At 34.7% G+C, this 115,343-nt stretch carries 110 protein-coding genes, 2 pseudogenes, 2 riboswitches and 3 other annotated features (2 of these 117 only partly in view); of the genes and pseudogenes, 35 read left to right on the top strand and 77 right to left on the bottom strand.

The features are described from left to right. The 3 genes from nheB to AC0OM3_RS15545 all read right to left on the bottom strand — a co-directional run. On the bottom strand, positions 1-546 hold the start of the coding sequence (gene nheB / locus AC0OM3_RS15535; RefSeq protein ID WP_474212318.1) for a non-hemolytic enterotoxin NHE subunit B. It extends 663 nt beyond the left edge of the window; the window shows 546 of its 1,209 coding nt (coding positions 1-546); its start codon is at positions 544-546; the stop codon falls past the left edge of the window. Between the two features lie 37 nt (positions 547-583). After that, positions 584-1,744, bottom strand: coding sequence for a non-hemolytic enterotoxin NHE subunit A (nheA, locus tag AC0OM3_RS15540; RefSeq protein WP_061884005.1), 1,161 nt, complete (start codon positions 1,742-1,744; stop codon positions 584-586). A gap of 598 nt (positions 1,745-2,342) precedes the next feature. Then, positions 2,343-4,169, bottom strand: coding sequence for an APC family permease (locus AC0OM3_RS15545; protein WP_000254884.1), 1,827 nt, complete (start codon positions 4,167-4,169; stop codon positions 2,343-2,345). A 144-nt stretch (positions 4,170-4,313) separates the two neighbouring features. Further along, positions 4,314-4,460, bottom strand: a riboswitch (cyclic di-AMP (ydaO/yuaA leader). Between the two features lie 140 nt (positions 4,461-4,600). On the opposite strand from AC0OM3_RS15545, the gene AC0OM3_RS15550 reads away from it, so the two are divergent. Next, positions 4,601-4,729, top strand: coding sequence for a hypothetical protein (locus tag AC0OM3_RS15550; protein WP_000031874.1), 129 nt, complete (start codon positions 4,601-4,603; stop codon positions 4,727-4,729). Positions 4,730-4,792: 63 nt separating this feature from the next. Here AC0OM3_RS15550 and panE read toward each other — a convergent pair whose 3' ends face one another. Further along, positions 4,793-5,737 carry a 2-dehydropantoate 2-reductase gene (gene panE / locus AC0OM3_RS15555; RefSeq protein WP_061884003.1) on the bottom strand — a complete coding sequence of 315 codons (945 nt, stop codon included), beginning with the start codon at positions 5,735-5,737 and terminating at the stop codon, positions 4,793-4,795. Between the two features lie 175 nt (positions 5,738-5,912). Between panE and AC0OM3_RS15560 the strand changes: the two are divergent. Next, positions 5,913-7,388, top strand: a pseudogene (locus AC0OM3_RS15560) (hypothetical protein). A gap of 230 nt (positions 7,389-7,618) precedes the next feature. Here the strand turns inward: AC0OM3_RS15560 and trhO are convergent. Next, positions 7,619-8,578, bottom strand: a complete 960-nt coding sequence (gene trhO, locus AC0OM3_RS15565) for an oxygen-dependent tRNA uridine(34) hydroxylase TrhO (RefSeq protein WP_000246214.1) — start codon at positions 8,576-8,578, stop codon at positions 7,619-7,621. A gap of 478 nt (positions 8,579-9,056) precedes the next feature. Here trhO and AC0OM3_RS15570 point away from each other — a divergent pair, with 478 nt between their 5' ends. Both AC0OM3_RS15570 and AC0OM3_RS15575 read left to right on the top strand, forming a co-directional pair. Continuing rightward, positions 9,057-10,352, top strand: a complete 1,296-nt coding sequence (locus AC0OM3_RS15570; protein ID WP_474212322.1) for an Nramp family divalent metal transporter — start codon at positions 9,057-9,059, stop codon at positions 10,350-10,352. Positions 10,353-10,548: 196 nt separating this feature from the next. Further along, on the top strand, positions 10,549-11,079 hold the full coding sequence (locus AC0OM3_RS15575) for a GNAT family N-acetyltransferase (RefSeq protein ID WP_053514141.1): 531 nt from the start codon (positions 10,549-10,551) through the stop codon (positions 11,077-11,079). A gap of 51 nt (positions 11,080-11,130) precedes the next feature. On the opposite strand, the gene AC0OM3_RS15580 is transcribed toward AC0OM3_RS15575, so the two are convergent. The 7 genes from AC0OM3_RS15580 to AC0OM3_RS15610 all read right to left on the bottom strand — a co-directional run bounded on the left by AC0OM3_RS15580 (position 11,131) and on the right by AC0OM3_RS15610 (position 18,836). Then, entirely contained in the window at positions 11,131-12,759 is a 1,629-nt protein-coding gene (locus AC0OM3_RS15580) for a peptide ABC transporter substrate-binding protein (RefSeq protein ID WP_000823521.1), read from the bottom strand. 153 nt (positions 12,760-12,912) lie between these two features. Beyond that, on the bottom strand, positions 12,913-14,238 hold the full coding sequence (locus AC0OM3_RS15585; protein WP_474212324.1) for a bifunctional S-methyl-5'-thioadenosine deaminase/S-adenosylhomocysteine deaminase: 1,326 nt from the start codon (positions 14,236-14,238) through the stop codon (positions 12,913-12,915). 53 nt (positions 14,239-14,291) lie between these two features. After that, positions 14,292-14,651 (bottom strand): YunG family protein, encoded by a 360-nt coding sequence (locus AC0OM3_RS15590; RefSeq protein ID WP_000350133.1) that lies wholly within the window; start codon positions 14,649-14,651, stop codon positions 14,292-14,294. A 27-nt stretch (positions 14,652-14,678) separates the two neighbouring features. After that, positions 14,679-15,122: a GNAT family N-acetyltransferase gene (locus AC0OM3_RS15595; protein WP_000702232.1), complete on the bottom strand. Its 444-nt coding sequence runs from the start codon at positions 15,120-15,122 to the stop codon at positions 14,679-14,681. 210 nt (positions 15,123-15,332) lie between these two features. After that, the gene (locus tag AC0OM3_RS15600; RefSeq protein ID WP_474212326.1) at positions 15,333-16,847 is read right to left on the bottom strand and encodes an acetyl-CoA hydrolase/transferase family protein; all 1,515 of its coding nucleotides are present in this window, start codon (positions 16,845-16,847) and stop codon (positions 15,333-15,335) included. A 127-nt stretch (positions 16,848-16,974) separates the two neighbouring features. Beyond that, positions 16,975-17,619, bottom strand: coding sequence for a LytTR family DNA-binding domain-containing protein (locus tag AC0OM3_RS15605; protein WP_000390213.1), 645 nt, complete (start codon positions 17,617-17,619; stop codon positions 16,975-16,977). A gap of 293 nt (positions 17,620-17,912) precedes the next feature. Next, positions 17,913-18,836: an alpha/beta hydrolase gene (locus AC0OM3_RS15610; RefSeq protein ID WP_474212328.1), complete on the bottom strand. Its 924-nt coding sequence runs from the start codon at positions 18,834-18,836 to the stop codon at positions 17,913-17,915. Positions 18,837-19,040: 204 nt separating this feature from the next. Between AC0OM3_RS15610 and AC0OM3_RS15615 the strand changes: the two genes are divergently transcribed. Next, positions 19,041-19,802, top strand: coding sequence for a DODA-type extradiol aromatic ring-opening family dioxygenase (locus AC0OM3_RS15615; protein ID WP_000982905.1), 762 nt, complete (start codon positions 19,041-19,043; stop codon positions 19,800-19,802). Positions 19,803-19,850: 48 nt separating this feature from the next. Here AC0OM3_RS15615 and AC0OM3_RS15620 read toward each other — a convergent pair whose 3' ends face one another. The 3 genes from AC0OM3_RS15620 to AC0OM3_RS15630 form a co-directional block, all read right to left on the bottom strand. Next, complete coding sequence (locus AC0OM3_RS15620) at positions 19,851-21,065, bottom strand: multidrug efflux MFS transporter (RefSeq protein WP_000179321.1); 1,215 nt, start codon at positions 21,063-21,065, stop codon at positions 19,851-19,853. Positions 21,066-21,232: 167 nt separating this feature from the next. Continuing rightward, positions 21,233-22,093: a GNAT family N-acetyltransferase gene (locus AC0OM3_RS15625; protein ID WP_000390848.1), complete on the bottom strand. Its 861-nt coding sequence runs from the start codon at positions 22,091-22,093 to the stop codon at positions 21,233-21,235. 18 nt (positions 22,094-22,111) lie between these two features. Continuing rightward, complete coding sequence (locus tag AC0OM3_RS15630) at positions 22,112-22,828, bottom strand: DUF554 domain-containing protein (protein WP_000236038.1); 717 nt, start codon at positions 22,826-22,828, stop codon at positions 22,112-22,114. Positions 22,829-23,034: 206 nt separating this feature from the next. Here AC0OM3_RS15630 and AC0OM3_RS15635 point away from each other — a divergent pair, with 206 nt between their 5' ends. Both AC0OM3_RS15635 and AC0OM3_RS15640 read left to right on the top strand, forming a co-directional pair. Next, a complete protein-coding gene (locus tag AC0OM3_RS15635) occupies positions 23,035-24,138 on the top strand; it encodes a CapA family protein (protein WP_074594772.1) in 1,104 nt (367 codons plus the stop codon). Between the two features lie 52 nt (positions 24,139-24,190). Then, a complete protein-coding gene (locus tag AC0OM3_RS15640) occupies positions 24,191-24,409 on the top strand; it encodes a hypothetical protein (protein WP_000916801.1) in 219 nt (72 codons plus the stop codon). Between the two features lie 89 nt (positions 24,410-24,498). Here the strand turns inward: AC0OM3_RS15640 and ilvA are convergent, their stop codons facing one another. From ilvA to ilvE, 6 genes are read right to left on the bottom strand one after another with little or no spacing between them, the layout of a single operon-like run. Continuing rightward, complete coding sequence (gene ilvA / locus AC0OM3_RS15645; protein WP_000250358.1) at positions 24,499-25,761, bottom strand: threonine ammonia-lyase IlvA; 1,263 nt, start codon at positions 25,759-25,761, stop codon at positions 24,499-24,501. A 31-nt stretch (positions 25,762-25,792) separates the two neighbouring features. Continuing rightward, entirely contained in the window at positions 25,793-27,466 is a 1,674-nt protein-coding gene (gene ilvD / locus AC0OM3_RS15650) for a dihydroxy-acid dehydratase (RefSeq protein WP_001255812.1), read from the bottom strand. Positions 27,467-27,512: 46 nt separating this feature from the next. Further along, positions 27,513-28,520 (bottom strand): ketol-acid reductoisomerase, encoded by a 1,008-nt coding sequence (gene ilvC / locus AC0OM3_RS15655; RefSeq protein ID WP_000861145.1) that lies wholly within the window; start codon positions 28,518-28,520, stop codon positions 27,513-27,515. Between the two features lie 14 nt (positions 28,521-28,534). Then, positions 28,535-28,765, bottom strand: coding sequence for an ACT domain-containing protein (locus AC0OM3_RS15660; RefSeq protein ID WP_002163928.1), 231 nt, complete (start codon positions 28,763-28,765; stop codon positions 28,535-28,537). Further along, a complete protein-coding gene (gene ilvB / locus AC0OM3_RS15665; protein ID WP_000813476.1) occupies positions 28,762-30,477 on the bottom strand; it encodes an acetolactate synthase large subunit in 1,716 nt (571 codons plus the stop codon). Before ilvB ends, AC0OM3_RS15660 begins: the two co-directional genes overlap by 4 nt. A 22-nt stretch (positions 30,478-30,499) precedes the next feature. Continuing rightward, entirely contained in the window at positions 30,500-31,399 is a 900-nt protein-coding gene (ilvE, locus tag AC0OM3_RS15670; protein ID WP_046945413.1) for a branched-chain-amino-acid transaminase, read from the bottom strand. 150 nt (positions 31,400-31,549) lie between these two features. After that, positions 31,550-31,789 (bottom strand) — a binding site (T-box leader). Between the two features lie 545 nt (positions 31,790-32,334). Here ilvE and AC0OM3_RS15675 point away from each other — a divergent pair. Both AC0OM3_RS15675 and msrA read left to right on the top strand, forming a co-directional pair. Next, positions 32,335-33,093 carry an SDR family oxidoreductase gene (locus tag AC0OM3_RS15675; RefSeq protein ID WP_000911806.1) on the top strand — a complete coding sequence of 253 codons (759 nt, stop codon included), beginning with the start codon at positions 32,335-32,337 and terminating at the stop codon, positions 33,091-33,093. A 90-nt stretch (positions 33,094-33,183) separates the two neighbouring features. Beyond that, positions 33,184-33,720, top strand: a complete 537-nt coding sequence (gene msrA / locus AC0OM3_RS15680) for a peptide-methionine (S)-S-oxide reductase MsrA (protein WP_001291891.1) — start codon at positions 33,184-33,186, stop codon at positions 33,718-33,720. 163 nt (positions 33,721-33,883) lie between these two features. On the opposite strand, the gene AC0OM3_RS15685 is transcribed toward msrA, so the two are convergent. Both AC0OM3_RS15685 and AC0OM3_RS15690 read right to left on the bottom strand, forming a co-directional pair. After that, entirely contained in the window at positions 33,884-34,084 is a 201-nt protein-coding gene (locus AC0OM3_RS15685; protein ID WP_033672568.1) for a hypothetical protein, read from the bottom strand. A gap of 195 nt (positions 34,085-34,279) precedes the next feature. Continuing rightward, positions 34,280-34,570, bottom strand: a pseudogene (locus tag AC0OM3_RS15690) (chromosome condensation regulator); the annotation flags it as partial. A 475-nt stretch (positions 34,571-35,045) separates the two neighbouring features. Between AC0OM3_RS15690 and AC0OM3_RS15695 the strand changes: the two are divergent. Continuing rightward, the gene (locus AC0OM3_RS15695) at positions 35,046-35,930 is read left to right on the top strand and encodes an NAD(P)-dependent oxidoreductase (protein ID WP_050552471.1); all 885 of its coding nucleotides are present in this window, start codon (positions 35,046-35,048) and stop codon (positions 35,928-35,930) included. Positions 35,931-36,001: 71 nt separating this feature from the next. On the opposite strand, the gene AC0OM3_RS15700 is transcribed toward AC0OM3_RS15695, so the two are convergent. The 4 genes from AC0OM3_RS15700 to AC0OM3_RS15715 all read right to left on the bottom strand — a co-directional run bounded on the left by AC0OM3_RS15700 (position 36,002) and on the right by AC0OM3_RS15715 (position 38,558). Next, positions 36,002-36,385, bottom strand: coding sequence for a MerR family transcriptional regulator (locus AC0OM3_RS15700; protein ID WP_268502759.1), 384 nt, complete (start codon positions 36,383-36,385; stop codon positions 36,002-36,004). 292 nt (positions 36,386-36,677) lie between these two features. After that, complete coding sequence (locus AC0OM3_RS15705; RefSeq protein WP_000387065.1) at positions 36,678-37,319, bottom strand: FusB/FusC family EF-G-binding protein; 642 nt, start codon at positions 37,317-37,319, stop codon at positions 36,678-36,680. A gap of 110 nt (positions 37,320-37,429) precedes the next feature. Continuing rightward, entirely contained in the window at positions 37,430-38,116 is a 687-nt protein-coding gene (locus AC0OM3_RS15710; RefSeq protein ID WP_001015963.1) for a DUF421 domain-containing protein, read from the bottom strand. A gap of 178 nt (positions 38,117-38,294) precedes the next feature. Then, on the bottom strand, positions 38,295-38,558 hold the full coding sequence (locus AC0OM3_RS15715) for a CD3324 family protein (RefSeq protein WP_000878308.1): 264 nt from the start codon (positions 38,556-38,558) through the stop codon (positions 38,295-38,297). Positions 38,559-38,884: 326 nt separating this feature from the next. Here AC0OM3_RS15715 and AC0OM3_RS15720 point away from each other — a divergent pair, with 326 nt between their 5' ends. Next, the gene (locus AC0OM3_RS15720; RefSeq protein WP_001227583.1) at positions 38,885-39,589 is read left to right on the top strand and encodes a polysaccharide deacetylase family protein; all 705 of its coding nucleotides are present in this window, start codon (positions 38,885-38,887) and stop codon (positions 39,587-39,589) included. Between the two features lie 39 nt (positions 39,590-39,628). Here AC0OM3_RS15720 and AC0OM3_RS15725 read toward each other — a convergent pair whose 3' ends face one another. From AC0OM3_RS15725 to hflX, 7 genes are all read right to left on the bottom strand, one after another. Next, complete coding sequence (locus AC0OM3_RS15725; protein WP_474212336.1) at positions 39,629-40,966, bottom strand: sodium-dependent transporter; 1,338 nt, start codon at positions 40,964-40,966, stop codon at positions 39,629-39,631. A 299-nt stretch (positions 40,967-41,265) separates the two neighbouring features. Beyond that, positions 41,266-41,488: a binding site (T-box leader), on the bottom strand. 244 nt (positions 41,489-41,732) lie between these two features. After that, entirely contained in the window at positions 41,733-42,308 is a 576-nt protein-coding gene (locus AC0OM3_RS15730; RefSeq protein ID WP_000505540.1) for a hypothetical protein, read from the bottom strand. A 23-nt stretch (positions 42,309-42,331) separates the two neighbouring features. Then, a complete protein-coding gene (locus AC0OM3_RS15735) occupies positions 42,332-43,159 on the bottom strand; it encodes a DUF4037 domain-containing protein (protein WP_046945416.1) in 828 nt (275 codons plus the stop codon). Positions 43,160-43,251: 92 nt separating this feature from the next. Continuing rightward, positions 43,252-43,764 carry a GNAT family N-acetyltransferase gene (locus AC0OM3_RS15740; RefSeq protein ID WP_000771275.1) on the bottom strand — a complete coding sequence of 171 codons (513 nt, stop codon included), beginning with the start codon at positions 43,762-43,764 and terminating at the stop codon, positions 43,252-43,254. A gap of 79 nt (positions 43,765-43,843) precedes the next feature. After that, positions 43,844-44,761 (bottom strand): cysteine synthase A, encoded by a 918-nt coding sequence (cysK, locus tag AC0OM3_RS15745; RefSeq protein ID WP_474212338.1) that lies wholly within the window; start codon positions 44,759-44,761, stop codon positions 43,844-43,846. 10 nt (positions 44,762-44,771) lie between these two features. Continuing rightward, complete coding sequence (locus tag AC0OM3_RS15750) at positions 44,772-45,983, bottom strand: MFS transporter (protein WP_001149411.1); 1,212 nt, start codon at positions 45,981-45,983, stop codon at positions 44,772-44,774. A gap of 211 nt (positions 45,984-46,194) precedes the next feature. Further along, positions 46,195-47,454 (bottom strand): GTPase HflX, encoded by a 1,260-nt coding sequence (gene hflX / locus AC0OM3_RS15755; RefSeq protein ID WP_474212341.1) that lies wholly within the window; start codon positions 47,452-47,454, stop codon positions 46,195-46,197. Between the two features lie 691 nt (positions 47,455-48,145). Here hflX and AC0OM3_RS15760 point away from each other — a divergent pair. Continuing rightward, positions 48,146-49,129 (top strand): ketoacyl-ACP synthase III, encoded by a 984-nt coding sequence (locus AC0OM3_RS15760; RefSeq protein WP_151522475.1) that lies wholly within the window; start codon positions 48,146-48,148, stop codon positions 49,127-49,129. 46 nt (positions 49,130-49,175) lie between these two features. Here the strand turns inward: AC0OM3_RS15760 and AC0OM3_RS15765 are convergent, their stop codons facing one another. The 4 genes from AC0OM3_RS15765 to AC0OM3_RS15780 all read right to left on the bottom strand — a co-directional run bounded on the left by AC0OM3_RS15765 (position 49,176) and on the right by AC0OM3_RS15780 (position 53,938). Beyond that, complete coding sequence (locus AC0OM3_RS15765) at positions 49,176-50,450, bottom strand: MFS transporter (RefSeq protein ID WP_000884519.1); 1,275 nt, start codon at positions 50,448-50,450, stop codon at positions 49,176-49,178. 207 nt (positions 50,451-50,657) lie between these two features. After that, positions 50,658-52,406 carry an MFS transporter gene (locus tag AC0OM3_RS15770; RefSeq protein ID WP_131249753.1) on the bottom strand — a complete coding sequence of 583 codons (1,749 nt, stop codon included), beginning with the start codon at positions 52,404-52,406 and terminating at the stop codon, positions 50,658-50,660. 36 nt (positions 52,407-52,442) lie between these two features. Beyond that, the gene (locus AC0OM3_RS15775) at positions 52,443-52,982 is read right to left on the bottom strand and encodes a PadR family transcriptional regulator (protein WP_000678333.1); all 540 of its coding nucleotides are present in this window, start codon (positions 52,980-52,982) and stop codon (positions 52,443-52,445) included. 152 nt (positions 52,983-53,134) lie between these two features. Then, the gene (locus AC0OM3_RS15780; protein ID WP_000427325.1) at positions 53,135-53,938 is read right to left on the bottom strand and encodes a polyphosphate kinase 2 family protein; all 804 of its coding nucleotides are present in this window, start codon (positions 53,936-53,938) and stop codon (positions 53,135-53,137) included. Positions 53,939-54,338: 400 nt separating this feature from the next. Between AC0OM3_RS15780 and AC0OM3_RS15785 the strand changes: the two genes are divergently transcribed. After that, positions 54,339-54,803, top strand: coding sequence for a hypothetical protein (locus AC0OM3_RS15785; protein WP_000823344.1), 465 nt, complete (start codon positions 54,339-54,341; stop codon positions 54,801-54,803). Positions 54,804-54,822: 19 nt separating this feature from the next. On the opposite strand, the gene AC0OM3_RS15790 is transcribed toward AC0OM3_RS15785, so the two are convergent. Together AC0OM3_RS15790 and AC0OM3_RS15795 are read right to left on the bottom strand one after the other, a co-directional pair. Continuing rightward, positions 54,823-55,101, bottom strand: a complete 279-nt coding sequence (locus AC0OM3_RS15790; protein WP_000151372.1) for a hypothetical protein — start codon at positions 55,099-55,101, stop codon at positions 54,823-54,825. 26 nt (positions 55,102-55,127) lie between these two features. Next, on the bottom strand, positions 55,128-56,390 hold the full coding sequence (locus AC0OM3_RS15795; protein WP_474212345.1) for an MFS transporter: 1,263 nt from the start codon (positions 56,388-56,390) through the stop codon (positions 55,128-55,130). A gap of 135 nt (positions 56,391-56,525) precedes the next feature. Here AC0OM3_RS15795 and AC0OM3_RS15800 point away from each other — a divergent pair, with 135 nt between their 5' ends. Further along, positions 56,526-57,011 (top strand): 8-oxo-dGTP diphosphatase, encoded by a 486-nt coding sequence (locus AC0OM3_RS15800; protein ID WP_001139828.1) that lies wholly within the window; start codon positions 56,526-56,528, stop codon positions 57,009-57,011. Positions 57,012-57,039: 28 nt separating this feature from the next. Here AC0OM3_RS15800 and AC0OM3_RS15805 read toward each other — a convergent pair whose 3' ends face one another. From AC0OM3_RS15805 to AC0OM3_RS15815, 3 genes are read right to left on the bottom strand one after another with little or no spacing between them, the layout of a single operon-like run. After that, positions 57,040-58,665 carry a YndJ family protein gene (locus tag AC0OM3_RS15805; RefSeq protein WP_474212347.1) on the bottom strand — a complete coding sequence of 542 codons (1,626 nt, stop codon included), beginning with the start codon at positions 58,663-58,665 and terminating at the stop codon, positions 57,040-57,042. Positions 58,666-58,670: 5 nt separating this feature from the next. Further along, positions 58,671-59,282: a DUF4166 domain-containing protein gene (locus AC0OM3_RS15810; RefSeq protein WP_000002648.1), complete on the bottom strand. Its 612-nt coding sequence runs from the start codon at positions 59,280-59,282 to the stop codon at positions 58,671-58,673. Positions 59,283-59,286: 4 nt separating this feature from the next. Next, entirely contained in the window at positions 59,287-60,195 is a 909-nt protein-coding gene (locus AC0OM3_RS15815) for a DoxX-like family protein (protein ID WP_000823952.1), read from the bottom strand. 191 nt (positions 60,196-60,386) lie between these two features. After that, positions 60,387-60,573: riboswitch (Lysine riboswitch) on the top strand. A 202-nt stretch (positions 60,574-60,775) separates the two neighbouring features. On the opposite strand from AC0OM3_RS15815, the gene AC0OM3_RS15820 reads away from it, so the two are divergent. Together AC0OM3_RS15820 and AC0OM3_RS15825 are read left to right on the top strand one after the other, a co-directional pair. Beyond that, positions 60,776-62,005 carry an aspartate kinase gene (locus tag AC0OM3_RS15820; RefSeq protein ID WP_474212350.1) on the top strand — a complete coding sequence of 410 codons (1,230 nt, stop codon included), beginning with the start codon at positions 60,776-60,778 and terminating at the stop codon, positions 62,003-62,005. A 229-nt stretch (positions 62,006-62,234) separates the two neighbouring features. Further along, complete coding sequence (locus AC0OM3_RS15825; protein WP_001107266.1) at positions 62,235-62,687, top strand: VOC family protein; 453 nt, start codon at positions 62,235-62,237, stop codon at positions 62,685-62,687. Positions 62,688-62,749: 62 nt separating this feature from the next. Here AC0OM3_RS15825 and asnA read toward each other — a convergent pair whose 3' ends face one another. Then, on the bottom strand, positions 62,750-63,733 hold the full coding sequence (gene asnA, locus AC0OM3_RS15830) for an aspartate--ammonia ligase (RefSeq protein WP_000284914.1): 984 nt from the start codon (positions 63,731-63,733) through the stop codon (positions 62,750-62,752). 70 nt (positions 63,734-63,803) lie between these two features. Continuing rightward, positions 63,804-64,062, bottom strand: a binding site (T-box leader). Between the two features lie 406 nt (positions 64,063-64,468). Between asnA and AC0OM3_RS15835 the strand changes: the two genes are divergently transcribed. Next, a complete protein-coding gene (locus AC0OM3_RS15835; protein WP_000047588.1) occupies positions 64,469-64,603 on the top strand; it encodes a DUF3934 domain-containing protein in 135 nt (44 codons plus the stop codon). A 101-nt stretch (positions 64,604-64,704) separates the two neighbouring features. Here AC0OM3_RS15835 and AC0OM3_RS15840 read toward each other — a convergent pair whose 3' ends face one another. The 6 genes from AC0OM3_RS15840 to AC0OM3_RS15865 form a co-directional block, all read right to left on the bottom strand. Then, positions 64,705-67,899 carry an SNF2 helicase associated domain-containing protein gene (locus AC0OM3_RS15840; RefSeq protein WP_474212351.1) on the bottom strand — a complete coding sequence of 1,065 codons (3,195 nt, stop codon included), beginning with the start codon at positions 67,897-67,899 and terminating at the stop codon, positions 64,705-64,707. 117 nt (positions 67,900-68,016) lie between these two features. Then, positions 68,017-68,949, bottom strand: coding sequence for a response regulator (locus AC0OM3_RS15845; RefSeq protein ID WP_000500301.1), 933 nt, complete (start codon positions 68,947-68,949; stop codon positions 68,017-68,019). Positions 68,950-68,951: 2 nt separating this feature from the next. Next, positions 68,952-70,250: a sensor histidine kinase gene (locus AC0OM3_RS15850; protein WP_080345681.1), complete on the bottom strand. Its 1,299-nt coding sequence runs from the start codon at positions 70,248-70,250 to the stop codon at positions 68,952-68,954. A 64-nt stretch (positions 70,251-70,314) separates the two neighbouring features. After that, positions 70,315-72,027 carry an oxaloacetate-decarboxylating malate dehydrogenase gene (gene malS / locus AC0OM3_RS15855; RefSeq protein WP_474212354.1) on the bottom strand — a complete coding sequence of 571 codons (1,713 nt, stop codon included), beginning with the start codon at positions 72,025-72,027 and terminating at the stop codon, positions 70,315-70,317. Between the two features lie 74 nt (positions 72,028-72,101). Continuing rightward, the gene (aspA, locus tag AC0OM3_RS15860) at positions 72,102-73,541 is read right to left on the bottom strand and encodes an aspartate ammonia-lyase (RefSeq protein WP_000224200.1); all 1,440 of its coding nucleotides are present in this window, start codon (positions 73,539-73,541) and stop codon (positions 72,102-72,104) included. A gap of 24 nt (positions 73,542-73,565) precedes the next feature. Then, entirely contained in the window at positions 73,566-74,837 is a 1,272-nt protein-coding gene (locus tag AC0OM3_RS15865; RefSeq protein WP_474212357.1) for a cation:dicarboxylate symporter family transporter, read from the bottom strand. Between the two features lie 376 nt (positions 74,838-75,213). On the opposite strand from AC0OM3_RS15865, the gene pyrH reads away from it, so the two are divergent. Continuing rightward, positions 75,214-75,957, top strand: coding sequence for a UMP kinase (gene pyrH, locus AC0OM3_RS15870; protein WP_001258266.1), 744 nt, complete (start codon positions 75,214-75,216; stop codon positions 75,955-75,957). Positions 75,958-76,009: 52 nt separating this feature from the next. On the opposite strand, the gene AC0OM3_RS15875 is transcribed toward pyrH, so the two are convergent. From AC0OM3_RS15875 to AC0OM3_RS15900, 6 genes are all read right to left on the bottom strand, one after another. Then, the gene (locus AC0OM3_RS15875; RefSeq protein WP_000591910.1) at positions 76,010-77,221 is read right to left on the bottom strand and encodes a phospholipase D-like domain-containing protein; all 1,212 of its coding nucleotides are present in this window, start codon (positions 77,219-77,221) and stop codon (positions 76,010-76,012) included. Positions 77,222-77,332: 111 nt separating this feature from the next. Beyond that, complete coding sequence (locus tag AC0OM3_RS15880; protein ID WP_046945425.1) at positions 77,333-78,478, bottom strand: ABC transporter permease; 1,146 nt, start codon at positions 78,476-78,478, stop codon at positions 77,333-77,335. A 1-nt stretch (position 78,479) separates the two neighbouring features. Then, complete coding sequence (locus tag AC0OM3_RS15885) at positions 78,480-79,589, bottom strand: ABC transporter permease (RefSeq protein ID WP_001020158.1); 1,110 nt, start codon at positions 79,587-79,589, stop codon at positions 78,480-78,482. A gap of 37 nt (positions 79,590-79,626) precedes the next feature. After that, positions 79,627-80,565: an ABC transporter ATP-binding protein gene (locus AC0OM3_RS15890; protein WP_001093823.1), complete on the bottom strand. Its 939-nt coding sequence runs from the start codon at positions 80,563-80,565 to the stop codon at positions 79,627-79,629. A gap of 136 nt (positions 80,566-80,701) precedes the next feature. Then, a complete protein-coding gene (locus AC0OM3_RS15895) occupies positions 80,702-81,802 on the bottom strand; it encodes a sensor histidine kinase (protein ID WP_474212362.1) in 1,101 nt (366 codons plus the stop codon). 4 nt (positions 81,803-81,806) lie between these two features. After that, entirely contained in the window at positions 81,807-82,445 is a 639-nt protein-coding gene (locus AC0OM3_RS15900; RefSeq protein WP_000694093.1) for a response regulator transcription factor, read from the bottom strand. A gap of 277 nt (positions 82,446-82,722) precedes the next feature. Here AC0OM3_RS15900 and AC0OM3_RS15905 point away from each other — a divergent pair, with 277 nt between their 5' ends. From AC0OM3_RS15905 to exsE, 4 genes are read left to right on the top strand one after another with little or no spacing between them, the layout of a single operon-like run. After that, on the top strand, positions 82,723-83,211 hold the full coding sequence (locus AC0OM3_RS15905) for an RNA polymerase sigma factor (protein ID WP_474212595.1): 489 nt from the start codon (positions 82,723-82,725) through the stop codon (positions 83,209-83,211). Further along, the gene (locus AC0OM3_RS15910; RefSeq protein ID WP_000972351.1) at positions 83,208-83,651 is read left to right on the top strand and encodes a hypothetical protein; all 444 of its coding nucleotides are present in this window, start codon (positions 83,208-83,210) and stop codon (positions 83,649-83,651) included. The genes AC0OM3_RS15905 and AC0OM3_RS15910 overlap by 4 nt, the downstream gene beginning before the upstream one ends. Next, on the top strand, positions 83,644-84,714 hold the full coding sequence (locus AC0OM3_RS15915) for a hypothetical protein (protein WP_001039097.1): 1,071 nt from the start codon (positions 83,644-83,646) through the stop codon (positions 84,712-84,714). Before AC0OM3_RS15910 ends, AC0OM3_RS15915 begins: the two co-directional genes overlap by 8 nt. Continuing rightward, entirely contained in the window at positions 84,711-85,667 is a 957-nt protein-coding gene (exsE, locus tag AC0OM3_RS15920; RefSeq protein WP_001261421.1) for an exosporium protein ExsE, read from the top strand. The genes AC0OM3_RS15915 and exsE overlap by 4 nt, the downstream gene beginning before the upstream one ends. A 30-nt stretch (positions 85,668-85,697) precedes the next feature. Here exsE and AC0OM3_RS15925 read toward each other — a convergent pair whose 3' ends face one another. Together AC0OM3_RS15925 and AC0OM3_RS15930 are read right to left on the bottom strand one after the other, a co-directional pair. Then, positions 85,698-86,945: a DUF445 domain-containing protein gene (locus AC0OM3_RS15925; protein ID WP_000058310.1), complete on the bottom strand. Its 1,248-nt coding sequence runs from the start codon at positions 86,943-86,945 to the stop codon at positions 85,698-85,700. 154 nt (positions 86,946-87,099) lie between these two features. After that, positions 87,100-88,431, bottom strand: coding sequence for a D-serine ammonia-lyase (locus AC0OM3_RS15930; protein WP_000658341.1), 1,332 nt, complete (start codon positions 88,429-88,431; stop codon positions 87,100-87,102). Between the two features lie 150 nt (positions 88,432-88,581). Here AC0OM3_RS15930 and AC0OM3_RS15935 point away from each other — a divergent pair, with 150 nt between their 5' ends. Then, positions 88,582-89,127 (top strand): helix-turn-helix domain-containing protein, encoded by a 546-nt coding sequence (locus AC0OM3_RS15935; RefSeq protein ID WP_061883987.1) that lies wholly within the window; start codon positions 88,582-88,584, stop codon positions 89,125-89,127. A 39-nt stretch (positions 89,128-89,166) separates the two neighbouring features. Here AC0OM3_RS15935 and AC0OM3_RS15940 read toward each other — a convergent pair whose 3' ends face one another. Then, positions 89,167-89,343, bottom strand: coding sequence for a hypothetical protein (locus AC0OM3_RS15940; RefSeq protein ID WP_003300760.1), 177 nt, complete (start codon positions 89,341-89,343; stop codon positions 89,167-89,169). Between the two features lie 143 nt (positions 89,344-89,486). Between AC0OM3_RS15940 and AC0OM3_RS15945 the strand changes: the two genes are divergently transcribed. The 3 genes from AC0OM3_RS15945 (at position 89,487) to AC0OM3_RS15955 (ending at position 90,212) form a co-directional block, all read left to right on the top strand. Next, positions 89,487-89,630, top strand: a complete 144-nt coding sequence (locus tag AC0OM3_RS15945) for a response regulator aspartate phosphatase (protein ID WP_000114843.1) — start codon at positions 89,487-89,489, stop codon at positions 89,628-89,630. Between the two features lie 157 nt (positions 89,631-89,787). Further along, a complete protein-coding gene (locus AC0OM3_RS15950) occupies positions 89,788-90,075 on the top strand; it encodes a hypothetical protein (RefSeq protein WP_178379672.1) in 288 nt (95 codons plus the stop codon). Continuing rightward, on the top strand, positions 90,075-90,212 hold the full coding sequence (locus tag AC0OM3_RS15955) for a hypothetical protein (RefSeq protein ID WP_000724010.1): 138 nt from the start codon (positions 90,075-90,077) through the stop codon (positions 90,210-90,212). Before AC0OM3_RS15950 ends, AC0OM3_RS15955 begins: the two co-directional genes overlap by 1 nt. 123 nt (positions 90,213-90,335) lie before the next feature. Here the strand turns inward: AC0OM3_RS15955 and AC0OM3_RS15960 are convergent, their stop codons facing one another. From AC0OM3_RS15960 to AC0OM3_RS15985, 6 genes are all read right to left on the bottom strand, one after another. Next, on the bottom strand, positions 90,336-91,016 hold the full coding sequence (locus tag AC0OM3_RS15960; RefSeq protein WP_474212597.1) for a prolipoprotein diacylglyceryl transferase family protein: 681 nt from the start codon (positions 91,014-91,016) through the stop codon (positions 90,336-90,338). A gap of 17 nt (positions 91,017-91,033) precedes the next feature. Beyond that, positions 91,034-91,588, bottom strand: a complete 555-nt coding sequence (locus AC0OM3_RS15965) for a TlpA family protein disulfide reductase (protein ID WP_000733174.1) — start codon at positions 91,586-91,588, stop codon at positions 91,034-91,036. A gap of 18 nt (positions 91,589-91,606) precedes the next feature. Further along, positions 91,607-91,750: a hypothetical protein gene (locus tag AC0OM3_RS15970; protein WP_165375028.1), complete on the bottom strand. Its 144-nt coding sequence runs from the start codon at positions 91,748-91,750 to the stop codon at positions 91,607-91,609. 48 nt (positions 91,751-91,798) lie between these two features. Continuing rightward, complete coding sequence (locus AC0OM3_RS15975; protein ID WP_000871933.1) at positions 91,799-92,611, bottom strand: M56 family metallopeptidase; 813 nt, start codon at positions 92,609-92,611, stop codon at positions 91,799-91,801. A 1-nt stretch (position 92,612) separates the two neighbouring features. Further along, on the bottom strand, positions 92,613-93,029 hold the full coding sequence (locus tag AC0OM3_RS15980) for a BlaI/MecI/CopY family transcriptional regulator (protein ID WP_000495078.1): 417 nt from the start codon (positions 93,027-93,029) through the stop codon (positions 92,613-92,615). Positions 93,030-93,139: 110 nt separating this feature from the next. Beyond that, positions 93,140-93,535, bottom strand: coding sequence for a DUF3942 family protein (locus tag AC0OM3_RS15985; RefSeq protein WP_000347526.1), 396 nt, complete (start codon positions 93,533-93,535; stop codon positions 93,140-93,142). 392 nt (positions 93,536-93,927) lie between these two features. Between AC0OM3_RS15985 and AC0OM3_RS15990 the strand changes: the two genes are divergently transcribed. After that, positions 93,928-94,626 carry a peptidase E gene (locus AC0OM3_RS15990; RefSeq protein WP_000762113.1) on the top strand — a complete coding sequence of 233 codons (699 nt, stop codon included), beginning with the start codon at positions 93,928-93,930 and terminating at the stop codon, positions 94,624-94,626. A gap of 56 nt (positions 94,627-94,682) precedes the next feature. Here AC0OM3_RS15990 and AC0OM3_RS15995 read toward each other — a convergent pair whose 3' ends face one another. Both AC0OM3_RS15995 and AC0OM3_RS16000 read right to left on the bottom strand, forming a co-directional pair. Then, positions 94,683-96,092, bottom strand: coding sequence for an MATE family efflux transporter (locus AC0OM3_RS15995; RefSeq protein ID WP_000804132.1), 1,410 nt, complete (start codon positions 96,090-96,092; stop codon positions 94,683-94,685). Between the two features lie 97 nt (positions 96,093-96,189). After that, positions 96,190-96,954: a DUF2087 domain-containing protein gene (locus tag AC0OM3_RS16000; RefSeq protein ID WP_474212369.1), complete on the bottom strand. Its 765-nt coding sequence runs from the start codon at positions 96,952-96,954 to the stop codon at positions 96,190-96,192. 691 nt (positions 96,955-97,645) lie between these two features. On the opposite strand from AC0OM3_RS16000, the gene AC0OM3_RS16005 reads away from it, so the two are divergent. Then, positions 97,646-98,068, top strand: coding sequence for a PH domain-containing protein (locus AC0OM3_RS16005; RefSeq protein WP_000669074.1), 423 nt, complete (start codon positions 97,646-97,648; stop codon positions 98,066-98,068). Between the two features lie 96 nt (positions 98,069-98,164). On the opposite strand, the gene fumC is transcribed toward AC0OM3_RS16005, so the two are convergent. Further along, complete coding sequence (gene fumC, locus AC0OM3_RS16010; RefSeq protein WP_000456625.1) at positions 98,165-99,553, bottom strand: class II fumarate hydratase; 1,389 nt, start codon at positions 99,551-99,553, stop codon at positions 98,165-98,167. 191 nt (positions 99,554-99,744) lie between these two features. Here fumC and AC0OM3_RS16015 point away from each other — a divergent pair, with 191 nt between their 5' ends. Both AC0OM3_RS16015 and AC0OM3_RS16020 read left to right on the top strand, forming a co-directional pair. Continuing rightward, positions 99,745-100,455, top strand: coding sequence for an SDR family NAD(P)-dependent oxidoreductase (locus tag AC0OM3_RS16015; protein ID WP_474212371.1), 711 nt, complete (start codon positions 99,745-99,747; stop codon positions 100,453-100,455). Between the two features lie 16 nt (positions 100,456-100,471). Further along, entirely contained in the window at positions 100,472-100,852 is a 381-nt protein-coding gene (locus AC0OM3_RS16020; protein WP_000291860.1) for a MerR family transcriptional regulator, read from the top strand. Positions 100,853-100,892: 40 nt separating this feature from the next. On the opposite strand, the gene nhaC is transcribed toward AC0OM3_RS16020, so the two are convergent. From nhaC to AC0OM3_RS16040, 4 genes are all read right to left on the bottom strand, one after another. After that, positions 100,893-102,296: a Na+/H+ antiporter NhaC gene (gene nhaC, locus AC0OM3_RS16025; protein ID WP_000843987.1), complete on the bottom strand. Its 1,404-nt coding sequence runs from the start codon at positions 102,294-102,296 to the stop codon at positions 100,893-100,895. Between the two features lie 462 nt (positions 102,297-102,758). Then, positions 102,759-103,418 carry a class I SAM-dependent methyltransferase gene (locus AC0OM3_RS16030; RefSeq protein ID WP_001104670.1) on the bottom strand — a complete coding sequence of 220 codons (660 nt, stop codon included), beginning with the start codon at positions 103,416-103,418 and terminating at the stop codon, positions 102,759-102,761. A gap of 112 nt (positions 103,419-103,530) precedes the next feature. After that, positions 103,531-104,406 carry a TIGR03943 family putative permease subunit gene (locus AC0OM3_RS16035; RefSeq protein ID WP_474212373.1) on the bottom strand — a complete coding sequence of 292 codons (876 nt, stop codon included), beginning with the start codon at positions 104,404-104,406 and terminating at the stop codon, positions 103,531-103,533. A 13-nt stretch (positions 104,407-104,419) separates the two neighbouring features. Continuing rightward, a complete protein-coding gene (locus AC0OM3_RS16040) occupies positions 104,420-105,412 on the bottom strand; it encodes a permease (RefSeq protein ID WP_474212374.1) in 993 nt (330 codons plus the stop codon). Positions 105,413-105,580: 168 nt separating this feature from the next. Here AC0OM3_RS16040 and AC0OM3_RS16045 point away from each other — a divergent pair, with 168 nt between their 5' ends. From AC0OM3_RS16045 to AC0OM3_RS16055, 3 genes are all read left to right on the top strand, one after another. After that, entirely contained in the window at positions 105,581-106,768 is a 1,188-nt protein-coding gene (locus tag AC0OM3_RS16045; RefSeq protein ID WP_474212376.1) for a GTP-binding protein, read from the top strand. Between the two features lie 185 nt (positions 106,769-106,953). Beyond that, entirely contained in the window at positions 106,954-107,919 is a 966-nt protein-coding gene (locus tag AC0OM3_RS16050; protein ID WP_074594585.1) for a DMT family transporter, read from the top strand. A gap of 16 nt (positions 107,920-107,935) precedes the next feature. Beyond that, entirely contained in the window at positions 107,936-108,607 is a 672-nt protein-coding gene (locus AC0OM3_RS16055) for a GntR family transcriptional regulator (RefSeq protein ID WP_001145065.1), read from the top strand. A gap of 56 nt (positions 108,608-108,663) precedes the next feature. Here AC0OM3_RS16055 and fbpA read toward each other — a convergent pair whose 3' ends face one another. Further along, on the bottom strand, positions 108,664-108,834 hold the full coding sequence (gene fbpA, locus AC0OM3_RS16060) for a Fur-regulated basic protein FbpA (protein WP_000098302.1): 171 nt from the start codon (positions 108,832-108,834) through the stop codon (positions 108,664-108,666). A gap of 193 nt (positions 108,835-109,027) precedes the next feature. Further along, positions 109,028-109,927, bottom strand: coding sequence for a cation diffusion facilitator family transporter (locus AC0OM3_RS16065; protein WP_474212379.1), 900 nt, complete (start codon positions 109,925-109,927; stop codon positions 109,028-109,030). Positions 109,928-110,138: 211 nt separating this feature from the next. Here AC0OM3_RS16065 and AC0OM3_RS16070 point away from each other — a divergent pair, with 211 nt between their 5' ends. Then, on the top strand, positions 110,139-111,212 hold the full coding sequence (locus tag AC0OM3_RS16070; protein ID WP_474212380.1) for a WD40/YVTN/BNR-like repeat-containing protein: 1,074 nt from the start codon (positions 110,139-110,141) through the stop codon (positions 111,210-111,212). Positions 111,213-111,252: 40 nt separating this feature from the next. On the opposite strand, the gene AC0OM3_RS16075 is transcribed toward AC0OM3_RS16070, so the two are convergent. Both AC0OM3_RS16075 and AC0OM3_RS16080 read right to left on the bottom strand, forming a co-directional pair. Continuing rightward, positions 111,253-112,398 carry a DUF4179 domain-containing protein gene (locus tag AC0OM3_RS16075; protein WP_474212382.1) on the bottom strand — a complete coding sequence of 382 codons (1,146 nt, stop codon included), beginning with the start codon at positions 112,396-112,398 and terminating at the stop codon, positions 111,253-111,255. Next, positions 112,395-112,961, bottom strand: coding sequence for a sigma-70 family RNA polymerase sigma factor (locus AC0OM3_RS16080; RefSeq protein WP_061883981.1), 567 nt, complete (start codon positions 112,959-112,961; stop codon positions 112,395-112,397). The genes AC0OM3_RS16075 and AC0OM3_RS16080 overlap by 4 nt, the downstream gene beginning before the upstream one ends. Before the next feature lie 262 nt (positions 112,962-113,223). Here AC0OM3_RS16080 and asnB point away from each other — a divergent pair, with 262 nt between their 5' ends. Continuing rightward, positions 113,224-115,047, top strand: coding sequence for an asparagine synthase (glutamine-hydrolyzing) (gene asnB, locus AC0OM3_RS16085; RefSeq protein WP_000333946.1), 1,824 nt, complete (start codon positions 113,224-113,226; stop codon positions 115,045-115,047). A gap of 42 nt (positions 115,048-115,089) precedes the next feature. Here the strand turns inward: asnB and AC0OM3_RS16090 are convergent, their stop codons facing one another. After that, positions 115,090-115,343 carry the 3' portion of a PP2C family serine/threonine-protein phosphatase gene (locus AC0OM3_RS16090; RefSeq protein WP_074594594.1) on the bottom strand. Its footprint extends 574 nt past the window's final position, so only the last 254 of its 828 coding nucleotides appear in the window; its start codon lies beyond the right edge, outside the window; it ends in the stop codon at positions 115,090-115,092.

Below are 115,343 nucleotides of genomic sequence, written 5' to 3' on the forward strand. Positions count from 1 at the left end.
GTCTTCTACTAACTGATCCACTTGCGCTTTATTTTCATTAATACTACTTGATAATCTAGTTAGGCCTTTCGTAAGAGTCGTTTTATCTTTTGCATCTACCGCAGCAACTAAAGTATCATAATAGTTTTGGAATTTCGTATTGTAGTTAATGATGTTTTGATTCGTTGAAATAAGCTGTGGCTTTAATACATCTAACCATTGCTTCGCATTTCCTCTAGCTGTATCTTGGTGCTGAATCACTTTTCCTTTTAAAGCTGCATCAACAGTCGATACATTTCCAAAGTTAACATTACCTTGTTTAATAATTGTTAAAGCATACAGATCCATTACTAAAGCATTTGAACCTGTTCTTTCCATTGCATCTTTCAAGCCTTCTGGTCCTAATGAATATTCTTCATAGTCATTATAAGCTTTTGCTACCGCATGAACTGGAGCTTGTTTCACTGTACTTTCAGCTGCATACGTATGAGCCGGCATAATATTTCCTGCTGCAAATACTGCCATAAGTGCTGATAGAGCCATTACTTTATATGGTTTTTTTGTCATTTTTCTTCTCTCCCTATATCGCTAATTATTTTTCTATTTAATGTACTTCAACGTTTGTAACGTAATCTTCAAATTGATTTGTTTGCTTATTCATTTCATCACTTACTTTTTTAATTTGATTAAAATGTTTTTGAAGTAAACTACTGTCTGTATACGTGCCTTCTTCAACATTTGTTTGAATTTGAATCATATTATTATTTAAAACTTTCCAATCGGTTAATAACGTTTCTAAAGTTGTAATTTGACGATCAATTAATTCTGTAAAGCTATTTACTTGATCTTCAACGAATGTAATTTGAGTCGCCTCTGCTTCAGTTTGTGATAACTTTTGAATAAGTGGCAATAACTCTTTTTGCTTTTGTTGAATGCGAAGAGCTGCTTCCCTCGTTTGACTATCTGCAGCATTTACAATTTCATTACTTAAAGTACCAATAGAAACAAAATCGATTGTTTTCGTTTGTGCAGTTTGATTTGTGATTGTAAATACTTGTTTACCGATATTAATAGAACCTTTAATGATTTCTTGAGGTCTATTCAAAATAGTAGTTAGTTCAGCTTGAATTTCCCCTTGAATTCTTTTAATATCTTCTCTTAATTTCACAATATCTCCACTTGATCCTTGCAGTGTTTTTATTGCTTCATCGGCTTTAATTGATAAGTTGTTACTATCTTTGTCTAATACTGTTTTAAATCGATTTAACTCTAATAAATCTTGCTCCATACTCTCTTGGATGCTCTGTACTTGCAATTGTAATTTTCCATATGCACTCATAAAATCTACTTTTGCTTGCTGATCTTCATTTACGTTTCCTGCTAGTTCATAGAGCTTACTATAATAGCTATTGAATCTAGTGCTGTATCTCATCATCTCTTGATTTAAGTCAATTAGCTTCGGATTATATTCATCAATCCACTCTCGTACATTCGCCTTTGCAAACTTTTGATGATTCGTTAAGCTACTCATCGCATTTACCTTAATGTCTGGCTGTTGCAAAATAATTAATCCGTATGCTTGAATAAGCGGTGATTGTGATCCTAACATTCTAATTGAATTGGATAATGTATTTGGAGCAATTACATTTTGCGCATATACTGTTTTCACTTCCGTTTGCCCCTCCTTAGCGTAAGCGCTTACAGGAATGAAGCAACTCGTAGATACTGCTGTAACCAATAACCCTGTAATTAAAGTCTTTTTCACTTTAACTCCTCCTATGTATTAGCAACTATTACTATCGCATTTTATTATTCTATTTTCTTGCCCATAATTTGAGATGGTTAAAATAGAGAACGTTCTCAACGTGATCTATGTATGAACCACCTCTCTCGTATTGCTACAGTACTTACTTATCGTCACAAAACATTTTATTATTTTTCATATGTGTTTAGTATGAATAATATTGTATAAATTTTCTATTTCATCGAAATTCCCACATTCACACAGTGAATATATTACATAAAAATATTATTCATTTTAAACTAAACAACATACGTAAATATGAAATTTTATTTTGTTTTCATATAAGTTTTGTACTGTAAGGTCATTTAAACACAGCTGTTTATATATCGTAAAGAAGTATTTTCATTCCCTTTATTTTCAAGCTTTCATGTCCTTATTTCAAAATATAATCCGATTCACTTTATCGATTGAAATATCTATATATCACAACAGAAAACACTACTTTCAAATAACCAATGAAGTTATATTAGTATAATTTTTAACCCCATATGCAATTATGCATAGCATATACACAAAAAGGATAGCTTCATTTTCGCGAAGCTATCCTTAAAAAATTTTCTTATTTTTTCAAATGATATGGAACTGTCGTAATAACAACATTTCTTTTATAAAGTAAATACGCACGTATAAGTAAACTGGATTGATTATGAAGAATGTTATGCCAACCTTTTTTCGGAATGAACTGTGGTATAACGACCGTAACACGGTAATTCGATTCACTTGCCTTATATTGCACTGTATCGATAAACTTCGTTAGCGGCTGAATAATACTTCTATAATGAGAATGTAATGTAACAAGCCTTACTTCAGGTTGCCACTTCTTCCATTTCTCCTCAAATTTCTTTTCCTCTTCTCTGTCAAAAGCAACATATACTGCGATAACTTGATCTGCCGAAAGAGATTTTGCATAGTTCAATGAATTTTCTACTACATGCGTCATACCTGCTACAGGAACGACAATTACATTCCCCTCAATTGGAATAAGAGGTTCGCAAGTTTTTAAACTTAATTGATCACCCACTGCATCATAATGCTTCTTAATTCGATGGAATAAGAAGATAATAACTGGTAAGAAAATAAGAATCGACCAAACTTGTGCAAATTTAGTTAAGAAGAACATGCTCATTACGATAAAACTAATAACTGCACCAATTAAATTAATCGTTAATCTTAAAGCCCATCCTTCAGGCTTTTCGCGAAGCCATTTTAATACCATCCCTGTTTGAGAAAGTGTAAATGGAATAAATACACCTACTGCATATAACGGAATTAAATGTTCTGTTTGTCCTTGGAAAGCTACAATTAAAATAATCGAAGCAACTCCAAGTATAATAATACCGTTTGAGTAACCTAGACGGTCTCCTCTAATCGTAAACATTCTCGGTATGAATTTATCTTTTGCAAGGTTAACCGCTAATAAAGGAAATGCAGAATAACCTGTATTAGCAGCGAGAATTAATATTAAAGCTGTTGTACCTTGTATGAAATAGTACATGAAATTACGTCCAAATGTTTGTTCAGCAATTTGAGAAACAACTGTTACTTCTTTACTCGGAGTCACTCCGTAATAATAAGCTAAAAATACAATTCCTGAAAATAACACAGCAAGTAATGCACCCATTGCAAGCAATGTTTTTGCAGCATTGTTTGGCGCAGGATCTTTAAAGTTCGGAATTGCATTTGAAATTGCTTCAACACCTGTTAAAGCCGAACTACCTGATGCAAATGCTCTTAGTAATAAAAACAAACTAATTCCTGCAACTGGTGTACCAATCGGCGCATGTAAAGTGGGTGAAACATGACCAGTTAAAATATTATATATGCCTACACCAATTAATATAAATAGTGCTAAAACGAATAAATAAACAGGATATGCTAAAACGGAAGCTGATTCCGTTACTCCTCTTAAGTTTAATATTGTAATTAATATAACAAATATAACCGCAATAATGACATTGTGTGCATGTAAGCTAGGAAACGCAGACGTAATTGCATCTGTACCAGCGGACACACTTACCGCAACAGTTAAAATATAGTCAACTAATAAAGATCCTCCAGCAATTAAGCCTGGATTCATTCCTAAATTTTCTTTTGATACAACATACGCTCCCCCGCCATGCGGATAAGCAAAAATAATTTGACGATATGATAAAATAAGGGCTGTCAATAGTACTAATACCCCAACAGCGATCGGAATGGAATACCAATAAGCGATCGCTCCAACACCTGCTAAAGCAATTAAAATTTGCTCTGGACCGTAAGCAACTGATGACAATGCGTCAGAAGATAAAATAGCTAAAGCTTTCGTTTTATTAAGCTTTTGTTCTCCAAGCTCTGTTGATTTTAACGGTCTTCCAATTAAAAATCTTTTAATAGATGAAACCAATGCTGTCCACTCTCCAATAATTTTGTACGAACTTTTCTGCTTGTTACAGCCAGTAAACTATTTCTTCAGAAAACAAAAAATGTCTACAAGCCATAGCGAAATAGACTTGTAGACATTATTTTTTTTGTCGCACAAGCTCCACCTTCCTTCTCAATATAACGCTTACGAGGTTAGCTGTCGGATTCGGGCCTATGAGTAGCCCTACCTTTTTCAAGGATTCACCCCATCGGATTATGTACTAATCCGTAAAAACGGGTCCCCCGTACCATGCGGTTTCAGCGATTTAGAAAATTGAAACTGTGGATTATAATACTCCTTTATTTTCAAAAAGTAAACAAAAATTTTTAATAAGAAAAAAATTAAAATGATTGTGCATAATCCACTGAGAAATATACATAATGAATACTAAAAAATTCGCAAAGGAGACCCATATGTCTAAAGAAAAGAAGCCTATTTTTTCCGATTCATATTTAGATGCAGTAGTAAGTGAAATTAATCAGTTATATGGTAAACGTGAACAGGAAATAAATTTGACAGATAGAACGAAAAGAAATAAATAATTTGTCATAAAAAAAATAAAAAAGATAGCAATACACTTATATATTGCTATCTTTTTTATTTTTTCATACATCTAATTCTATTACAGATCTGTTAAAGGTCATCTCTTCATACACCTTTAAATTTTGATATATAGTGCTTAATAATGGTGCCGTTATAGAAAATTGCTCTGCTACATCCAGTAAATATCCTTGCAAGTGCTTCCCTTCAATAAACGAACCCTTCTCCATATCACGTTGCATCGATGACTTCATATCATACGAAATTTTATCAATCGTTTTCATATGTTCCTGGGCAATATTAACCTTTATTGGAGCTCCTAATACTCTCATGATTTGTACAGATTCCTCAAACACATTACGGATAAAATCACGGCCGCCTTCACTTTCACGAATTGGTCCAATTGGTGCACGCATTAACGTTGTCACACCGGACATTACAGTAATAAATAAATATTTATGCCACATATCTTGCGTAATATTTTCACTTAAAACAAAACTAGATTTCGTACCTGCAAATGCTTTAGAAATATGCTTTACTCTCTCTGAATTTTGAGACTTAATTTCTCCAAACACAAGTCTGTTGGCAGCGCTAGTTTGTACAATTTCTCCTTGATCGTTTAACGTCGTCTCGATAAAGCATAAACCGCCAATTACTTTTTCTTCGCCGAATTCTTTTTGTAATAGTGATAAATGAGCGATACCATTTAACAATGGAATGATTACAGTACCTTCGCCAACAAACGGCTTCAAATCTTGAATTGCCTCGTTTAAGTGATACGCTTTTGTTGAAAATAAAATGACATCAAATGGAGAAGTTCTCTCTTCCTTCGTTATTAATTTCGGTTGAAAGGAAAAATCCCCGTTAACACTTCGGATTACAAGTCCTCTTTCCTCTAATTGTTTTTTTCGTTTATTACGAACAAGAAATGTAACATCTTCTCCCTTTTCGACTAATCTGCCACCAAAAAATCCTCCGACTCCACCAGCGCCTAATACTAAAATCCGCATACAGCATCCCCCTCTTCAAAATACAATTTTATAACTTTTAGTATACATAACATTATACATGTCCTCTGCTAAATAAGCTGAATTTCCACTCTCAATTGAGTATAAAACAGTGGTTATTTTCAAATAAATTTGGGCATGTTGTTTCTATAGCATATATGGAAAGGAAACAATGTAGATGGAGGCAATACAAGTAATTGAGGAAAAAGATGTAGCAACAGCTATATTTCAATTTATATTCCCGTTTTCGTTTAAAGCTGGATATGAACAAGAGATGTTCCCTTTCTTACAAAAAAACGATTTTCGTCCTTTTCGGCTCGATCATCTCGATGATGAAAATACATATTATGGGGAGTTTAAAGTTTCACATCAAAATATGGAAGCATACTATCTTTCATTTACCAATAAAATTCTCTTTCCTCACTCAGAGCATCAAAAGGGCTTGCAACGTTATTCAAAGGACCTTAACTTAACTGGACATTTAACAACAAACCTTACTTCAATCCAATTTAATATACACTCTATTGATGTAACACTTTGTCCTTATGAACTTGGCTTCTTAACAATTCGAACAGAAGTAAACACTGCTCCAAACATGACTTTATCTGAAGCAATCGAATTCGCTGCCCGCTTCCGTGTACTTGAAACTAAAAATGATACAAATGAGACTATTTGTATTGAATGTAACGGAAAAAAGTATTCCCAAGTTGAAAAATTCATTTTTGGTTATTTATTTCATGGCGTAACTGATTTCTTTGAAAAGAAGAGATTAAGAAGTTCATACTTTCAAACCTTCCCTTTCTTTGAAGACCAAAGAATGTACGTTTAAACTTTATTGTCACTAAAAGAAGGTATGGAACTTAATGAAGTGGATGTTTATCGTACTTCTAGTCTTTCCGGATTAACAAGTGATGGTAAGCCATATGTGAGTGCAAATAACCTTCCTTACATTCATGACTATTTAAAAAAACACGCTTACCAGAGGTGGGCTCCAAATCGTTATTTCATAATGGAAGAACACATTTTTACATGTGTAACAAATGAAGGAGAACGCGAAATTGCTAAACTTGCTAGTCAAATGTATGGGGAATTTTATTACGCTTTATTATTAAACCTATTCCATAAAATTGTTTTATTAAAAATGGCAAACGCCTATGCTGAGCTAAACATTGAACAAGATACTAATAAAATCGAGAAATTAATTTATTCAATCAATTCGTTCACTGCTAATTATTTTTCTTTAGAATTAGTATCCCAATCACAAAGTGAAGATATTTTCTTCCGCTTAAGAATACTTTTTAATATTGAGGTTCTATACTTGAACGCGAAACAAAATCTTGATAGTTTGTTTAAATATCAAGAAAATGTCGCTTCTAAAAAAGATAGCCTTTTATTATTAATTTTAACGCTCTACTCTGTAGTGGGCCAAATGTTAGGGTTTACTATGATTGACCTTTTAAGAAACACCGATTCAAACAAAATATCGTCACCTCTTGAATTTTTCGCTCTATTAATTGCGATTAGCGGTATTGTCATTTCACTTATTTTAGGAGCCCAAAGTTTATACCAATGGGGTCTACAACATAAACGAAGAAAAGCTTGGGTAAAACAAACTGTACTTTCTGCCGTTAAAGAGAAAGAAGATAAAAATTAAAGAAGGGTATTTTCAAATTCTTGGCGCGCTGCAGTAAGTGAAATCTTTATCAGCGATTTTCCGATTATATCGGCGCAACTCGAAATATATCAGCGCAACTCAAAATATATCAGCGATTTTTTTAATATATCGACTTACCGACAAAAACCGACAAATAACAGGGCCGGATAATAAAAAAAGGGTGCTCCAAAATTAAACTTGGAGTACCCCTTTTATTATACGAATTCAGTTTACTTCCCTGCTTCGATTTGCTCTAATGCAGCAGCTACTTGCTCTTCCGTTAATTCATGTTGTATTACGTAGCGGTTACGTGGACTTACACGACATTCATGAGAACATGCACGTAAATATTTCGCTTCGTTTTCTTCAGAACATAAAATTTTCTTATTACATTCTGGATTTGAACAGTTTACATAGCGCTCACAAGGTTCACCTGTAAAGTGGTCTTTACCAACGATAACATGTTCTTTTTGGTTTACTGGTACAGCGATACGCTCATCGAACACGTAACATTGTCCATCCCAAAGCTCACCTTGTACCTCTGGATCTTTTCCGTACGTTACAATTCCGCCGTGAAGCTGACTTACATCTTCATAGCCTTCACGAACTAACCAACCAGAAAACTTCTCACAACGAATTCCGCCTGTACAATAAGTTAAAATCTTTTTACCTTCAAGTACTTCTTTATTTTCACGAATCCAATCTGGTAATTCACGGAATGATTCGATATCAGGTTTAATCGCACCTTTGAAGTGGCCTAAATCAAACTCATAATCATTTCGTGCATCAATGATAACTGTATCTTCTTGTTTCATTGCTTCATAAAAATCTTTTGGCTCTAAATACTTCCCAGTTATTTCGTGTGGGTTAATGTCATCTTCTAGACGAAGTGTAACTAACTCTGGACGAGGACGCACGTGCATTTTCTTGAATGCATGACCATCAGCTTCATCTATTTTAAATACGATACCGTCAAAACGTGGATCATTGTTCATTGCTTCCATGTATTTCTCTGTTTGTTCTACAGTTCCAGAACAAGTTCCGTTAATACCTTCTTTTGCTACAAGAATTCTTCCTTTTAATTCAAGTGAATTACAAAATGCTAAATGCTCTGCCGCGAATTCTTCTGGGTTTTCAATTGTTGTGTACATGTAATATAGTAATACTCTGTATGGTTTTGTAGTTGCCAATGTATTTCTACCACCTATCTAATTTTTAAAATCATGTATAAGTTAACGTTCATATCAAAACATATATAATAAGAAAATGAATCCCATTTTCTTTTCTTTATACTATTTTCTATCAGTTAACAAAAATAAAAAACAAGATTACACATCAAAACACTATGGTTATGTTGTAATCCCAATATATTATATATCATACAAATGCAATTCCATCAATTAATATGCTGGATTATCGGCTTTATGTTCACATAAATTTCAAAATTGACCCTTTAATTTATTATGTTTCCCTACGTCATCACACCATAAACTCCCAATTTATTTTACATTATCACACCATTCATTGCATAAAGGCATATAATTTGCATTAAGGAAACTTTCGTGTTCAAATGAAATTATCACATAACATATTTAAATGTATTGAAATAATGAGTAAGAATACATACAATAATTTCATCAAGTTAACATTTTAAAGGGGAAAACTACTATGAATAAAGATATAACAAAAGATGAACATCTCCCTTCTGAAAGTACAACTGTACAATCAGCTCACTTAGCTTTAAGTGGAGAAACAAAAGGCTGGAAAAGGCTGTTACCATTTTTAGGACCCGCTTTTATCGCATCCGTTGCTTATATTGACCCTGGCAACTTTGCTACAAATATCGCAGCTGGTTCACAATATGGATATTTACTATTATGGGTTATACTCGCTTCTAACTTAATGGCTGTATTAATCCAAACTTTATCAGCTAAATTAGGAATTGCTACAGGAAACAATTTACCCGAAATAGCTCGTGAAAACTTTCCAAAGCCTGTGTCTATCGGTTTATGGATACAAGGTGAACTAGTTATTATGGCTACAGATTTAGCGGAATTTATTGGAGCTGCTTTGGGGCTTTACTTACTATTTGGAATCCCGATGCTACCTGCCGCTTTAATTACTGCAGCCGGATCATTTATTATTCTTGAGTTTCAACGTAGAGGATTTCGTCCACTAGAAGCTATTATTACAGGAATGATTTTCATTGTAGTAATAGCTTTTGGAATTCAAGTTTTTTATGCAAAACCAGAATTAAGTCCCCTTCTTTCAGGACTATTTATTCCAAGATTCCAAGGTGTAGATAGTATATTACTTGCAGCAGGGATTTTAGGTGCGACAGTTATGCCGCATGCAATCTATTTACATTCCGCCTTAACGCAGCGGCGCGTAGTCGGAACAAATGATGAACAAAAGAAAAAGATTTTCCGCTTCGAGTTTATCGATATTATTATTGCAATGGTTATTGCTGGAGCAATTAATGCAAGTATGTTAATTGTAGCAGCTGCTCTATTCTTTAAAAACGGCTTGCACGTTGAAGATTTAGATGTTGCTTACACTCAATTTACCAATTTAGTAGGTCCTGTATCGGCTGCATTATTTGGGATTGGACTTTTATCAGCAGGACTATCTAGCTCTTCTGTCGGTACAATGTCGGGTGATATTATTATGCAAGGTTTCATTCGAATGCATATTCCGTTATACTTACGCCGATTTATTACAATGATTCCACCATTAGTTATTATCGCTTTAGGTGTAAATCCAACTTACGCTCTAGTCATGAGCCAAGTCGTCTTATCATTCGGTATTGCATTTGCGCTAGTACCACTTATTATGTTTACAAGTAACAAAAAGATTATGGGTGCACTCGTTAACCACCGTATAACAACATTTATCGCTTGGATAATTGCAGCACTCGTTATCATTTTAAATATCTTCTTACTGTATCAAACATTTGTAGGGTAATGAAAAAGGGTATTCCAATTTTAATTTGGAATACTCTTTTTTCATTATTTGTATTAATCCTATAAAGTCTTTTTAAAATAAATTATATACTCTATTTCCAGCCAATAACTTCCTTACACCTTGAATAATCTTTATTTTCAGATTAAATTATATAATAACAAATACATTCTATTTTCATGTGAAAAGGAGCGAAAATATGTTTCCTTTATTAAAAACTGAAAGACTCATTTTAAGAGAACTTACCGAAGAAGATGCACCGCGTATACTACAATGCTTTTCTAATACTAATGTACTGCGCTATTATGGCCAAAAACCGTTACAAGATGTTGATCAAGTGAAACAAATCATTCATAACTTTAAGTTGAGTTACAATGCAAGAAGCGGTATAAAATGGGGAATCGAATTAAAAGACACGAAAGAACTCATCGGTACCATTGGTTTTCATGATTGGTCTTCTGAGCATAAACGAGCCAATATAAGTTATGCCTTTTTGCCTGAACACTGGGGAAAAGGATATGCGACTGAAGCTGTTTCTGAGGTTATATCATACGGTTTCCATACGATTCATTTAAAGCGGATTGGAGCAATTGTATTTCTTGAAAATGAAGCTTCCAATAAAGTACTATTAAAATTAGGCTTTGAAAAAGAAGGCGTTCTAAAAAATTATATGTATCAAGATGATGTCCCATATGATACGAATTTTTACGCTTTATTAAAATCGGTTTAATAGAATTCATGTGTAAAAAACCTTACTTTTAAAAAGTAAGGTTTTTTATATTTATTCATTAGCAATATAAGCATTCTTATAAGTATAAATACCACCAAATTGATGCTTTTCAATTCCTTTTACATAATCCTTTTGTACATATGCTGAGCCAATATGATAAAGCGGCGCTACCGCAGCATCTTCTAATAATACCTGCTCGGCTTCTCGCAACGCTTCCCATCGGTTTTCCGTATCTAGTACAAAATCCGTTTTCGCTTTCTTTATTAATTCATCGTAATGAACATTAGAATAATTCATTTTATTATTCGGATTCCCTGTCGTAAATAACTCTAAATAACTAATTGGGTCTTTATAGTCAGGTCCCCAGTTTGCCATAGTTATATCGTAATCACCTGCTTGTTCTAACTGTAATTTTTGCTTAAATGGCTGTTGTTTAATTTGTATCGCGATTCCTTGCAAATTCTTTTCTAAATCACCTTTTATATATTCTGCCATCCGTTTTGCATTATCTTGTTCAAACGTTAAAAACTCGAGGTTTACTTGCTCTACTTCAAGCTCTTTTTTCGCTTCTTTCCAAATCTTTTGCGCATTTTGCAAATCATATGAAGAAAGATCTCCGTTTTCTTTTCTAAAATCTTTACCGGTCACTTCATTTACATGACCAACTGGTACAAGCCCGCTTGCAGGTTTTGCTCCGTTATTAATAAAGTGAGCAACGAAATCATCCTTATTTAACGCTAATGAAATAGATTGACGCACCTTTTTATTTGCTAACGCGGTATTTTTTTCATTAAAACGAAGCATAGCAATTCCAGGATCACTCGACATATGTAATTCCTTATTCCCTTTATACTTGTCTACAACTTGCGAATTAATAGGTACTCGATCCAAATCTCCGGCTTCATATAAATTTACAGCTGTCATTGTATCCTTTACGATATGAAAGTTTATTTCGTCTAATTTCACTTTCTTTCGATCCCAATATGCAGCATTCTTCTTTAATTGAAACTCTTGTTCATGCTTCCATTTTTCTAATACAAATGGCCCGTTATATATGAGATTACTAGGTTCCAATGCATAATTGTTTCCTTGTTCTTTCAAAAATGATTCATGCTGTGGTAAGTATATAGGTAGTGCTAACAACTGTAAAAAATACGGAACCGGCTGTTCGAGTTCAACTTCTAACGTATAATTATTTATTGCTTTAACCCCAAGTGCATCAAGAGGCATTGTTCCCTTATTAATCTCTTTCGCATTTTTCACATAAAAGAGCATGTATGCATATTGAGATGCCGTTTCAGGGTTAATTGCACGTTTCCACGCAAATATAAAATCATTTGCTGTTACATTATCTCCATTTGACCATTTTGCATCTTTACGCAAGTTAAATGTATATTTCTTACCATCTTCACTTCTTTTAAACGATTTTGCTACTGCTGGAGTAGGCTGATCTTGATCATTTAATACATATAACCCTTCAAATATGTTTTGCATAACGTGTGCTGATGTACCATCCATCGTTTTCGCAGTGTCCAGAGAAGGAATTTCTTCTGATACTGTTACATTTAACACTTGTTTTTTAACCTCTGTATCACTTTTATTCGCTTTATTATTACAAGCTGTTAATAATAAAGATGTAACAAGTGCCATTACCATTAAATGGCTCTTTTTTCGCTTCATGAGTTGTTCTCCTTAAGTATAAAATATTATAAAGCGTTATATATTATAGCAGAAATAATAACAGAAAGATGCGACATTCTTTTGAATATTTATTCGTTCAAGAAAAAAGCTATCCTTTTAAAGGATAGCTTTTTTCAACTGCCACATAATTATCTATCTTTGCAAACCTCGTTTATAACGACTTGCTTCAAATATAATACGCTCTTCATCTAACGTTTTACATTCGCCATTCCAAACGACACGGTTTCCATTAATAATGACATCGCTAATATCTTTTCCACTGGCAGCATATACAAGATGCGATAACACTTCATCTGCTGGTTGTAAATGCGGCTTATTAGATGGGTCAATCGTAATAAAATCGGCACACTTTCCAACCTCAAGTGATCCTGTTTGTTTCATGCCGATTACTTCAGCAGCTCCTTTAGTCGCAAGTGTAAGAGCTGTTTCAACTGGTAACGCTGTTGCATCTTGGTGAATACCTTTTTGTAGTAAAGTCGCTATGCGCATTTCTTCAAACATGTCTAAATTATTGTTAGATGCAACACTATCTGTTGCAATTCCTACTTTTATTCCTGCTTCTAGCATCGCTTTTACATTCGCTATACCAGAACCTAGTTTTAAATTACTATTCGGATTATGAGCTACTCGAACGTCATGTTCTGCTAAAAATGCACGCTCATCATCATTTAATACTACACCGTGTGCAATAACTGTTGGGCGTTTAAACAATCCGCAGCTCGCTGCATATTCTACTGGACGTTTTCCATATTGTGCTTCAATATCACGTACTTCACGGTCTGTTTCAGAAAGGTGGATATGAACCATCGTTTGATTCTCTACTGCAATCCGTGCGCACTCTTCTAACAATTCTGTACTACATGTATATGGACTATGTGGTGCAACCATCGTAGTTAACATGCCACTTTCGTTATAGTAACGCTTCACATATTTCTCAGCTTCTTCAATCGCTTTCTTTTCATCGTCTTTCGTTCCGAAGCTAAATAAAGTCCTTGAAACAGCAGCTCGCATCCCGCTCCTTGATACCGTTTCCATAATTGCATCTTGATCTACTCCAATTGGATTAAACATGTCAGAGAATGATGTTGTACCACTTTTCACCATTTCAAGTAATCCTAGTTCCGTACTAGCGACCGCAAGCTCTGGAGTAAATTGACTTTCCAGTGGCCAAATTCTCGTCTCAAGCCATGGTTGTAATAGCATATCATCTCCAATACCTCTTAGGAGACTCATTACAACGTGTGTATGTGTATTTACAAGCCCTGGTAAAACCCATTTTCCTTTCATGTCAATTACTTCATCTACTTCAAAATCATTAGCGAATTCTCCGCTCTTTACATCTATAATTTGATCATTTTCTACAATGATATATCCATTTTCTATCACTTCGTTTTGTTCATTCATCGTTACAATTGTAGCGTTTACATAAGTTGTTTTCAAAAGTATTTCCCCTTTCAACTCTATGAAGTTCCCTTTAATAAGTTACCACCATTATAGTAACTTATTAAAGATTAAGAGTCAAAAGATAATTTTAATTCTTTTGTTATTTTTCCCTTCAAAATGCTATATTGCTTTTCATTTGTATCTGCAAATGCTTCTTCCCGATTTGATTCCACATCCAAATAATTCAGGTTTTCATTGAATTGAACCTCTGTAAAATCAAACCTCTGCCCATCTATAAAGTTATAAAAATGCCACACGCTCCCTATTTTTGTCTTTTTAATTTTCCCTCCGTATATGTCTTGAACGACTAGAGCTGTAACACCACATTGTCCCTTTGCTGGATTTTCAATTGTCCACTTTGAGCTTGTTTCAATCGACCACGATCTTATTAGTGCTTCATATATTTGCTTTCTCTTTACATGATCCATTCTCAGCTTCTCCTACTATTAATTGTTTTACACATCATATTTCAAAAGGGGCAGTAAACGATCCTTAAAAACAGTTGATGGTGTTTCTCCGATTAACTGTGCTCCCATTTTCAGGTAATATCCTTTTGCATTCGGATCACTATCAATCGTAAAACTTTTTAAACCTAGTTCATTTGCTTTTTCTATTACATACTCCCAAAGTATTTTCCCGTAGCCTTTCCCTTTGTATCGGGGATGAATGTACAGGAAATCGAGAGCTTTATCATTACGTAAAAATGAGAAAAAACCAATCTTCGTATTATCGTTTTCTAAAACATATACAAAGTTATTTTTTATGTACTCTTCTGTAATTGTTAAATCTTCCTTACAAGCAAGTATGAATTCTTCACTATAATTCCACGTTGCTTTTGAGTGTAGTGCGAGTTCACTCAATTCATTTGCTTCACTTAATAACGCTTTTCTTATCTTCATGATTCTTTCTCCTCACCTTCGATATATACACTATAAAATGATTCGAAAATTAATTTAAAAAACCTCTTATTTCCGTAAATAAGAGATTACTTTTATAATTCTTCATACTAGATAATAATTTTTTAAAAGAAAAAAACGCCATTCCTGAAAATTGGCGTTCTTTTCTTTCAATCTTTATAGCATATTATTCTAAGAATCATTCTTATATTTCTATACAGTTTCTACTACCGCTTCAAGCATTGTTCCATTTTTAGCATAATTCGTATGCCAAGAAAAAGCTTTTTCTAAAATATGAGGAGTTTGTCCACCTCTTGTTTTTGCTTCTTCGTAATAAGCACGTAGTTGATCACGATACATTGGATGTGCGCAATTCTCAATAATAAGTTCCACTCTTTCTCTTGGCGCAAGTCCCCTTAAGTCGGCATACCCCTGTTCAGTGACAATAACATCTACATCATGTTCAGTATGGTCTACATGCGAAACGAAAGGAACGATACTTGAAATGTTACCACCTTTTGCAATCGATTTCGTAACAAAGATAGCTAGGCGTGCATTTCTCGCAAAATCACCAGAACCACCAATACCATTCATCATTTTTGTACCTAAAACGTGAGTAGAGTTAACATTTCCGTATATATCTAATTCTAAAGCCGTATTAATTGAGATTAATCCAAGGCGACGAATGATTTCAGGATGATTGGAAATCTCTTGTGGACGCATCATTAATTTGTCACGATATTTTTCAAAGTTAGAAAATACTTGTTGCATTTTCTCTTCAGAAAGCGTGATAGAACAACAAGAAGCAAAATTGACTTTTCCAGCATCCATAAGATCAAAAACTGCATCTTGTAAAACCTCGGAATATACTTCTAAATCTTCAAATTCTGAATCTAACACTCCGTGCAATACGGCGTTAGCCACTGAACCAATTCCTGATTGTAACGGCGCTAAACGATTTGTTAATCGGCCTACTTTGACTTCTTCTCGAAGGAATTCTATTAAATGCTGTGCCATAATAACAGTTTCTTCATCCGGAGGAACAATTGTCGATGGCGAATCCAATTGATTCGTAAACACAATTCCCTTCACTTTTTCAGGATCAATTGGAATACCGATTGTTCCAATTCGGTCATCTGTTTTCACAAGCGGAATTGGAAGTCTCTCCCCTTGTTTACCTGGTTCATATAGATCGTGTAGCCCCTCTAATTGCGCGGATTGAGCCATATTCATTTCAATAATAATAGACTTAGCATTTAAGGAAAACGCTAAGGAATTTCCAATTGAAGTGCTTGGAATAATCATTCCGTCCTCTGTAATCGCAACCGCTTCCAAAATAGCGAAATCTATATCCAGAACGTCTGCGCGGAGTAACTCTGCTGTATGAGACAAGTGTTGATCCACAAATAAAAAGTCTCCGTTATTAATTCCTTTTCGCATAGTCGCGTCAGCTTGGAAAGGTAATCTTTTCCCTAAAATTCCTGCCTCAGCAAATAATTTGTCTACATCCGAGCCTAAAGAAGCCCCAGTATAAACATTTACTTTAAAAGATTCATCATTCTTAACTCGGTTTACAAGCGCAAATGGGACTGCTTTTACATCACCTGCACGTGTAAACCCACTTAAGCCTAAAGTCATTCCACTTTGAATCCAAGAAGCTGCTTCTTCAGGTGTAACTACCCGATCTTTTAGACGTTGATCTCTGATTCTATCTAAATTATTCTCCATATGTAATCCCTCTCTCATTGAATATTCATAATTATTTTACACATTAACACTATCAAAATAGGGATTTTAGTATACAATGCCGAAAATTCAGACAGAACAGCAAATCTAGGTTCTAAAGCAGAAAAATTTAGAATCCTAGAAGCTTACGGAAATAACTAGCGTATGATTGACTAACTGGTACTCTCTCACCATTATCCATCGAAAGTACAAAAGTAGAATGGGTATCAGGATAAATCGCTTTAATATGATTAACATTTACAATAAATGAGCGGTGACATCTAATAAATGAATCTTTAGGAAGCAAGTATTCGAATTCTTGCAGAGAGTATTTATGTGTTCCTGATAACTCTTCTGAATTCACATACGTCTTTTTATCTTTAGCCTCTAAATACATAACCTTTGAAAAAGGAACCGGAATCCAGCCGTCTGTTGTTTTTAAAGTAACGACTGACTTTCCATCCGTTAAAGCTGGATAAATTGCCGTTACGCACCCTTCAAGCTTTCCATTGTTGGAAAATGGTACAGCCATTCCATGATAAGGAATACCAAAAACATCCCGATTCATAAACTCAGAGGTTTTTTGATTCATCACCATCGCTTTATAAGCAATCGTTCCTTCCTTTATGGGATCCCCGACACTAATCTTTAAATCAATTCGTTTACTTGGCCGATAGTAAATATATTCTTTCGTATTCGAAACAGCAATTGAAATTTCATCTGAAAATAATTCCCCAACAACATCTAGTAATAAACCTAATGTTCTATCTTCCATTCTATTAACACCTCATTCACTATTATACTACTATTATGAACAGGCATCTGTTTCTTTATAAATAGTTTGATTTTAAGTTATTTTTAAAATTAGTTTTATTCACTATTACTTCGTTACTACAAAAAACCTCACTTCAGAAAATTGAGGTTTCCTCTCATACAATATTTCTTTATTTTTTAACGACTATAGAATAAGATTTATTTTTTATTAAGTAAAGTGAATTTAAGAATTTATTGCCCGTATTTCTGTAAAATAGATAAGCCCAAGCTGTAAACAGTTTGGGCTTATCTTTCTCATTTATTATGCGCATTTAACCACGAAATTAAATCTTTAAATACTTCATCCTTATTTACTTCATGAAACATTTCATGTCTACCATTTTCATATAAACGTAGTGTCACGTCTTTCACACCACATTTTTTATAGTTTTCATATACTTCTTTTACACCTTTCCCCATATCGCCAACAGGATCACGATCACCAGAGAATATATGTATTGGAAGATTCTTTGGCGTCTTCTTGTATTCTTCTAGTTTATTTACTTCTAATACACCAGAAAATAATTCTCGGTAAAAACTCGTCGTACAAATGAAACCACATAACGGATCCGCAATATATTTATCAACTTGATTATTATCTGAAGATAACCAATCGAATTTTGTACGATTTGGCTTAAAGTTCGAATTGAAGTTTCCGAAAGATAAAAAGTTTAACATTGGACTTTTCGTTTTTGCCCCACGCAATTTCATTTCGATTGTTGCTACTTTATGACCAATAACTCCTAAAAGCCCTGGATTTCCACCTGTTCCTGAAATCAAAAATCCATCGTATAGTTCACCCCTAAGTTGTACAGCACGTCTTGATAAAAAAGAACCCATACTATGTCCTAGTAAAAACAAAGGACTTGACTGCTCTTCTTTTATCCTTTCTGAAACAAAGATAACATCCGATACAACTTGATTCCACCCTATATTTGGTTCAAAATGACCATAATCTTCTTCTCTCTTCACCGTTTTCCCATGACCTTTATGATCATGTGCATAAACACCATAGCCTGCTTCTAATAAAGCATCAATAAAGTCTGTATAAACACCTGCATGTTCTGTCATACCATGTGCAATTTGAATAATCCCTTTCGGTTCATCTTCTGGTAACCACTTACGCAAATAAATTTCCGATCCATCCAATGCCGTAACGAAACTTTCCTGTACGTTCATTTCGTCAGCTCCCAACTCTATTATGTATCTTTAAAAATGAATATCCATTCATTATTCTTACTATGTATTATATGCAATTGCCTTCATTATGACAAATGACTCACTTTTCTAATTAGCTCTTAAATTAATATGTTGACGAACCATCCGTAAAATTATATAGTTACTTATATAAAGTAATTGTTATATTTTTGGGAGGTTTCTATTATGATGCCATCACTATTTTTAGCACATGGTTCGCCTATGCTCGCTATTCAAGATACAGACTATACACGATTTTTAAAAACACTTGGAGAAACATATAAACCGAAAGCAATTGTTATTTTCACTGCTCACTGGGAAAGTGAAGTATTAACGATTTCCTCATCAGATAACGAGTATGAAACAATTTATGATTTTGGAGGTTTTCCCCCTGAGTTATACGAAATCAAATATCGTGCGAAAGGCTCTTCTAGCATTGCATCTATGTTAGAAACAAAATTTAAGAACAAAGGTATTCCAGTCCATCATAATATGACGAGAGGTTTAGATCATGGTTCATGGACACTTCTGCACCGCATGTATCCAGAAGCAAATATTCCTGTCGTGCAAATATCAGTAAATCCATTCCTTTCTGCAAAAGAACAATTTGAAATTGGAGAAGCATTTAAAGGACTTGGACAAGAAGATATTTTAGTAATCGGTAGTGGCGTTACCGTTCATAATTTACGAGCACTGAAATGGAATCAAACTACACCTGAAAAATGGGCAATTGAATTTGATGATTGGATTATTAAACATATGCAGAATAACGATAAAGATGCATTGTTTAATTGGGAGAAAAATGCTCCTCATGCACAATTAGCAGTACCAAGAGCAGAGCATTTTGTTCCTTTGTTTATTGCAATGGGAAGTGGCGAGAACAGCGGTGAAGTCATTCACCGTAGTTATGAGCTTGGTACATTAAGCTATCTATGTCTTAAATTTTAAAGAAAAGGATGAAGCAATCATTGCTTCATCCTTTTTTCATTCACTTAGTTAACTAACTTCCAAATGTCGTTTCTCTGATACCTCTTCGTTCTTATTATGAAAATAAACCCAGATACATGCAATAAATAATAGTGATGATGTAGAGAGGAAAACATATTGGAAACCTGCATGCGCTGCAATTTGTCCCCCGAGCACTGGACCAATCATATTTCCTAAAAACTGAAATGATTGATTATATCCAAATATTCGTCCCGTAACATGGGTTGGTGTATGTTGTTTTAGTAGAGTTTGTACGGAAGGTAATAATCCTGCTTGTGCGATACCTAATAAAAATCGAAGAATTAATAGTTGCCAAGCTGAGGTTACAAATGCTTGCGGGATAAAAATAATTCCTGCAGCAAACAACGCTACAACTAACGTTTTTTGAGGACCGATATGATCTGATAATCTTCCTAGTCTTGGTGCTGCTAAAATAACTGCTAATCCTGTTGCTGACATAACTGCTCCCGCAATTGTCTCAATATGTGCAGTATGAGGACCTACTAAATTTTTCACGTACAATGTAACAATTGGTTGAACTGACATATTAGCAAGTTGAATAATAAATGTTGTAACAAACAAACTAATAATTAAATGCTTCGCTGGGACCATCGTCCATACTTTTTTCGGCTGTGTTTTTTTTGCTTGAGCAGAGTGATTTTCTTCATGCAGGAAGAAAAAAACGATGAGAAAGGAAAGGAATAAAAAAGCTCCTGTAACAAGAAAGACATGACGCATTCCAATTAATTCAGACAAATAACCTCCAAGTAACGGGCCAAGTAACGAACCGCTCACACCACCAGTTGAAATTGTGGAAATCGCCCAACCTGAATGTTCTTTCGGAGTTTCTGCTGCAATAAATGTCATCGCTGTTGAAAGGAAACCAGATACTGCTCCCATTAAAAATCGTAGTGCGACTAGTTGATACACATCCGTTACAAACCCCATAAGCGTCATAATAACCGCCATACCGAGGCTAGCACGAATAAGCATCAATTTCCGTCCATGTATATCACCAAGCTTTCCCCATATTGGCGATACGATCGCACCCATTAAAAATGTTACACCAAATGCAAGTCCCGACCACTGTGCAATACTTGAAGTGCCAGTTACTCCTAATTCCTCAATATAAAAAGATAAGAAAGGAATTACTAAACTCATACCGGCTGCAGTGGTAAAACAACCTAGCCAACAAATCATTAAATTTCGTTTCCAGCTGGCCATTTTCACACCTTCTTTCTTTAGATACCCATTCTACACCCTTTCTTGTAAAAAGTTTAGTAATCTGCTTTACTCGTAAGATTTACTACAAAACCCGCTATTTTCTAGTAAAAATCACTACATCTCTACATCATTTTCATAATAAAACCAACTTCCCTAGATGAAGTTGGTTACTTATTATCTATCGGTATTAAACGAGCATTACAATTTCTCTCGTAAAACTCAATGGGACCCGCTTGTCCAATAATCGCATATTCATATCCATTTTGTTTCATATTATATAAACAATGATGCAATAATTCTTTTCCTACACCTGTCACACGATTTTGTTTCGCTACGCCCATTGGACCAAATAATCCTTTCTTTCCTCTCACTACATCGTAACAGGCGAAACCAATTATCACTTCCCCCTGCTGTGCAATATAGATAGGTAACTTTTCATTATATGTCCGAAATCCGTAATCAACCGACTGTAACCACCGTTCACCAAATTCATCCGCCACAAATCGTGATAACTTATCAAAATCAGAAGGTCTAGCTCTTCTTACATGACAAAATAATGTGTTATAAGTAGGTTTAAAACTATTTAAATCAACCGCTAAGTCTCTTGGTGCAGCTGTAATACGTAATATATCTTCTTGCATTTGTGTATGTATAAATTCGCCAATATCTGTATCTACACGAAATAATGCATACATAATATGTCCTTCATTGATTACTACTTGCTGAAAGCGTTCCATACGTTTCTTCGCTATTTGTAAAATTTCTATCGCCTTATAAGATAGCTTATATTGCCCTATTTTTTTATACTCTTGATTATGTAAATCGAATCGTTTTCGTAACGAAAGTTTTTCTGAAAAATCTCGACCGACTTTATGAAACAAATACATATATAACTCAGCACAAACTCCTGTACCTTCTTTACACATACCTATAAACAGGTGGACCGGGTGAATTATGTTATACTCACTCTCTTCTGCTGCAATCTCCAATATTTTATGCACACGTTTTGTAAATTGAAATTCCTCCATATGTATTTCCATCCCCTACTACTTTACTATTAAACTGTAACCATAAATAATTGAAACAATTACACCCACTACCAATATACCTGGAAGTAAATTTGCCACTTTAATTTTAATAAATCCGAGTAAGTTTAATCCGATAGCAGATATCATAATGCCGCCCGCAGCCGTCATCTCCACTATAAATTGGTTCATTAATTCTTCCGGGACAAAACTATTAATTTGTGTTGCAAAAACTGCAATACCACCTTCATATAAAACAACTGGAATCGCCGAAAATACTACGCCAATGCCTAGAGTTGTCGTTAATATAATAGAAATAAATCCATCGATAATCGCCTTTGTAAATAAAATATCATGATTTCCGCGAATCCCACTGTCAAGTGCACCAAGTATCCCCATCGCACCAATTGCAAAAATTAAAGTAGCTGTTACAAAACCTTCTGATATGCTGCCTTTTCCCTTCAATCCAACTTTATTTTCTAGCCAATACCCTAAATGTTTTAACTTTTCTTCTAATTGTAACCATTCTCCAATTACCGTACCAATCACTAAACTCAGTATGACAACAAGAAAGTTTTCACTTTTTAATGCCATTTGAAGCCCAAGCACAGTAACCGCTAAACCAATTGCGTGCATTATCGTCCCTTTCATACTTTCTGGGATCCTACTAAATAATTTACCAAGTAAAGTACCAAATATAATACAAATTCCATTTACAACTGCTCCTAATATAACCATTTCTCATTCTTCACCCTTCGAATTCTTTATTTCTATATTTTGGTTTATACATTGATTTACAGGTTACCTATATGTTAACTTAATATTGAGAATATTAACAAATGTTTTCCACTACATAACCCGCTATTTTTTTTGTAACTTTAATTACCTTTATATAGATTCAGTTTTAATTTAATTGCGGGATAATATTAAAAGGGAAGGGATATATGAAAACTTTACTAAAACGATTTTTGTTAATAGCCTTTTTCATTACACCGATTGTTTTATTAATCAATTACTCTTTTATTTCAAAAGCAAAAGACAAACCCGATTTACAAAACAAATCTAGTAAAACCGCTTCAAAAAGCGAAAAGAAAATAGAAGACCAAGAAATCACACTCACCTTCTCTGGTGATACAATGTTTGATTGGCAATTACGTCCTATAATCGAAAAGAATGGGGCTGATTACCCATTCCAACATGTAAAAGAAGAAATAAAAAAAGCTGATATTTCTTTTGTGAATTTAGAGTCGGCATTTACAGCGAAAGAAAAGAAAGCACCTGGGCAACTGTTTTGGATTAAAAGTGATCCATCTACACTACAAGCCATTAAAAACACTGGATATGACATCGTAAATATTGGGAATAACCACACACTTGATTATGGGCAAGATGGATTATTAGATACGATTTCTCACGTAGAAAAATTAAAGCTCCCTTACATTGGAGCCGGAAAAAATGCGAAAGATGCATATACAGCACGAGAAATGACCGTAAAAGGGAAAAAGTTTAAATTTCTTTCCTTCGTTCGATTTATGCCTGATTCTAATTGGGTAGCTGGTGAGAATAAACCTGGCGTTGCGAATGGCTATGATTTAAATCTTGTAACAAAAACAATTAAAGAACAAAAACAAGATGCAGACTATTTAATCGTCTATATGCATTGGGGCGTTGAAAAATCAAACCGTCCGGTAGAATACCAAAAACAATATGTACCTAAAATGGTTGACGCAGGAGCCGACGCGATTGTCGGGAGTCACCCACATTGGTTACAAGGGTTTGAGTATTATAACAAAGTTCCTATCGCTTACTCATTAGGTAACTTTTTATTCCCAAGTTACGTGAGCGGGAAAAGCGCCGAAACTGGCGTATTAACTTTAACTTTTAAAGGAAAGGATGTTCAAATGTCATTCAATCCTTACATCATTCGCAACAACCAAATCTCCCCTGTAAATAAGGAAGAAAAGAAAAAAGCTCTACAATATTTACAAACGATTTCAACTGATGTAGAAATTGATGATACAGGGAACATAAAAAACAAACGAAACTAGACAACGCAAGATCTATTTTTCTGTAACATACTTTACAGAATAGGTGATGAACATGCTGAAAAACTTATTAGAAAATGTAAGTTTGTTAGAAAACATTTATAAAATATCTATAGCCGTTCTACTTTTATGTTCATTTTTCTCTGTTAGACTTCTAAAAAAAATAAAACGCGAGCGAAAACTTACTACCTTTGAATTTACTATGTATGTAATCATTCGTATTGCGATACTCTTTTGGTTAACTAGCTTTATCCTTCTTGAATATGGAAAATAATTAGTTTAACTATAAAAAAGATAGAACAAGCAGCATTTCCCTTGCTTGTATCTATCTTTTTTTATTTGGATGCTAACTCTTTCCTTCTATTAAATAAGTAAATCAAACAAAACAGGGTTTTTATTAAGCTCCATAAATTGAATGTTATTTTCTTTAAAACGAGTAATTAATTGCTCATAATCCTCTTTATGTTTCAACTCTACGCCGACTAACGCTGGACCATTTTCTTTATTATGTTTCTTAATGTATTCAAAGCGCGTAATATCATCTTCTGGTCCTAATCCTTTATCAAGAAATTCTCTTAGCGCACCTGAACGCTGCGGGAATTCAATGATGAAGTAATGTTTTAATCCTTCGTAAATGAGCGAACGTTCTTTTATTTCTTGCATTCTATCAATATCGTTATTTCCACCACTTAGCGTACATACAACTGTTTTACCTTTTATTTCATCTCTATATAAATCAAGCGCTGCAATAGATAGGGCACCAGCCGGTTCAGCTACAATTGCATTTTTCTTATACAGTTCTAAAATCGTCGTACAAACTTTTCCCTCTGGTACTAAAACAATGTCATCAATTACATCTTTACAAGTTTCAAATGTTAACTTTCCGACCTTTTTAACAGCTGCCCCATCAACAAAACTATCTATTTTCTCTAATGCGACATTTTCATTTTGAAGAAAGGCCTCTTTCATAGAGGCAGCTCCCATCGGCTCTACACCAATGACTTTTGTAGCAGGACTAACACCTTTTACATATGTACCAACACCTGATGCTAATCCACCACCACCAATTGCTGTAAAGATATAATCCACTGGTTTCTCCATATCATGCATAATTTCAACTGCCACTGTTCCTTGACCAGCAACTACATACGGATCATCAAATGGATGAACGAACGTCATCCTATTTTCTTCACAATAGCGCTGTGCTTCTTGGAACGAACTATCAAATGTATCACCAACTAATACAATTTCCGCAAAATCGCCACCAAAAAACTGTACTTGCGATACTTTTTGTTTAGGTGTCGTTGTCGGCATAAATATCTTTGACGGAATCTTCAATAAATTGCACGTATAAGCAACTCCTTGTGCATGATTACCAGCACTTGCACAAACAACGCCGTTTTGTAATTGTTCTTCCGATAAACTTTGAATTAAATTGTACGCACCACGAATTTTGAAAGAGCGAATCAATTGTAAGTCTTCTCGTTTTACATAAACGTCACAATCATATTTCTCAGATAAAACTGTATCACGTTGTAACGGTGTTTTAATAATGATATCTTTCATGCAATTATGTGCCATTAAGATCTCTTCAATTTTCACTCTCTCCTTTACCTTCTGCACCATTATATATCATCCTTATCTTTTTTAAATTGGCTCAATCAAAATCCGGGATTTTTAGAACTGCACCTGTATTCGCCGATGTTACCATTTGTGCATAACGTCCAAGCCAGCCAGTTTTCACTTTCGGTTCTGGTCTTTTCCACTCTTTTTTACGCTTATTTAATTCTTCATCACTCACTCTTACTTCTAACAATCTTTCCTCAACATCGATACAAACGATATCCCCTTGTTCAAGAAGCGCAATCGTTCCGCCCGCAGCTGCTTCTGGTGAAATATGCCCTACTGAAATACCACGTGAAGCACCCGAGAAACGACCATCCGTTAATAGCGCAACATCTGCACCTAATCCCATACCAGCAATCGCTGACGTTGGTGCTAACATTTCTGGCATACCAGGGCCACCTCTTGGTCCTTCATAACGAATGACAACTACATCTCCTTTTTTCACTTTCCCAAGCATAATGCCAGCAAGTGCCTCATCTTGTGAATTAAAAATAACGCAAGGTCCTTCAAAACGCTTTACCTCTGTTGCACCGCTTTTAATAACAGCTCCATCTTTCGCAAGGTTTCCTTTTAATATACGCAATCCTCCTTCCTCACTATGAGGGTTTTCAAGAGAGTGAATAACTTCCTTATCTTTAATCTCTGCCTCAGCAATATTTTCTCTTAATGTTTGCCCAGTAGCAGTAATACGATCTAAATGAAGTACTCCCTCTTTTCGGCTCATCTCTTTCAAAATTGCACTAATCCCGCCCGCACGATCAATATCTTCCATATGCCAATTTGAGGCTGGACTTACTTTACATAAATGAGGTACACGTCTTGAAACTGCATCAATACGATTCATATCATAATCTAGTCCTGCCTCTTGTGCGAGTGCTAGCGTATGTAATACTGTATTCGTTGATCCACCCATCGCCATATCAAGTGCAAAAGCATCGTCAATCGCTTCTTCTGTTACAATATCACGCGGCTTAATATCTCTTTCAATTAAAATTTTCAATTTCTCTGCTGCTTGTTTAATTAACTCTTCACGTCTTGGATCAATTGCTAAAATACTCCCGTTACCAGGAAGAGCTAAACCTAACACTTCACATAAACAATTCATAGAGTTCGCGGTAAACATACCCGAACAAGAGCCACAAGATGGACAGCCATGATCTTCAATATCTTTTAATTCTTCTTCTGAAATTTTCCCAGATTGATAAGCTCCTACTCCTTCAAAAACGGAACTTAAATCAACAACTTCTCCTTTAGATGTTTTTCCTGCTGCCATCGGGCCGCCTGAAACAAACACAGTCGGAATGTTAATACGTAGTGCAGCCATCATCATACCAGGTGTAATTTTGTCACAGTTTGGGATACAAATCATGCCGTCAAACCAGTGTGCATTTACAACCGTTTCTACTGAATCTGCAATAATTTCACGACTCGGAAGAGAATAACGCATACCGATATGTCCCATCGCAATACCATCGTCAACTCCAATTGTATTGAATTCGAATGGTACCATACCTGCCGCGCGAACTGCCTCTTTTACAAGTTTCCCAAACTCGTTCAAGTGCTTATGCCCTGGAATAATTTCAATAAAAGAATTACAAATCGCTATGAAAGGTTTATCAAAATCTTCATCTTTCAAACCAGTTGCTTTTAATAAACTACGGTGCGGCGCTTTATCAAAACCTTTTTTAATCATGTCACTTCTCATCTTGTCAAATCCCCTCTTACATATTTTTCATTTATACTCTCTTACTCTATTTCCTTACTAATTCTTTCGGTGCATGAATCCAGCTCATCATTTCACGAAGCTCTACTCCCACTTTTTCTAATTGATGATTTTGTTCTGCTTTTTTCATTGCGTTATACGTCGGACGCCCTGCTTGATTTTCTAAAATCCATTTCTTCGCAAATTCACCTTGCTGAATTTCTGTCAAAACACGCTTCATTTCTTTCTTCGTTTCATCTGTAACAATTCTCGATCCTGTTACATAATCTCCAAACTCTGCCGTATCTGAAATAGAATGGCGCATAGTCGTTAATCCACCTTCGTACATTAAGTCAACAATTAGCTTTAATTCATGCAAACATTCAAAGTATGCAATTTCAGGACGATATCCACCTTCCGTTAACGTTTCGAACCCGGCCTTCACAAGTGCAGTTACCCCGCCGCAAAGTACAGCTTGCTCACCGAATAAATCCGTTTCAGTTTCTTCTTGGAATGTCGTTTCAATTACACCCGCACGTGTACACCCTACACCTTTTGCATACGCAAGTGCTACATGTAATGCTGTTCCCGTTGCATCCTGATGTACTGCGACTAATGCCGGAACACCATTTCCTTCTTGAAATACACGGCGAACGAGATGACCTGGACTTTTTGGCGCAACCATCGCTACATCTACATAACTTGGCGGATTAATTTGTCCGAAGTGAATGTTAAATCCATGTGAGAAAAGTAACATTTGTCCTTCACGAAGATTCTCTTCTACCTCTGCTTTATACACATGAGCTTGCTGTTCATCTGGCAATAACATTTGTACAACTTGTGCGGTTCGAACCGCTTCTGAAACAGACATTACTTCAAACCCATCCGCTTTCGCTACTTCATACGACTTACCAGGACGAACACCAACTACAACTTCTACACCAGAATCACGTAAATTTTGTGCTTGCGCATGACCTTGTGATCCATAGCCAACTACTGCAACAGTTTTCCCTTGTAATAACTCTACATTTGCATCTTTCTCATAATACGTTTTCATATTCCATACACTCCTTATAATTTATTTACTTGCAGAACATCAATTAATTTTTTCAACTGACTAACAAGTAATGTCGCTTCATTTTCAGTACAAACTGCTGTGAGTTTCATTTCAGAAACACCACTAGTATCTCTTTCATTTAAGTGTAAAGAAGAAATATAATAACCACGCCGAGCAAAAACCCCACTTATACGTAATAAGACACTTGGCTCGTTATGAATAACGAGTGAAAAAGTATGACTCATTCTTCCCACCTCTTCATAATCATTTCGTTATTCCCTTTGTTTGGCGGAACCATCGGAAATACGTTTTCACCTTCTTCTACACAAAAATCAACTACGACAGGACCTTCATAAGCAAAAGCTTCTAACATCACTTGTTTCGCCTCGGTTGAATTTGTTGCTCTTAATCCCTTCACTCCATAAGCTTCTGCTACTTTCACAAAATCTGGCGATCCAATTTTTGATTCTGATAAACGATTTTCATAAAACATTTCTTGCCATTGCCTTACCATCCCTAAAAATTTGTTATTTATAATAAATACTTTTACAGGGATGTTATTTTCAGCAATTGTTTGTAGTTCTTGAATGTTCATTTGAAAAGAAGCGTCACCTGCAATACAAATGACAAGTTCTTCTTTTTTAGCTAACTGAGCACCAATTGCTGCTGGAAACCCAAACCCCATCGTACCTAATCCTCCAGAAGTAAGGAACGTCCGAGGTTTTCTTGCTTTATAGAAGTGAGCAGCCCACATTTGATGCTGTCCTACTTCTGTTGTGACAATCGCTTCACCATTCGTTAATTCACTTACTAAGTTGATCACATGCTGTGGTTTTAACTCAGATTCTTTTTGCTTATAAGAAAGTGGATATTCTTCTTTCCATGTCTTTACTTTCTGAAGCCATTCGTCTGTTTGTGTATAAATAGACATATGTAACAACATGTGTAACGCTTTTTTCACATCACCAACAATCGGATGCTCTACAGTTACATTTTTATGAAACTCAGAAGGATCAATATCAATATGTACTTTTTTCGAGTGTGGAGAAAAAAGTTCTAATTTTCCTGTTACACGATCATCGAAGCGAACACCTAATGCAAGTAGTAAATCACATTCTGTTACCGCCATATTAGCAGCGTATGTCCCATGCATACCAAGCATCCCTAGAAACAATGGATCCCCCGGTGGATATGCACCAAGTCCCATTAAAGTTGAAACGACTGGAATACGGTTCTCCCTTGCGAATCCGAAGAGTTCATCGGATCCACCTGAATGAATGACACCTCCTCCAATATAAAGAAGTGGACGCTTTGATTTTGAAATTGCTTTAGCTACCTCTCTAAGTTTCATGCTGTCTGGTACAAGTTCTGGTTTGTACCCCGGAATATCAACTTCTTCATTAAAGAAACTGGTGACTTTTGCATTTTGAACATCTTTTGGAATATCGATTAATACTGGTCCCGGTCGTCCGCTTTTGGCGATGTAAAAAGCTTCTTGCATAACTTGTGATACATGATTTACATCACGAACTTGGTAATTATGCTTCGTAACAGGTACTGTAATTCCGACAACATCCGCTTCTTGAAATCCATCTTTACCAATTAAAGGCGTTGCAACTTGGCCGGTAATGACAACTAAAGGAATCGAATCCATATAAGCGTCTGCTAAGCCCGTAACTAAATTTGTCGCCCCTGGACCAGAGGTAGCAAAGACTACCCCGACTTTTCCAGAAGCTCTCGCATATCCTTCAGCCGCATGAATGGCAGCTTGTTCATGACGAGTTAAAACATGTTTCAAACCACTTTCGTATAACGCATCGTATACTGGTAAAATCGCTCCGCCTGGATAGCCGAAAATGGTCGTTACACCTAATTTCTTTAAACATTGAATCACGTGCCCAGCGCCTGTCATTTCTTCATACTGTAACTTCTCATACGCTGTATACTGCTGCTTCATTTCAATTAACTCCTCTCCTTATTTATGCTAAGCTTTCCGTCAGCCCGGGAACACGTACTCCTCTTTCTCTCGTTAATTTTTTAAATTCTTCAGTCAATTGTTTCGTTACATTTCCTGGTTTCCCATCTCCAATTTCTCTCGAATCAACTTTTACAACTGGAATTAACTCCGCTGCTGTTCCTGTTAAAAATACTTCATCCGCTACATATACATCATGGCGAGTGAATGGTCTTTCCTCACACGGAATACTCAGTCGTTCACATAGCTCGATAACACTATTTCTCGTAATACCTTCTAATGCTCCTAAATAGGATGGCGGGGTTAATACTTTTCCATCTTTCACAACGAAAACATTATCGCCAGAACCTTCACAAACATATCCTTGTTGATTTAACATAAGAGCCTCTAACACTCCTGCTTGTGCCGCTTCAATTTTTACAAGTACGTTATTTAAATAATTCATTGACTTAATACGTGGATCTAACGCGTCTGGCGTATTACGTCTTGATGCAACAGATACAACACTTAACCCATTATCATAAAATTCTTGTGGGAATAAATTTAATTGTTCTGCAATAATAATTACGCTCGGCTTCACACAACTTCTCGGATCGAGCCCTAAGTCACCTTTTCCTCTTGAGACAATTAAGCGAATGTAAGCATCAGCATATTCATTTTTTTGGAGTGTATGTAAAACCGCTTCTTCCATTTCTTCTACCGTCATTGGAATTGTTAGTAAAATAGATTTCGCTGATTCATATAATCGTTTCACATGTTCTTTTAAACAAAATACATTTCCTCCGTAACTACGAATCCCTTCAAATACACCGTCTCCGTATAAAAAACCGTGATCATAAACTGAAACAACTGCCTTTTCTTTTTCTACAAATTCCCCATTCATGTAAATGTACTGGTTTCCCATCTCACATCGCTCCTCTTTTTTTCTCTATTTTTGCAACCTATTTCTACATCGATTGCTGAGATGAGTATTTTTAACAGAATATTCAGTATATAAATCTTAAAAATATACTCGTCTCAACAATCGATTACATACATACTTGTAGCGATCCATTGCTGAGACGAGGGAATCGTGGTACCACTCAGCTTCCTTATACTTCTCACGAAATATAAGCTCTGCAAGTCCAATTAGACTTTTGTTTTTCTATCGGGAACAACCCCGCTACTTTTTACTAGTTTTCAAAAGTAGTGCTCCAAGGTGATTTTCAATGAGTGAATCGTTACCACCCTCACAGCCTCGGGGCAGCTCTCTGAAACAATCTTTATCATTTACTCTCCTCTTCTACGCATTCTCTTCTTCTATTTTAAAAAATAAAAACTCTCGCCTCAGCAATCAACTACTACAATTTAGTAGCTTTGATTGCTGAGGCGAGAGTTTCGCGTTACCACTCAGCTTCCTTATACTTCTCACGAAATATAAGCTTTGTAGGTCCAATCAGACCTCCGTCCTTTTACCGGAGACGATGCCGCCGCCCTCTACTCAGTTTCCCTTTCGCAAGCGATGCTCCGAGGTGATCTTCAATGATTCGATTGTTACTACCCTCACAGCCTTGGAGTAGCTCTCTGAAACGATCATAATCATCTACTTTCCTCTTCTTTGCATATACAACATATAAAGTTAGAAAATTCTTAATTAACTTTTATTTGTTACACGTATTATAGGACGTTGTTCTTTTCGTTGTCAACATGTTTTTTCGAAAAAATCAAAATTCATTCTATTTATTTTTTCTCAAATCAAAATTGGAATGCATTACTTACATACACTCATATATTACTTAAGTATGTTTGCATTACTACATAAAGAAAAACTTATAAAGTTTATGAGGAGATGAGGAAACTATGTTAAAAGGGAAAGTAGCGTTAGTTACAGGAGCAAGCCGAGGAATTGGACGAGCGATCGCTAAACGTTTAGCAAATGACGGTGCATTGGTTGCTGTTCATTACGGTAATCGAAAAGATGACGCTGAAGAAACTGTTCATGAAATTCGATCAGATGGTGGCCAAGCTTTTTCTATCGGCGCAAATCTAGAATCCTTACACGGTGTAGAAAACCTTTATAACGCTTTAGATACTGAATTACAAAAGTGCACTGGTGAAACACAATTTGATATTTTAATAAACAATGCTGGCATTGGTCCTGGTGCTTTTATTGAAGAAACGACTGAACAATTTTTTGATAGAATGGTTTCAGTAAATGCAAAAGCTCCATTCTTTATCATTCAACTAGCACTACCACGTTTACGTGACAATAGCCGAATTATTAATATTTCATCCGCTGCCACCCGCATTTCTTTACCTGATTTTGTTGCATATAGTATGACGAAAGGCGCTATTAATACACTGACTTTTACACTAGCAAAACAGCTTGGAGCACGAGGAATAACGGTGAATGCAATACTTCCAGGATTTATTAAAACAGATATGAATGCAGAACTCTTGAGCGACCCAATGATGAAGCAGTACGCTACTACTATTTCCGCTTTCAATCGCTTAGGTGAAGTAGAAGACATTGCCGATACTGCTGCATTTCTTGCTTCTCCAGACAGCCGCTGGGTTACTGGACAATTAATTGATGTGAGCGGAGGATCTTGTTTATAAAAAACATATATTTTCAAATCTTTTTTATTGCGCAATAAAACAATTTATATAATACTATATAAAACATATACATTTAGGAGGATTACAGCAATGTCCGAAAAAACATACGAACTCGCAACCTTCGCAGGCGGTTGCTTTTGGTGCATGGTAAAACCATTTGATGAACTTCCTGGTATTCATAAAGTACTTTCTGGCTATGCAGGAGGTCATGTAGAAAATCCAACATATGAACAAGTAAAAGCTGGAACATCTGGACATTTAGAAGTTGTTCAAATTACATTCGATCCTTCTATTTTTCCTTATCAGAAATTACTAGACTTATATTGGCCACAAATCGATCCAACTGATGATGGCGGACAATTCTTTGACCGTGGTCCATCTTATCGCACTGCTATTTTTTATCATACTGAAACACAAAAAGAGCTTGCTGAAAAATCAAAACAATCTCTTGCAGAAAGCGGTATGTTTAAAGATCCAATCGTAACTGCAATTCGCCCGTCTGCACCTTTTTATGAGGCTGAAGAATACCATCAACATTTCTATAAAAAGAACCCAGAGAAATATGCTACTGAGCAAAAAGAATCTGGCCGTGAAGACTTTATAAAAGAAAATTGGCAAAAAAAATAATAAAAACGCATCGTGCTTTTTTAGTACGATGCGTTTTTATTTTTGATAAAAGTACCATACAATGATGAGAACAACCGCTGTTAATGCCCAAAGCGCTACTTCATTTTTCACTCTACTCTTTTTCTTAGTCATTTCATCTCCTCCTAATAGCAATACAACGTATTCAAGATTTCCTCTGTTTCATTGTCCACCTTATATACATAAATACATCCTTACCAATCCTTATAACAAGACCACAAATGATTCCGATTGCAATTGAAATTATTAACATCTGTACAAAACTAAGAGTAGTTGTGTATGTTATGTAGATAACAATGCATACAAGTAAAACATCCGGTAAAGAAAGCAAAAACTTTTTAAGTATTTCTTCAGCTCTCCTATGTCTTATTTATCTCTTTTGCTGTAGCTTTGAAATAAAATTTATTTGAAAATCCCATTTAGACCTTCATTTTACAGAAAAGAATACCCCCCCTTTTGAAAAGGGATTCTTATGTACATGTTCTATTCCATAATTACTCCTAAAATAGAATAATATTACTAATGATTTGTTGTACATTAACTATTTGCCAGGCAATCGGATGTTGCGCCAACTACCTACATCGCATTGACCGTATGTATTATCACCTACTGCTACCACGGTGCCATCTAATTTTAGACCGACCGTATGCGCACAACCAGCCGCTATCGCTACAATATTACGCCAATCGCTTACATTACATTGACCATACTCATTCCACCCGACTGCCACCACGGTACCGTCTGATTTAAGTCCGATTGTATGATTCGTACCAGCTGCTATTGCCATAATATCTTTCCAGCTGCTTACATCACATTGACCAAGTTTATTATTTACCCACTACCAATCTAATTTAAGAGCAACGGTATGACCACAACCCGCTGCTATCGTATCTTTAGACCACCGTTTCGCTTTTAACATTTCTTCTTCCGGTGAAATGTAATTCATATTTACCTCCTTCAAAATAAGCAACTATTTCAAAGTATATCTTTTATCAAACTTTATTTCATTATCAAGACCTAAATCGTAAAAAGTCATAAATAATAAAGAGTGATACATATTAGTCATCGATAATATGTATCACTTTTCACTACTTTTTCCGCAATCTCGCCCTTTAATGGAATAATAGATTACTTATAACTGGTTTGTTGAAATATTATAACCAAAATATTTTTGTTGACTGTGACACTGGTGTCATACTTTAGAATTAAGTTTGAACATCTGAAAGGAGGCATTTTCATTGAAGAAAAATGACCAAAGTGAGAAAGAACAAAATATCAGTCAAGTATCAAATACAGATGTATCTATGATGGAGAACCCGAACCGTTCACCTGTTACAGTTATTGGCTTGGGTCCGATGGGCCAGGCGCTGGCTGGTACATTCCTGATGAACGGCCATCCTACGACATTATGGAACCGAACTGCCGAAAAAGCCGATTATCTTGTTTCTCAGGGGGCGATTCTTTCGAATTCAGTTATCGCCGCGGTCTCTGCAAGTCCCCTGGTGATCATTTGTGTTCTGGACTACAATATCGTCCGTGAAGTCCTTGCCCCTGCGGGAGATGCCCTGAAGGGACGGACACTGGTGAACCTCACTGCCGACTCGCCCAAACGTGCCCGTGAAATGGCCACATGGGCTGCCCAACACGGAGTCGATTACCTCGATGGGGCGATTATGACCCCTACTCCAACCATCGGGACGCCTGCGGCTTCCGTCCTGTATAGTGGACCAGAATCCATCTTTAAGGCCCACCAACCGACCTTGGCAAGCTTGGGTGGCACTACTTCTTATCTTGGGGCGGACCCTGGCCGGGCAGCGGCATATGATGTGGCCCTGCTCGATCTCTTTTGGACATCCATGAGCGGTTACGCTCACGCTCTCGCCCTTGCCACTGCCGAGAATATTCCGGCAAAGGAGTTCGCTGTTTATGCCCAGGGTATCATAGGCATCTTGCCCGACATCATGGCTTATTTAGCAAATGAAGTAGACTCGGGTCACTACCCTGGTGACAAGTCCAATATCATCTCGGCCTCGGCAGGAATGGAGCACATCATCCATGCTGCTCAGCACCACGGCCTCGACGTCAGCGTTCTGAGTGCTGCAATGGCCGTAACCCAGCAGGCCATCAACGAGGGCTACGGAACCGACGGATTCTCTCGCTTGACCGAACTGCTAAAGAAACCGTCTGCATAACATCATAGTCTTCTGTAAAGATCCCGGATTCCGCCATAATCGCGGACGGGATCTTCAATTATTTCGTTGTTTCAACTAAGAGAATTTCCATTTCTCATTCTTCTTTTATCCGTCATTTGCATGATTTGTTTTTCCAACCGATGCTTTACACCGTCCAATACACTGATTTGTCTGTTAATTTGATCCAGCTTCACTTGATAAGTTTCCAGCATTTCTTCACAAAATTCATAGTCTTCCGGACCATTATCCTCGCATTTCAATATTTCCTCAATTTGTCCCGTTGTCAGCCCCAAACCTAAATAAAGTTGAATAATTCGAATACGTTTGATGGCGGATTCATCGAACTCGCGATAACCATTTTCAAGGCGTACAGCGGTAATTAGATTTTTTTTCTCATAATGCCTTATGGATCGGATACTTGCACCTGTCTTTTTAGACAGCTCACTGATTTTCAATAGAAACGCCTCCCTATTAAATGTTCGAAAATCTTATCTTATAATATGACATTAGTGTTACGGAAAATAATAACATATAGGTTTTTGTTTCATTGAAGTTGTGACGTAAGTGATTCAGTTTTTCAAATAATCGTTCTAAAACTGATTGGGAGATACGGTTATAAGGTTTCGTTTTTGATTTCCGTTTATCTATTGAACTAATTATCCTCTAATAATCATAGTACAGTTAAATTTTTAATCTACTTCTTCAAAAAATAAAAACCTCCAGTTTAAGTACTAGAGGTCTTCCATTTTATTTCTTTAATCGCTCAATAAAATCCTGTAATTTATCAAGTGATTTCATGTTCTGATTACAAGCTACACCATCTTTGCAAATATAGTTTCCTTTTTTTACGAAAGTTCCTGGTACATCGCCTTTAATTTCAACTAAAAACATCCCAACTTCTTCATGTCCATGACATAACGAACAAATGCTTTTTTTATTTAAACTTTGGAACGTTCCTTGCAGACCAACAAATTTATTTTTATCATTTTTCGCTATAATAAATTTCCTGCTTGATCCCTTATCAATCCAGCTTAAATAAGATATTTCTTTCATATCTATTTCTTCCATATCAGGAAGTTTTAACTTTTTCGCTTTAGGAAACAATTTTTTTAATGTTTGTGCTGTAACTTCTTGAAACGGAATTACATACGGATTTATTTTCATTAAAAATGATTCTGCATCTTCTCTATTTTGAACTGTTAATACCGTATCAATTAACTCTTTCTGTTCATCCGTTAAATTCTCAAATACATGTATTATCTTTTCAATCGCAAGCGATTTTAACGCTTGAATTACACCTCTATCATTTGCGGTTGCATGCCCGTTTGCTAAAATATAAGCTTGTGATTTTATAAAATTATATTGATCACTTCTAATAAACGCTTCCATCTTTATCACTCCATACAAATTGTTGATCTAGTTTTATTGTATACAATGATTACGTTTTTTGATATGTAAAAGATAACTTAGAAACAAACATTACATATATCACTTATTCTCTACCGCTGCATTTCCTGACAAAAGAAGCCATCATCTGCTTTCCATTCCGCATATAATACGTCTTCAAATTTAGTAATTCCTTTTTGCTTTATTTGTTTATAAAGCCACCCTTCATCAAATCCTGCTTCCCTCAAATTATCCTTAACTACTTTCCCATCACTAATTAATGAAATTGGTAAGTATACAGGCTTATGTTTTAAACTTAAATCATTTATAGTAGGAGATTCGTATTTACTTTTTTTCAGAACGCTTATGTTTCCATTAGGTTCCAATATCATATATTCAACTTCTCGGATTGAAAATATATCTTTTTGTTGTCTTAACATTTGTTGTAATTGGTTAATATCCAAATGATTTGATTTTAATTGTTCTCTATCAATATGCCCATTACGAATGATAATAGAAGGGTATCCTTCAAAGAACTTTCTTGTCCTTCTAAATTTTTGTGTTATTGCTTCTATTGCGTAAATTAATATTACCCATACAAAAACAGCGTATAAAATAGACCATACTCTCACCTCAGGATCATATACAGTGTTTCCAACTAGTTCTCCGATTACAATCGCAGAAATAAAATCAAAAGGGGTTAGCTGTGATATTTGTGTTTTCCCTAATATTTTAGTAGCAATTAATAAAACAAAAAAACCAACAAAAAGTTCTATCGTTATTTGTCCAAGATGATTCATATATGTTCACCTTTCTGTAATATGAAATATAAAGTTTTTATTCCTATTCACATTTCTATACAATACTATTGCGATTCATTTTTTCTATTATCATGCCCATTCACACCCTATATATCCAATACATACAAAGCAAAAAGAGTCTAGTTCAAAATAATATTTGAACTAGACTCTTTTATGCTCATTTAGAATATACAATCTTTTTAATCGTTTCCCCAGAAAGAAAATATTCTTCTGCAAGTTGATGAATAGCAATCCCACTTTTAAACGCTTCTTTAATCGCTTTATTTCTTTCATCTAGTTGTTTTCTTCCGCCAGATCGTGTACCCCATTTATAATGTTTCGTTTCTTGTTTCGGAATATAAATTGTTTCACCTTGTATATACTTTTGAATTTCAGTAATTAAACTTTCTGGTAAAACCGTCGCGGCTTTAACGTATTTCATTTCTGCTCGCCCCTTATTTTTTATGGTTCATTTCAATAAGGTGCAAAGCCAAATATAAAAAATGATACGAGCTCATTTAGGCGATTGTATATTACTTGTCTACCTCACGCAAAGTATCGCCATTTCCATACTTGGCTTTGCATGAGACGTTGCAGTGTCTGGCAATTGAATTGTAATCGCCATTTAAACACCTCCTAATATACCTTTTGCATTTTATTATATGATAAATCCCTTCCCCTTGCATCCACATCCTTTTTAAAGCGTGAAATTACTTAATTTGATATAATACTTTTTAATTGAATCAAAAATCATTGTGAGGTTACATTATGAGGAAAAAAATTATCATTACAACCGTTACACTATTCTTTATTATCACGGCATTATTTGGAACATACAAATTGATGAACGCAAGAAGCTTTCAATTATTTGGAGATTTAACACAACGCGTAGAAACAAATGAAAAAGTGATTGCTTTAACTTTTGATGATGGCCCTACTAACAATGTAAAACAAATATTACCGCTACTAGATAAATACAACGCTAAAGCTACTTTCTTTTTAATTGGAAATGAATTAGAGAAAAATTTATCGTTAGGAGAAGCTATCGCGCAATCTGGGCACCAACTTGGAAACCATACATATTCTCATAATAGAATGGTTTTCAAAACACCTTCTTTCATTAAAGGTGAAATAGAAAAAACGAATTCATTAATCCGCCAAACAGGATTTACAGACGAAATTGATTTTAGGCCTCCTAACGGGAAAAAATTAATTGGACTACCCTATTATTTAAATAAAAATAATATCGAAACGATTATATGGGATCTTGAGCCCGATACTTTTTATAAATCTACGGCTGATAAAATTGAATATGTTAATAAAAATGTAAAACCAGGTTCTATCATTTTATTGCATTCTATGTATGATGAGTCTAATGAAAATTTACAAACGATTGAAGGTATTTTAGATTCTTTATCTAAGAAGGGCTATCAGTTCGTAACAGTAAATGAATTGCAAAAAAGAGCAAAATAAAAAGGTAGCGTATCTTTGTATGATACGCTACCTTTCTTTTTATATAATGCCAAGTACATTTAAGAATACGATAATAATCGCAATTGGTGCGATATACCGAAGTAAGAATAACCATAATACGAATAGTTTATAACCTTTATTTTTACTTACACCTAGCTCTTTCATTAATACATCTTTCTTCATTTTCAAAGGAACAAAGATAGAAACTAATAATACACCAAGTGGCATTAATACGTTACTTACTGCATAGTCCGCTAAATCAAAGACTGTCTTTCCGAAAATCTTCAGATCACTTAATATACCGAATGATAATGCTGATGGTACCCCAACAACGAAGATTAATAACCCTACGATTAAGGCCATTTTTTCACGTTTCCCTTTACCTTTTGATGTTAACGACGCAACACTAATTTCTAACATCGAAATTGCTGATGTAATCGTAGCGAAGAAGAATAGTAATAAGAAAACGATGAAGAATAATTTTCCAAATGCCATTTTACTGAAAATAGCTGGCAATACGATAAATAATAGTCCCGGTCCTTGAGATGGTTCCATTCCGAATGCGAACACAACTGGGAAAATTGCAAGTCCTGCAAGTAATGTAATAACAAGAGTTAATGCTACGATAGAAAATGCTGAACGTGGTAAGCTTTCTTCTTTCGGTAAATACGAGCTATACGTTACCATAACGGCTACCCCGACAGATAACGAGAAGAACGATTGCCCCATTGCGTATAAAATAACTTCTGATGTTACATGTGAGAAATCAGGTTGTAAGAAGAAACGAACGCCTTCTCCGGCACCATCTAACGTAAGTGCACGAACTATTAATACAAAGAATAAAGCAAATAGTGCTGGCATGAAATATTTATTTACTTTTTCAACACCATTTTGTACACCTTTACTTACGATAAAAATAGTAATAAGGATGAATAATAGCTGTGATCCAACTGCTAAATATGGATTGGAAATGATTTCACCAAACGTAGCTTCGTATGCTCCATTTCCTTCCCATAGTCTACCTGTAATTGCATTCCATAAATATAATAAAATCCAGCCTCCTACAACACTGTAGAAAGAAAGTAATATGAAACATGTTACAATTCCTAATTTACCTAACCAAGGCCATAACGTTTTAGGAGCAATCTCTCTATATGCATCAACAGCCTCTTTTTGTGTACTTCTTCCAATAACAAATTCAGCTAATAATAGCGGTAAACCAATTAATAATGTGAAACCGATGAAAATTAGGAAGAATGCTCCGCCTCCTCCAATGCCGGCCATATATGGGAATTTCCAAATCGCCCCAAGACCAATTGCCGAACCTGCTGCAGCTAATACGAAACCTAATTTCGATGTCCATTGCTGTGAATTCATTTATTAATCTCCTCTCTATCTCTTCTTTTTTGTTACAATTCGGTATTTATATTGTTCTATCAATACTCTTTTCTAATACGTTCACTTCCTCCCTAATAATAAAAAAACGCCCCTACGTAAATACGTAGGGACGACAAAAATATCGCGGTACCACCCTAGTTGTGAAGAACACTAAGAAACCACCTAAATAAAAACACCCCTACGCAAAAACGTAGGGACGATAAAATATCGCGGTACCACCCTAGTTATGAAGCCACACCAAAGTTAGGACCTAAATAAAAAACGTCCCTACGTAAATACGTAGGGACGATAAATATCGCGGTACCACCCTAGTTGTGAAAAAATCTTCACCACTTTATTTGATAACGGTATAAACTACCGTCTTTCATTTCCTCATAATGCGAGATTTATGAAAGATGCTCCAGGACGAACTTCATGAATAATCTATATACTGATTCACACCAACCATCAGCTCTCTGAAATAGGGAGATATTCACTACTATACCCTTTCGTTGCCCAAATATTATTTTCCGAATTGATTACTATCATTTTTATCACACATTAAAAATAGTGTCAACTTATATTTTGAATTTTTATGTATTACAATCTATTTAAAAATTCGAAATATAAGTTTTAGTTTAGAAAACAAGTAGATTAGTACATAACGAATTCTAACAGGCAATAGAAAAAGAATTACGTATTATTGATACTTATTCCAGAAGAAAAATCATCTAGAAACATAACCTATCTCTATCTGTATTAGTTTTTAAGAGTTTGATGGATACCAAGAAAATTCCGCATCACTATCCAGTGGTCTATTTTTCGTTTCTTCTTTAATTACACGAAACCATTCATTTAAAATTTGAGTTTTTGGCAATTGAGCAGCAAGGTTATCTTCCCAAATTATATGTGAGAACCAGGCTTTCGTTTCCCATTCAAACTGCAATTGTGCGAACGAAATTATAGGGTGATCAGCTTCACGAAATTGCTCATTTACTGCATTTGAAACTTCTGGAGCTTGCGGTAACAACTCGTTCTGAATTCTATTTTTTATCGTCCCATTTTCTAGCTGATCCCAGAAATACAATTGTCCGTTTATTTGATAAAAAATATCAAATGAAGCCTCACCTTTCTTCAAATTCAATAATACGAAGGCACGTTCCACATCATTGTCAGCTGCTTTTACAGCATTAATAATTATATTTTGTGCCATTGATACCCAGTAACTAGTCGCTTCCTCTACCGGTGATTCAACATACAATTCTTCACTTAATTCATGAAGAGTGGCCTCTTGCTCATTCACTTTTTCAACTTTTTTAAAAAACCTATTAAAAAACCCCATAACTTCCCCCTTATTACTATTTTCTATTTCACAAAATAAAAAATAGATTTTTCTTGCTCATCCACATTTACTCCTAGCGCGTATGTATGAACTTGTTGCAATACTTCTTCTATTAGCAACTCTAACTCCTGCACACTATTTTCTGGACTCCCTATTAATATATCTGCCATACGTTTATATAATTTTTCAGGTTTAATAGTCATTCGTTCCACATTATTAGGCATCCATTTAAACGCTGGATGATGCACGTACATTTTATTCAAACCAAATAAAACACCAAATACATTCCTTTGTACTTCACAAATAACGTCATAAAGCATAAGCCAATCTTTCCGTTTTAAAAGCGCCTTTCGATTGTGCCAACGATTACTTAACCATAGATTTTCTGAAATCATCCGTTTTGCTAGTTCATCTGGATATGCCGCTACTCTATCTTTTAATTCATTCACTTTCCCTTCTCCATACAAACTAACACCATCATGAACAGATGATACAATACATTGTTTTTCATAACTTATATCATATTGATCCACCACATCCGAAATCACTTTCTCTACTGTCTCTGTTAAAAAGTTACTAATCTCTAATTTAATTCCCTCTTTCGTTAAATACGTTTCCGACCATTCTTCTTCCTCATACGGATGATACGATAATATTTTCCCATCAATATGATAAATAGGGGCCCTACGATCCTCATCTTCCGGCGGTGTTGACCATAAAATATGTAATTCTATATCTGAATGTTCATCTTCAAGTTTTCTAGCTACTGAACCCGCTAAAATAATAGCTTCCACTTTCGGATTTTTCCTATAAATCTCTGACATCTCTATCGCTTTCTCTTTTAATCCCATTTCATTTCCCCCTAAAATTGCAGTAATCCCTTATATTTCATTTATCTATTTCGATTTTACAGCTTGCATTACCTTTTCAAATTCCTACTACATCATATTTCTATCCAATAGCGCTGAATAACTTCACCAGTACGAGAAGAAACTACTTCATTTTCTAACACACCGCCAACCTTTTGAATCGTTTTAGCAGAACCGATATTGGATTTATCGCAAGTTATTAACACTTTCTGTAATCCTAATTTTTGTGCTTCAGCTAATGCAAGCTTTAGTTGTTTCGTAGCGTAACCGTGGCGACGTTTATTTGGATGGACACTATATCCAATATGACCGCTTTCCCGTAATAATTCTGGATTTAATCTATGTCTAATATTCACAAAACCTATAAGTTCCCTTTTTTCAAAACTTAAAAACTGGCTAGATGGCACTCGATTAGCTAGTATATTTTCTCCTAGTTCTTGTTTACTCACTTTTTCAAACCATTCATCAAGAGAATCAAAGTTTTGTAAAGAACTACTTCCATGTGGTTGTTCCCCTGATTGTAAAAATGCCTGTCTATACGCCGTAATATGCTCACTATATTCATGGATTGGTTTTAATAGTTTCATTGTTCTTCTCCCCCTCTTCATTCCATAAACCAAACACCTTAATAGCAGCTATTCACTATTAAGGTGTTTCTATCCTTTTTTATTCAAATAACCTCATGCTCAAATAACGTTCACCTGTATCAGGCGCAATACATAAAACTTTTTTACCAACGCCTAGACGTTTCGCTATCATAATCGCAGCGTAAACAGATGCTCCAGAAGATGGCCCAACTAATAATCCTTCTTGTCTAGCTAAATTTCTCATTGTCGTTAAAGCCTCTTCGTCTGCAATTTGAATAATTTCGTTATACACTTCTGTATTTAAGTTTTTCGGAATAAATCCTGGGCTTGTTCCTACTAGTTTATGAGGACCTGGTACACCACCTGATAAAACGGGAGATCCTTTCGGTTCCACTACTGCAATATATAAGTTTGGTAATTTCTCTTTTAACGTTTCACCAGTCCCTGTAATCGTTCCACCTGTTCCTGCCGTTGCAACAAAAGCATCAAGCTCTCCATCCATTTGTTCGTAAATTTCAAGTGCAGTCGTATAACGGTGAATATTCGGATTAGCTGGATTTTCAAATTGTTGCGGGATAAAACTATTCGGTATTTGTTTTTGCAGTTCTAACGCCTTCGCAATTGCTCCTGGCATTCTTTGTTCTGCTGGTGTTAAAACTACTTCTGCCCCGTATGCTTTCAATAAATTAATACGCTCTTTTGACATATTGTCTGGCATAATTAAAATCGCTTTATACCCTTTAGCTGCTGCGTTCATCGCTAAACCAATTCCTGTATTCCCACTTGTCGGTTCAATAATTGTATCCCCTGGTTTAATGAGACCATTTTCTTCTGCAACGTGAAGTAAATTATAAGCAGCACGGTCTTTCACACTACGTGATGGATTAAACATTTCTAGTTTCACATACACGTCCGCTGCGTCTTCCGGAATAAATTTAGATAATCGGACGACAGGTGTATCTCCTATTAATTCTGTTACGTTTTCACATAATTTCATAGTGCATCCCCTATTCTATCGTTTTCTTATCACTTGGTAATAACCATGAAGTAAGTCCAATTAACGGTAAACAACTACATAATATCATAATGAACTGAAGGCTATATATATCAGCTAACTTTCCTAGTACTACAGCACCTAGAGCACCAAGGCCGAACGCAAGACCTACAATTAGACCTGATACCATCCCTACTTTTCCCGGAACAAGCTCTTGCGCGTATACAACAATTACACTAAAACTACTTGAACTAATAAAACCGATACATAAAAATAAAGGTACGACCCACACAAGTGAGACATGTGGTAATAACAGTGCAAGTGGCGCTGAACCTAACATTGAAAATACGATGATGTTTTTCTTACCAAATCGATCTGCTAACGGTCCTCCGAAGAAAGTGCCTAACACACCAGCAATCATAAATGCGAATACGAAATACTGGGCATTTTTTATAGATAAACCATAATGCTCAATTAAGTAAAATTGATAGAAATTCCCGATACCTGCACCGTACCAAGAACGCACAAAAGTAAGAAAAACAAGAAGTATAATTACGAATTTAATATGTGTACTTACAATTGCATTTTCCGCCTCAAGCGCAGCTCTCTTCTTCCTTCTTACAGCGCCGGTTGCTAATTCATTTTTGTACCAATTCGATACGAAAATTAATAATGCAATTCCTACTGCTGCAAATGCTGTAAAACCTAATGAACCAATTTGACCGAGTGGAACGAAAATTAGCGCTGTAAAGATAGGAGCTAAAGAATTCCCCGTGTTTCCCCCAACTTGATAAATCGCTTGCGCTAACCCTCGTTTTGCACCTGCCGCCATATACGCAACACGAGCGCCTTCTGGATGAAAGACTGCGGAACCTAAACCAATAAATAAAACAGAAATAATAACAATAATAAAGTTTGGTGCAAACGCGAGTCCAATCATTCCAAGCATACTTGAAAACATGCCGAGTGGTAATAAAAATGGTGACGGCTTCTTATCTGAATACATACCAAACACCGGTTGCATAATCGATGACGTCATATTTAACGCAAACGCAATCCACCCTACTTGCATATAGGATAAATTCATCGTTTTTTCCAAAATAGGAAACAACGCCGGTACAACTGCTTGCATCGAATCATTTAAAAAATGTCCAAAGCTAATCGCAAATAATATTCGATATATTGTCGGTGTTTCTACTGTGTTTTTTTGCGAAACTGCCTGCATATGTGAATCGCTCCTTTCTGTACAAAAAATATATTTATTACAGTAGGTGTAATAAATTCTGACTTTTGAAACATTTCTATTCTATACTGCTTTCATTTCTTTTTCCAGAAATATAACTTAACTCCCATCATTGACTTGCATCCTTGTAACTTTCAGCCGTAAAACATTATAGAAAAAGGCAACCCAATCACAAACTGGGTTGCCTCTTACATTAAATTGCAAAACGCTTATACTTCTCGTAATCGCTCGTCTTACATTCCACTTCTAGTTTCGTACCTTCATTTTCATAACTCGTTGATAAAACGTGCGCATGATTATTGAAATACGAAACTACCTGTCCTTGATCATATGGAATTAACATTTCACACTTCGTATATTCTTTATAGATGTGTGAGCGAATCATTTCTACAAGTTCTTCAATTCCAACTTGTTTCTTCGCTGATAAATAAACACGATCTTCTTGCACTTTCGGAATTTCAACATCTACCATATCTGATTTATTATAAGCATAGATCGTTGGAATATTTTCTACTCCAATTTTCTTTAACGTTTCATTTGTAATATCAATTAATTGTTCATAATTTGGATTTGCGTAATCTACGACGTGAATAAGTAAATCTGCTTCCGCTACTTCTTCTAACGTTGAACGGAACGCTTTCACAAGATGATGTGGTAATTTACTTACAAATCCAACTGTATCTGTTAATAAGAATGATTTATTATCTGGTAAATCAATATTTCGTACAGATGTTTCTAACGTCGCGAATAACATATCTTTTTCAAATACTTGCTTTTCTTCTGTACCATTATAAATTTCAAGCATTGCATTCATCGTCGTTGACTTTCCTGCATTCGTATAACCTACTAATGCTACAACAGGTATTTCATTTTTCTTACGTTGCTTTCGCTGTGTTTGACGCTGGGCAACGAGCGCTTCTAAATCTTTATTTAAAACTGAAATTTGTTCTTCAATTTTACGACGATCTAACTCTAACTTTTTCTCACCGACACCTTTATTTTTCGTACCAACGCCGCCGCTCTGTCTTCCTAACGATTCACGAAGACCGATTAAACGAGGCATCATGTACTGAAGATGTGCTACTTCTACTTGTAGCTGTGCTTCTTTCGTTTTCGCACGTTGCGCAAAAATATCTAAAATTAAAATGGTACGATCAATTACCTTACAATCTAAATCCTCTTCTAAATTTCGAATTTGTGAAGGAGATAATTCATCATTAAAGATGACCATATTCGCATCTATTTCGCATATATACGCTGCTACTTCTTCAATCTTTCCTTTTCCGATATAATGCGACGGATTTACTCGTTGTAAATTTTGCGTTACTTGCCCAATTACCTCTACATCACAAGCTTCCGCAAGATTTGTTAACTCTTCCATCGAATACGCAAAATCATCTTCATTACCTACATTTACTCCAACTAAAACTGCTCTTTGTAATACTTCTTCCATATATTTATTCCTCCATTTCGATTACGTAAAATAAAAAACACAGGTCGCTGCCTGTGTTTTCGTAAACGGATAAGGGTTCACCAAAGAAATAGAAGAAAGCTATGCTTTCATCCTATTTTATAGTCAAAAAGTCCCAAGATCGTATACGTATCCACAATAAGCGTTCACCTATACAATCCCATTCTATTTATAAAGGCAAAACAAAAAGAGGGCGTATTCGTCCCTCCCTCTTTTTCACATATAAGTTTAATAAAGGGTTCCTTTAAAATAGGCAGACCAATCCCGTTCACTCTGTACACAGACAGAGCCTTTGAGCGCTATTCAATTATTGGCACAAAGTATTGAGACGTAATCTGATTAAGATCAAAGGAAGCCCCTCCGTTCATTTTAAGTTACATAAAGTGTAGCATAAGTAATTCGCTTTCACAAGGTTTAACAACCTATATCACACTAAAGAAAATCGTTATGTTTTTACTTTAATCGTCATTTTTTGCGAGTTTTTCTCACAACAAAAATAACAAAAGCAATTATCAATTTTAGAAACTTCTCGTATATTATTTTTACAACACTCGCCAAATTCCTTCATAGTAAGTTAAGTATTATCGTTTTAATACAACAAAAATCTTTATTGACATTTTTATAACCTGATATTAGTATCAGGTTATAAAAATAAAAGTTAGGAGATGTTTCTATGCATTCTAAATCTCGTATTACTGCAATTGGTACTTATGTTCCAGATCAAATATTGTCTAATAACGATTTAGAAAAGATGGTCCATACGAATGATGAATGGATTGTACAAAGAACAGGAATGAGGGAAAGAAGAATCGCTAGCGAAGAAGAATACTCCTCAAACTTAGCCATTAAAGCAATTAAAAATTTATGTACAACATATAAGAAAAACTTAGAAGATGTCGACTGTATCATTGTCGCTACTACTACTGCTGATTACGTTTTCCCTAGTGTTGCTTGCCAAATACAACAATACTTCAACATACCTCATACACTAGCTTTTGATTTAAATGCAACTTGTGCTGGTTTTACATATGGACTACACGTCGGTAATAGCTTAATCACTTCTGGATCACATGAAAAAGTACTTGTCGTAGCGACAGAAACATTATCTAAAGTTACTGATTATAGCGATAGAACGACCTGTATTTTATTCGGTGATGGTGCTGGAGCTATTTTATTAGAAAGAGATGAAGACACCCCAAGCTTTATCGCTGCTCACATGGGAACAAACGGTGATGGCGGCATTCATCTATATAGAACAAACTTATCTACTACTATGAATGGTACACCACTGCAAACAAATGAAAAAATCGTTCAAAATGGAAGAGAAGTATATAAATGGGCAACACGTACAGTGCCAAAAGGCATAAAAGATTTAATACATACCGCAAATATGCAAGTAGATGATATAGACTGGTTCATACCCCACAGCGCTAACTTACGAATGATCGAATCTATTTGCGAAAAATCTCAAATTCCAATACAAAAAACATTAACGAGCGTGGAATATATGGGGAATACCTCTTCAGTCACCATTCCACTCGCTCTAGATTTAGCTATAAAAGAAGGAAAGTTAAATAATGGAGACACACTTTTACTATACGGATTCGGTGGCGGACTTACGCATTTAGGACTTATTGTAGAATGGAATTTAATTTAAGTGTATAAAAAGAGGCTCTAGTCAGTAACTAGAACCTCTTCTTCATTTAATTTCTTACCCCTTTTCGAGACCATATCACAACAGGAATAAGTAACAACGCTAACACGCCTCCAGCCAATGACAATGCCGCATAACTTGAATTCGCTACTACCATACCTGACATCGCTCCACCAGAAGCTCCAGCTAGCGCAATAAAAACATCTATTTTCCCTTGTGTTTTAGCACGTGTAGACGGTGTTGTGGAATCAACGATTTGTGCTGTACCACTAATCAATCCGAGGTTCCATCCTAGCCCAAGTAAAGAAAGAGCAACGATTAATAATAATAAAGAATCACTTGGCGCTATCGCAGCTATGACACCCGCTGCAAGTAAAATCACTCCACCAGCTATGCTCATTGTAGTTCGGCCAATTTTATCAATTAACATTCCTGTAACGAGAGATGGAAGATACATTGCACCTACATGAAAACCTATCACAAGTCCTACTGCACTTAAACCGTGACCGTGGTGTCCCATATGAACTGGCGTCATCGTCATAATCGCAACCATCACGATTTGCGTAAGTATCATTACGATTGCTCCAACTGTAATACCTCGTTTATTTTCTTTCGCTTCTTCTGTTATTGGTTGCCCTTTATATGTATGTTCCTGTTTATATCTTTCTATTATGTTAGCAATAATTAACGGATCTGGACGAAGCATAACAAAAAGAACTAGCCCCGCCAGCATAAATGCTGCTGCCGATAGTATGAACGGACCTGCAAGTTTAGGAACTCCAATTGAATGAGCAAAACTACCCATTACTCCTACTAAATTTGGTCCTGCAACTGCACCGAAAGTCGTCATTACCATCGTAATACTAACAGCCGTTGCTCTCTGCTTCTTATCTGCTAAATCTGTACCTGCATAACGAGCTTGTAGATTCGTGGCTGTACCGGCACCATATATGAGTAAAGAAATAAGTAAAAGAATAATGCTATTCGTTAAAGCTGCCATTACAACACCAATTGCTCCAAATCCGCCTACTATAAACCCTGTTGCAAGACCTATCCGGCGTCCATATCGTTGCGAAAGCTTCCCTACTATGAAAGCTGCTAACGCTGATCCCAATGTAAACATAGCAGTCGGTAATCCTGCAAATGCATCTGTTCCAAGCATTTGCTGCGCAAGAAGTGCTCCCACTGTAATACCAGCAGCTAGTCCTGCACCGCCAAACATTTGTGAAATGCTGACGATTATTAACGTTCGTTTGTATAGTTTTTGTTGCTCCTCTTCTGTGTACACATGATTATCTATTAAAGCCCCTGCCTTATCTAGCAATTCCCCATCCTCCTTTTAAAATTAATCCCTCTTGTTAATGTACTATGTATAATGTTACATATTCAATGGCATTTTCCATTCATACCTTTCATTCAAAAAACTTTCTAATCATACTCGACTTATCCCATGCTATATTAAAAATACTACTATTCACAATACGCAAGGAGAAAACAATGAAAAAACAGGCTAATAGCAGCCTGTTTCCCTTTACACTTCTTCTACTATCCTTCCCCTTCTCTTTTTACTCAAAGCTCTTCCTTCCCAAAACAACAAACTTACGAAAGCACAAATTAATATAATTGGCACACTTGCTTTATATAAATCTGTAAAACTCATAGCCATCTGATTCTTGGCATAATGATTCACATCATTCGAGAATGTGAGTACCTCTTTCTTTATACTTTCCTCTTGTTTTTCAACTTCTTTTGTCACTTGCCTCATAACTTCTTCTCTTTTTACATCCCTATATTCTACTGGAACTTTTCTTAATATTTCATCCGTCTTGTCGCGAATCAATTCTTCCTTCTTCTCTTTACTTAATCCCATTGTCATTGCATTTTGTTTCTTATTTATATTCGATTCTAAACTTTGATTCTCTATTTTTTCTTTAGTTATTTGTAAAATTTCAGTTTGCTCAGTACTATTCACATGAATATTCCGCACCTTTTCTTCTGCATAACGATATACTTTTTCTTTATTTACAGTTAAATTATGAGTTAAGTTAGAGACAAATATTGCAACCGCCAATACAATTCCAACTTGTCGTAACATTGATACAACACTTTGAGAAGCAGTTAACAGTTCTCCTTCAAATGAAGAAGCACTTAAAACTGTAATTGGCCCCACTACTAAACCATATCCAACACCTAATATCATACACGGAATAATAATTTCTATATTTGTTGAATGAACATCAATCATTTGCAACCAATAGTAGGAAAGCCCCATAACAAGAAATCCTGACAAAATAATAGTTACTTTTCCGAGTTTTTTAATTAAAGTTGCTGCAACTGGTGAGATTAAAAATATCATTGCTGAAATAGGTGTCACTAAAAAAGCCGCTTCAATTTCCGTCCGACCTTGTAGTTTCGTCAAGAACGTTGGAAGCAATACAGTAACTCCAATTAAAAATAAATTACTTAATATAACAACGATAGACGCTCCGACAAACATTCGATCTTGAAATAACTTTAAATTCACCATTGGGTTATGAATCTTTCGTTCTACTAAAACAAATAGAATAAGAGAAATAGTGCTAATTGCATAACAAGACAAAGCAATATTACTTTGCCATCCCCATGTATTACCTTTTACTAATATGAGAGTAAATGAAAAAATTGCTGTGCTACTTAATAGTAGTCCTATCCAATCTATTTTTGAGATAATACGTTCTTCATTTTTTATTTGTAGCATGATGCAACATAACACGATTCCTATTATACAAACCGGAACATTAACGAAGAACACCCATCTCCATCCTAAATTTTGCGTAATAATTCCACCTATCACTGGTCCCATAGCAGCTGACAATCCTTGTGTTACTCCTAAAATCGCAAGCGCAACATGCCTCTTAGCTAATGGCATAGCTGATACACCAATTACCATACTTGTTGGAAATAAAATCGCTGCCCCAATACTTTGTATAAAACGAGAAAAAATAAGAAAATCACCTGTATTAGCAAAAGCGCAAAGTACCGATCCACCACCAAAAATCACCAAACCAAGAATATACATCTTTGCTTTTCCAAAGATATCAGCTATCCGCCCTAACGGAATGGCGAGTACTGCAATCGTCATTGTATAAACATTTAATACCCAAGACATCTTTTCTAATGAAGTATTTACACTCGATTGTATTGCCGGTAAAGCTATATTCATAATTGTCGTATCAATCATACAAAGAAAGATACCTAGACACATTAAAAAGACAATCTTAATACCCTTTGTTTGCTCCATCTTTATATACCCCTTTATTTATTGTGAACGCGTTTTTCATTCTTCTGTTTTATTGTTTTCTTTCGCCTCTAACTCTTCTAATTTTTTCTTCAAAGTCTCCACTTGTGCACTATACGATGCAATACCTACATCTAGTGAAATTTCTTCGACGAAAGTAATACCTACTCTCCACTTTTCATATTTCAATCGAAGATCTGCAATGTACGCTTCTTTTCTTTCAATTTCATCTTTAATCCATTTTTTTATTGTTACATCATCACTATAGTTACCAAAATACATTCTCATTAAAAAATCCGAACGTAAAACATCCTTCTCTACAGGCGTCTGCATGTATTGATAAAATTCTTCACGCCCCTCATCTGTAATAAAGTACATTTTCTTATTCGGTTTTCCCTCTTGCATGACAACTTCTTTTTTTATTTTCCCCTCATTCTCCAATTGTCGTAACGTTGGATAAATCATTCCAAAACTTCCATCAAAAAAATGAGTAAATACGTCTTCAAACACAATTTTAATATCGTAACCAGACAATTCCTTTTCCATTAATAAACCTAAAACAACATCTCTTCCCTTCAAAGTAAAACCCCCACATAGTATATAATCGATAATCATATTAACAATATTAATATGATTATCGATTATATACCTTATTTTGTTATTTGTAAAATGTTTCTAAATAAAAAAGCCCCATAATTTGGTTTTACCAATTCACAGGGCCATTTTCTTATTTACTCTTTCACACCTACATCTTGCAAAACTTCAATATCCTCTTTCATTTCATAATAATAAGAAGGCAATTCTATACCATGTTCTAAGAAATAATCCTCTATGAATGAAATAATGATTTTTAACGTTTTCACACGGGCATACAATTTATCGTTACTTTCAATAATATGCCACTTCGCATTTTGCTTACTTGTTTTTTCAAACATGTCTTCCATCGCTTCAACATACTCATCCCATTTTTCACGATTACGCCAATCTTCGTCTGTAATTTTCCATCTTTTCAAAGGATTTTTCTCTCTATCTTTAAATCTCTTTAACTGTTCCTCTTTACTTATATGGTAGAAGAACTTCCCTATTATGTAATGGTCATCTGTTAGTAGTTTTTCAAAACCATTAATCTCATCGTATGCTCTCATCCACTCTTCCTTTGTAGCAAAACCTTCAACACGCTCAACTAACACTCGACCGTACCATGAGCGATCAAAAATGGTAATTTGCCCGTACTGTGGAATTTTGCGCCAGAAACGTTGCAAATAATGGTAACGTTTTTCATGAGGTGCAGGCGCTCCAATTGGATTTACTTGGAACCCACGCGGGTCAAGATGTTCCGTCACCCGCTTAATTACCCCACCTTTACCAGCCGCATCCCATCCTTCCATAACAAGCATAACCGCGATTTTTTCTTCTTTCAAAATTTGCTGTAATGCTAATAAGCGCCTTTGATATTTTTCGAGTTTCTTGTTGTACTTAGATTTTGATTCAATTTTTTTCGTTAAATCTACTTTAGCAAGATGTCCATTTTCCATAAAACGAATCCCCCTTGTTGTATGATAATGTTATTTTAACATATTTTTGGTAATTTTTTCATATCCTAAAAAGCTGTGTAGAAACATCTCTACACAGCTTCCTTCTCTAATTTCACATCTACAAGCACATTTAACTACATTAAAATAAATAATTTATACGGAACTCTTAGTATATTTTTTTTAAAACGTAAAAATAGCTCTTTTAAAAAGGGCAGCAATCTAAATATAAAAAAACAAATTTATTCTTTCTTACTACATACGTAATTATGCCAGCTATAAGAGTAGTGAATAAAATATTGATTCACTACTCACAATAGCCACCTTACATTATATGGTATATTTACTCGTAAAGAGAAGATAATAACAAGTAAATCTATTAAAGAATGGGAGCTCTAAAAAAATGAAACGAAAAATATTAACTCTCTTTACACTTTTATGCTTAGCACTACCAATACAAGCCAGTGCTTACACATTTCAGTCACTACCGATTGCGTCAAAGTCTAAACAATGGTATGTCGAAATTGATAAATCTCATAACTCAAACAAGCAAGCAATCCAGCCAAAACAAGGTGTATTTGATACGTATAGTTTACTCGTAAAAAACATCGGTCATGATGTATCAAACGTATCTGTGGAAATACTTGATAACAATCCTACCTCTAAAGCTACCTTTAAACCTACTACACCTAATGAAAATATTTCTAAAAGTCATACAAGCTTTGACTACATGGTATTCCCATTAGACTTTAATAGTCATAATTTTAAAGTTGTGATTACTTGGGAAGAAAAGAATTTCTCTTATAACGGCCATCCGGTAAATGAAGGTAAAAAAATGAAACAAACATTTGTATTTAATGAAGAATAAGTCCTAATTTCTTTAGGGCTTATTCTTCTCTTTTGAAACCCTCTTGTATCGCTTCCGTCACTTCTTTTGTAATTTCCAATTCTGTTGCTTCCATACTAATTTTCTTGTGCCAAATATGTACGGACGGTTTTTCATTACAAAGATGTTTTATTAATACTAATTGATTATATGCTAGATTATTTTCTATATGGGTAGCGATATAGACTGTAAAATTGTTCGCTTCAAAGACCTTTTCTTCCAAAATGTATTTACTCTCTAATTGCCTCGTTACTATATCTTTCAAGTTTTCTATAGTCATGCATATCACCCCCTTTTCCCATATAATCAATTAAATCGACGAATACTCGGTACAGACAATGCGATTCCAATTGTTAAAATTACTAAACTAGCTAGTGTTATAATAGTTATCTCGCCACCTATGACAGTAGCTAACCAGCCTACAACTACATACCCTAATGGCAATAAAGCAAAAGAACCCAACATATCAAGGCTTGCCACTCTTCCGAATGCTTCTTCTGGTACAAGTTCCTGTAAACTAGTTTCCCAAATGAGTCCAAATATCATCATGCCAAATCCTTCAATTACCATTAAGAATATTAAGGCGGGTGCCCAAGAAATGAATGGCATAATTAATAAAGCAATGCCACTAATTAAAACACCTCCATAAGCCAGTAATCCTCTCTTATGCCACCGCTCTTTCCCACCAAATATTAATGCGGCAATTACAGCTCCACCACCAGAAAAGGCCATGCCAAGTCCATACACGTAAGCTTCAAAATGATGATGAACATTAAATAACCACGGAATTAATACGACGATAATGCCGGCATAACAAATATTTATAAAAGAAAAAACTAAAATTGTAATCCACAGCCACGGATGACTTTTTAAAACTAAAACACCTTCCATAAACTCTTGTTTGTAATTAAGCTTACTCTTTTCAATGGGTTTTACTTTTTTAAACTTAATTTCTTTTAAAAATAATAAACATAAAAATGATAATAAGTACGTTACTGCATCTAGGCCGAAACCTATCCCTGCAGACGCAACCGATACGATTAACCCACCAAGTGCTGGCCCAATTAATCGTATACCTTGATTACTCATTTGAGTGAGTGCGTTAGCTGCATTACGAATTTCAGGAACGAATACTTTCGCCCTTACAGCAGAATATGCTGGTTGGAATATCCCTTCCATAAGTCCGTATAAGGCAACGAAAATATATAAAACTGTAATTGTTAATAAATCCATAAATATAAGCGATGCAAGTAATAGCATTAATATACAGCGGAGTATATCCGTAAATAACATTAATTTAACCCGATCAATTCGGTCTACAATTAAACCTGCAAACGGTAAAGCGAGAATATTAGGTAGCATGTACATTGCCATTGTCATCCCCATCACAACTGTTGAGCCAGTTAATGAATACACAACAACTGGAAGTATGACCATAGTTATCGAACTACCTAAGGCCGAGAGTAATTGTCCAATCAATAAAAATTTAAAATGTGGTGACTCTTTAACTGGCGATAATAATTTACCAACATACCCTAAATCTTTTTCTCTTTGTAATTCCCCTTGCATCTTTCTCTCCTCTTTTCAAATGATTATAGACTTCATAATAAAATGCCGAAAATTAACAATATTCTATTTTAATTATATAAGAAACTATTATGTTATGGTAAAATTATCAAGAAAAATAAAGGAGAATACATTACAATGCCTTCAAATTCACATAACATCGAGCACCGCATCTATACAATGTGTATGATCCAGCGCAACAATGAAGTTTTACTCATAAAACGCCCCAGCCATCGAGGTTTCCCTGGCTACATCGCTCCTGGCGGCAAAGTAGATTTCCCCGAAAGTATCGTTCAAGCCGCTATAAGAGAAGTAAAAGAGGAAACTGGATTACTTGTTTCGAATTTAACTTTTAAAGGATTAGATGAATATGTAAATCCGAAAGGTAATGTTCGGTACATGGTATTTAACTACTGGACAGACTCATTTGAAGGTGAACTTCTTTTAAACCCTCCTGAGGGCGAATTATTATGGATACCAATCGATACAGCACTACATCTTCCTATGCAAGATTGGTTTAAAGAGAGATTCCCATTATTTTTTGAAACAGGCACTTTTGAAATTCAACGTGTTTGGGATAATGAGCTAGATAAACAAATTGCTATAACAATTACACATACGTAAAAAAGCTTGAAATCTCTCCAAGCTTTTCTTACTTCTCCTCTACTTTCTTAATCTTATAATCAATTTCTAAAAACTTAACTCCAAATATCCACATTCTATGATTAGCTTCTAGTATGTGATCCGTGCGCTCTTTTATAATAAAAGTCTCTGCTAATGGTAAACGTATTGTTAAGAACCGAGTATGTAAATAAATCCCCTCATCTCCCTGACCATTTTCTCTTAACTTACTAGTAATGATTAAATCATGACTATCATTATATAGTTTCAAAATACCAGTCATATTCGAATATGGTAAAGGTAATGCAATATTCATGTATGTCTCGTTCTTATATGTATGCTTTGAATAAAGAGCTACAAAAATAGATTCACCTGCTTCATTTTTCCTTAGCCAAGCCCTTACATTCTCCCTTCCATCTTTCTCATCCATTACACTAATGATAGAGCCATACATCGTTTCCCAATTGCCGCCCATTCCTAAATGTATTTGTTCTACACGCTTACTCATTTTCTCATAACAAAGTGCAAACGGACGGAACGAACGAGCCCATTTAATATTCGATTGTAACTCATACTCTGCTGTATTTTCATAAAAACGAATAATACTTAAAGGAACCTTTGTCACATCAAATGCCTCACTATGAAAGTCATTTACTTTATCAACTAAACCGTTGTATTCCTTACTGTCTACTAAATTGCTGCTATATAAATAAGCCTCACCAATTGCCACATTTCCTCTTAACTTACTCATTGGTTTCCCATAGTATTTATAATTTGGAACACTCTTTTCGATCACCCAGCCGACAAATGCCGGTAAAGCTACTCCAATTCCATTGACAACACCGTGAATCCAAACCATTTGAGCAATTGTAATCGTCATTACATGCTTCAAATTTCCGTATGAATATATAAGTGAGAACATAATTGTAACCATGAGTGTACTAGACGAAACGATTAGAAAAATCTTTGCACTGATAGCATTAAATTTTGCTCTCCAAACGTAAAATCCATACCCATAAATCGCACATAAATATAGGAACACTGCCAAAAATTCAAATATTCTTGAGTATGTAATTCCTATTGCAACTGTCATAGGTGAAATCATGATGATAAACATAATAACATCATACACTTTACTTCTCTTTTCTCTTTTTCTCCCTATTAAACCAGCTGATAATGGCAATAGAAACGCCGAATAATGAAAATGTGCAGCTGTGAGTAAAACAATGTCAGAGCTAAACTGCATAATTGAAAGTTTTGCTACTGAAGCAAAAAACCAAAAACCACCTAAAAACAAATAAATAAACGCACTATCTATGGCGGTCTCTTCTAACGGCTTCCATCCTCTTTCTAGCAATCTACTTACACCAAATAACGCAACAATTCCTGTATATACAAACCAAACTAGCGCAAATACATAGTGATTTGTGACGAAAGCTAGCATTGCACAAATTGCTGCAATTGGATATAAAAACGATACGAATTTATAAAATAATAAATACGATCCATCTCTTTTTCTTTTATCAATAATACAAAGTGACATTGGTATAAATAATAAAACAGATAATAATATAATTGCTTCAACAGGATTTATATTCGACCGCTCACATAATAGAAAAACAACATAACAAGCAAGCCCAAATATTATATTTTTCATATCGTTTATTTCCTTTCCACAAATGTTCCCTTATATGAAAAAAGCGAGCCAATTAACGGGTTTCGTACTTGTACATGAATTCGAAAACACTGTAGTGTTGCATCATAACTTTCAACAATTTTTGCTTCACCATACAAGAATTTTGGCAACGGAATTTTTCTTCCAAACATATAAAACCATTGTTTCTTTGAAGCAATATGCATTGCCCCTAACTCATCGATATGAAAATGTAGTGTAGAAACGAGTAAATGTGGTTCGCCAAAATAATCTACAATTTCATTTTCGTTTTCATCCAATTGCATAACTGCGTTAAAATATCTTTTCTTATTATGAAAATAAAAAGTACGGTTCCACCTTACTAATTCTTGTCCATATTCATCTCGCTCAGCTATGTTTTGTATCGTAAATGGAATTTCCTCTCCTCGTTCCGAGAAAAACATTCGAAACTTCGATGCAATTTTCAATATAAATTTCACGAAAAAAGAGCCACCGTAAATTTCATCCATCTTTCCTTCCCCTGTAAAACTATTCTCTTCTGTAATGGCATAACGCTTCTGCAATTCAGGATGAAGATTTTTATAGGTATCCCCTAATAATCGTTCATACATATTAGCCATACACTTATCCCTTTCTCGCCCTCTTGCAATTTTTCGCGCTTGGTAAATCGAAACTATTTATATAACCGACAATTGATAACCCCATTAGAAGAACATTTAATGTAATCGGATTAAACGGCCCTGTAAAGCTTGCGATATTCGTAAATCCTGCCGCTAACGTTAAAACTAGTAATACAATAATATGCAGTATAAATAATTTTCGTTTTGTTAGTGGCAACAGCCATACGACACCGAAAATTATTTCTAACACCCCAATTATTTTAAGTATATATACACTACTTTCATTTGAACCAATTAATACAGAAAGCATCTTTACTTCTTCTGAATGAGTAAACAGTAGTTTCGGCACTATCCCTTGATATATCCATACAAAAGCAAATAAAAAGCATACGAGCCAATACGTCATTGTTCTTCTAATTAGTAACCTAGGATGAAGCCCCTTTTCTAACCATAATTTTAAGGCATCAAAACTCCAAGCGGTCGCCCAACCTAATAACGGACGAAAAATATAGGAATCTATTACATTTCCTATACGACCAAATCTTGTATCATAATCATATTGTGTCTCAAAATGGATGTATTCTTTATTCGGCGTATACTTCCAATAACCACGTCCTATTTGAATAAGAGATAATGTATTATCCGTCCAAAATTTTAAAGAGGAAATTCTTTCACCAGTTTCTTTTCTTATTTCACCTATTGATTCCCCTTCTCCAGCTATTTCAAGCCCAAATCCAATCTTTGTTTTATACAAAAACTTCTGTGGTTCTCCTTCTTTTTTCTCTAAATACGAAATTTCAGTAAAGCGAGCATCCCACTCTGTATGTATATCTGGTTCTTGCGTATATCTCCATAATTTTTCCATCGTCGTGTTCATTTTTGTCGCAACATAAATAGGCTGTTTCCTTTTCATTCTCCCACCTCCTATGCACTATAAGTTTAATGTACATGCAATGAATTTATTTTGCTACATTTTTCACAAACTTTTCTGTAAAAAGAAAGAATTTTTAAAATATATGTAAAACACTTGATTCCCCGAAAAATTTAAATTATTATAAAACAAATGTTACCAATAACTTCATAAATCAAACACTCTCGCCTAAAACGTGAGATAGAGGTTGCGATACTTATGAGTATTCTAATGGAGACACAGAGATGTCTATGAACTTAGATGAAAGGAAGTATTGCCGAAATTGATAAATTTCTCTGCATTTATCAATTGGGGCTGTTTTCGAATAGAAACAGAACTGTCATATGTACAGACGTGTACGTATGAAGAGCTATCTACAAAAAAGAGATATCATTTTTTATGATATTCCTTTTTTGGCGGTTTTTTTATTAGCTCCGTTTTCTGTTTCCCTTTTCCTGTAACAGCACCATCCTCACTTATTTGAGATGGTGTTTTTTGTTTGTCTTTCTGGTAACTACAGGAGTATTGGGATTTATATATTTCCTAATCTATTCTTAAAAATAGACGAAAGAAGGAATTTGTAATGGAAACAATTGTTCAAAAATTTGGTGGCACTTCTGTCGGAAGCGTCGAACGCATTCAACATGTAGCAAATTTAATTATTGAAGAATATGAACGAGGTCATAGCGTTGTCTCTGTCGTTTCAGCAATGGGAAAAAGTACGGATCAACTTGTCGCACTCGCTAACGCTATTACAGAAAATCCAAGTAAACGTGAAATGGATATGCTTCTATCTACAGGAGAACAAGTAACTATTTCATTATTAACAATGGCACTGCAAGCAAAAGGCTATCATGCAATTTCATTAACAGGATGGCAAGCTGGTATTACGACAGAATCTGTACATAGTAGTGCACGGATTACTGACATTCATACAGATCGTATTCAATCTTATCTTGCTGAAGGCACGATTGTTATCGTAGCTGGTTTCCAAGGTATAAGTGTAGCAAATGAAATTACAACGCTTGGCCGTGGTGGTTCTGATACGACTGCTGTCGCACTAGCCGCTGCACTTAAAGCAAAAAAATGTGATATTTATACGGATGTGACAGGCGTATATACGACGGACCCACGAGTTGTAAAAGATGCTTACAAATTAGATGAAATTTCTTATGACGAAATGTTAGAGCTTGCTAATCTCGGTGCTGGCGTATTACACCCGCGCGCTGTTGAGTTTGCTAAAAATCATAACGTAGTTTTAGAAGTTCGCTCAAGTATGGAACAAGAAAACGGAACAATTGTAAAAGGAGAATGTAACATGGAACAACAATCAATCGTTAAAGGTATTGCATTTGAGGATAACATTACACGTGTCACAATTAAAGGACTAGAACAAGGCTCGCTTTCAACAGTTTTCTCTACATTAGCAGCAGCACACATTAATGTAGATATCATCATTCAAAGTATTACAAATGAAGGAACTGTACATCTCTCCTTCTCCATTCACTCGAATGATTTAAGAGAAACTTTAAAAGTTTTGGAACAAAATCAAGAAACTCTTCACTACGAATTTGTAGAACATGAAAATCACTTAGCAAAAGTATCAATCGTAGGATCTGGCATGGTATCTAACCCTGGTGTCGCTGCAAATATGTTCACTACTTTAAAAGAAGAAAATATTCATATTAAAATGGTAAGTACATCAGAAATTAAAGTGTCTGTCGTTATTGACCGCCTTCATTTAGTAACAGGTGTTGAGGCGTTGCATCAATCATTTATGGCGAAAATTGAGCCTTTAGTGCAAATGAGCTAATTTGATATTTTCAGTAACGCTTATAAAAAAATCATATTAATCTACTTCCTTCCTATTAAATAAAATGCTGTTCGTTAACAAGATGCTATATGACATATAAAAAAACACCTTGTCACCTTTTCATATACTATGACAAGGTGTTTTTGACTGAAAGGAATTTGTAACTACTTAGTAGTATAATTATGAGGATGATTAAATAATAAACTTTTATACATAAGGAGATAAGACTATGGCAAAAAACAAATTACTACGAATGGACAATGTCAGCATCGTTGTAGAATCCCTTGATAACGCAATCTCTTTCTTCGAGGAGATTGGCTTGAACCTCGAAGGGCGAGCCACTGTCGAAGGTGAATGGGCTGGTCGCGTAACTGGACTCGGCTCTCAGTGCGTAGAGATTGCTATGATGGTCACTCCAGATGGCCACAGCCGAATTGAACTTTCGCGATTTCTCACCCCACCTACTATATCAGATCACCGAAATACTCCTGTAAACGCCCTCGGTTATCTACGCGTCATGTTCACCGTTGAAGACATTGACGAAATGGTATCCAGACTCACTAAGCATGGTGCAGAGCTCGTTGGCGAAGTAGTTCAATACGAGAACTCGTATCGTCTCTGCTACATTCGTGGAGTCGAAGGAATTTTAATCGGTTTAGCGGAAGAACTCGGTAATAAATAAGCAAGTGACGTTTTATAAAAAAGAGGGAATAGCTCTATATTTAAGCTATTCCCTCACTTCTATTAAAACAGATGAATGTTTTCTTTTTTACAAGCTGCACGTAAATCGTCAGGCCATACAGAAGATTGAACTTCACCGATATGTGCTTTACGTAAGAAGTACATGCACATTCTTGATTGTCCAATACCACCGCCGATTGTTAATGGTAGTACGTCTTCTAGTATACCTTTATGGAAATCATACTCACGTTTGAAGTCTTCACCAGTTTTCGTTAACTGCTCATCAAGTGATTTACTATCAACACGAATTCCCATTGATGATAATTCAAATGAAGATTGTAGTACTGGGTGCCAGAATAAAATGTCACCGTTTAATTTCCAATCGTCATAATCAGCTGCGCGTCCATCGTGCTTTTCACCTGAACGAAGTGCATCACCAATTCCGATAATGAAAACTGCACCATGTTCTTTTGCAATTGCATGTTCACGATCTTTCGGTGTTAATTCTGGATATTTATCTTCTAATTCTTGAGAAGTAACGAAAACAATTTCTTCCGGTAAATACTTTCCAAGGAACGGATATTTTTCAAATAAGTGATCTTCTAAATCTTTGAATATTCCATAAATTGTTTGTACTGTTTTTTGTAAGTAATCGACAGTACGCCATTCTTTTTGAACGATTTTTTCCCAATCCCATTGGTCAACGTAAATGGAATGCGTTGCATCAAGTTCTTCATCACGACGAATCGCGTTCATGTTTGTATATAAACCTTCACCAGCTTCATATCCGTATTCATGTAATGCAAATCGTTTCCATTTCGCTAGTGAATGAACAATTTCTAATTCTTCTCCTGAATGTAACATATCAAATTCAATTGGACGTTCTACACCGTTTAGGTGATCGTTTAATCCTGATTTTTTCGTTACGAATAATGGTGCAGATACGCGGAATAGTTCAAGACGTTTTGCTAATTGGTCCTCGAAAAATGTTTTAACTTCCTTAATTGCGATTTGAGTCTCTCTTACTGTCATTAATGATTGATACATGGTGGTTTCCTCCTAAAATGTTTGGATGTTGTGAAAAGAAGCCAACAAAAAAAGCCCTTCTTTCCCAAAAAACTGGGACGAAAGGCTTTGGTTCCGCGGTACCACCCAAATTAGCAACAGAGGTTGCTCACTTATACAATACGGAGATGAAATATCTCGATACTGTTCTTCTTGTAACGGCGAAGTTCCCGGCTAAGTCTACTTTCCTATAAAGGATTTCGGTTAGCAACTCCAGGAGGTTCTTCATAATAGGCTTCGTATCAGGCTCACACCACCCCTGACTCGCTTAAACTACGTCCTACTACTACTCGTCCTTTCATAGTCGTTTTGTTGTCACATCTCTGAAACATTTTATTAATGATTATTCTATACAAAAAATAAAGAAAGTCAACAAAAAGTTTTAAAATATTTTTCAATTCTTTATTTTACGGCTTTATTGATTGTTGTTAATTTAACATCTTTACTTTTTCTGCCTCGTCAATCCAAAAAATGTTTCACTGATCGAAACTAACGTATACACAACAATTAATGTGATCGTTCGGAATATAGAATCCACAGTATTTCTTATTATTTTCATTTTCTTTATAATTCCTTTCAGTTTACTTGCAATTTCATGATATACTATAGCATTCAAGCAGTTTATTTTTACTTAAAGTAATCATAGTCATTTATAAAGAGTATTTTCTAAATCATTGACTATTATCAAATAAGATTTTTATATAACGGAGTGATCATATGAGTAAAACGAAAGCAAAACCGAAAAAAGGTGTAGGACAAGGTACAGGAAGTAAAGGATGGAACCGTTGGCAATCAAGTGCAAAGAAAAAGGCAGCTGCCAAACCATACAAAAGTAAAGGTACAAAGAAGTAATTTAAATAACATTTGATTTATTTGCTTTATACAAAACAAAATATAATTATTACAACAAAAAAGCTATGCCCTCATAAATTTGAAGGCATAGCTTTTTTATATTAAATCATTAAAATATCTCGAATTTCTTCCTCTGTGATTGAGGACAATTTCTCTTCTCCCGGCTCAATCACTTCAGCGATTAAATTTTTCTTACTTTCTTGCAGTTCATGCATTTTCTCCTCAATTGTTCCGTGGGCTACTAGCTTTATAACTTGCACTGTATTTTTTTGTCCCATTCGATACGCTCTATCGGCCGCTTGTTGTTCAACAGCTGGATTCCACCATAAATCGTATAATATTACTGTATCTGCACCAGTTAAATTAAGTCCGGTACCACCAGCTTTTAAAGAAATGAGAAATAGATCGCCTTCTCCTTCGTTAAACCGATCGCATAGCTCTACACGTTCCTGCGCTGGTGTACTCCCGTCTAAATAAAAGTATGGAATTGCTTGGCGATTTAACTCACGACCAATAATGGAAAGCATCTTCGTAAATTGAGAAAAAATTAATATTCTCTTTCCTGTGCTTCTACATTCCTCTAAAATCTCTAACAGTTGTTCAAATTTAGCTGAACTTCCTTTGTAATCATCAACAAATAAAGCAGGATGACAACAAATTTGTCGCAATCTCGTTAAACCAGCTAAAATTCTAATTTTATTTTTACGTAACGTATCTTTGTCTAAATGCTTTAACGTTTCTTCCCTTAACTTCGCTAAATAAGCAGCATAAAGACTCTTTTGATCGGGTAATAACTCCGATGATTGTAAGTGCTCTATTTTCTCTGGCAACTCATTTAATACGTCCCCTTTTAATCGTCTTAATACGAATGGTTTCACTCGCTTCGCTATATCTTCACGCCTTAAATCACCGAACTCTTTTCTTCCTGGTAATAATTCCGGGAAGACGACATGGAAGATAGACCATAGCTCTTCTAATGAATTTTCTACAGGTGTACCCGTTAGCCCAAAACGGTATTCAGCTTGAATTATTTTCACAGCTCTTGCCGTTTGCGTTGTAGGGTTTTTAAACGCCTGCGCTTCATCAAGGAATAGTGTATGAAATGGTCTTGCATACAATCTTATATCTCTTCTCAATAATGGATATGACGTAATTACGACATCAAATTCCGTTATATCTTTCAAAATTTTCCGGCGCTCTGCTTGAATTCCATCTGCAATAACTGCTCTAATATGCGGGGCGAATTTTTTCAATTCACTAAACCAATTATAAACAAGAGATGATGGTGAAACGACTAATATAGGCAGTTTCTTTTCTCGAATCTCAGGCAAAACAGAATCTATAAAAGCAATGCTTTGCAACGTTTTTCCAAGTCCCATATCATCTGCTAAAATACCTCCAAAACGGTAATGAGCAAGTGTTTTCATCCATTCGAACCCATATACTTGATACTTTCTCATTTCTGCATTTAAAGTATTTGGCACAGCAAATTTTAATTTTTTCGGGTTTTGAATGTTTTCTACTAACTCTTGAACAGAATCATCCAAACTTAAAACATTGCCTTCATGAAGTCCATTCATCCATTTTACACTCCGAATAAGTGGAACATTTACCTCTTCTCCATGTAAAAATTCTTTCCGAATACCTGATTCTTTTATAAACTGATTAATTTCATTAAACTCTTTACTCTCTAGGGATAAAAACGAACCGTTCGCCAATCGATAATATTTACGTTTCTCTTCAAGGGCCGCTAATACACCTTTAATTTCTGCTTCTGGTATTCCTTTTATATCAAAACGAAATGACAACCAATCAATTCTTTCTTTTCTTCTCACTGTAATAAGAGGAACTGCATCCCCTTTACTAATTCGCAATTTGATTGCTGTCGTCGCATAAATATCAACTAAACCTTTTAATGTTGGCACGACGTGATATAAAAAGTTATACTCAGCTTCTTCATTATGCATAAAGTAACCGCCTTCTGTTTTTGCAAAAGCACTTTCACTCATAATGTCTAAAATCTCTTTTTCCTTTTTCTCATCACGATTAAAAACAGACGGCTGTCCATCCTCTTCTAGCGGATTAATCATGACGTTCCCATAGTGAAATTCAAGACCTGCTAATAAGCGATTTTTCACGCGGTCTAAATACAATTTCGCTTTTAGCGAAGGGGTTTCAACACGATCCGATATTACTTCATCAATGTGTACAGTTCCGAGCTTCATTAATCCTGGTACAACTTTCGAGACGAAATGTTCCATCTTACTTTCTGGAATATAAAACTGATTACTATTTGAACGACTCATCATCTTTTGTAATTCAATAAGTCGCATACAATCTTCAATATGTAAGTGATATAATTTCCCATCGTAAAGTGCATTGTTATACATATCCATAACTTGTACACGATTTAGACCATCTATATGAAGTGTAAATCCACCATTATTTCCCTTCGTAAATTCAAAGTGTAACGGCAACAATCCTTTTGAAACTTGTAATTCCTGAAACAGTTGTTCATTTTGTTTCAGCTGTACATATTCAACTTTAGAAAGTGAAGAGAGCATATCTTTCCATGAAGCTGGTGGTATAAATATCATACTTTCATCTTGTTTCGCATGTACTTCTAGCGTATCTTCATACATTTTTTCGTTATGATACATTTTAATGAGCTGTTGAATAATCGCATCCGTTTCTTGTTTAAAACTATGTACATCTGGTGTATATGTAAATTCATTTGAACAATGAAAAGACTCTCTTTTCTCCACCTTAGAAAGAAATTCTCTAATATGATTTATGAAATACACTTTGGCAAGTTTCAATTGAATTCCAAGAAGAGCCCCTCCACTTCTCGTAGCTACTGGTGTACATATAAACTCAATATCTAATATTTCACGTGTATCAAAACGGTGTTGTTTACTTTTTGGCCTCAGTGGTTTGTCTGCAAACAGCTGAAACATACCACTTGTCAATTGATCATTTCTGTTACTAGTGGAACTCATTCCACCTGTTTGTTGATTATAGTTTATTTGTATTAATACTGCTGCAACATGTTGACAGTACGTTTGAAAAGACGCTAATGAAGGACAACTACATTTTGCAACAACATCACCCTTTTTAGCTTTTTCTACTGTAACATGGAAATCCTCGTTCCCTTTTACTGTCGCCTCGCAAATTTCTTTATTTTCATCATAATGATTTATTATCACTTTATTTGATTTATAATAGGCTTCACCTCTTTTATATGAGGTCTCTCCGCACACTTCTTTAATAATCGATTTATTCAATGTGAAACTCATCGCTTTGACACTTCCTTAATATAAAACCATTTTCTCTTACTTAACATTTTACATGCTCCACGAGAAAATATAAAATGTTGATTTAACAAAAAAGATGCTTATTTATAAGCATCTTCTTCACTCTATCTCCATCAACCTCTTCGCCTCAAAATACAACACTTGAATAAACTTCTTCGTATTAATTCGCGTATGACCAGAAGATGCGAGTTCATCTTTCGTCATTTCTGTCATACGTTTTCTAACTACGGTGAAATCGAAAAATTTTGGAGCATAGCTTTCAAATTTTGGATTTGAAAAGTCTGTTAATCCTAAAGAAGCCAAATGATTTAACGACTGATAAATAGCTCGACGTACTCTTTGTTCAGACGCTTTTTTCTCTTTATCAATATCCGCATCTAAAGCTAAATCCCCTAGCTTCCTTATCGTAATATGATGAAAAATTTCTTTTAACGCAGGAAAGCCAAACTCAAATGTCTGTGCCTTTTCTTGACCATATAAATATTCCAGCATACTAAGTAAATCTTTACTTCCATTCTCTCCCGCAATACCGAGTTCTGATAGTAAAAAGCGCCCTAAATCTCCTATCTTTTTTCCTTCTTGCACTGGTTCAGTACGCAATTGCGGTTTTTCCCACTGAAACACGTTATTTAATGATTTTTGAATATCATGTATAGAACGCTCCAATCTAATACGCTCCATCACTTTGCGTACAACAGATACAACTTCGATTTTGTTTAATGGTTTTGTAATATAATATTCTACACCAAGTGTATATGCCTCACCTATAAGCTGCTTCGATTCCACTTGAGAAATCATAATGATTTTCCCAGTGAAAGTTGACGCAATGTGACGAACTGTTTCAATTCCGTCCCTCATCGGCATCAACAAATCAATAAATAAAATATCTACTTTTTTAAAATTTAGTTGATCCGCTTCAATAAAAGCTCCGTCATCCGCCTCACCAATTACTTCTCCAAGGTCTCCATCTTCAATAATTTGCGAAAGCATCGAACGGAAAACTTCATCATCGTCTACGATATAATAAAACAAATCTATTCCCCTTCCCGCTTTAAACTATCCTCTGGTAAACAAACGATAAACTTACATCCTCTTTTATTTTCTCGGTCTTCTAATCTCACTTCTCCGCCTAGCTCTGTTACCATTTCATTTATGTAAGAAAGCCCAATACCAGTTGACGGTGTTCCCGTTTGATCATACTTGGAAGTAAATCCTGGCTTAAATACTAATTTCTTATACTTTTGTGCAATACCAGGTCCATCGTCAATTACTTCAAAAAATATATGTTGCTCTCTTTTATATAGCTTAATAATAACGACACCTTTATCTTCAATTGCTTCAACTGCATTCGAAACTAAGTTATTAAAGATTGATAGAACTGTATACACGTGGTATGCAGCATGCTCACCTTCTATATGTTTAGAAAAACGTATATCCTTTTCTAGCATTTCGGCATACTTCTCGTTTATTCTAACAATCATTTCTGCTAACTCATGTCCTTCTACATATTCAGCCACATTTTTATCTAATAACAGTTTAGATAACCCTGCAAATATCCTTTGATTATCCTTTTTTATTTCATGCACTTCCCCTGCTATTTTCAATGCTGTTTTACTACTTGAATCAGCGCTTACTTGTAAATTTCGATATAGTTGATATGCTTCTTGTGTAATTAACTCCGCATTTTGTAACGTCTTTTTCAAATGAACAGATTCTACATATAAATTAGAAAGATGCATTAACATATTTTCATTTTCTTTTCGAACTTGCGATTCTTTTAATTTCGTTTCATATAAATTCATCATATTTAAAAAACCAAGTGCAAAGAAACTACGAAAAATAGCAATAATGATGAGTTTATTTACTTCAGAAATCGTTATTGTTGTACCTAGTACTAACATGTGATAAAACGCAAGTTCTGACATACTTGCAACAATTTCAATTGAAATTCCAAGGCATCCAATAATGATTGGTTTCTGATGGAACTTATTTACCCTGCAAAGCGAAAAAAGACTGCCATAAATAAAATAATAGAAGAACACAGGATAACGCAAATAAAATGATTCTGTCATATGAAATGAACCTTGCATGATCCAGTCAAGGCATACTCGGAATAAGACTACAGATATACCAACAAGAATACCTGCAACTCCTGCTGGTACTCTTCTTAAAAATAATAATAAAAAGAAGAATAGCGGTGTACCGAAGCTAACTCGAAACGTATCATTAAAGGGATGAAAGTTCAGCTCCCCAGCAATCGGAACAACGACCATTAATATAATTAAAAGGGACATATCTTTCTTCCATAATTGATTCCAATTCAAAGGTGACACTTCCTATACTTTTTTTCAGTAGTAAAAGCGAAAGCCCGCTTATTGTTATAAACGGGCTTTTTTTCTATATTCTAACCTTTTCTACCGCTTTTATTTGGCGATACTCTGGCTTCCACATTGCTTCTTTCACTGCCATCTTAATATCGTTATCACTTAAGTTCACTCTTGCAACACCTTCTGCAACTGCAACTTTAGCTACTTCAATTGCAACCATTTCTGAGATATTACGTAATTCTTCGACCTCTGGTAAAATAGGTGCTCCTGGCTGACTTGTATCTACCATACTTGCAACTGCTTCAGCAGCTGTTGCGAACATTCCATCCGTCATGACGCTTGCTCGTACTACAATTGTTCCAAGACCAAGCCCTGGGAAAATAAGTGCATTATTTGATTGTCCAATCACATACGTTACACCGTTATATGTAACTGGTTCAAATGGACTTCCTGTTGCAACTAACGCTCTTCCTTCTGTCCACTCGATTAAATCTGCTGGTTTTGCTTCAGCAAGTGGCGTCGGATTCGACATTGGTAAAATGATTGGTCTTTCTACGTGAGAAGCCATTTCTTTAATAATCTCTTCTTTAAATGCACCTGCAACAGTAGATGTACCAATTAAAATTGTCGGTTTTACATATTTCACAACTTCAGCAAGTCCGATCACATCATTTTGCTTCCACTCACTTACTTCTGCTTCTTTTCTTGCGTACGGAATTTGGAAATCAAGAAGATCTTCCATATTATTTGTAACTAACCCGTTACGATCAATACACCAGAAACGCTTATATGATTCTTCTTCAGATACGCCTACGCGGACCATCGCATCTCTAACTTGATCTGCGATACCGATTCCAGCCGTACCAGCACCAAATACAACAACACGGTGTTCACTTAGCGGTACACCAGAAGCTTTCACTGCCGATAATACTGCCGCAAGTGAAACTGCACCTGTACCTTGAATATCATCATTAAACGTACAAACATCATGACGATATTTATCTAAAATTTTTCGTGCGTTACGAGAGCTAAAGTCTTCCCAATGTAAAAGTGCTTTCGGGAATTGTTTGTTTACCGCTTGTACAAACGTATCAATAAATTCATCGTAAGCTTCACCTGTTATACGAGGGTGACGATTTCCAATATAAAATGGATTGTTTAATAGCTCCTCACGGTTTGTACCTACATCTAAAATTACCGGTAATACACGACTAGGATCGATTCCAACTGCAGCAGTGTAAACAGCTAATTTTCCGATTGCGATGTTAATACCACCAACGCCCCAGTCACCAATTCCTAATATACCTTCTCCATCTGTTACAACGACTAAATCAATGTTCTCAGCTGTTGCACCGATATTCGTAAATGCTTCTTCGATACCTGATGGATCGTTAATTGATAAATAAACACCACGTGGTTTACGATATTCATGACTATATCTTTGAATTGCTACACCGACAGTTGGTGTATATACAATCGGTAACATTTCACGTAAATGATCTGTTAATATACGATAAAATAATACTTCATTTCGATCATGTAACGCAGTTAAGTATACATTCTTTAATAAATCATCCGGCTGAGAACTAAATTGTTCGTATGCTCGGCGTGCCTGTTCTTCTAACGTTAAAACCGCTGGCGGTAATAACCCTTTTAAACCTAATTCTTCTCTCTCTTCTTGCGTGAAAGCTACCCCTTTATTTAAAAGTGGTGTTGATAATACTTCTGCTCCTCTTAATGTTGTTTCTAATGCACCATTAGAAGCTACTGTAAACTTGCTCATAACATCCCTACCTCTATTCATATATAGCATTTCTATATTGTAAACAAAAAAGAGGGGATTGTCCCCCTCTTCTTTTAATTTTTCTTTAAAAGAGTTGCTCCTGCAATCCCTGGGTGTGTCATTTCGAATGGATCTAGAATTAACTCTAAGTCTTCTTGTGACAATACACCATTTTTCACACAAAGTTCTCGAACGGATTGGCCTGTTGCAATTGCTTCTTTCGCAACGCGAGCTGCTGCTTCATAACCGATATGAGGGTTCACGGCTGTAATAATTCCTACACTTTTCTCAACATACTCTTTTAAGCGATCTTCATTCGCTTCAATTCCTTTTAAGCAATTATCTGTAAAGGCACGGAAACCGTTATTCATAATGCTAATCGATTGAAGTAAGTTGAAAACAAGTACTGGTTCCATAACGTTTAATTCTAATTGTCCTGCTTCTGAAGCAAGGCAAATTGTATGGTCATTACCAATTACTTGGAACGCAATTTGGTTAATAACTTCTGGCATAACAGGGTTTACTTTCCCTGGCATAATAGAAGAACCTGGTTGACGAGCTGGTAACATAATTTCAGCTAAACCAACACGTGGACCTGATGCCATTAAGCGAAGGTCGTTCGCAATTTTAGACATATTCATCATACATACTTTCAGTGCTGCTGATACTTCTGTGTATGCATCCGTATTTTGCGTTGCATCTACTAAGTCTTCTGCACCAACAAGTGGCAGTTCACTAATTGCAGCTAAATGTTTTACAACTGCTTCAATATATTCTGGATCTGCATTTAAGCCTGTACCAACTGCAGTTGCCCCCATATTTACTTCATATAAATGTTGACGCGATTGTTGAATTCGTTTCATATCACGCTCAAGTACGCGAGAGTATGCTTTAAACTCTTGTCCAAGACGAATTGGCACCGCATCTTGTAAATGTGTACGCCCCATTTTAATAACATGGTCAAACTGTTCTGCTTTTAATTCAAATACATCATGCATATAACCCATCGTTTGTAATAAGCCTTCTAATGCATTTAACGTTGCGATATGAATCGCCGTTGGGAATGCATCATTTGTTGATTGGGCCATATTTACATGGCTATTTGGACTAATATAATGATAGTCTCCCTTTTCCATTCCTAATAATTCAAGAGCACGATTGGCAATGACTTCATTTGCGTTCATATTCATTGAAGTACCTGCTCCGCCTTGAATTGGATCGACGATGAAATGATCATGCCATTTTCCATCAAGAATTTCTTGAGCAGCTTCTGCGATCACGCCACCCTTGTTCAATTCCAATCTTCCTACATCTGTATTAGCAAGCGCTGCTGCTTTTTTTACAATTGCGAACGCTCTAATTAAACCTTCATGGATTTTGTATCCTGTAATTGGGAAGTTTTCAACTGCACGCATTGTTTGTACGCCGTAGTATGCATAGTTTGGTACTTCTTTCTCACCTAAAAAATCTTTTTCAATTCGAACACCATTTTTAACTTCAGTTAATGTTGCCATGATTATTCACTCCTTAACGATTTCTTATGCTGCTTTTGTTTCTTTGACTGTTTCTACATATTGTTTTGCTTTCTCATTATCGAATTCGCCTTCCCACTTTGACATAACAATGGCCGCTAATGCATTTCCTAATACATTGACAGATGAGCGAATCATATCTAAAATGCGGTCAATTCCCGCAATTAACGCGATACCTTCTAGTGGTAACCCCATTGAACCTAACGTTGCTAATACAACAACGAACGATGCACCTGGAACTCCCGCCATACCTTTGGATGTTAACATGAGAACGAATAATAACGTTATTTGCTCCGTTAGTGACATGTGTACACCGTACATTTGTGCAACAAACAATGCCGCTAACGCTTGATAAATAGCCGATCCAGTCAAGTTAAATGTATAACCTGTCGGAATTACGAAAGAGGCAACTGCCTTTGGACAACCGAACTCTTCCATTTTTCTCATTATATTAGGTAAAACAGCTTCTGAACTTGCTGTCGTAAATGAAAGAATTAGTTCTTCTTTTAAAATTTTCATTAATGTAAAAATGTTTACGCCAACCATTCGTGCATTAATACCTAATACAATCACAACGAATAGTATAACAGTTACGTATACAGCTAGCACTAGTTTTCCTAAAGGAAGTAGTGTTGCTACACCAAATTTTGCAACCGTAACCGCAATTAAGGCGAATACACCAAATGGTGCAAATTTCATGACTTGATTTGTAACCCAAAACATCGCTTCGAGTACACCTTCAAAGAAGTTAAAGACAGGCTTTCCTTTTTCCCCAATTGCCGCAACTCCTAAACCGAATAATACTGAGAAGAATATAATCGGTAATAGGTCACCTTGTGCAATCGATTCAAATACGTTTTTCGGTACAATGTGAACAATTGTCTCAGCAAAACCTTTCTTCTCTGTTGCATCTGCTGTTTGTTTATAAGAAGAAATATCACTTTGCTGTAAATTACTCATATCAACACCAGTACCTGGTTGGAATATATTCGCTGCAAGTAATCCCATTAAAATAGCAATCGTTGTAATAATTTCAAAATAAAGAATTGTCTTACCACCCAGTTTCCCAAGCTTCTTCATATCTCCTACACCAGCTACTGCAACAATTAATGCTGAAATAACAATTGGTACTACAATCATCTTAATTAAGTGAATAAATATATCCCCAATTGGTGTGATATAAGAAATCGCCATTTTATTGCCATAAAAGACTGCCCCTACTACAATCCCTAAAACAAGCGCGACAAAAATTTGTGTTGCCAATCCGAATTTTTTCATTTATGTTCATCCCCTTCATGCGAACGCTTTCAATTTGAATTTATAAAAGCTACTCACACATCTTATAAGCGAACCTACAAAATCATACAAAAACCTACAAGTTCGTCACAAAAAATTCAAATATTTTTCTTCTTTTTTTCATTGACACCATTTTGTTAAAAAACGATAAAATAAACTTGATAAGTAATCAGATTGTTTCGTATAATCAAAAAGATATATACTTAAAACAAATTAAAATGAAAAGGAGTGGATGGTATGAAAAGTTACGTGAAAAAATTCGTCCTATCTTCTTCTTTTCTTTTTCATTTTCTTAAAAAGGAACAAAGGCATTCGCCTTTGTTCCTTTTTTATTGCGATCTATATAGGGGGAATTGTTATGAGGTCATATAAACGTGTCTTAATTAAATTAAGCGGCGGTGCACTTGCCGATCAAACTGGAAATAGCTTTAACTCCAAACGATTAGAACATATCGCAAACGAAATTTTATCCATTGTTGATTTGGATATCGAAGTATCCATCGTCATCGGTGGCGGTAACATTTTTAGGGGGCATCTAGCTGAAGAGTGGGGAATTGATCGCGTAGAAGCTGATAATATCGGTACACTAGGTACAATCATTAACAGCTTAATGCTTCGCGGTGTTTTAACAAGTAAAACAAATAGAGAAGTACGCGTTATGACGTCCATTCCATTCAATGCAGTAGCTGAACCATACATTCGCTTGCGTGCAGTCCACCATTTAGATAACGGCTATATCGTTATCTTTGGAGGCGGAAACGGGCAACCGTTCGTGACGACAGATTATCCAAGCGTACAAAGAGCTATTGAAATGAATAGCGATGCCATATTAGTCGCAAAACAAGGTGTCGATGGCGTCTTTACAAGTGATCCAAAGCATAATAAATCAGCAAAAATGTACAGCAAACTAAACTATAATGATGTTGTTAGACAAAATATACAAGTCATGGATCAAGCAGCATTACTGCTTGCCAGGGACTACAATTTACCAGCACATGTCTTTAACTTTGATGAGCCTGGAGTGATGAAACGAATTTGTTTAGGGGAGCATGTAGGGACGTTGATTAATGATGATGCTTCATTGCTTGTGCATGAAAAGTAATTAGTTCTCATAAAAAAGGGGTGTCTATAAAAGACCCCCTTTTCTTTAAACTTTATAAATAAAAATCCACCAAACCCGCAAATTTCTCCTTACAACGCTCCCAAAAAGATAACTTCTCAAAAAACTCTTTCGTCATTACTTTCGAATCACGAAAATCCTCTGTTAACACTGTATTAACTTGCGCTACAATAGGACCACCATGAATATAAAAATTCATTTCATCATTTATATTAAAGCTACGCGAAGTAAAGTTTGTTGTGCCAATAACGGTTAATTCATTATCAATAAGCATTAATTTGCCATGGAACATTCCTTTTTTATAACCATATACAGTAATCCCATTATTAACAGCTTGACGTATGTATGGATACGCCGCTTCTTTTATAAGAGGTAGATCTGGTTTATATGACCAAAGTATTTTTACTGTAACACCACGCTTTTGTGCTGCGATTAAAGCATTCATTGATTCTTCATTTTTCGCTATAAAATACGGCGTTGCAATTACAATGGAGTGCTGAGCTTGTTTTATAAGATCTAAATATTTTTCAGCGACGTGATGCCCATTATAACTAACCATAGTATGTAATGTATTCCCTTTACTAGCTTTATTCGTACTTCTCTTTATATCTTCTTTCGTATCTCGTTTCCAATCTAAAGCAAATTGTTCCTCTAAATCTTTTGCACCTTCTCCTTTTACCCGTACATGATAATCTCTCCAGTACCCAAAGTGTTTATCTTTCCCTAAGTACTCATCTCCTATATTAAAACCACCTGTATAACCAATCTCTCCATCAATTGTTGTAATTCGGCGATGATTACGATGATGAAGGGAATAAAACCCGAATGGTAATTCCTGTTTTCTACTATATGTAAAATGCACACCATTTTTCTGTAATTCTTTTTTCATCTTTCTTTCAAATGATAAATCGTTAAGTAAATCGACAGATAAATATACGTTTACTCCTTCTCTTGCCTTTTCTTTTAATAAGTTTAAAAAAGTATGACTGCTTTTATCATCCGATAAAATAAAAAAATAAGTGTAAATAGATTGTTTCGCTTCTTTTATATCAGTAAATAACTGTTTATAAAATGACTTTCCTTCTACATATAATTGAAAATCACTATAATGAGGTGCATACTCTGTTGGCATGTTTTTCCCAGTTTCCATTTTCCTACCTAAAGTAACATCAATATGCATACAAATTAAAATAAAAGCGAAAATAGCAATAATAATAGAAGTAACTCGTAATATTTTTTTAATCATTTTGATTTCCTTCCGCTCATTTTTCTTTCCACCCTTCTATTTTGGCATTCAAATTCAGATTTCATGCTTCATACAAAAAAGGATGTGACTTAACGTCACACCCTTTTCATATTAAACAAAGTTTCTCGCATCATTATTTCTTCCAAACTTATAAATAGCAATTAAGAAGAATGCTACCGCAAAGGCGAATAAGATTAAAATGTTTACATACAACTCTGAAAATGGGATTCCTTGCTGTAGTTTTGCTATCGTGTCTAGCAACCAACGCTGCGGAAGGAAATCAGCTACTTTTTGTACCGCTTTTGGCATAATGTCATATGGAAAATAACATCCGGCAAGTAAACAAGTTGGTACAATGACCAGATTTTGCATCGTATTTGCCGATGCTGAGTTTTTCGAAAAAGCAACAAGAACTAATGATATTCCAATCGCTATTAAAGCAAATAGCATGAGTACGCCAATCATCACTATGAAAGGCATATTGATATTCGTATGAAAAACATTCGTTAGGAATAGGGTTGTAATTAGAATTTGTACTGTTAGCATCATCATATTTACTCCGACATTAGATAATATAAATCTCTTCCCATCTATCGGTGTTGATAAGAGTCTAAAGTACGTTCTATTTTCTTTTTCTTTTAAAATAGAACCTGATAAGTTCGCTGCTGAAAACAGCATAAACATAATAAGGTAACCCATCGTTTGGTTTGTCATATCTTTATTTTTCGAAGTATCTTCTAGCGTTTCAGTTTTCATCTTAAATGCACTTTTTTGATACCCTGCGTACATAGTATCAAATGTACTTTGATCTGTTCCTGCTACTTTACTAATAGCTGCTACATTATCAATATAGTTATATAAATATGATTTTATAAATACTGTTACTTGATCACCTTTAATCGATGCAATCTCGATATGATTAGGTTTCCCTTCTCGAACACTTTTTGAAAAACCAGAATGTAATGTAATAACTCCATCAAGTTTTTTGGAAGTGAGTTTATCTTCTACTTCCGACTCCTTAACCTTACTCACTTTCACATGATTTAATCCTTCTAAGAACTTTATCGTATCATTTACTATCAGCTCATTTTCCTTATTTACAATCCCGATATTTAACGTGCCTTGCCCCGCATTTCCGTATATCGAAAAAGAGATGAGTGTTCCGATTATCGGCAAACTAATAATAATGAATAACCCTTTTTTATTTTTCAAAAGGACAGATAGCGTTTTTTGTATGAGCCATAAAATATCTTTCATACTATAGCCCCTCCCGTCTACGTAATGCAATAATTGCAATTAATAAAAAGAGTGCTGAAATCCCAAGATTTAAACATATTACTGGCAGTGTCGCTCCTACATCGTTTGCATAAATAATTTTCATGACAGCTGTGTTTGCCCACGTTAATGGTGATAAGTTCGTAACTAAATTTTCTTCTACTACGAAGTATGCACCACCAAAAATAGAAGCTAACTGTATAACAACAAGAATAATTGCTCTCGATGATTCAGCTGTTTTCGTAATATACCCGATCCCTAAACCGAAGCTAATTGCTAGAAAGACTTGTGTTAATAAAATAATAAATATGATTCCAAGGTGGTCGCCCCAATTCGCTTGAAATACAAATTTACTAAATAACATGACAAGTAATACGCAAAGGGCGTTCGCTACTAGGCTACCAAGTACTTTTCCAATAAATATTTCAGCTTTACTTATAGGTGCAGCAATGAGACGATCTCCTGTTTTACGTATGCGTTCTCCTCGGATTAAAGAACTCGCTCCCATTGCAGCATATAATGCAATCATCGTTGTCATTACAATCGCATAGTAATCCATGGAACCTGGTTTTTTCGTAGCTTGTAAGGATGTTTCTTTTATATAATCATTATGATTTCCGTTTGAAATAACTGTGCTCACCTTAGTAGGATCTACTTTTGCAACTTCGGCCGCTACATTGTACTTATCAACAAATGTTGTAAGCATTCCTTCCACAATACTCCCCTCAATACTACTTTTGTCACTTCCGTACAATTTTGCACCATCTTTATTTAACTCTACATAAGCGGCATATTTATTTTGCTTCACTTCTTCTTTCCCATCTATACTGCCGGAAGCTTTTTTAAAATGAATACCTGATTTATCCACTTCTTTCGTAAATGCTTCAAATGATTGAGAAAACGTGCTACTCGCTTCATCTTTATATAGCACTTGTATATCTTTAATCGAATGACTATCACTATTAAATGCGTTGGTTAACGCTGTTCCTAACACAAGCATAAGCACAATCGGAAATGCTAACATAAAAACTAAAGTTCTTACGTCTCTGAAATCTCTTTTAATATGCATAATTGCAATATTGAAGATGTTCAATTGATGAACCTCCCTTTACCTTTTCTTCATTTACTTTTTATTTATCTCGTAAGTTTCTTCCTGTCAATGTAAGGAATACTGTTTCTAAGTTGGGAGCCTGCTCCTCTAATGAACGAATTTCAATATCATGATTGATACAGTGTTGAATGATTTTATTTAAATTATTTAATCCCGCATCAGAATTCACTTTAATTACGTTTTCTTCAATTTGAACTGCTTTCACACCGTTTATCTCTTTTAATTTTTCTACATCTAAATTCTCTACCGATTTCACTTCAATCCAAATATCTTTCGTGTCAGTAATAATCGATTTTAGTTGTTCTTTCGTACCTTCTGCAATCACTTTACCGTGATCTACAATCGCTATTTTCGTACAAATCTCTTCTACCTCTTCCATGTAGTGACTCGTATAAATAATCGTGCTTCCCATTTCATTTAACTTCCGGACAGACTGAAGAATATAGTTTCTTGACTGTGGATCAATTCCAACTGTCGGTTCATCCATAATAATTAACTTCGGTCTATGTGCAATTGCACAAGCAATATTCAGTCTTCGCTTCATCCCACCAGAAAAGTTCTTCGGATAGCTTTTCTGTTTATCACTAAGTCCTACAAATTGAAGAGCTTCCTCTACCCTAGCTTTTAATTCGGCTCCTCGTAATCCATACAATCCAGCAAAGAATTTCACATTTTCATAGGCAGTTAACTCTTCATAAATCGCAATATCTTGCGGAACGATTCCGATATTCATTTTTGCAAATCGATTATGTTTCTTTATATTTTTTCCTAGTATGCTAATTTCGCCTTCATTACTTCTTAACAAACCAGCAATCATATTTATCGTTGTACTCTTACCAGCACCATTTGATCCTAAAAAGCCAAATATTTCTCCTTCTTTAATAGATAAAGACATATTATCAACTGCGATAAAATCACCAAATTTTTTCGTTAAATTTTTAATTTCTAATGTATTCATCATTTCACCCCTATTTCGGTTTCTCTGCTATTAGTATAAACAAAAAGAATGAACCTGCTCAGTGCAGAAGTTCATTCTTTTCACATGAGATTATTCACTTTTTTCATATGAGATGGTTCATCTTCGTCCCATTCTCTTATATCGGCAACAACATCGTCACTAAAAAACCACTTGTTCCATCTACAATAATTTTTCCGTTTACAGACGCTGTTCGCTCCTCCATCCCCATAATACCGAGACCTTTCTTAACAAGGGCTGCGCCTTTTCCGTTATCCTTCACTTGCACCTTAACCATCTTGTTAAGTACATGAATATCTATAGAAATAACTGTCGCATCAGCATATTTCATCGCATTTGTTAATGCCTCTGTAACATTTTCACCAATAATTTTCCACTGAATGGGAGAAATCATATCTAAGTTTCCCTTATATACGAAAGGAATGTTTACATCATGCTTACTAGCAAACTCCTCTATGAATAATTTCATACGGTGAATGCCAATTTGCTCAGTTGGTGGCTTCATATTTTTTAATGTAATGCGAATACTTTCAATTCCATCTTTTGAAATGTGAATTGCATTTTGTAATAACTCCGCAGATTTTTCTTTATCTATTTCCATTAACCTTTTTGCTGCTTCCATTTGAATAAGTGCACCCGTCATCGAGTGACCAATTTTATCATGAATTTCTTGCGATAACCGATTTCTCTCTTCTAACTTAAATGTGTATTCAGATTGTCTTATGTACTCTTTATTTTCATGTAAGCTTTTCGTAAGTCGTTGCATATCTTTTCGCATCTTATCATTTTGCGATTCAAGCTTTACTACACGCGATATATATCGATCTGCAATAGTTAAAACGAGAAAAGAAAATGCAACAATTAATCCATAAGTCATTCGAATACTTTCATCTGTAATTGTAATTGGGAGCATCATAATAACAAAGTGTGACCAATTCTTGTCTATGTAATGGAATGTAATTTCGTATAAATTCAAAGGTAAAAACAAAATAAAAAACGGATGAACCCTCCATGTTAATAACATAACTACACTAATTGAAATACAAATCAATATTTTTTTGTACGTATCTTTTTTTAATATAGAGATTAGCACGTTTACAGAAAGATATAAAAGCAAAGCAAATATAACCCATGGTAAGTTCGTAACATTTGAATGTATGTAACTGAACACAATATATATAAAGACAATTAATTTACTTACAGTTAACCAAAATTCCATATCATTAATCTACTTTCCCTGTTAAGTAATAAATCGCAATTTGTGTGCGATGTTCAAGTCCAGTTTTCCCTAAAACTGACGTAATATAATTTGCAATTGTTCCCTCAGATATAAAAAGCTGTTTCGAAATTTCTTTATTTGAGAAACCTTTTGCAATTAATGCGATAATACTAAGCTCCCTTTCTGTGAAAAGGCTCTTATCAATTTTACATTCTTCCTCTTTACTTTCCATTAAATTAGACTTAATTTTATCGAGGACAACATCTTGCATAACAGTTTGACCGTTATATACTCCTTTTATCGCATCACGAATACGCTCCGGATCGTTATTTTTTAATAAATAACCTTTCGCTCCGTTTTTTACTGCATCCAAAATATACTCATCATCATCAAACGTCGTTAAAATAAGCGGTTTTGTTTTCGTCTCTTCACAAATGAACTTCGTCGCCTCTACACCGTTCATATTTGGCATACGAACATCTAAAAGAGCAATATCAACTTCATGCTTTTTACAATACGCTACAGCTTCTTCCCCATCATTTACAGTATCTACTACTTCAAACTCTTCGTATGTATTTAAAATAATTTTCATGCCCTCTCTAATAAAAGAGTTATCATCTGCTATTAATATTTTAATTTTCATGTTTGTTAGTATGAATCTTTCCCTACTAACATTCACATCCTTTCTCCGTATAACATTTCCTACTTGCTCATTATATACTTCTCTTTACCATTTTTTCACACCTTTTTTCATCTAGCTCTCCCGCAAAAAATATATTATTCTTTTTTTACAAAATGTGTAGGGTGACTTATCATTCTTTACGTCTATATAATAGAATGCGTCAAAAAGGAGGGAGAGACCGATTGAGGAAAAACAATTAATTGAAAAAGCACAGCAAGGAAGCGAGCATGCTTTTCGTATCCTTGTACAAACATATCGTCATTATATTTTTCAAGTTATCTTTTCTATTTTAAGACATGAAGAAGATGCGAAAGATGTTACACAAGAAGTATTCGTAAAAATTCACACCTCTCTCCCAAATTATCAATTTCGTGGATTAAAAACGTGGATGGCACGTATTGCCACCAATCACGCTATTGATTATAAGAGAAAGAAAGCTAGAGAAAGTGAAGAACTCTCCTTATGTAAAGAAGCTGAGGAAAATATACAGTCCTCTCATAATATTGAGGCTTTATTATTGACGAAAGAGCAAAAATTACTCATTGCTCAAAAACTGCGAGAACTTCCCGAAAATTACCGTGACGTCATTCTCGCACATTACTTAGAAGAAAAGAGCTATCAAGAAATTGCTTTACAGGAAAACATCGAAGTAAAAACAGTCGAAATGAAACTGTATCGAGCACGAAAATGGATTAAAAAACATTGGAAGGAGGAAGAGTTTCTATGATGCATTATTCAAAAGAAGATTGGCGCAATTATACATTAGATTTTATAGAAAGCAATGAACGTGAATCTATGGAAGAACATCTTTATGAATGTGATCATTGTTTAGCACTTTATATGGAAAGTATTGATGAACAACATGAAAACCTTCCAATGATAAATGATGATTCATTTACGAACGAAGTTATGACGCAAATTAATTTTGAAACACTACAGTCTAATGAAAATATAAAAACAACCTCACTAAAGCGCACGATCATTCACTACATAATTGCGACTGCGGCTACAATTATTTTTATGGTAAGTGGTTTATTTCAGTATATTTTTACAGCGACATCAAATTTAGAGAAATCTTCAAAACATAACGAGTCTTCTATCTCACAACAAATTGTAAACAAATCGGTAGACACATCGAAAAAGGACGGAGGTTCAAAGCATGAATAAAAATCCCTTTTTAGCACTTGTATTAGGGCTAATTCCTGGGCTTGGACATTTATATTTAAAGAAATTTGGACGGTTTATTTTATATAGCGGAGGGGCTGTATTTCTATTTATCTTTGCAGCATTTTGTACAATAGCATTAGGAGCCCGTGATATTGCTTTTCTTTCTCTATTTTTACTAGTCGTGTTATGGGCAATCAATTTATTAGATTTAGTTATCACTATTATTAATCAATCGAAAAAACAAGCTGCCGGAGAATTCATAGAATCCTCTAAAGAGAGCGAACGATTTTATATCATTCTCTTATCCATCATCCCTGGACTTGGCCATTTTCAATTAGGACTTATGCAACGCGGACTTACATTTTTAGTAGCTTGCACAGGAATCGGAAGTATGATCATTTTCGTTGCACTTTTAACATCGCAAGAAAGTTTTCTTATCTTCCTTATTACATTACCTGTTTTATGGATTTACAATTTCTTTGACGTTGTTCAGCAACTCCAGAAAAAAGAACGTGGCGAGCAATTAGATGATCGTACTATTTTCGAAGATTTTGAAGAACATCGAGAGCAGGGAAAGAAAAGTAAAACATTTGCTTCTATTTTAGCTATGTTCCCTGGTGCAGGTCATATGTATTTAGGCTTACAACGCCGTGGTCTTCAGCTTATGGCAGCCTTTTTACTATCTATTTATTTACTCGACTTATTAAGACTTTCTGCGTTTTTATTTTTAGTGCCAATCATTTGGTTCTATAGCTTTTTTGATGCTTTACAGCAAACAGCAAAATACGGAAAAGAACGAGTACAAGACGAACCCATTATCGATTATTTTATAAATCATCAAAGATGGATTGGTATCGGATTAATTACACTCGGTGTTTATTATTTATTAGATCAAACAGTCCTTCCTATTTTGAATGATTATTTTGTAACTATATTTAATATTCATCTTAGTGAACTATATTATCGCTATTTCCAAACATCTATCGTTGCGCTCCTTTTAATTGGCGGCGGCTTTAAATTGTTACTTGGAAATAAAGAAAACAAAGGTGGGACAAGCGAATGAGGACTTGGCGTGTTGGAACATTCTCAATGGGGCTTTCTATTATATCGTTAGGATGCTTTTTACTATTTTCAGTCGTAAAAGGAATTCAAGTATTAGATACACTAACTGCATGGTGGCCAGTTTTACTCATCATACTTGGAGCCGAAGTTTTACTATACCTTCTATTTTCTAAGAAGGAACAATCATTTATTAAATATGATATTTTTAGTATTTTCTTTATCGGCGTTTTAGGAAGCGTCGGAATTGCTTTTTACTGTTTATTATCAACTGGATTACTAGAAGAAGTTCGTCACTCTATTAACACAACGAGGCAAACGAGTAATATTCCAGACGGACAATTTGATATACCTGAATCTATCAAAAAAATCGTAGTAGATGCAGGACATCAGCCTCTAACGATAGAGGGAAATAATACAAATCAAATTCATCTTTTGGGAACTTATGAAATGACAACGAAAGCAAATGAAAAACTCAATTTAAAACAAGATGATTTCCTTTCAGTTCAAACGGCTGGAGAAACGATGTATATCACTTTAAAATCATTACCTGTTCAGCATACGTTATTTAATTCAGCACCACAGGTGAAACCAACGCTTGTTCTTCCGCAAAATAAAAATGTGGAAATCCGTGCTTCAAATAACGAACTATCTCTTTATCCAGGTCAATTACAAAATAATTGGTTTGTACAGGAAAGCTCAAGAGTGTCTGTCCATCTTGCAAAAGAAAGTGATGTATCTTTAACAGCAATAACGAATCAAAAAGAAATACACGGAAACACACCTTGGGAGCAAGTAGAAGATTTAACGAAAAAAGAAAATAATTCTTCAGAAGAACATCCAGAATTAAACGAGCAAGAACATTGGTATAAAAATTCGATTAAAACTGGAAATGGGACGTACAAGTTAAATATTGAGAAAACTTATAATTTGAATATGAGCGTTATCGAAAAATAAAAAACCTTCCACAATTTCGGAAGGTTTTTCTCATATAATCGCTTTAATTCCTTCTAACACTAATCCAATCATAAATCCGCAAACAGCCCCGTTTACTCGGATCCACTGTAAATCTTTACCGACGTTATTTTCAATCATTTCGATTAACGTTTTATCATCTAACTTATCAAGGTTTTCTTGTACAAGCTTACCAATTTTCGAATGGTTCTTCTCAACAAGACTCACAACTTGTTTTTGTAACCAATCTTCTATTTTTTGAACTATCTGTTCATCTTCTTTTATTTTATTCATTTGTTTTTGTAAAAATGGAATAACATATTTATCAGCAAATTCTTCATTATTTACAAAAGCAACTGCTCTTTGTTGTACTTGCTCTAGCATCTCTTTTATTTTGTCAGTAGCATCCCAATTCGCAATCCACTTTTCTTTCCAATTTTCTAATTCCTTTAATAAGGCTTCATTTTCTTTTACATTGATAATTTCTTGACGAATCTTCGCTAATATAAGTTGTCTTGTGGTATTATCAGCCTCTTGTAAGCTGTTAATATTACTAATGATAAACTTCTGCAAAATGCCGCCAATTTTATCTTCATCTACAATATTCATAAATGATTTCAAAGTAAACTGCAAGAATCCATCTACTTTTATATTTTCCATCGCCTTCATACCTAAGCTACCGAGCTGGTAACGAGCTTCATCTTGCGCGGTCCAATCTTTTACCTTCACTAATATGTAATCAAGTGTCTTTTCATCATATTCTTGCACAACTAATTGATCAACAAGCACTTGTAAAATGTTACTTGTATTAATTGTATGTAAATATGTTTTTAATTCTTTTTCAATAATAACAGCTAACTTTTCTGTATCTATTGTTACAATTGCTTTCTCTGCAATCGTTACAATCCCCTTTTTCACAGCATCAGACTGCATTTCTCTCTCAGCAATTTGCAGTACCATCTGTGCTAATTGCATCTCTTTTACTTTATTCGTAATACTTTCTTTCGTCAGCCATTCATTTTCTAACGTATGAATGAGCCCTTTCGTTACCCGTTTACGATTTTTAGGTAACAAAGCTGTATGCGGGATTGGTATTCCCATCGGATGACGGAATAAAGCAGTAACCGCAAACCAATCTGCAAGTCCACCAACCAATCCAGCTTCAAATCCCCCTTGTATAATCTCTCCTGCTACCGTTCCTTGAAAAGGGATAGAAGCCGCAAAGCCGACACCCATAACCCCAAGCGAAATACCCGCTATATATTTAGTCTGTAATGACATCGTATACACATCCTCTTATTATGTAAAATAAAGCTTTTTTGTTGTATTTATTCAATATTAGTTATCCTTTATATATACTATAAAGAACTATTGTGAAAATAACAAAGATTTTTATGTACATGAAAAAATGAGGCTACAATTAGCCTCATTTTTCTTATACCGTTAACTCCAAACCTTTCCTATAATATTCATTCATTACATCTTTTGGAACCATACTTCCACCCGTTCCCCACACAATATGAGTACCTTTTTTCACCTTCTCTGTTAACTGTTGCTTTTGTAAATACTCATCTTCTTTACATACTTTCACTGGCCCTATCATACCTGCTAGTGCAGAAGGCTCTAAACCAATATTCTCCGTATCAGCTAGTTCTTTTAACAATCTATATAACTCTTCATCACTTACTGTGTAATTCCCACTCAAAAATGGTTCCATCGTTTTACCGACAAATCCAGATGGCCTTCCTACCGCAAGTCCATCCGCATCTGTTACATTATCAATTCCGATATCTTGAACGGCAATTTTGTCATGAAGGCCTGTCATTAAGCCGAGTAACATACATGGTGAGTGTGTTGGCTCTGCAAAGAAACAATGAACGTTGTCTTTATACAATAACTTTAAACCGAATGCTACGCCGCCCGGTCCTCCTCCTACTCCGCACGGAAGGTAAACAAATAAAGGGTGATCTTCATCTACTACAACCTCTAACTCTTCTAATTGCTTTTGTAATCGTGATGCGGCTACTGCGTATCCTAAAAATAGATCATGTGAGTTTTCATCGTCTACAAAATAACAGCTAGGATCCGCATCCGCCTGTCGTCTTCCTTCTTCTACTGCTTTGCTATAATCATCTTCATATTCAATAACGTTTACACCTTTACTTCTTAATAAACTTTTCTTCCATTCTTTTGCGTCTGCTGACATATGAACGGTTACATTAAAACCTAGATTCGCACTCATAATTCCTATGCTAAGTCCTAAATTTCCTGTAGAACCTACCGCAATTGAATACTTCGAGAAAAACTCTCTACATGTATCACTATCTAAAATGGAATAATCATCTTCTTCTGTTAACATTCCGTGCTGCAATGCTAGTTGCTCAGCATGTTTCAACACTTCATAAATGCCGCCTCTAGCTTTAATTGATCCTGATATCGGGAGATGACTATCACATTTTAATAATAATTCTCCTAAAATAGGTTGCTTGTAATTTGTCTCTAAAGCTTTTTTCATAGAAGGTATTTTCACTAAAGGTGATTCGATTATGCCGTTCGTCCCTTTCGTTTCAGGAAAAACTTTCGCAATATATGGCGCAAAACGCTTTAATCTCTCTTCCGCATCTTTTACATTCTCTTCATTCAATGGTGTACCTTTTATTGCTGTTTCATACTTTTCTATGTTTGGATTTATCCAAAATACTTCTTCTGTTGCGATTAATTTCTTTAATAGTGGATATTCCTCTTTTAATTTCTCTATTTCCTTCATTTCTCTTCCTCCTCATCACCTTGTAGCTTACGATTTAATAAATTATAATTAAATTAATTTTAATATAGTTTAACACAAATCATTCAATTAAGTTAATTTTAATTTAATTTTTTTAAATATAATTTAATAATTATTAAGGAGATTTTCATTATGGAAAATATAGATATCGGTAAAAAAATTGAAAAACAAAGAAAAGAAAAAGGTTTAACTAGTAAAGAACTAGCAAAGATGGCTGATATTACACCATCTATGTTAAGTCAAATTGAGCGCGGGTCCGCTAACCCTTCTATTCAAACATTAAAAGTGCTTGCTAAAGCTCTTGATGTGCCAACATTTAGCTTTTTACTTGAAGATACAAATACAGACGATTTAATTGTACGTTCCCATAAACGAAAGAAAATGATTATCGATAATTTATCATATGAAATGCTTTCACCTGATTTCACTGGAAATTTAGCAACAGCAATTATGACTATCCCGCCTAATACAGCTTCATCAGAAAATGTGCTAGAACACAAAGGAGAAGAATTGGCATTTGTCTTAGATGGGAAAATCACATTATATTTAAATGAGGAAGAATACGTATTAGAAACTGGCGACAGTGTAAAGATACCTGCTTATTTAAAACATAAATGGGTGAATCATTTTAAAAAAAATGCCATTGTTTTGTTTTCTGTTACTCCGCCGATTTTTTAATGTATCAATAAAAACAGGATGATTCTTATAAAATGCGGATTATCCTGTTTTTATTAAATAAGAAAGTGAAATTTTTGTTAAAAACTTAACAGTTGGACCCAATCTGAACAAGCCTCCTAAAAACATATTTACAAGTGAAACTATCCCTCCCATTGACGCTAACGTATCATGAATCAGATTCATCCCACCACTACCAGAGGCACTTGTAATATTCACATAAAAATAAGAAATACGTAAAAATTAATTGATTTTTCGGAATTTTGTTGAAAAATATGGTAAAATTACTCTTATACTTCTTCTATTTTGCTATTATAGAAATAATTAAATTAGGATACTTTTATCGGATGGGGGAATATATAATGAGTGTGTTATTAAAAGGGCATGAACAGATTGTCAACGAATTAAACATTTTATATCAAGTAATGGTAGCGGAGCAATTAATTGAAGCGAAACAATTAAAAGAAAAAATAGAGAAACAGATTAATAAAATTGAAGCTGATTAAAATCTATCGCTTTACTACTCCCTACTAAACTTTAAATATAAGGTCCTAACCGATTGGACAAACATTAAGTATGATACTTTTAGTCAAATTGTTCGTTTTGACAATCTAATAACTGAAGACTTTATTACTTATTATTATCACTTTTTTAAAGCTGAACATGCTACCATTATTGGAAATTTGTAATGAATTAAATAATCAAGAATATAAACACCATTTCACTATCTTAAAAACACAACACACTGGTATTCTAGACGACTTAGAAAACGCAATCATTGCAGGCACTACATATTTTAACAGTAAAGAATTATACGATTATGCACAAGAATATTACGAATTATTAGCAGTAGAATTTCATAAAGTGAATAAAATAGAGAAATCTCAAAAATATTTTTTCAAAACTTACGAAGCAAAACAAAAATTATTAACTAAGGAGGCACTAAGATAATGAAAAAGATTAGTTTAGCTATTTTAACCTTTACATGCATACTTGCTTTTGGCTTTAATAATTTCACTGAAAATCAACAAGCAAAACAACTTCCAAAATGGGATACAGATAAACAAGAAACACATGCAGACCTATAGAAACCTAAAAACCCCTAATAAAGGGGTTTTTAGATTTCTACAATATAATGATTTAGCATATGATGAAGAAATACGCTTATAAAAGATAGCCATACACAGATACTCTCTGTACATGGCTATCTTTTATTTTTTCGGCACTAACAAAATCCCTAAACTAATAATACAAAAGCTCATTATTTGCTGTGCTGATAGACCAAACTGAACCGAATTTTGTTCACTAACAAGCGAAATAATGATTTGAGCAAACCCCTCAACAATTAGAAAAATACTTATATTCTTTCCATTTCCGAGCCTTTCATTTTTCATCCATAACAAGCCCATTATACAAAGAGCAAGGATGATCTCGTATACGAAAATAGGGTGATATAATAGTTTAGATTCATATATTTTCATTCCCCATGGTAGTGTCGTTGGTACACCTACTTCATGATGTAATAGAAAATAAAAGATAGTGCTCACACACAATCCAAAAGGGAGTACATCAAGTAAAATACGAAGCAAAAATTGTTCCTTTTTACTTTTCCAAACAATGTATACACTAGCAATTACGCATCCTACTACAATATGTTGCATACTTCCAACAGCTAATAGTGCTTGCACTGGCGCCTCAAAAGCCCATACAGGATTTAAAATTGCTGGTGCAAACTTCCATACAAATACGATGATAAGAAACGCATTTGTTACGGCATCCATCATTTTTTCATATGATACATTTTGATGCCTCATCTTTCGTTTCATCAACATAAATCCAAATAGACTTCCAATTATAAGAGATACGGGTTGTAATCTCACGATCCACTCCATCATCACGAAATCCCCTTTTAACTCTCAATCAATTTCTTAAATTTCTTTTCTAATTGATCTGGTGGTAATACACCTCGTACATGATCTACTATAATTCCATCTTTATTAACAAAAAATGTCGTCGGTAAAGAGAATACTTTATAATCTAGTCCAGCTACTCCGTCCATATCTAGTAGAACCGGAAACTCAAATCCATAGCGATTAGCAAATGCGCTTGCTTCTTGTACTGGGTCACTAACAGTTGCATTCACCGCAAAAATTTCAACATCCTTTTTATATTTATCATACATATGAACTAAGTCAGGTGCCTCCATTTCACACGGCCCACACCATGATGCCCAAAAATTAATAATATATGGTTTTCCCTTGGCATCATTTAACGACTGCAACTTTCCGTCTAATCCTTTTAATGTGATGCCAGGTGCTTTAAAACCTACTTGTGGTAATACTTCTTTCTCTTGTAACTCTGCTTGCTTTGCTTTTCTTTCCTTTTCTTCTTTCTTTGAATTATAAAAGTTAACCCCCGCCCAAGCGAGAGCACCTACTAGTATAATAGCAATTAGTTTCTTCACTTTTCTTCCTCCTCATTTTTAAAAACCTGTAAATCCACCGAATAGACGAATAAAGAATGCTGTAATTTTCGTCATTTGATTTGTATACAATAAAATACCTGTAATATATGATAAACAAGATATATATAGCGATAAAAAGTATAATGATATAAATAACAACACTACTCTATCCACACTACATAGAGTAGTGTTTATCCTTAAAAAAAGAGGCTATATGCACTCTCCGACAATAAGTACAACCGACATACAGAATAAACCTACTGTTACATATACCGAATTCGTATGTAACGGAATAGTAAGCTTAATAACCTTTTCATTTAACACTTGCTCGATTCGTAAATTTATTGCTGTTTTTGCAAATGAAGCTGTAACACATCGATTTTCCATTGTCTTTATTTTAATTAATTTTAATAACGCGCTACCTAACTCAAATGAAGATTCCATTTTTTGCATCGCATATTTATCTGCTGCTAACTCTTGATACGTATGGTATCGTTGTAACAATTCTTTTAATATCGGGATGTAAATCATTCCTTCTGCTAATAACGTAAAACAAAATAATTTTAGCGGATCCCAATTATTTTGATGATATTCTTCATGGAAAATAATCGCATCAATCTCTTCATCTGAAAACGTCTGAAGCAAACCTTCTGACATGACAACTTTCGGACGGAATAATCCAATTGTAAACGCTGCAACTTCCGCAGTCGGCAATATATATATTTGTTTCCCTTTTCTAATAAATGGGATAAGTACTTTTTGTACTTTTTTACTATAGAAAAATTGCCGCCAAATTCTTTTACACACAATCAATACAGTAATTAATAATAACCCCGCTATTATAATACGAACCATTGATAGTTCTTTCATATGTTTTTCTAACTGAAACAAGCAAAACTTTGAAAGGAATAATGCCCTATTTTGAAAGAGAAATGGATATGTAACATAATACAATAACAAGCTGAAAAAGAGGGTACTAACAATGAGCGCTAACAATACGATTTTACGCATTTGCCATTTCATTTCATCGATCCTCTTTTTTTAACTGATTCAATTTGTCTTCTAATTTTTTTATTAAATTCGGATCAGCCTGCTCTAACTCATCTATCATATGTGTTACAACTAAATCTCCAAATTCCCCCACTAATTCCTGTGTCATTTTCTTCGTTTGATTAGATAAGAATTCTTCTTTCGTTTGTATAGCACGATATATGCCACTTCTTTTCACAGTCTGTTTTTCTAAGTGTAATTTCTCTACTAACCTGTTCATAACTGTCATAACAGTATTAAAATTCACAGGCGATTCTTCACTTAACTTCCGCTGGACTTCTTTAATAGTAATACCTTCAGTAGACCAAATAATCTCCATAATCTTCGCTTCAAGCGGTCCAAAGAAATGATTTAATCCTTGCTCATTTAACCTATAGTTTTGCGTAAACATCGTATGACTCCTTTCACACTACGAATTGTAGTACAAATTAAATGAGAGGTCAAACGCAAGTAATATAAACTAAAATTCACTACCTATAAATACGTACCTCATTCTATTCATTATAAGCCTAACTTATCTCCAAATGTATCAAAGAGATACTGCTCTAATATTTGTACACTAAACTTCTCATTACGCCCAAGGGCAAATAATTCCCGATCTTTCGCTACGATAGTATCTAACGGAATAACTACATTATCCACTATTTTTGTAATTTCAATTATATTACTTTTTACATTTACTTCTGTTTTAAATTCAACGTTTTCTAACACTATATGTGAACGTCTTCCTGATGCAAAAAAAGTAAAATTAGGATTTTTAACAACGCCAATTTCAGTCTCTAACGCATATAAATAGTGAAAAATTACATCTCTATGTCCATCTTTTATTATTTTTTCATCCTTCTCATCGTCTAAGTATTCTTTCAGCTTCGTTGTAAATTCAAATCGAAAATCCACTTTTTTTCACGCTCCTTCTTTGTATTTCATATTAAATAAATATATTGAAATAATTTTACCATATTGTAATAAAACTTCCTATTAAAAGTAAAAACTGTTTTAGAAAATCGCTATTATTTCCGATACCCTTTTAAAATATAAGTATAAATTCAATATGAATGAATGCGTCATTATATCTATTTAAACATATTTTTCCATATTTTGAAACATTAGTATGAAATATTATATATCAATGAATGGTTTCTAATGCATTGGTATATATAGTCAGTAGTTTCTTTACTATTCCGATATACTTAAGCTATATTTTCTAATTATTGATTACATTACGGAAGGAATGTAACTCTCTTCTATCGAATTTTTATATAACAAAAATGATTAGGTGGTGCTTTACTATGAAATTAGCTGTCATTGGTGGCGGTGATTTACAAGATTCAAATCACTTGCCTATTAATGAACGCCTTATAGAATTAACAAATAAACAGTACCCAAAAATATTGTTTATTCCAACGGCTAGTCATGATGATGAAAGCTATATAAAATTATTTTTAGACACGTTTGAAAAACAATTACATTGTGAAGTACAAATTTTACGCATTACAACAGATTCACCTTCTAAGTATGAAATAGACGAGATGATTCATTCAGCCGATTTAATTTATTTAGGTGGTGGAAACTATATTCACATGCTTACACAATGGAAAGAATATAGACTTGATGAAAAATTATTATTGGCTCTACAGCAAGGAACACTTATTGCTGGTTATAGTGCTGGTGCTATGTGTTGGTTCACGTCTAGTATCCGATCAGATTATGAAGGTTTTGGTTATATAGAGAGTAACGGATGGGGTATTGTTAATAAAAGATTTTGTCCACATTATAATCAATTAAACAGAATGAACGCCTTCCATTCCTTTTTACAAAATCATCAAGGGAATATAGAAGGAATTGCACTGGAGGATAATTGTGCTTTATATATTACAGAGGAATCCTTTGAGATTATCGGTGAACCAGAAAAAGCGTGGGAGTTTTATATGAGTGATCAAACACTCATTAGACAACATTTTGATATCACTTTAAAAAGCTATTTGTAAACCTCCACTTACGAAAAAATGTCCCTAAGTCTAATTACTTAGGGACATTTTTCTATTTAACTAACTAATCGTGTAATTCGTTTCTTTTGCCATGAAAGCTTATAATATGCATACTGCAATATTAAGCTGACAATAAATGCTGCTGGATACCCGATCCAGATGCCTTCTATTCCAAGACTTGTATGGTAAGAAAGATAATATGCTACGGGGACTTCTACAAGCCAAATTGAAACAACTCCAATAACAGTTGGCCAAAGTACTGTACCGCTCGCTCGCATTGTCGCACTAATAATTTGTGCATGACCGAAAATTAAATAACTCCATAACGTAATCATAACTAAGCTATGAGCAATTTCAATTGTAGTTTGACTCGTTAAAAATAGTGATAAAATGTCTCTTGAGAATAAGTAAATAAGAGATATTAACACACCACCGATGACGTAGTTCATAATAATTCCGGCCTTCACAACTTTCTGCAATCGATCAAATTGATTCCCCCCAATCGATTGCGCCGCAAAAATAGAAACTGTAATACCAAGGCTAACTGCTGGCATTTGCACATAACTTGCAACTTGATTCACAACGCCGTAAGCAGCTGTTGCATCCGAACCGTAACGATTTACAAACGCGATTACGGCAATTTCAGATAATGAAACTAATATCATATTAATACTCGCTGGAATACCGAGCCTTAGCAATAACTTTAATAACTCCCAGTCCATTCGAAGATACTTTCTTACTGTGCCATCTAGTTGTAGTGGGTGATTTTTCTTCTTTAAATACACAAGCATGACAAGAAACGTAATAACTGTAGATATAACAGAAGCATAGGCCGCTCCATACACATCTAATTTCGGAGCTCCTAACCATCCAAAAATAAGAATCGGTAATAAGATCATATTTAGCGCTGTACTTACAATTAAAAAGTAAAATGGCGTTTTAGAATCTCCTGTACCTCTCATAAATGTTGTATATGCAAAATATAAAAATAATACTGGCATCGATATAAATAAAATTCGTGCATAATGTACACTTATTTCAATAATATTTTCTGGCGTTCCCATAAGACGCATAATATCCATCGCAAAAATACTACCTATTATCGCTAATACAACTCCGATAATAAAAGTAAACGTAAGCGTAGTACCGACAATAGCTTTTAAACGATCTTCATTTTTAGCACCAAACGCCTGACCAATTAAAATAGAGCTTCCTGAACCGATACCAATTACGAATGAAACAAGTAAAAAGAACAAAGGAAAGAATGCTGATATAGCCGCTAAATCATTAACTCCAAGCCATCTTCCTACTACTACCATACCAAATAATTGTCCAACTGATTGTAGTACATTACTTAATAATAACGGTACTAAAAACAGAGACATCGATTTCCAAATCGGTTTACTCTCACTTTCCAACTTTTGTGACTCCGCACCTTCTTTATTGTTATCTGCAGGTGGTTTCAAATTTCATTTCTCCTTTTATTAAAAATCTGTTTTCAATATCTATCTCTTTGTATAGTTGTTATAATACTGTGCTTCTATTCATTTTCCTTCCGCATGATTATAACTTCACCCAATATTGACTTCCATCGGCTGTTCGATCTAAAAATCCATATTCGATTAAATATCTTCTTAAAGTTACGAAATCAGGGTATACATTTTCTATCACTGTATTTACTTCTTTTTCAGTATACTTTTTATTACTATCAAACTTCTTTACTAAATGACGTAAGATAATTAATTTACGCTTTTGTTTCTTCGGAAATTTAGAGAGAGGTCCATCTAACCCTTCTGTAAAATGAGCTTTTAATACTTCATCATTTTCTTCTTCCGTAATATTGTATCGATCATCCACCATCGTTGCTGTTCTATGAATTGGCACAAATTTCGTTTGTACTTTTGATTTTTCTTCTGATAATTCCATTAGTGCTAAAAATACTTTTGCTTGCTTCATTTTCTCTCGCAGTGTAAATCGATGATTACGAATTGTTGATGTACTTCCGCCATCCAACTCTTTTACAATTTGTTTATCATTCAGTCCCATATGGAAAAACTGAACCATTCTCTTTTGTAAATCCGATAAACCAGTAAATTTCTTATCCATATTTAATAAATAATCAAACATAGATGTATGCTCATTTTGAATATGCAATTGGACGAACTTTTCTGCTTCATACCAAACTTGATTATCTTGATAAATAACACCTTTAATAAATGTTTCACCACAAGCTAAGCAAATGTACTCCTCTTTTGCTTCATCAAACACATACCCTTTCTTTAATTCTTCTATTGACGCATCCCAAAACTTCTCTGAAATATCATTCACACTAAACACTCCTTCAAAATGTTTATTTTAAAACCAAACAAATTACCATAACGTTTATTGTCACTTTACCATCTTATCACAACGCAAACAAACATTTCAATCTTTCGTTTACCCATTTTATAAACTTTTATAAAAACATCTACCGAACTTCTTTAATACAACGAAAAGCGAATATGTTTATACAAATTCATTTTATAAAATGTGAAATAGAATATGAATATTCTTCAAGACCCTTGGTTTACCGTTAAGCAAATTGCACAGAATACATATGCGATTAGTGAATATGGAACCTGTATTCACTCATTACAAAACTTCAGTATTCAATTTTAACGACAAAAAGGATGTTTTCGTATAAGAAAACATCCTTTACTTTTTATATATTCTATTTACAGTCTCTACTAAAACTTTACTTGCTCGTACAAATGTATGCTTTCGATTTCTATCTTCAACAAATTTATTAGCACAACTACTCATAATCATCATACAACTAATTATGACTAACGCTATCTTTCTATTCCTGTAAGTCACTTCATGCCACTCCACTATTACAAAACTTCTTTTGAATTTATCCCATCAAGAAATTTTACATGAATAATAAAACGTATGAATATGCAATTCTGCATATTCATACGTTTTATTACAATATTATGATTTAATTTAGTTAAAGAACAAGTAAACCGAGGTGACTGACTTGAAATTTAAAGCGAAAAAAAATCCATTCCACGTCATTTTCATTACATTATTTATAATTATTTTTTTCGTTTCGTTATTCTTCCAAAATGAAAATTCTATTTTTTTCACTCTCATGATGCTATTAAATATCGTGAATCTTTCTTCATTCTATTTCTCTCACTACAACGTAACGGAATCATCTCTTGTTGTAAAACACGGTTTCATACTTCGTACTGAAATCTCATTCAAAGACATTCGCCATATTAAGTACTCTGGCAAAAAACTTCGTTCAAAAAAATGGACTAGGCAACAATTAGAAATTAATTATAATTTATTTGACTCAGTGACCACTTTCGTACCACAAGAAGAAGAAAAATTCATTTCACTCTTAAAAGAGAACTGCCCACAGATGAGAGTAATGAATACGCCTGCTAACAAATAATATGTTTCATCTACTTGCAGTATTGCAAGTAGATGAAACATAAAAATGAACATCAAAAAAGCCAAGATTCTATACTAAGAACCTTGGCTTTTTCTATTACTCTTTTGGAGCAATCATTTTCTTCGGATCTACAATTTCATCAAATTTCTCTTCTGTTAGTAGTCCAGATTGTAATGCAGCTTCTTTTAAAGTTAATCCCTCTTTATGAGCATGCTTCGCAATTTTCGCTGCATTTTCATATCCGATATGTGGGTTTAGCGCTGTTACAAGCATTAGTGAACGATTCACATTTTCATTAATTACTTCTTTATCTGCTTCAATACCAACTGCACAATTGTCATTAAACGAAACAATTGCATCCGCTAATAAGTGGGCTGATTGTAAGAAGTTATAAGCAATAACAGGTTTAAATACGTTTAACTCAAAGTTACCTTGGCTCGCAGCAAATCCGATCGTTGCATCATTCCCCATCACTTGTGCTACAACCATCGTTAATGCTTCACTTTGCGTTGGATTTACTTTACCTGGCATAATAGAGCTTCCCGGTTCATTTGCTGGAATAATAATTTCTCCAAGACCACTACGTGGACCACTTGCAAGCCAACGTACATCGTTAGCGATCTTCATTAGATCCGCAGCTAATGCTTTTAATGCACCGTGAGTATATACAACTTCATCATGGCTCGTTAATGCATGGAACTTATTTGGTGCAGAAACAAATTGTTTACCTGTAAATTGACTAATTTCCTCTGATACCATCTCACCAAATTTAGGATGAGCATTAATACCTGTTCCAACCGCAGTTCCACCAATTGCTAACTCTTTCATATATGTATTGCTCTCTGCAATCATACGCTCTGTTTTTTCAAGCATACGGTGCCATCCGCTAATTTCTTGTCCTAAAGTTAACGGTGTTGCATCTTGTAAATGTGTACGACCAATTTTTATAATATGTTCAAATGCAGTTACTTTTTCTGCTAAAGTTTCTTTTAATTTCGTAATTGCTGGTAATACGTGATTTTCTACTGCGATTACACAAGCTACATGAAGTGCCGTTGGAAATGTATCATTTGAACTTTGTGACATGTTCACATCATCATTTGGATGAATATGTACGTCAGATCCCTTCTCTTTCAAAATTTGATTCCCACGATTTGCAATTACTTCATTCACATTCATGTTTGACTGTGTACCACTACCTGTTTGCCATACGACAAGCGGAAAATGTTCATTCCATTTCCCTGCAATCACTTCATCAGCAGCTTCTACAATTGCTTCTGCTTTTTCTTGTGATAGCTTTCCTAATTTTTGATTGCTAAGCGCTGCACTCTTCTTTAAAATTGCAAATGCTTTTACAATTTCAAGCGGCATTTGCTCTGTTCCAATTGGAAAGTTTTCTTTACTACGTTGTGTTTGTGCTGCCCATAATTTATCAGCTGGAACTTTTATTTCTCCTAATGTATCTCTTTCAATTCTGTACTCCATGTTTTCATCCCCTTGAAAATATATTACCTACATCTCTTATAATAACAGACTTTCTCTTAAATGATAAGAATTCTCACTCTTATATATAGATATTCTATATTTATTTTAAAAAATTCCTCTTGACCTAAACTTAAGTTTAGGCTGTATCCTTTCCATTGTAACCTACTATAACACTACTGGAGGAATTCAATATGAAAAAATATGCTTTTATAACAGGTGCGAATAAAGGAATTGGATATGAACTTGTTCGTCAATTAGCAGAAAAAGATTATCACGTATTTTTAGGTGTTCGTAATGAACAACTTGGACAACAAGCCGTAGAATCTTTAAATGTTTCAAACGTTTCATATATTCAAGTAGATATTTCAAATTCACAATCCATTCAAGAAGCAACAAAAAAAATTTACGAAACGACTGACCACTTACATTTATTAATTAATAACGCAGGCATAGCGCTAGACTTCAATACACTACCTAGTGAATTAAATATTGAAACTTTACGCCAAGGATTTGAAGTTAATTTTTTTGGAACTTTCCAAATGATACAAGCCTTTTTACCATTATTAAAGAATTCAAACAACAGTAAAATAATAAATATAACAACTGACATGGCCTCACTAACATTGTTTGCTAATGGTGAAACACATCCAATCAATACACTAGGATATAATTCTTCCAAAACAGCTATTAATGCTTTAACATTAGCTTTTAGTAAAGAATTTGCTACTAACGGTCCAGAAGTATTTGGGGTAACTCCTGGTTTTACAACTACAGATCTTAATGGAAATTCCCCCGGTGGCCATACAACCACTGAAAGTGCTAAAATTATTATTAAATATGCATTAAGTGAAACAAACTATAATGGTAAAATACTAAATAAAAATGGCATTATACCTTGGTAACAAAAGGATGAATGATATGTATTACACAATTGGGCAAGTCGCCAAAATGCAACACTTAACTATTTCTCAAATACGTTATTACGATAAACAAGGACTGTTCCCTTTTCTGCAAAGAAATGAAAAAGGAGATCGAGTTTTTGATGAAGAAGCACTCAAATATTTAGAAATGATTTTGTGTTTAAAAAACACTGGTATGCCTATTCAAAAAATAAAACAATTTATCGACTGGTCTATGGAAGGAGAATCTACCATCTTTCAACGGTTGGAATTAATGAAACAACAGGAGACCAATGTCTTACAGCTTATCCAAGACACTGAAAAAAACTTAAAAAAGATACAACAAAAAATTGCTAAATATGAGAATGAAATAACTTCAGCAGATGCTATTACAAAATAAAAAAATCACCTTCTACATATTGTAGAAGGTGATTTTTATTTTATGATGCTTGCTTTCCTTTATCTGCATCATCTACATACCAGATGAATTTGCCTGTATATCCATAAATAACTGCTAAAATTAACGATACGAAGCTTAACCACATAAACGGAACGTATGAGAACGTTGCTACACCTAAAATACCAGCCATAAAAATACCATTATCAGACCATGGAACCATACCTGAAGTTAACGTTCCACCTACTTCTGAGTTACGTGCTAATACACGACGGTCTATTTTTAATTTATCATAGCTATCTTCCATAATTTTTGGTGTTAAAATTAGTGATACATACATCGCACAACCAAATATATTAGCTAAGAATGCCACGATTAATGTAGACAACGTTACATTACCTGCAGAATTTAATTTCTTCTCAAATTTTGATACGATTACTTTTAAAACACCTAGTTTTTCAAGTAATCCACCAAATCCTAAACCGAAAATAATAACAGCTACTGAGCCAAGCATACCGTTAATTCCACCACGGTTTAATAACTTGTCAACAAACTCAACACCAGATTGAATTGAGAATCCGTTATAAGCTGTTCCAATCGCTTCTCCAAAGTTCATCCCTTGGAAAAGAGTTGCCCAAATTGCACCAATTAAAGCTCCCATTGCAATTGTTGGCATAGACGGTTTCTTCATCGCTAATAGAACGATAACAATGATCGCCGGAACAAGCATCCATATTTTAATATCAAATTGCTTTAATAAAGCTTCTTTTAAAAATTCTACTCGATTCAAATCAACATTATCTCCGCCATACATCCAACCAGCTACAGTAAACATAATACTAGTAATAATATAAGCCGGAACATCTAATACGAGCATAGCTCGAACGTGAGCAATAACATCTACTTTCGCCATAGAAGCTGCAAGAACTGTGCTATCAGAAAGTGGTGATAATTTGTCGCCGAAATAAGCTCCTGAAAGAACTGCACCAGCAACAAGCGGAAGTGGTAAACCAAGTCCTTCACCAATCGCCATCATAGCAATACCTGCTGTTCCTACTGTTCCCCAAGACGTTCCTGTCGCGATAGAAGTTATAGAACAAATAATTAATGTTGCTAATAGGAATATGCTAGGGTGAATAAATTCTAATCCATAATAAATTAATGTTGGTACTACCCCACCAGCAATCCATGTTCCAATTAAAGCACCTACTGCAACTAAAATCAGTATTGCTTCTAATCCGTTAGAAATCCCTTTCGTAATTGCATCTTGCAATTCTTGATAACGAAATCCTAATCTTAATCCAAGCGCAATTACTAAAAACCATGAAATAAATAGCGCTAATTGAATTGGGAGATCAAAAATCGTTTGGAAGGAAAAGACAACAGCAAGAAATAGTAATAAAAGAACTATGATTTCTAGCATCGATGGTAATCTTACACTTTTCATTTTTTTCTCTCCTTACAAGTCGATAACATGACGTATGTCGTCTTACATGTATGTAATATACAATTAGCGAAGACAAAACAAAATTTTCATATTATTTCGATTTATTTTTCCAGTATAATATATTCACAACCCTTTCTATTGTAAAAGTAGATTACGTTTTTCGCAATGAAAAATATAAAAAATGTTGTATTTTTATTTATCCCGATATTTTCGGCCAATAAGACCTCCGCCTTAAAATTCAGTAAGCGCAAAGCACTTAGGTAAGAAATTAACTACTGTAACATCCCGGACTGACATGAACGTATTAAAGCTTCACTTTATTTACAAAGAAAAATCCCATACTAACTTTTTTAATATTTGCTGCAACAAAACTTTTTACAACTATCTTCACTTTTTAATTCACACCATTATTTCCCACGCAAAAATAGGACACACATCATAAAAATGATGCATGCCCTACCTTTATTTATACATATTTTGTATTTCTTCTTTATTTTTAAGTATTTCCTCAAACTTATCACTACAACCCTTCGGAAATAACACTCCCAGTCCATATGAATGCGCAAATTGAAAATGAGGGTACTTCGCTTTTACCTCATCCCAAAACTTATATACGCCGAAATCACCACTTCTAACTTCAATATCATGAAATAATACAATACCATTTTTCGCGACTTTAGGCAGCCAGGTGTTATAATCGTGAGAAACAGCTTCATACGTATGATATCCATCAATATGCAAAAGATTTATCGTTTCATCTTGAAACCGGTCTACAGCATCATCAAAAGTAGATCGAATTAAATTTCCTATATTAAGGTAGTTATCGCTCACTACTTTTTCTACTATTTGAAAAACCCCTTCTCCATATGGGCCTGTGTGCCCATCTCCAGCCCAAGTATCTACTGCAAAGCATTTAGTCGATAACCCTCCATCTTTTACTCCCTGACAAAAACTAAAAAAGGAAGCTCCTAAATGTGTACCTAGCTCGACTAAAGTTTCTGGTTTTTCAAATCGTACTAAGTCATATGCAAAATCTAAATGTCCACTCCACGCAGATTGTGACCGAATAATAGGACTAAATGTTTCAAATTCAAATGATGGTTTATGAGTAACCCAGTTCATCGCATAACTCCTTCTGCACATATTTTTAACAAACCAAATTACTCTTATCTTTATTTTTTTATCGCCATGATTATGATTCTATTTCATGAAAATATGAAGAATTTATTCTTTTCTATTGAGGTAAAACATCATATACATATGGGTCAGTTGGCTTATTAATTTTCTCGATTTTGTTTACTTTTACAAGTGAAAAGACTGTTCCTTTATATGTCGTTTCATCTAATAATCCTGTTATTTTCACCCATGTTTCTTCTGGAATATTTTCAACATTTTTCCCCGTAACAATCATCCCCCAGACTGATGCATCCGCAATACAACAAGTTATGCCATATCGAGCCACTACCGCTTTATTACCCGTCACATCCTTATCATTATACATAAACCCTGAGAATGTAATTTCTTTCCCTTTAAATCCTTTTACATTTTGACCAATTATACTCATTGTTTGAACATAATCCTTATCCTCTACTTGTATTTTTCGTTGTCCTAACATACATTTTACTACTTGCTCTTCCGTTTCATAAGTCGTTGATAAATTTGATGTTTCATCTGGATCATCGAATACCTCTTGCCCATCAAAATCATCCTGTTTCCCCTCTTTTTCGTTACCTTCCATACTTCTCGCCTGTACACTTTGATTCATACCCCTTTTTCCTGCTAAACTTCCATCAATTGTTACACTTCCAAAGAGAAAAGCACTAACTATCGGAACAACAAATAAAACATATACAAAGAAACTTTTTATCCCTGATTTTAATGCTGTATGGTGCTTACAACAATTACAATCACCCTCTTTTTCTCTCCAAACTTGTAAAGAACCAAGAAGTAAAATCACTACAAAAGCTATATACGTAAATTTAATCATTTTTGGAGCGATAAAATTATAAATATTCCCTGTTACAAGTAGTTTAAATAAGAGCATTGCTAAACCAATTAAAATAATTCCACGAATATAGCGATGATATGCCTTCTGCTCCTCTTTCTCCATTCTTTCTCACCTCCTATAACATTATGATTTGCAGGATGGTATACACAGATACAATGACAATTCCCATCAAAATGAATACAAATTTCTTTTGAAAATATGCAAATAGCATTAACGTATTTTTCATATCAAGCATAGGCCCAAACACAAGAAATGCGAGAAGTGCCTTTACTGAGAAGACATGTCCAAAAGATGCCGCTATAAAAGCATCGGCTGCAGAGCAAATTGATAAAACATAACCAAACCCCATCATAATAACGGGAGCAATTACTTCGTTATGTGCTACTACATCCAGTACATTCCGATCAAAAAACGTTTGAAATACACTTGCTAAAAAAGCACCTATCAATAAATACTTACCAGTATCAAAAAACTCATCTACAGTGTGATTCATAACATCTTTCCAACTCTTTTTTTTGCTTGTTTGAACTGAAACCTCTACGTCTTTTAAAACATTTCTTTCGCGATAGCAATAATACACAATTAGACCTATGAATAGAGCAACTAGAATTGTTATCCCAAAGCGTGCATATACAACGTAATCATTTTTTTGAAACGCATATACAGTAGATAAAAGAACAACTGGATTCATAATGGGTGCACTCAGTAAAATAACAATGCCTACATGAAGTGGTAACCCCTTTTGAATGAGCCTTCTTACAATTGGTATAATGACACATTCACACATTGGAAAAAGAACTCCCACAAATACTGCTGGAATCATTGCAACAATTGGAGATTTCGGCATTACTTTTTGAATCATATCTTCCTTCACAAACACTTGAATAAATGAAGAAACAATTACCCCTAATAAAATAAAAGGTATTGCTTCAAAAATGATACTTAAAAATACCGTATTCACATTCAGCCATTCCTGCGGTATATTTTTGTGCAAATTTACTAGACTTGTAAAATCTACAAAAAATAATAAAAAGAGAAACATAGCGATAAGAGCTATGCCTACTAATTCTTTTGAAACTCTATTAAAGACCAAGCTTCTCGCCTCCATTTTATTTATATGTAAACATGTGCTTGTCCAAATCCTTCATACTACAGCACAAATTTTATAGTCTATTTCTATTCTTAAATCGTAATCATTATGATTTATTATTGATTTTTCTTTTCCCATCGTTTAATATAAAACGTAATCATTACGATTTAAAGGAGAGATCATTTCATGAAAAAAGTACCTATCACTGTATTAAGTGGTTTTTTAGGATCTGGAAAAACTACCTTACTACATCACATTTTAACTAATAAGAATAACTTAAAAGTAGCTGTTATCGTTAATGATATGAGCGAAGTAAACATTGATGCATCTCTTATAAAAAAGGGTGGTTTTTCACGTACGGAGGAAAAACTAGTAGAAATTCAAAATGGCTGTATTTGTTGTACACTACGAGAAGATTTAATGATAGAAGTGAATCGTCTTGTGGAAAATGGTGATATTGACTATATTATTATTGAATCTTCTGGTATAAGTGAGCCTATTCCAGTTGCTCAAACGTTTACTTATACAGACGAAGTTCTTACCATTGATTTAACGAAAAATTGTCGCCTCGATACGATGGTTACAGTTGTAGATGCAAATAGATTTTGGGATGATTTTGCAGATGGAGAAAGTTTATTAGACCGAAAACAAGCAATCGATGAGAATGACACACGGGAAGTTATTGATTTATTAATAGATCAAATTGAGTTTGCAAACGTAATTATTCTTAATAAGATAGATTTGCTAGAAAAAGAAGATGTGATAGAGCTTCATCATTTACTAAAAAAATTAAATCCTAATGCAAAAGTTCTTGAATCTTCGTTTAGCAAAGTACCATTACAAGAAATTTTAAGCACAAATCTATTTAATTATGAAGAAGCTAGTCAATCGGCCGGCTGGATACAAGAATTAAACAGTGACCATCATACACCGGAAACAGAAGAATACGGTATCACTTCTTTTGTTTACCGCCGCAAATATCCTTTCCATCCCGAGCGCCTTATGAATTGGCTAGAAAAATGGCCTTTAGATGTTGTAAGAGCGAAAGGATTCTTCTGGCTGGCATCTCGTAATAATATAATAGGGCTTCTATCTCAAGCAGGCTCCTCTATTACAATTCAAGGAGCCGGTGAATGGATAGCCGCATTACCTGAAACTGAAAGAAATCAAATGATTGCAGAAGAACCAGAAGTATTGAAAAACTGGGATAAACAATATGGAGATCGAATAACCGAACTCGTATTTATTGGAATTGATATGAACCGTTCGTTAATTGAACAATCATTAGATGATTGTCTATTAACAGAAAAAGAAATGAGACAAAACTGGAATACATTTATTGATCCTATTCCAGCTTTTACTTACACTTCATAATTCAAAATAGAAAGGCTTCTGTAAACGGAAGCCTTTCTATTTTATCGTTCTCTGATCTAACAAACATCTTTAATTTGAATAACAACTTTACATTAAGTAAGAAATTTCAGTTTATTTTTAATTCTTTTCATGATATATTGCATATTGTATACGATATATTTCTTGAAAGGAGGACTCTATACATTATGGATTCGAATCGTTTAAAAGGAATCATTATGGTCATAATCGGTGCTTGTTTATGGGGCTTGTCTGGAACAGCTGCACAACAACTTTTTCAATATGACAATGTTTCAACCGAATGGTTAGTTACGATCCGTTTACTTATATCTGGAATTATTTTGCTCATTATTTCCTCATTCGGAACGAGAAAAAAAGAGATATTTGGCATTTGGAAACAAAAATCTGATGCTATTAAAATGATTTTGTTTGGTCTATTCGGTATGCTTGCTGTACAGTATACGTATTTCGCTTCAATTAAAGAAGGAAATGCTGCCGTGGCAACATTATTACAATATTTAGCTCCTATATTCATCACTGTATACTTACTTTTCAAATGGAACGTTCGTCCATCAAAAATTGATTTCATTTCAATTACCCTTTCATTAGTAGGTACTTTTCTCTTACTAACAAACGGGTCTGTTCATAACTTGGCTGTTTCTACACCAGCTATTATTTGGGGGATTTTATCTGGATTATCTCTCGCTTTTTATAGTTTATATTCAAAGGAATTGTTAGAAAAATGGTCTTCCTCCGTTATCGTTGGATGGGGCATGATTATTGGGGGTATTGGTGTAACGATTGTACACTTTACTTCTACAAACGAATTCATTTTATTATCAACTATGAAATATGTAAAACTAAGTACCCTACCGCTCATCACATTTGTCGTCATTTTCGGGACACTTATTGCCTTTTATTTATACTTAGACAGCATACGATACCTGACTCCGAAAGAAACAACATTATTTGGTTGCACAGAACCACTCGCAGCTATTATTTCTTCTGTACTTATATTGCAAGTGCCATTTCAATCTTTTCAGTTATTAGGCGCTTTTTGTGTCATTGTAATGGTGCTCATCTTAAGCCAAAAGCCGGATGAAGGGAAACAAAAATTAAAGCTTGTTCATGTAAAAAAGGAAAATATACAATGAAAGGATTGAATTCACTATGCCTGTCCCTCAAAATTATAAAAAACCAGGAAGAGTTTCAGCAAAATCACTCGTTTTAAATCAACTACAAAATTGGATTATTGAAGGTGTACTGAAGCCCAATGAAAAAATTAATGATGGGGAATTGGCTGAGGCACTAGGAGTAAGCAGAACACCTGTAAGAGAAGCACTTCAAATATTAGAGCTTTCTGGATTAGTGGAAATGGTACCAGGGCAAAAAACGAAAATTGCTCCTATTAAGTTAGACGACGTATCTATCATTTATGAAACGATGGCTGGTCTTCACTCTATTATAGGAAAGCAAGCTCTTCAAAACATTACAGACGCTGATATTCAACTACTTTCTGAAATAAATGAGCATTTTCAGCAATCTATAGAGAAAAAAAACGCAAAACAAGCTTTAGAATTAGATATACAATTCCACAATACAATTTCTTCTATTGCTAAAAACCAATATATTGAACCCTTTCTAGAAAATATGCAACTTCACGTTTTACGTCTTGAATATTTGTTTTTCCAAAACTTTGTTCCAGCAAGTCAATCTATTGAAGAACATCACTCTATCATTCAAGCATTACAGAAGCAGGACGAAAAACAAATGGAACAAATAATGACCCAAAACTGGCTCCGTCCCATGAAAGAAATACAAAAAATAATTTCTACGAAATAAAAGGAGAGCTGGTTACACAAAATCGTAACCAGTTCTCCTTTTACTAATCTATATAGCTATGCCTGGATATTTGCATAATCTTCCATATCTTCGTACTCTTTTTCCAATTCCTCTAAAGACAGCTCGTATAATTGTCGGTCGCGAATCTTAAACACACCTGCTCCAATTAACTCATCAATTAAATGCCTCTTACGATTTTCAACAGCAAAACGGAGTTGACTACTCATCTTTTAAAAAACTCCTTTCTACGATCATTGAAAATGATAATCTTTATCAATTACCACTTCTGATTATAAAAGATGACTCTTTATAAGTAAAGTAATTTCATGAAATATTTACCTTGCAAAGTATTTGTGGCCACATTATATATATGTATGCCGTGCGAAAAATGTTATGACACTTTTTCTTATCCTTTTTCTTTCATACTTTGCAAGTTGTCTCATCATGATTAAATTCACCATCTATTTCTACTTGAATGGTGACATGTTCTACATGAAATTTCTCCTTTAATACATACGTAGCCTCTTTTAATACACTTTGCGTTTCATTCCCTTTAATAATAAGATGACATGTTAATACTTGAAAATCTGATGTGACAGACCATATGTGCAAATCATGAACTTCTTTTACAATCGGAATATTTAATAATGTATTTTTTACCTCTTCAACATTTATGTGCTGTGGTGCACCTTCCATTAATATATGAACCGTATCACGTGTTACACGCCATCCACTAATAATGACTAAAATAGACACAAGAATACTAGCAATCGCATCTGCAGCAGTCCATCCGAAAAATTTAATAAGTAATGCAGCAATGATCGCTCCGACGGAACCCAATAGATCGCCTAGTACGTGCAGGAAAGCACTTCTTAAATTCAAATTACCTTTCACATCTCCGCCTCTCATTAATATCCAGGCTGATAAAATATTAATAAGCAGACCAAGGACTGCAATAATGAGCATCCCATTACTAGCAATCTCAACTGGTTCTTTAAAACGACGGGTTGCTTCAATAAAAATGTATACCGAAATGACAATAAGAACGACACCGTTACATAATGCTGCTAACATTTCGACTCGCTTATATCCATATGTTTTCACAGTTGTTGCTGTTTTTTCTCCGAGCTTAAACGCAAGTAAACTTAAAGCTAAAGATACTGCATCACTTAGCATATGCCCCGCGTCAGATAGTAGTGCTAAGCTATTTGTTACAAATCCACCAATAACTTCTGCAATCATAAAACTTGTTGTTAGTAGGAAGGCAATTAGTAACGCCTTTTTATTTTTTGAATGACCATGATCATGCGAATGTCCCATACTTATACTCCTTTAAGTACAATATCTGTATGTTAGTATGAAACAAACTCCCCATCTTTATCCCGAATTGACTGATTGTAAACGCCCGCTTCCTCTGTATACACACTTCGCTATTTTTTAAACAATCCCTTTTTCTCAAATAAAACAAGACTACTTCTTTTTTATTTTCATATTGTTTACTAATGAAAGAATTTTTAAGGAGGTTACTTAAATGAAACGTTTATTTCTCTGTATGGAACGTGAACTTGTTGTAGTGAAAGAACACAATGATAACTATGAAACGACTTATCACTTACAAAATATGCAACCTACCTGTATCGCTGTTGATCCGTTCCACCCAAACCGTGTATATTGCGGAACATTTGGACGAGGTCTATGGTTAAGTGACGATAGTGGGGATTCATGGAGACCAATTGGAGATTCTTATCGTTACTTTGATTTCCCTAAAGAAGATGGTATTTTGCACTCCTCTATCACTTCCATAACAATAAGCTCAAATGAACAAGTTAACGGATATGGTGTCGTTTATGTCGGCACAGAACCAAGCGCTTTATTTCGCTCTGAAAATGGTGGTGAAACGTGGACTGAACTTAAAAATATGAAATCATTATTATCTTCTTATACGTGGGCATTTCCGCCTAGACCTTTTACCCATCACGTACGCTGGATTACAGTTGACCCAAACAACCCTAATACAATACACGTTTCAATCGAAGCTGGTGCTGTTATTCAAAGTAACGATAAAGGGCATACATGGATTGATAAAAAATTCGGTGCTCCTATCGATGCTCATCAATTACTTATGCACCCTGAAGCACCAAATCGCCTTTATGCATCATGTGGTGACGGATTTATGGGCGGACCTGATCGTGCTTATCTTGAGAGTTATAACAATGGAAATAGCTGGATCTCATGTAGTGCAGGACTTGAACATCATTATTTATACAGCATGGCTATCGATCCAGCTGATTGTGATACGATTCTCGTTTCTGCTGCGCCAAGTGCTGATCTCGCTCATCATCGTATCCCTTATGAATCTTATATTTATCGAAAAACGAAAGATACTCCGTTCCAGCAAGTACAACAAGGATTACCATCTGCAATCGGTACAGTCATTTCGATGTTTGCGACAAACGAAGCCGAACCACATACGTTCTACACGTTAAATAACAATGGCGTCTTTCAATCCAATGATAGCGGCGAATCGTGGGAACAACTAAACATTCCGTGGAAAGATGAGTATAAAACGCAGCATCCGCATGCGTTACTCGTAACTAGTTATTGATGTAAAAAAGACTGCCTAATGGTTTTAGGCAGTCTTTCTTTTATTTCTTTAAGTCGATTACAATATTATCTAACACAATAGCCTGATTGCCTCCCAGTCTTCGAGGTACAAAACGCTCCTTTACTTGTCCTTCAACTATTGTTACCGATTCATAATTTTCAGAAGTGTGGATTCTTAAATTAACGTGAGGTGTTATTATTAACTTAGTAGCATTCTCATTAAGTTGTTGGAATGTTTTACTCCAATTAAAATTATAAGAATCTTCACCTGAACCTCCATTTCCTTCTCCATAATACTGATTACCTAAATCATCTCTCACTTCTAAATCGACATCTACTCCATCCCATACACCCCTTATCTCTTGAGATACTTCTTGGTTGTAGTATAGAATAAACGAAATTGGTGTTATTTCCATTCTCTCCATATTTACTTTGACACCATCTTTTTCTGTACTACCTCCAATCAATTGCTCTTTATTTTCTATTCCTTTTAGATTAATATTAAAATTCCAATCCCCTTTTATCTCTTCTTCAGTTTCTAAAATGGCTATACTTTGTACAATCCATTCAACATTTACTATAGTTTCTTTACTACCAACTAGATCGCTACTTGTTTTGATTAAACCTGTATATTTTCTATCTGCGACTTTAGTAATTTTATTGCTACCTGATTGGGCACCTGCTCCTTTAATAGTTAAAAAATCCAACGTACTTGGATTCTCGCCTAAATCTCTGTTACTTTCTATAGAATAGTTTATTGATATTGTCTTCCCATCAAAAATCGCATCATTAATCGTTATCTTTATTCCCTTGCTTTCTTTTGTCATATTTAGTACTGTAGCGTATTGTTTATAATTATAATGAGGCTCCATTATCTTCCCTGCGTCAGCTTTAGAGTTTTCATATAACCCTGTTCTACCATTATCTAAAAATCGGAATATGTCACCTACAATTGGCAATCCCCCAGCATATGTAGGAAATCCGATACCGAGTGTTGCAACTGATAATCCTACTAAAATAGATGCAGCAGCGACACCTTTTTTCCAACTTTTCATCTTTTTCTTCGTACGTATCGATTGTTTTACATTTCGTTTTACTTTTTCCTTTTCGATTTCAGAAGTCTCAATTTCCTCTAGTTCTTTTTCATCTATATCAATATCATTTAATAGTTCATAAATGTCTTTCATATTACACTACCTCCAAAACTAATATTCGTAGCATTTTGTTGTAGTTTCTTTTTCCCCCGGTACACTCGATTATCAATTGCTGCCCGAGTTAATCCTAACTGGTCACCTATTTCCTCTGTCTTCATACCAAATAAATATTTCATAATGAACACCTTTTGATCTAGCGGTTCTAATTGATTAATGAGCTTCAATAATTCTTCCCTATCTTCCATAACGATTAATTCGTCTTCCGCTGATTTTTCTGTACTGATATGAAACTCATCTGAAATGATTTCTACTGTTTTAGTCGATTTCCGGTAATAATCAATTGCTTTAAACTTCGCAATCGCTGCAATCCATTTTTTAAAATCACTCGGCTCTCCATGAAATTTATTTGCGTTATTCCAAATGGATAGGAAAATATCATTTACACATTCCTCTATGAGTCCATCATTTTGAACTGGAAGAAGAACTTTATGCGTGATTCCTTTTATGAGTGGTAAGTATGTATCGACAACAAATTCTAACGCGTCTTCTTTTTGCCGCTGTAATCTCTTTATAAAATTTTTCTCATTTGATTTCATGTAGCGATTCCCCTTATTGTTTTGTAAAAGCTTTTACACCCTATATAACGTCTGAGAAAATTTTTTCTCTCATCTTTTTTATTTTTTATATGTAATGGAATACTTTTCCTTAGCCATTGTCTCAGATAACTATGCGTTCAAAGAAAATTTTCTCAAGTCTACAATTTGATTCATGTAGTACACTATTTATATAGTCATCCTTTAACTTGGTGTACATTTTATTTCGTTAATCTACTATTTTAAATTAGGAGATGAGATATTTATGTGTGGAATTACAGGTTGGGTAGATTGGAAAGAAGACCTTTCAAATCAACATGTTATTTTAAAAAAGATGGCAAATAGTATTCAGCATCGTGGTCCGGACGCTGAAGGATTTTGGTTTTCACCTCGCGCAGCTTTTGCACACCGCCGATTAATCGTAATAGATCCTAAAGGAGGAACGCAGCCAAAAACATTTCGTGCTGGTGATTATACGTATGCTCTTACTTATAATGGAGAAATTTATAATTTCCGTGAACTGAGAGAGCAGCTTCAAAAATGTGGGCATGCATTTGAAACCCATTCAGATACAGAAGTATTACTACATGCTTATTTAGAATGGAAAGAAGACTGCGTACGACATTTAAACGGAATTTTCGCTTTTGCCTTATGGGATGATCAGAAGCAACAATTGTTTTTAGCACGAGATCATTTAGGTGTAAAACCACTCTTTTTTACAGAAAGAAATGGCAGTATTATTTTCGGCTCTGAAATTAAAGCATTATTAGCGCATCCATCTGTCCCTGCTGAAATTGATGCGAATGGAATAAATGAAATATTTGGATTAGGCTTATTTCGCACTCCAGGATGTGGCGTCTTTAAACATATTCAAGAAGTACGTGCTGGACATTCTATAACATTTACACGTCATAAAAAAGTAGTTACTAAGTATTGGAATTTAGAAAGTAAGTTCCATACAGACTCTATAGAAGATACATCTTCGCATATTTTATCTATTTTACAAGATACAGTAAAAAGACAATTAATTGCCGATGTTCCTCTCGTTTGTATGTTATCAGGCGGATTAGACTCTAGCGGTATTACTGCACTTGCGGGTAAAGAATTTGCTGCTGAAAATAAAACACTTCATACGTATTCTGTTGACTTTGTAAATAGCGCAAAAGATTTCGAACTGACATTTGCTCGCACTGGTTTAGACGCACCTTGGGTAAAACGCGTTTCTGAACATGTAGGGACAGCGCATCATGATATTATTGTGAATGCTGAAGAATTAGCAAATCACTTATTCGTTCCCCTTCATGCGAAAGATTTACCGAGTGCTGGTGAAATGGAAACTTCACTATATTTACTATTTTGCGAAATGAAAAAAGATGCGACCGTAGCTTTATCCGGCGAATCAGCTGATGAAGTATTCGGTGGATATCCTTGGTTTCATCAAGAAGAACTACTATATGTAGATAAGTTTCCTTGGCTAACAAATTGGAAAAATACATCTCCTCTTCTACTAAATGAAGTAAGTAACCAATGTAATCTAGAAGACTATATTGATACACGATTCCAAGAAGCGATACTTGAAGTACCTACTCTTGAAGGCGAAAGTAAAAAATCCGCGAAACAACGTCAAATGTTTTATTTATTTTTAACAAGATTCCTTCCTTTCTTACTTGACCGTAAAGATCGTATGAGTATGGCTGTTGGATTTGAAGTTCGTGTACCGTTTTGCGATTATAGATTAGTTGAATATTTATGGAATGTTCCTTTCAACATAAAAAGTATTGATAATATCGAAAAAGGCATTTTACGTAGAGCACTACAACCAGCTTTACCTGACGATGTACGCAATAGAAGAAAAAGCGCTTATCCAACTTCACAAGATCCACACTACTTACAAACAATCCGTAATTTAACACTTGATATGTGTAACAATAAAAACAATCCTATTTTCTCACTTATTAATCATTCCATCTTACTTTCAATTGCTGATCAAAGTAATAAAGAGATTAACAATTTTGAAGCAAGAAGTGCCATGGAGTATATGCTACAAGTAAATGAATGGTTAAAAACATATCATATCCATATTGCTTAACAAAAAGGAGTTCAAGGATAAAAGCCTTGAACTCCTTTTATATTAATTAGCACATTGTTTATTATCAGTATCAATAGACCATCCAATAATCGTGGCACAATCTCTACCTTTCCACTGCAGTACATTTGTTAATACTGGCTCAATCTGCAAGCTATTCCCGTCATGTAATACTTCTACTAAAGATTGATCATCATCAAACTTTCGTTTGTCACACTCTAAAATGCCATCTGTTGCCATTACAATGTGATTCATTCCTTTTTCTAATCCTCTTACACCTGACGTAAAGCAAGGTGTAT

This window comes from Bacillus sp. FAU20 (assembly GCF_056033865.1).

Bases quoted from the DNA above. Each gene is read 5' to 3' on its own strand.
- AC0OM3_RS15810 (WP_000002648.1), bottom strand. From the start codon at position 59,282: ATGGCTAATATGTATGAACGATTATTAGGGGATACCTATAAAAATCTT.
- cysK (WP_474212338.1), bottom strand. From the start codon at position 44,761: ATGAAATTATGTGAAAACGTAACAGAATTAATAGGAGATACACCTGTC.
- AC0OM3_RS15705 (WP_000387065.1), bottom strand. From the start codon at position 37,319: ATGGAAGCGTTTATTAGAAGTGATCAATATAATTTTATAAAATCACAA.
- AC0OM3_RS15740 (WP_000771275.1), bottom strand. From the start codon at position 43,764: ATGAAACTATTAAAACCAATCCATGAATATAGTGAGCATATTACGGCG.
- AC0OM3_RS15790 (WP_000151372.1), bottom strand. From the start codon at position 55,101: ATGACTATAGAAAACTTGAAAGATATAGTAACGAGGCAATTAGAGAGT.
- AC0OM3_RS15720 (WP_001227583.1), top strand. From the start codon at position 38,885: ATGAGGAAAAAAATTATCATTACAACCGTTACACTATTCTTTATTATC.
- AC0OM3_RS16020 (WP_000291860.1), top strand. From the start codon at position 100,472: ATGTATTACACAATTGGGCAAGTCGCCAAAATGCAACACTTAACTATT.
- ilvA (WP_000250358.1), bottom strand. From the start codon at position 25,761: ATGGTGCAGAAGGTAAAGGAGAGAGTGAAAATTGAAGAGATCTTAATG.
- AC0OM3_RS16050 (WP_074594585.1), top strand. From the start codon at position 106,954: ATGGATTCGAATCGTTTAAAAGGAATCATTATGGTCATAATCGGTGCT.
- AC0OM3_RS15625 (WP_000390848.1), bottom strand. From the start codon at position 22,093: ATGGAGGAATTTCAATTTACAAAACGTGTGCATAAAATATTGGAGATT.
- AC0OM3_RS15715 (WP_000878308.1), bottom strand. From the start codon at position 38,558: ATGAAATACGTTAAAGCCGCGACGGTTTTACCAGAAAGTTTAATTACT.
- AC0OM3_RS15570 (WP_474212322.1), top strand. From the start codon at position 9,057: ATGAATAAAGATATAACAAAAGATGAACATCTCCCTTCTGAAAGTACA.
- AC0OM3_RS15760 (WP_151522475.1), top strand. From the start codon at position 48,146: ATGCATTCTAAATCTCGTATTACTGCAATTGGTACTTATGTTCCAGAT.
- AC0OM3_RS16030 (WP_001104670.1), bottom strand. From the start codon at position 103,418: ATGAACTGGGTTACTCATAAACCATCATTTGAATTTGAAACATTTAGT.
- ilvB (WP_000813476.1), bottom strand. From the start codon at position 30,477: ATGAAGCAGCAGTATACAGCGTATGAGAAGTTACAGTATGAAGAAATG.
- AC0OM3_RS15800 (WP_001139828.1), top strand. From the start codon at position 56,526: ATGCCTTCAAATTCACATAACATCGAGCACCGCATCTATACAATGTGT.
- AC0OM3_RS15590 (WP_000350133.1), bottom strand. From the start codon at position 14,651: ATGGATCATGTAAAGAGAAAGCAAATATATGAAGCACTAATAAGATCG.
- AC0OM3_RS16015 (WP_474212371.1), top strand. From the start codon at position 99,745: ATGAAAAAATATGCTTTTATAACAGGTGCGAATAAAGGAATTGGATAT.
- AC0OM3_RS16040 (WP_474212374.1), bottom strand. From the start codon at position 105,412: ATGGAGGCGAGAAGCTTGGTCTTTAATAGAGTTTCAAAAGAATTAGTA.
- AC0OM3_RS15945 (WP_000114843.1), top strand. From the start codon at position 89,487: ATGAGTGTGTTATTAAAAGGGCATGAACAGATTGTCAACGAATTAAAC.
- malS (WP_474212354.1), bottom strand. From the start codon at position 72,027: ATGAGCAAGTTTACAGTAGCTTCTAATGGTGCATTAGAAACAACATTA.
- AC0OM3_RS15865 (WP_474212357.1), bottom strand. From the start codon at position 74,837: ATGAAAAAATTCGGATTGGCAACACAAATTTTTGTCGCGCTTGTTTTA.
- AC0OM3_RS15990 (WP_000762113.1), top strand. From the start codon at position 93,928: ATGAAATTAGCTGTCATTGGTGGCGGTGATTTACAAGATTCAAATCAC.
- ilvD (WP_001255812.1), bottom strand. From the start codon at position 27,466: ATGAGAAGTGACATGATTAAAAAAGGTTTTGATAAAGCGCCGCACCGT.
- AC0OM3_RS15955 (WP_000724010.1), top strand. From the start codon at position 90,075: ATGAAAAAGATTAGTTTAGCTATTTTAACCTTTACATGCATACTTGCT.
- AC0OM3_RS15640 (WP_000916801.1), top strand. From the start codon at position 24,191: ATGCTGAAAAACTTATTAGAAAATGTAAGTTTGTTAGAAAACATTTAT.
- AC0OM3_RS15825 (WP_001107266.1), top strand. From the start codon at position 62,235: ATGGCAAAAAACAAATTACTACGAATGGACAATGTCAGCATCGTTGTA.
- AC0OM3_RS15675 (WP_000911806.1), top strand. From the start codon at position 32,335: ATGTTAAAAGGGAAAGTAGCGTTAGTTACAGGAGCAAGCCGAGGAATT.
- AC0OM3_RS15960 (WP_474212597.1), bottom strand. From the start codon at position 91,016: ATGGAGTGGATCGTGAGATTACAACCCGTATCTCTTATAATTGGAAGT.
- hflX (WP_474212341.1), bottom strand. From the start codon at position 47,454: ATGGAAGAAGTATTACAAAGAGCAGTTTTAGTTGGAGTAAATGTAGGT.
- AC0OM3_RS15770 (WP_131249753.1), bottom strand. From the start codon at position 52,406: ATGGAGCAAACAAAGGGTATTAAGATTGTCTTTTTAATGTGTCTAGGT.
- AC0OM3_RS15595 (WP_000702232.1), bottom strand. From the start codon at position 15,122: ATGAAGATAAGAAAAGCGTTATTAAGTGAAGCAAATGAATTGAGTGAA.
- AC0OM3_RS15895 (WP_474212362.1), bottom strand. From the start codon at position 81,802: ATGGAATTTTGGTTAACTGTAAGTAAATTAATTGTCTTTATATATATT.
- msrA (WP_001291891.1), top strand. From the start codon at position 33,184: ATGTCCGAAAAAACATACGAACTCGCAACCTTCGCAGGCGGTTGCTTT.
- AC0OM3_RS15925 (WP_000058310.1), bottom strand. From the start codon at position 86,945: ATGTCATTACAGACTAAATATATAGCGGGTATTTCGCTTGGGGTTATG.
- AC0OM3_RS15935 (WP_061883987.1), top strand. From the start codon at position 88,582: ATGGAAAATATAGATATCGGTAAAAAAATTGAAAAACAAAGAAAAGAA.
- AC0OM3_RS15840 (WP_474212351.1), bottom strand. From the start codon at position 67,899: ATGAGTTTCACATTGAATAAATCGATTATTAAAGAAGTGTGCGGAGAG.
- AC0OM3_RS15780 (WP_000427325.1), bottom strand. From the start codon at position 53,938: ATGGAAAATGGACATCTTGCTAAAGTAGATTTAACGAAAAAAATTGAA.
- nhaC (WP_000843987.1), bottom strand. From the start codon at position 102,296: ATGAAAAGTGTAAGATTACCATCGATGCTAGAAATCATAGTTCTTTTA.
- pyrH (WP_001258266.1), top strand. From the start codon at position 75,214: ATGAGGTCATATAAACGTGTCTTAATTAAATTAAGCGGCGGTGCACTT.
- ilvE (WP_046945413.1), bottom strand. From the start codon at position 31,399: ATGGGAAACCAGTACATTTACATGAATGGGGAATTTGTAGAAAAAGAA.
- AC0OM3_RS15915 (WP_001039097.1), top strand. From the start codon at position 83,644: ATGAATAAAAATCCCTTTTTAGCACTTGTATTAGGGCTAATTCCTGGG.
- AC0OM3_RS15835 (WP_000047588.1), top strand. From the start codon at position 64,469: ATGAGTAAAACGAAAGCAAAACCGAAAAAAGGTGTAGGACAAGGTACA.
- ilvC (WP_000861145.1), bottom strand. From the start codon at position 28,520: ATGAAAACGTATTATGAGAAAGATGCAAATGTAGAGTTATTACAAGGG.
- AC0OM3_RS15610 (WP_474212328.1), bottom strand. From the start codon at position 18,836: ATGAACGTACAGGAAAGTTTCGTTACGGCATTGGATGGATCGGAAATT.
- asnB (WP_000333946.1), top strand. From the start codon at position 113,224: ATGTGTGGAATTACAGGTTGGGTAGATTGGAAAGAAGACCTTTCAAAT.
- AC0OM3_RS15975 (WP_000871933.1), bottom strand. From the start codon at position 92,611: ATGAAATGGCAAATGCGTAAAATCGTATTGTTAGCGCTCATTGTTAGT.
- AC0OM3_RS15910 (WP_000972351.1), top strand. From the start codon at position 83,208: ATGATGCATTATTCAAAAGAAGATTGGCGCAATTATACATTAGATTTT.
- AC0OM3_RS15730 (WP_000505540.1), bottom strand. From the start codon at position 42,308: ATGGGGTTTTTTAATAGGTTTTTTAAAAAAGTTGAAAAAGTGAATGAG.
- AC0OM3_RS16080 (WP_061883981.1), bottom strand. From the start codon at position 112,961: ATGAAATCAAATGAGAAAAATTTTATAAAGAGATTACAGCGGCAAAAA.
- AC0OM3_RS15805 (WP_474212347.1), bottom strand. From the start codon at position 58,665: ATGAAAAATATAATATTTGGGCTTGCTTGTTATGTTGTTTTTCTATTA.
- AC0OM3_RS15875 (WP_000591910.1), bottom strand. From the start codon at position 77,221: ATGATTAAAAAAATATTACGAGTTACTTCTATTATTATTGCTATTTTC.
- asnA (WP_000284914.1), bottom strand. From the start codon at position 63,733: ATGTATCAATCATTAATGACAGTAAGAGAGACTCAAATCGCAATTAAG.
- panE (WP_061884003.1), bottom strand. From the start codon at position 5,737: ATGCGGATTTTAGTATTAGGCGCTGGTGGAGTCGGAGGATTTTTTGGT.
- AC0OM3_RS15980 (WP_000495078.1), bottom strand. From the start codon at position 93,029: ATGTTTACGCAAAACTATAGGTTAAATGAGCAAGGATTAAATCATTTC.
- AC0OM3_RS15820 (WP_474212350.1), top strand. From the start codon at position 60,776: ATGGAAACAATTGTTCAAAAATTTGGTGGCACTTCTGTCGGAAGCGTC.
- fumC (WP_000456625.1), bottom strand. From the start codon at position 99,553: ATGGAGTACAGAATTGAAAGAGATACATTAGGAGAAATAAAAGTTCCA.
- AC0OM3_RS15580 (WP_000823521.1), bottom strand. From the start codon at position 12,759: ATGAAGCGAAAAAAGAGCCATTTAATGGTAATGGCACTTGTTACATCT.
- AC0OM3_RS16075 (WP_474212382.1), bottom strand. From the start codon at position 112,398: ATGAAAGACATTTATGAACTATTAAATGATATTGATATAGATGAAAAA.
- AC0OM3_RS15930 (WP_000658341.1), bottom strand. From the start codon at position 88,431: ATGAAGGAAATAGAGAAATTAAAAGAGGAATATCCACTATTAAAGAAA.
- AC0OM3_RS15735 (WP_046945416.1), bottom strand. From the start codon at position 43,159: ATGGGATTAAAAGAGAAAGCGATAGAGATGTCAGAGATTTATAGGAAA.
- AC0OM3_RS15890 (WP_001093823.1), bottom strand. From the start codon at position 80,565: ATGAATACATTAGAAATTAAAAATTTAACGAAAAAATTTGGTGATTTT.
- AC0OM3_RS15620 (WP_000179321.1), bottom strand. From the start codon at position 21,065: ATGGCCAGCTGGAAACGAAATTTAATGATTTGTTGGCTAGGTTGTTTT.
- AC0OM3_RS15950 (WP_178379672.1), top strand. From the start codon at position 89,788: ATGCTACCATTATTGGAAATTTGTAATGAATTAAATAATCAAGAATAT.
- AC0OM3_RS15605 (WP_000390213.1), bottom strand. From the start codon at position 17,619: ATGGAAGATAGAACATTAGGTTTATTACTAGATGTTGTTGGGGAATTA.
- AC0OM3_RS15615 (WP_000982905.1), top strand. From the start codon at position 19,041: ATGATGCCATCACTATTTTTAGCACATGGTTCGCCTATGCTCGCTATT.
- AC0OM3_RS16065 (WP_474212379.1), bottom strand. From the start codon at position 109,927: ATGGGACATTCGCATGATCATGGTCATTCAAAAAATAAAAAGGCGTTA.
- AC0OM3_RS15725 (WP_474212336.1), bottom strand. From the start codon at position 40,966: ATGAATTCACAGCAATGGACATCGAAATTAGGTTTCGTATTAGCTGCA.
- AC0OM3_RS15815 (WP_000823952.1), bottom strand. From the start codon at position 60,195: ATGAAAAGGAAACAGCCTATTTATGTTGCGACAAAAATGAACACGACG.
- AC0OM3_RS15550 (WP_000031874.1), top strand. From the start codon at position 4,601: ATGTCTAAAGAAAAGAAGCCTATTTTTTCCGATTCATATTTAGATGCA.
- AC0OM3_RS15900 (WP_000694093.1), bottom strand. From the start codon at position 82,445: ATGAAAATTAAAATATTAATAGCAGATGATAACTCTTTTATTAGAGAG.
- AC0OM3_RS15635 (WP_074594772.1), top strand. From the start codon at position 23,035: ATGAAAACTTTACTAAAACGATTTTTGTTAATAGCCTTTTTCATTACA.
- AC0OM3_RS15710 (WP_001015963.1), bottom strand. From the start codon at position 38,116: ATGAATCATCTTGGACAAATAACGATAGAACTTTTTGTTGGTTTTTTT.
- AC0OM3_RS15785 (WP_000823344.1), top strand. From the start codon at position 54,339: ATGAAACGAAAAATATTAACTCTCTTTACACTTTTATGCTTAGCACTA.
- AC0OM3_RS15575 (WP_053514141.1), top strand. From the start codon at position 10,549: ATGTTTCCTTTATTAAAAACTGAAAGACTCATTTTAAGAGAACTTACC.
- AC0OM3_RS16070 (WP_474212380.1), top strand. From the start codon at position 110,139: ATGAAACGTTTATTTCTCTGTATGGAACGTGAACTTGTTGTAGTGAAA.
- AC0OM3_RS15750 (WP_001149411.1), bottom strand. From the start codon at position 45,983: ATGCAGGCAGTTTCGCAAAAAAACACAGTAGAAACACCGACAATATAT.
- AC0OM3_RS16045 (WP_474212376.1), top strand. From the start codon at position 105,581: ATGAAAAAAGTACCTATCACTGTATTAAGTGGTTTTTTAGGATCTGGA.
- fbpA (WP_000098302.1), bottom strand. From the start codon at position 108,834: ATGAGTAGTCAACTCCGTTTTGCTGTTGAAAATCGTAAGAGGCATTTA.
- AC0OM3_RS16055 (WP_001145065.1), top strand. From the start codon at position 107,936: ATGCCTGTCCCTCAAAATTATAAAAAACCAGGAAGAGTTTCAGCAAAA.
- AC0OM3_RS15795 (WP_474212345.1), bottom strand. From the start codon at position 56,390: ATGCAAGGGGAATTACAAAGAGAAAAAGATTTAGGGTATGTTGGTAAA.
- AC0OM3_RS15660 (WP_002163928.1), bottom strand. From the start codon at position 28,765: ATGAGTCATACTTTTTCACTCGTTATTCATAACGAGCCAAGTGTCTTA.
- AC0OM3_RS15880 (WP_046945425.1), bottom strand. From the start codon at position 78,478: ATGAAAGATATTTTATGGCTCATACAAAAAACGCTATCTGTCCTTTTG.
- AC0OM3_RS15630 (WP_000236038.1), bottom strand. From the start codon at position 22,828: ATGGTTATATTAGGAGCAGTTGTAAATGGAATTTGTATTATATTTGGT.
- AC0OM3_RS15695 (WP_050552471.1), top strand. From the start codon at position 35,046: ATGGAGAACCCGAACCGTTCACCTGTTACAGTTATTGGCTTGGGTCCG.
- exsE (WP_001261421.1), top strand. From the start codon at position 84,711: ATGAGGACTTGGCGTGTTGGAACATTCTCAATGGGGCTTTCTATTATA.
- aspA (WP_000224200.1), bottom strand. From the start codon at position 73,541: ATGGCAACATTAACTGAAGTTAAAAATGGTGTTCGAATTGAAAAAGAT.
- AC0OM3_RS15600 (WP_474212326.1), bottom strand. From the start codon at position 16,847: ATGGAGAATAATTTAGATAGAATCAGAGATCAACGTCTAAAAGATCGG.
- AC0OM3_RS16035 (WP_474212373.1), bottom strand. From the start codon at position 104,406: ATGGAGAAAGAGGAGCAGAAGGCATATCATCGCTATATTCGTGGAATT.